This window comes from Rhizobium sp. S96, assembly GCF_030382195.1.
Lineage (GTDB): Bacteria > Pseudomonadota > Alphaproteobacteria > Rhizobiales > Rhizobiaceae > Rhizobium.
This window is the reverse complement of sequence record NZ_JAUDRY010000018.1, coordinates 1-81,520: the sequence shown is the minus strand read 5'-3', so window position 1 is coordinate 81,520 and position 81,520 is coordinate 1. Positions and strand designations below refer to the sequence as shown.

86 protein-coding genes and 1 pseudogene are annotated in these 81,520 nt (G+C 60.7%); 41 read left to right on the top strand and 46 right to left on the bottom strand.

Features of this window, described 5'->3' with window-relative positions:
• Positions 1-327: 327 nt before the first annotated feature.
• Both QTL94_RS19865 and QTL94_RS19860 read left to right on the top strand, forming a co-directional pair.
• Complete coding sequence (locus QTL94_RS19865) at positions 328-552, top strand: hypothetical protein (RefSeq protein ID WP_065691110.1); 225 nt, start codon at positions 328-330, stop codon at positions 550-552.
• A 270-nt stretch (positions 553-822) separates the two neighbouring features.
• Positions 823-1,218, top strand: a complete 396-nt coding sequence (locus QTL94_RS19860; protein WP_289802984.1) for a DUF1236 domain-containing protein — start codon at positions 823-825, stop codon at positions 1,216-1,218.
• 33 nt (positions 1,219-1,251) lie between these two features.
• Here the strand turns inward: QTL94_RS19860 and olsC are convergent, their stop codons facing one another.
• From olsC to QTL94_RS19845, 3 genes are all read right to left on the bottom strand, one after another.
• Positions 1,252-2,097 (bottom strand): ornithine lipid ester-linked acyl 2-hydroxylase OlsC, encoded by an 846-nt coding sequence (gene olsC, locus QTL94_RS19855; RefSeq protein WP_289802983.1) that lies wholly within the window; start codon positions 2,095-2,097, stop codon positions 1,252-1,254.
• A gap of 146 nt (positions 2,098-2,243) precedes the next feature.
• Complete coding sequence (locus QTL94_RS19850) at positions 2,244-2,585, bottom strand: SMR family transporter (protein WP_065691112.1); 342 nt, start codon at positions 2,583-2,585, stop codon at positions 2,244-2,246.
• 29 nt (positions 2,586-2,614) lie between these two features.
• Positions 2,615-3,178: a TetR/AcrR family transcriptional regulator gene (locus tag QTL94_RS19845; protein ID WP_289802982.1), complete on the bottom strand. Its 564-nt coding sequence runs from the start codon at positions 3,176-3,178 to the stop codon at positions 2,615-2,617.
• Between the two features lie 149 nt (positions 3,179-3,327).
• On the opposite strand from QTL94_RS19845, the gene QTL94_RS19840 reads away from it, so the two are divergent.
• Both QTL94_RS19840 and QTL94_RS19835 read left to right on the top strand, forming a co-directional pair.
• Positions 3,328-3,717, top strand: a complete 390-nt coding sequence (locus tag QTL94_RS19840; protein WP_065691114.1) for a group II truncated hemoglobin — start codon at positions 3,328-3,330, stop codon at positions 3,715-3,717.
• Positions 3,718-3,725: 8 nt separating this feature from the next.
• Positions 3,726-4,106 (top strand): DUF423 domain-containing protein, encoded by a 381-nt coding sequence (locus QTL94_RS19835; protein ID WP_065691115.1) that lies wholly within the window; start codon positions 3,726-3,728, stop codon positions 4,104-4,106.
• Here the strand turns inward: QTL94_RS19835 and QTL94_RS19830 are convergent.
• The 6 genes from QTL94_RS19830 to QTL94_RS19805 form a co-directional block, all read right to left on the bottom strand.
• Positions 4,099-4,467 (bottom strand): bleomycin resistance protein, encoded by a 369-nt coding sequence (locus QTL94_RS19830; protein WP_065691116.1) that lies wholly within the window; start codon positions 4,465-4,467, stop codon positions 4,099-4,101. The two genes, QTL94_RS19835 and QTL94_RS19830, sit on opposite strands and share 8 nt — an antisense overlap.
• Before the next feature lie 3 nt (positions 4,468-4,470).
• A complete protein-coding gene (hmuQ, locus tag QTL94_RS19825; RefSeq protein WP_289802981.1) occupies positions 4,471-4,785 on the bottom strand; it encodes a heme-degrading protein HmuQ in 315 nt (104 codons plus the stop codon).
• Positions 4,786-4,795: 10 nt separating this feature from the next.
• Positions 4,796-5,065 carry a hypothetical protein gene (locus QTL94_RS19820; RefSeq protein ID WP_289802980.1) on the bottom strand — a complete coding sequence of 90 codons (270 nt, stop codon included), beginning with the start codon at positions 5,063-5,065 and terminating at the stop codon, positions 4,796-4,798.
• Complete coding sequence (locus QTL94_RS19815) at positions 5,062-5,469, bottom strand: DUF2325 domain-containing protein (RefSeq protein WP_065691119.1); 408 nt, start codon at positions 5,467-5,469, stop codon at positions 5,062-5,064. Before QTL94_RS19815 ends, QTL94_RS19820 begins: the two co-directional genes overlap by 4 nt.
• Before the next feature lie 110 nt (positions 5,470-5,579).
• Positions 5,580-6,875 carry an energy transducer TonB family protein gene (locus QTL94_RS19810; RefSeq protein ID WP_289802979.1) on the bottom strand — a complete coding sequence of 432 codons (1,296 nt, stop codon included), beginning with the start codon at positions 6,873-6,875 and terminating at the stop codon, positions 5,580-5,582.
• A gap of 59 nt (positions 6,876-6,934) precedes the next feature.
• On the bottom strand, positions 6,935-7,369 hold the full coding sequence (locus QTL94_RS19805; protein ID WP_065691121.1) for a hypothetical protein: 435 nt from the start codon (positions 7,367-7,369) through the stop codon (positions 6,935-6,937).
• A 140-nt stretch (positions 7,370-7,509) separates the two neighbouring features.
• Between QTL94_RS19805 and hemP the strand changes: the two genes are divergently transcribed.
• The 7 genes from hemP to QTL94_RS19770 all read left to right on the top strand — a co-directional run bounded on the left by hemP (position 7,510) and on the right by QTL94_RS19770 (position 12,491).
• Positions 7,510-7,692, top strand: a complete 183-nt coding sequence (hemP, locus tag QTL94_RS19800) for a hemin uptake protein HemP (protein WP_289802978.1) — start codon at positions 7,510-7,512, stop codon at positions 7,690-7,692.
• An 11-nt stretch (positions 7,693-7,703) separates the two neighbouring features.
• Complete coding sequence (locus QTL94_RS19795) at positions 7,704-8,753, top strand: hemin-degrading factor (protein ID WP_289802977.1); 1,050 nt, start codon at positions 7,704-7,706, stop codon at positions 8,751-8,753.
• A gap of 15 nt (positions 8,754-8,768) precedes the next feature.
• On the top strand, positions 8,769-9,671 hold the full coding sequence (locus QTL94_RS19790; RefSeq protein ID WP_289802976.1) for a heme/hemin ABC transporter substrate-binding protein: 903 nt from the start codon (positions 8,769-8,771) through the stop codon (positions 9,669-9,671).
• 1 nt (position 9,672) lies between these two features.
• A complete protein-coding gene (locus tag QTL94_RS19785; protein ID WP_289802975.1) occupies positions 9,673-10,785 on the top strand; it encodes a FecCD family ABC transporter permease in 1,113 nt (370 codons plus the stop codon).
• Positions 10,786-10,795: 10 nt separating this feature from the next.
• On the top strand, positions 10,796-11,587 hold the full coding sequence (locus QTL94_RS19780; protein WP_289802974.1) for a heme ABC transporter ATP-binding protein: 792 nt from the start codon (positions 10,796-10,798) through the stop codon (positions 11,585-11,587).
• Between the two features lie 143 nt (positions 11,588-11,730).
• Positions 11,731-12,081 carry an ElaB/YgaM/YqjD family protein gene (locus tag QTL94_RS19775; RefSeq protein WP_289802973.1) on the top strand — a complete coding sequence of 117 codons (351 nt, stop codon included), beginning with the start codon at positions 11,731-11,733 and terminating at the stop codon, positions 12,079-12,081.
• Positions 12,082-12,089: 8 nt separating this feature from the next.
• Positions 12,090-12,491: a hypothetical protein gene (locus QTL94_RS19770; protein ID WP_289802972.1), complete on the top strand. Its 402-nt coding sequence runs from the start codon at positions 12,090-12,092 to the stop codon at positions 12,489-12,491.
• A gap of 64 nt (positions 12,492-12,555) precedes the next feature.
• On the opposite strand, the gene QTL94_RS19765 is transcribed toward QTL94_RS19770, so the two are convergent.
• The gene (locus tag QTL94_RS19765; protein WP_065691129.1) at positions 12,556-13,110 is read right to left on the bottom strand and encodes an RNA polymerase sigma factor; all 555 of its coding nucleotides are present in this window, start codon (positions 13,108-13,110) and stop codon (positions 12,556-12,558) included.
• An 8-nt stretch (positions 13,111-13,118) separates the two neighbouring features.
• The gene (locus QTL94_RS19760) at positions 13,119-13,325 is read right to left on the bottom strand and encodes a NepR family anti-sigma factor (RefSeq protein WP_065691130.1); all 207 of its coding nucleotides are present in this window, start codon (positions 13,323-13,325) and stop codon (positions 13,119-13,121) included.
• 252 nt (positions 13,326-13,577) lie between these two features.
• Here QTL94_RS19760 and QTL94_RS19755 point away from each other — a divergent pair, with 252 nt between their 5' ends.
• The 5 genes from QTL94_RS19755 to QTL94_RS28375 all read left to right on the top strand — a co-directional run bounded on the left by QTL94_RS19755 (position 13,578) and on the right by QTL94_RS28375 (position 19,015).
• Positions 13,578-14,372, top strand: a complete 795-nt coding sequence (locus QTL94_RS19755; protein ID WP_065691131.1) for a response regulator — start codon at positions 13,578-13,580, stop codon at positions 14,370-14,372.
• 216 nt (positions 14,373-14,588) lie between these two features.
• Positions 14,589-15,596 carry a sensor histidine kinase gene (locus tag QTL94_RS19750; RefSeq protein ID WP_065691240.1) on the top strand — a complete coding sequence of 336 codons (1,008 nt, stop codon included), beginning with the start codon at positions 14,589-14,591 and terminating at the stop codon, positions 15,594-15,596.
• A gap of 410 nt (positions 15,597-16,006) precedes the next feature.
• Complete coding sequence (locus tag QTL94_RS19745; RefSeq protein ID WP_289802971.1) at positions 16,007-17,368, top strand: NAD(P)-dependent oxidoreductase; 1,362 nt, start codon at positions 16,007-16,009, stop codon at positions 17,366-17,368.
• 15 nt (positions 17,369-17,383) lie between these two features.
• Complete coding sequence (preA, locus tag QTL94_RS19740; protein WP_153271130.1) at positions 17,384-18,697, top strand: NAD-dependent dihydropyrimidine dehydrogenase subunit PreA; 1,314 nt, start codon at positions 17,384-17,386, stop codon at positions 18,695-18,697.
• 78 nt (positions 18,698-18,775) lie between these two features.
• Positions 18,776-19,015 (top strand): SEC-C metal-binding domain-containing protein, encoded by a 240-nt coding sequence (locus tag QTL94_RS28375; RefSeq protein WP_354666068.1) that lies wholly within the window; start codon positions 18,776-18,778, stop codon positions 19,013-19,015.
• An 86-nt stretch (positions 19,016-19,101) separates the two neighbouring features.
• Here the strand turns inward: QTL94_RS28375 and ftrA are convergent, their stop codons facing one another.
• Positions 19,102-20,106, bottom strand: coding sequence for a transcriptional regulator FtrA (gene ftrA / locus QTL94_RS19730; protein WP_289802970.1), 1,005 nt, complete (start codon positions 20,104-20,106; stop codon positions 19,102-19,104).
• Positions 20,107-20,177: 71 nt separating this feature from the next.
• On the opposite strand from ftrA, the gene QTL94_RS19725 reads away from it, so the two are divergent.
• Both QTL94_RS19725 and QTL94_RS19720 read left to right on the top strand, forming a co-directional pair.
• Positions 20,178-20,591: a rhodanese-like domain-containing protein gene (locus tag QTL94_RS19725; protein WP_289802969.1), complete on the top strand. Its 414-nt coding sequence runs from the start codon at positions 20,178-20,180 to the stop codon at positions 20,589-20,591.
• A 99-nt stretch (positions 20,592-20,690) separates the two neighbouring features.
• Positions 20,691-21,746: a glycosyltransferase family 4 protein gene (locus QTL94_RS19720; RefSeq protein ID WP_289802968.1), complete on the top strand. Its 1,056-nt coding sequence runs from the start codon at positions 20,691-20,693 to the stop codon at positions 21,744-21,746.
• 42 nt (positions 21,747-21,788) lie between these two features.
• Here the strand turns inward: QTL94_RS19720 and QTL94_RS19715 are convergent, their stop codons facing one another.
• Positions 21,789-22,433, bottom strand: coding sequence for a TetR family transcriptional regulator C-terminal domain-containing protein (locus tag QTL94_RS19715; RefSeq protein WP_065691137.1), 645 nt, complete (start codon positions 22,431-22,433; stop codon positions 21,789-21,791).
• A 305-nt stretch (positions 22,434-22,738) separates the two neighbouring features.
• On the opposite strand from QTL94_RS19715, the gene QTL94_RS19710 reads away from it, so the two are divergent.
• On the top strand, positions 22,739-23,992 hold the full coding sequence (locus QTL94_RS19710; RefSeq protein WP_289802967.1) for a Zn-dependent hydrolase: 1,254 nt from the start codon (positions 22,739-22,741) through the stop codon (positions 23,990-23,992).
• A 78-nt stretch (positions 23,993-24,070) separates the two neighbouring features.
• Positions 24,071-25,525 (top strand): dihydropyrimidinase, encoded by a 1,455-nt coding sequence (gene hydA / locus QTL94_RS19705; RefSeq protein WP_289802966.1) that lies wholly within the window; start codon positions 24,071-24,073, stop codon positions 25,523-25,525.
• 10 nt (positions 25,526-25,535) lie between these two features.
• Here the strand turns inward: hydA and QTL94_RS19700 are convergent, their stop codons facing one another.
• Positions 25,536-25,949 carry a cupin domain-containing protein gene (locus tag QTL94_RS19700; RefSeq protein ID WP_065691140.1) on the bottom strand — a complete coding sequence of 138 codons (414 nt, stop codon included), beginning with the start codon at positions 25,947-25,949 and terminating at the stop codon, positions 25,536-25,538.
• A 95-nt stretch (positions 25,950-26,044) separates the two neighbouring features.
• On the opposite strand from QTL94_RS19700, the gene QTL94_RS19695 reads away from it, so the two are divergent.
• From QTL94_RS19695 to QTL94_RS19665, 7 genes are all read left to right on the top strand, one after another.
• Positions 26,045-26,833: an ABC transporter ATP-binding protein gene (locus QTL94_RS19695; protein ID WP_289802965.1), complete on the top strand. Its 789-nt coding sequence runs from the start codon at positions 26,045-26,047 to the stop codon at positions 26,831-26,833.
• 36 nt (positions 26,834-26,869) lie between these two features.
• On the top strand, positions 26,870-27,754 hold the full coding sequence (locus QTL94_RS19690; protein ID WP_289802964.1) for an ABC transporter permease: 885 nt from the start codon (positions 26,870-26,872) through the stop codon (positions 27,752-27,754).
• Complete coding sequence (locus tag QTL94_RS19685) at positions 27,751-28,878, top strand: ABC transporter permease (RefSeq protein WP_289802963.1); 1,128 nt, start codon at positions 27,751-27,753, stop codon at positions 28,876-28,878. The genes QTL94_RS19690 and QTL94_RS19685 overlap by 4 nt, the downstream gene beginning before the upstream one ends.
• A gap of 56 nt (positions 28,879-28,934) precedes the next feature.
• The gene (locus tag QTL94_RS19680) at positions 28,935-29,906 is read left to right on the top strand and encodes an ABC transporter substrate-binding protein (protein ID WP_065691144.1); all 972 of its coding nucleotides are present in this window, start codon (positions 28,935-28,937) and stop codon (positions 29,904-29,906) included.
• 404 nt (positions 29,907-30,310) lie between these two features.
• Positions 30,311-31,501 carry an efflux RND transporter periplasmic adaptor subunit gene (locus QTL94_RS19675; protein WP_289802962.1) on the top strand — a complete coding sequence of 397 codons (1,191 nt, stop codon included), beginning with the start codon at positions 30,311-30,313 and terminating at the stop codon, positions 31,499-31,501.
• A 10-nt stretch (positions 31,502-31,511) separates the two neighbouring features.
• Positions 31,512-34,808 carry an efflux RND transporter permease subunit gene (locus QTL94_RS19670; protein ID WP_289802961.1) on the top strand — a complete coding sequence of 1,099 codons (3,297 nt, stop codon included), beginning with the start codon at positions 31,512-31,514 and terminating at the stop codon, positions 34,806-34,808.
• A 235-nt stretch (positions 34,809-35,043) separates the two neighbouring features.
• Positions 35,044-35,727: a Crp/Fnr family transcriptional regulator gene (locus QTL94_RS19665; protein ID WP_289802960.1), complete on the top strand. Its 684-nt coding sequence runs from the start codon at positions 35,044-35,046 to the stop codon at positions 35,725-35,727.
• Positions 35,728-35,731: 4 nt separating this feature from the next.
• Here the strand turns inward: QTL94_RS19665 and ureG are convergent, their stop codons facing one another.
• From ureG to urtA, 16 genes and pseudogenes are all read right to left on the bottom strand, one after another.
• Positions 35,732-36,343 (bottom strand): urease accessory protein UreG, encoded by a 612-nt coding sequence (ureG, locus tag QTL94_RS19660; protein WP_065691148.1) that lies wholly within the window; start codon positions 36,341-36,343, stop codon positions 35,732-35,734.
• Between the two features lie 100 nt (positions 36,344-36,443).
• Positions 36,444-37,115, bottom strand: a complete 672-nt coding sequence (locus tag QTL94_RS19655) for an urease accessory protein UreF (protein WP_289802959.1) — start codon at positions 37,113-37,115, stop codon at positions 36,444-36,446.
• Positions 37,116-37,121: 6 nt separating this feature from the next.
• Positions 37,122-37,616, bottom strand: coding sequence for an urease accessory protein UreE (ureE, locus tag QTL94_RS19650; protein WP_289802958.1), 495 nt, complete (start codon positions 37,614-37,616; stop codon positions 37,122-37,124).
• A gap of 79 nt (positions 37,617-37,695) precedes the next feature.
• Positions 37,696-38,559: a GGDEF domain-containing protein gene (locus tag QTL94_RS19645; RefSeq protein WP_289802957.1), complete on the bottom strand. Its 864-nt coding sequence runs from the start codon at positions 38,557-38,559 to the stop codon at positions 37,696-37,698.
• Positions 38,560-38,901: 342 nt separating this feature from the next.
• Complete coding sequence (gene ureC / locus QTL94_RS19640; protein ID WP_113523118.1) at positions 38,902-40,611, bottom strand: urease subunit alpha; 1,710 nt, start codon at positions 40,609-40,611, stop codon at positions 38,902-38,904.
• Between the two features lie 3 nt (positions 40,612-40,614).
• Complete coding sequence (locus tag QTL94_RS19635) at positions 40,615-41,238, bottom strand: Urease operon accessory protein (protein WP_289802989.1); 624 nt, start codon at positions 41,236-41,238, stop codon at positions 40,615-40,617.
• 16 nt (positions 41,239-41,254) lie between these two features.
• Positions 41,255-41,668 carry a lysozyme inhibitor LprI family protein gene (locus QTL94_RS19630; RefSeq protein WP_289802988.1) on the bottom strand — a complete coding sequence of 138 codons (414 nt, stop codon included), beginning with the start codon at positions 41,666-41,668 and terminating at the stop codon, positions 41,255-41,257.
• Positions 41,669-41,685: 17 nt separating this feature from the next.
• The gene (locus QTL94_RS19625) at positions 41,686-41,991 is read right to left on the bottom strand and encodes an urease subunit beta (RefSeq protein WP_047514525.1); all 306 of its coding nucleotides are present in this window, start codon (positions 41,989-41,991) and stop codon (positions 41,686-41,688) included.
• Positions 41,992-42,001: 10 nt separating this feature from the next.
• Entirely contained in the window at positions 42,002-42,256 is a 255-nt protein-coding gene (locus QTL94_RS19620) for a DUF1272 domain-containing protein (protein WP_289802956.1), read from the bottom strand.
• 7 nt (positions 42,257-42,263) lie between these two features.
• Positions 42,264-42,566, bottom strand: a complete 303-nt coding sequence (locus tag QTL94_RS19615; RefSeq protein WP_018897100.1) for an urease subunit gamma — start codon at positions 42,564-42,566, stop codon at positions 42,264-42,266.
• A 20-nt stretch (positions 42,567-42,586) separates the two neighbouring features.
• The gene (locus tag QTL94_RS19610) at positions 42,587-43,408 is read right to left on the bottom strand and encodes an urease accessory protein UreD (RefSeq protein WP_065691155.1); all 822 of its coding nucleotides are present in this window, start codon (positions 43,406-43,408) and stop codon (positions 42,587-42,589) included.
• Positions 43,409-43,569: 161 nt separating this feature from the next.
• Positions 43,570-44,265, bottom strand: coding sequence for an urea ABC transporter ATP-binding subunit UrtE (gene urtE / locus QTL94_RS19605; RefSeq protein ID WP_289802955.1), 696 nt, complete (start codon positions 44,263-44,265; stop codon positions 43,570-43,572).
• A gap of 215 nt (positions 44,266-44,480) precedes the next feature.
• Positions 44,481-45,236, bottom strand: a complete 756-nt coding sequence (gene urtD, locus QTL94_RS19600) for an urea ABC transporter ATP-binding protein UrtD (protein WP_289802954.1) — start codon at positions 45,234-45,236, stop codon at positions 44,481-44,483.
• Positions 45,237-45,316: 80 nt separating this feature from the next.
• A pseudogene (urtC, locus tag QTL94_RS19595) lies at positions 45,317-46,408 on the bottom strand (urea ABC transporter permease subunit UrtC); the annotation flags it as partial.
• Positions 46,405-48,024: an urea ABC transporter permease subunit UrtB gene (gene urtB, locus QTL94_RS19590; protein ID WP_289802952.1), complete on the bottom strand. Its 1,620-nt coding sequence runs from the start codon at positions 48,022-48,024 to the stop codon at positions 46,405-46,407. The pseudogene urtC and the gene urtB, both read right to left, overlap by 4 nt.
• Positions 48,025-48,217: 193 nt before the next feature.
• Positions 48,218-49,510, bottom strand: coding sequence for an urea ABC transporter substrate-binding protein (urtA, locus tag QTL94_RS19585; RefSeq protein WP_113575840.1), 1,293 nt, complete (start codon positions 49,508-49,510; stop codon positions 48,218-48,220).
• Between the two features lie 217 nt (positions 49,511-49,727).
• Here urtA and QTL94_RS19580 point away from each other — a divergent pair, with 217 nt between their 5' ends.
• The 4 genes from QTL94_RS19580 (at position 49,728) to QTL94_RS19565 (ending at position 55,768) form a co-directional block, all read left to right on the top strand.
• Positions 49,728-53,114: a hybrid sensor histidine kinase/response regulator gene (locus tag QTL94_RS19580; RefSeq protein WP_289802951.1), complete on the top strand. Its 3,387-nt coding sequence runs from the start codon at positions 49,728-49,730 to the stop codon at positions 53,112-53,114.
• Entirely contained in the window at positions 53,107-54,021 is a 915-nt protein-coding gene (locus QTL94_RS19575; RefSeq protein ID WP_289802950.1) for a response regulator transcription factor, read from the top strand. Before QTL94_RS19580 ends, QTL94_RS19575 begins: the two co-directional genes overlap by 8 nt.
• Before the next feature lie 139 nt (positions 54,022-54,160).
• Positions 54,161-54,517, top strand: coding sequence for a GNAT family N-acetyltransferase (locus tag QTL94_RS19570; protein ID WP_289802987.1), 357 nt, complete (start codon positions 54,161-54,163; stop codon positions 54,515-54,517).
• 66 nt (positions 54,518-54,583) lie between these two features.
• Entirely contained in the window at positions 54,584-55,768 is a 1,185-nt protein-coding gene (locus tag QTL94_RS19565) for an acyltransferase family protein (RefSeq protein WP_289802949.1), read from the top strand.
• Between the two features lie 6 nt (positions 55,769-55,774).
• Here QTL94_RS19565 and QTL94_RS19560 read toward each other — a convergent pair whose 3' ends face one another.
• From QTL94_RS19560 to QTL94_RS19530, 7 genes are all read right to left on the bottom strand, one after another.
• Positions 55,775-56,743 (bottom strand): 2-hydroxyacid dehydrogenase, encoded by a 969-nt coding sequence (locus QTL94_RS19560; RefSeq protein WP_289802948.1) that lies wholly within the window; start codon positions 56,741-56,743, stop codon positions 55,775-55,777.
• Between the two features lie 196 nt (positions 56,744-56,939).
• Positions 56,940-58,064 carry a branched-chain amino acid ABC transporter substrate-binding protein gene (locus QTL94_RS19555; RefSeq protein WP_289802947.1) on the bottom strand — a complete coding sequence of 375 codons (1,125 nt, stop codon included), beginning with the start codon at positions 58,062-58,064 and terminating at the stop codon, positions 56,940-56,942.
• Between the two features lie 118 nt (positions 58,065-58,182).
• On the bottom strand, positions 58,183-58,536 hold the full coding sequence (locus tag QTL94_RS19550; protein WP_065691166.1) for a DUF6867 family protein: 354 nt from the start codon (positions 58,534-58,536) through the stop codon (positions 58,183-58,185).
• A gap of 24 nt (positions 58,537-58,560) precedes the next feature.
• Entirely contained in the window at positions 58,561-59,289 is a 729-nt protein-coding gene (locus tag QTL94_RS19545) for an ABC transporter ATP-binding protein (protein ID WP_065691167.1), read from the bottom strand.
• Positions 59,289-60,143: an ABC transporter ATP-binding protein gene (locus tag QTL94_RS19540; RefSeq protein ID WP_502944162.1), complete on the bottom strand. Its 855-nt coding sequence runs from the start codon at positions 60,141-60,143 to the stop codon at positions 59,289-59,291. Before QTL94_RS19540 ends, QTL94_RS19545 begins: the two co-directional genes overlap by 1 nt.
• Positions 60,144-60,163: 20 nt before the next feature.
• The gene (gene livM / locus QTL94_RS19535; RefSeq protein WP_289802946.1) at positions 60,164-61,555 is read right to left on the bottom strand and encodes a high-affinity branched-chain amino acid ABC transporter permease LivM; all 1,392 of its coding nucleotides are present in this window, start codon (positions 61,553-61,555) and stop codon (positions 60,164-60,166) included.
• A 4-nt stretch (positions 61,556-61,559) separates the two neighbouring features.
• Entirely contained in the window at positions 61,560-62,462 is a 903-nt protein-coding gene (locus QTL94_RS19530; RefSeq protein ID WP_113523130.1) for a branched-chain amino acid ABC transporter permease, read from the bottom strand.
• A 506-nt stretch (positions 62,463-62,968) separates the two neighbouring features.
• Between QTL94_RS19530 and cysQ the strand changes: the two genes are divergently transcribed.
• Both cysQ and QTL94_RS19520 read left to right on the top strand, forming a co-directional pair.
• Positions 62,969-63,760, top strand: coding sequence for a 3'(2'),5'-bisphosphate nucleotidase CysQ (cysQ, locus tag QTL94_RS19525; protein WP_289802945.1), 792 nt, complete (start codon positions 62,969-62,971; stop codon positions 63,758-63,760).
• Positions 63,761-63,888: 128 nt separating this feature from the next.
• Positions 63,889-64,926 carry a DUF2793 domain-containing protein gene (locus QTL94_RS19520; RefSeq protein ID WP_289802944.1) on the top strand — a complete coding sequence of 346 codons (1,038 nt, stop codon included), beginning with the start codon at positions 63,889-63,891 and terminating at the stop codon, positions 64,924-64,926.
• Positions 64,927-64,928: 2 nt separating this feature from the next.
• Here the strand turns inward: QTL94_RS19520 and QTL94_RS19515 are convergent, their stop codons facing one another.
• On the bottom strand, positions 64,929-65,669 hold the full coding sequence (locus QTL94_RS19515; RefSeq protein WP_289802986.1) for a helix-turn-helix transcriptional regulator: 741 nt from the start codon (positions 65,667-65,669) through the stop codon (positions 64,929-64,931).
• Between the two features lie 398 nt (positions 65,670-66,067).
• On the opposite strand from QTL94_RS19515, the gene sciP reads away from it, so the two are divergent.
• A complete protein-coding gene (gene sciP / locus QTL94_RS19510) occupies positions 66,068-66,343 on the top strand; it encodes a CtrA inhibitor SciP (protein ID WP_007533628.1) in 276 nt (91 codons plus the stop codon).
• A 318-nt stretch (positions 66,344-66,661) separates the two neighbouring features.
• Positions 66,662-66,940, top strand: coding sequence for a GNAT family N-acetyltransferase (locus QTL94_RS19505; RefSeq protein ID WP_065691242.1), 279 nt, complete (start codon positions 66,662-66,664; stop codon positions 66,938-66,940).
• A gap of 104 nt (positions 66,941-67,044) precedes the next feature.
• On the opposite strand, the gene QTL94_RS19500 is transcribed toward QTL94_RS19505, so the two are convergent.
• Positions 67,045-67,395, bottom strand: a complete 351-nt coding sequence (locus QTL94_RS19500) for a flagellar export protein FliJ (protein WP_065691174.1) — start codon at positions 67,393-67,395, stop codon at positions 67,045-67,047.
• Positions 67,396-67,835: 440 nt separating this feature from the next.
• Between QTL94_RS19500 and ctrA the strand changes: the two genes are divergently transcribed.
• Positions 67,836-68,537 (top strand): response regulator transcription factor CtrA, encoded by a 702-nt coding sequence (gene ctrA / locus QTL94_RS19495; protein WP_003542362.1) that lies wholly within the window; start codon positions 67,836-67,838, stop codon positions 68,535-68,537.
• Positions 68,538-68,664: 127 nt separating this feature from the next.
• On the opposite strand, the gene QTL94_RS19490 is transcribed toward ctrA, so the two are convergent.
• Both QTL94_RS19490 and chpT read right to left on the bottom strand, forming a co-directional pair.
• Positions 68,665-69,027 carry a response regulator gene (locus QTL94_RS19490; RefSeq protein ID WP_065691175.1) on the bottom strand — a complete coding sequence of 121 codons (363 nt, stop codon included), beginning with the start codon at positions 69,025-69,027 and terminating at the stop codon, positions 68,665-68,667.
• Positions 69,028-69,138: 111 nt separating this feature from the next.
• Entirely contained in the window at positions 69,139-69,789 is a 651-nt protein-coding gene (chpT, locus tag QTL94_RS19485; protein ID WP_198928693.1) for a histidine phosphotransferase ChpT, read from the bottom strand.
• A gap of 189 nt (positions 69,790-69,978) precedes the next feature.
• Between chpT and QTL94_RS19480 the strand changes: the two genes are divergently transcribed.
• Both QTL94_RS19480 and QTL94_RS19475 read left to right on the top strand, forming a co-directional pair.
• Positions 69,979-70,575: a DUF1134 domain-containing protein gene (locus QTL94_RS19480; protein WP_502944161.1), complete on the top strand. Its 597-nt coding sequence runs from the start codon at positions 69,979-69,981 to the stop codon at positions 70,573-70,575.
• A gap of 118 nt (positions 70,576-70,693) precedes the next feature.
• Positions 70,694-71,854, top strand: coding sequence for a coiled-coil domain-containing protein (locus QTL94_RS19475; RefSeq protein WP_289802943.1), 1,161 nt, complete (start codon positions 70,694-70,696; stop codon positions 71,852-71,854).
• Positions 71,855-71,856: 2 nt separating this feature from the next.
• On the opposite strand, the gene QTL94_RS19470 is transcribed toward QTL94_RS19475, so the two are convergent.
• Together QTL94_RS19470 and QTL94_RS19465 are read right to left on the bottom strand one after the other, a co-directional pair.
• Positions 71,857-72,678, bottom strand: coding sequence for a TrmH family RNA methyltransferase (locus QTL94_RS19470; protein WP_289802942.1), 822 nt, complete (start codon positions 72,676-72,678; stop codon positions 71,857-71,859).
• A 5-nt stretch (positions 72,679-72,683) separates the two neighbouring features.
• Complete coding sequence (locus QTL94_RS19465) at positions 72,684-73,070, bottom strand: hypothetical protein (protein WP_289802941.1); 387 nt, start codon at positions 73,068-73,070, stop codon at positions 72,684-72,686.
• 44 nt (positions 73,071-73,114) lie between these two features.
• Between QTL94_RS19465 and QTL94_RS19460 the strand changes: the two genes are divergently transcribed.
• Both QTL94_RS19460 and rpoH read left to right on the top strand, forming a co-directional pair.
• Positions 73,115-74,149: an RluA family pseudouridine synthase gene (locus QTL94_RS19460; protein WP_289802940.1), complete on the top strand. Its 1,035-nt coding sequence runs from the start codon at positions 73,115-73,117 to the stop codon at positions 74,147-74,149.
• Positions 74,150-74,335: 186 nt separating this feature from the next.
• Positions 74,336-75,244, top strand: coding sequence for an RNA polymerase sigma factor RpoH (gene rpoH, locus QTL94_RS19455; protein WP_065691181.1), 909 nt, complete (start codon positions 74,336-74,338; stop codon positions 75,242-75,244).
• Positions 75,245-75,318: 74 nt separating this feature from the next.
• Here rpoH and QTL94_RS19450 read toward each other — a convergent pair whose 3' ends face one another.
• Together QTL94_RS19450 and QTL94_RS19445 are read right to left on the bottom strand one after the other, a co-directional pair.
• Entirely contained in the window at positions 75,319-77,784 is a 2,466-nt protein-coding gene (locus QTL94_RS19450; protein ID WP_289802939.1) for a hypothetical protein, read from the bottom strand.
• A 61-nt stretch (positions 77,785-77,845) separates the two neighbouring features.
• A complete protein-coding gene (locus QTL94_RS19445) occupies positions 77,846-79,141 on the bottom strand; it encodes an adenylosuccinate synthase (RefSeq protein ID WP_065691183.1) in 1,296 nt (431 codons plus the stop codon).
• A gap of 199 nt (positions 79,142-79,340) precedes the next feature.
• On the opposite strand from QTL94_RS19445, the gene QTL94_RS19440 reads away from it, so the two are divergent.
• The gene (locus tag QTL94_RS19440; RefSeq protein ID WP_289802938.1) at positions 79,341-80,258 is read left to right on the top strand and encodes a DMT family transporter; all 918 of its coding nucleotides are present in this window, start codon (positions 79,341-79,343) and stop codon (positions 80,256-80,258) included.
• Here QTL94_RS19440 and QTL94_RS19435 read toward each other — a convergent pair.
• The gene (locus QTL94_RS19435; RefSeq protein ID WP_065691185.1) at positions 80,255-81,100 is read right to left on the bottom strand and encodes a GNAT family N-acetyltransferase; all 846 of its coding nucleotides are present in this window, start codon (positions 81,098-81,100) and stop codon (positions 80,255-80,257) included. The two genes, QTL94_RS19440 and QTL94_RS19435, sit on opposite strands and share 4 nt — an antisense overlap.
• Positions 81,101-81,520 lie beyond the last annotated feature (420 nt).

Here is an 81,520-nt window from a genome sequence, read left to right as displayed (position 1 = left end):
CCAACGACTTCGTCGCCCTCAACGTCGCCATCGGCGGCGGCTACAATCCCGGCGGCAAGCCTGTCGCCCCGCCGAAGCCGACCCCTTCGCCGAAGGCAAGCTGACGAACGGAAGAGCGACGCCCGGCGCGTTGTTGAGAGACTGTTAATATATCTGCTCTATATTAGAACAGCTGGAAGTACTGAAATGGGGCATGCACGACCGCCGTTTTATTTTGATACAACCTCGGCGGTCGTGTCCTAACATCCTGTTTACGTTTAACCTTACCGGCTAACCAACCTATTAGCATCGCCTTGAAAAGGCCTCCGGTTGTGGCAAGGTTCAGCCATGACAAACATCCGCTCTCCAAGATATACCGCTGCAGATACGGGACGGTCGCGCGAATGCGAAAACGTTTGCGCCTCGGCGATTACCGATGTTGTCCGTCGCGCGGTAGCGGCGGGATGGCGTGAAGAGGAAATCGCTCTTCACTTGGCTGACGCTGCAGAAAACTACGTCATCTATCTCGCAACCAAACCCGACCGCAAGCTGAGGGCGGCGAACAACAACTGATCCCCCGCGTCGGATCGACTGGCCGACGCGGACGCAATAACGCAAGCGAAAACGAGTTCTCAGGAACTTTCAAGCCGCTGTCTGAGCAGTGTCAGGGCACGCCGATTTCCCTGGCGATCCGAGCCGCACAATCGCGAACTACCCCGCAATCGGCAGCATCACAGAATGCGACGCGCACTTACTAAGCGTGTCTCCGAAGCTCCTGGCGAGCGGAACAACGAGTGATCGCGCTCGTTAAATCCCCGCAAACTCGAGCTAAGGAGAACTCAAATGTACAAGGTCCTACTTGTCACCAGCGCGATGGCGCTGTCGTCCCTTGCCACGAATGCGTGGGCCGATGGAACGCTGACCGGCGCTGCCGGCGGCGCGGTTACCGGCGCGGTCGTCGGCGGTCCTATCGGTGCTGCAGTGGGTGGCGTTGCCGGCGCAGTCGTCGGTGCAGCGATTGATCCGCCGCCGCGCGAAGTCGTCACCTATGTCGAAGCGCAGCCTGCTCCGCCGACACCTGTCGTCGTCGAGCAGCCGATCGTTGTCGGCAAGCCAATTCCCGCCGATGTCGTTGTGACCCCGATCCCCGACAATCCGAAATACGCCTATACGGTGGTGAACGATCGCCACATCATCGTGGAACCGCGATCGCATCGCGTCGTTCAGGTTCTCAACTGATAGAGGTCGGGCCCCGCACTGCGGGGCCTTTCGCTATGCCTGCGGCCGGTTTCTGAAGGCCTCCGCCTCTGCGTAGAACTTCTTTTCCCACTCCTTGTGGTTATCCAGCCCTTCGCGGATGAACGGCGTGAAGACCGCAAGGTTCATGAGCGCCCAGTTCACAAAGCGCGCCGGGAATTTCAACGGCTTGACGAAATCGACGAACAGCACCACCCGCGTCTTGTCCGTGTGGTTCCAGGCTTCGTGCTCGTAGGCATCATCGAATATGAGCGCCTTGCCTTCCTGCCAGTGGCAGATCTGGTCCTTCACGCGAATGGCAAGCTTGTCGGCCGGTTCCGGAACGATCATGCCGAGATGCAGGCGCAACACGCCGTTATAGGGGCCGCGATGCGCGGGGAGATGCTTGCCCGGTTCGAAGATCGAAAACATCGCCGTCTTCAGGCCGGGGATCTTCTGCACCGCCTGCCAGGTCTGCGGGCATGCGGCTATGTTCTGCTCCGACTTCACGCCGAAGCCGACAAGGAAGAACGTCTTCCAGCCCGCGTCGGTCGAGATCGTCCGGACATCGGTGGAGATCTCCTGAAACGTCGGCAATTCGCTCTGGCGCACCAGAACGCGGTCAAGCTCCGCACGGATCTGCGGCCATGCCTTCTCGACCTCGGCGGCCCAGGGGAAAGTCCTGTTATCATAGACAGGTGGATTGCCGAGCTTGGCGTATTTGAAGTTCAGTTTCTCGGCCCAGGCCACGATGCCCATGAAAAACCGTGTTACCGGGCTCGGCCGATCCATCGGCGCAATACCGCTGGTGGCGAAGGATTGACCTTCGGGTTTGGAAACAGAAGTGTCAGGAAGGGGGGCGTCAGCAGTGCCGTCAGTCATCGATGTTCCAATACGCGATGCAAAGCTCTCAAAAGTCAGTCAGGATATGGACATGACAATCCGTTTCGCAAGCCCGCCGGCCATCGACTGAGTTCAAATGTCGCGATGTCTCACGCGCCCATCCGCGGTTTTGCGGGGAGCGACGATCAATGGGAGACGGATTTTGAGAAGAGATTGACGACGAGTACGCCGGCGATGATCAGTCCCAAGCCGATAAGCGCAGGCGTATCGAGCCGCTGCTTGAAGTAGACAAGCCCGACCGCCGATATCAGGACGATGCCAAGCGCACTCCAGATCGCATAGGCAATCCCGACCGGGATGACCCTCAGCGTCAGCGACAGGAAATAGAACGCCGCAGCATAGCACGCGACGAGCAGAACGGTCGGACCGACGCGCGTGAACTGCTGGGACATTTGCAGCGCCGTCGTTCCGATGACCTCGAGAACAATCGCGGCGAACAGCAGCGCATAGACGGCGGTGGAAGCCATGATGGGAGATCCTTGTTTATCCAGCCGTTCTACTTGCTGGCCAATTCGACGAGCCGCCCCATGAGGCGCTGCCGCTCTTCCGGGCCAAGCTCATGGCTTTCGAGCATGTCTGCCAGCCACAGCCCATCGGCGGCAAGGCGCACGATCTGCGCGTCGAGCGATGAATCGGTGCCGACATATTCCTCGGAACGGGCGCGAACCCAGTCACGCCAACGCTGGCGGAGCCGCGGCTCGGCAAGAAGTGCGATCGTCACCTGCGCCCAGTGGGCGGCCTCTCCGGGGCTGTCCCTGAGTTCGGCAACAGCCCTGAGGTAAGCGCGTGTAAACCGGCCATGCGGCACCGGATCCTCGCGCATACGCTCCTCGAGATCGGCATCGAAGCGTTCGAGTAGATCCTCGAACAAGGCATCCAGAAGGGCGTTCTTGGTTGGAAAATGATGCAGCAACCCGCCTTTGCTCACGCCGGAGGCGCCAGCCACCGCATCGAGCGTGACGGCCGACATTCCCTGCCCTAGCGCCAGTCGCGCGGCGACCTCCAGCAATTGCTGGCGAACGACGGCTGGCTGCTTGCGACGATGATGAGCGAGTGACATACATCTAAAAGATACCGTCCAGACGGTTTTGTCAAGAAAATACGCATTGGCTTTGTCTTCCGGGACAAGTGGACCGCGGGCTGCGGCAGTCGGCGCAGTTGCGATCCCGGTCGCGCCCGTGCATTAAGGAGCGGGCCAAGGAAGATATTGTGAGCGAAGACGTCATTACCCTGTATCAAGCGATCGGCGGCGAGGAGACAACGAAGGCTTTGTCGCGCCGTTTCTATGAGCTGATGGACACGTTGCCGGAGGCGGCGCATGTGCGTGCGGTGCATCCACCGACGCTCGAAGGCAGCGAAGAGAAATTCTACGAGTATCTGACGGGCTATCTCGGCGGCCCGCCCCTCTATACCGAAAAGCGTGGCCACCCGCGGCTCAGAAGCCGCCATTTCGTCGCCGAGATCGGCCCTGTCGAGCGCGACGAGTGGCTGCTCTGCTTCCGCCGGGCATTGGATGAAACCGTCGCCAATCCCAAGCTGCGCGAAATCATCTGGCCGCCAATCGAGCGGCTCGCCTTCCACATGCAGAACAAGGAATAGAAACGCGCATGACCCTCAACCAGCGCTTCCTGCCGGTGTTTCTTGCTTTCGCCGGGCTATTCGGCTTTGCCGGCGTCGCACTCGCGGCGGCCGCGGCACATGGCGGCGGCGACGCCCATCTTGTCGCGTCCGCCTCCGCGATGTGCCTGGCACACGCCCCTGCCCTGCTGGCGCTCGCGATCGGCGCCGAGAAGCTGCGGACGGCGTGGCTCGCCGGTCTCCTGATCGGCATCGGCACCCTGCTCTTTGCGGGTGATCTGGTCATGCTGCGCTACGCCGGTTCGGGATTGTTCCCCATGGCCGCGCCGACGGGTGGCTTTGCAATGATGTTCGGCTGGCTGGCAGTGGCGCTGGGCGCCTTCTTTCGCAGCGGCGTGAGGACTAGCTGAGCGGGATGCGTCCGAAGCGGAGCAGGTTGCCGTGCGGATCGTGGATATAGAACTCTTCCATGTTCCAGGGCCGCACCTCAAGCCTAGTCAGGCTCTTGACGCCTTTGGCATCATATTCCGTATGCAGCGCGCCGATACCGCCACCCCGCAGGTAGACTGAGCTCCTTTCGCAAAGCGAACGATCGTCCGTCCGCCAGAAATGCAGCTCCATCCCATCGCGCCGCAGGATCAGGTAGTCCTGGGCCTGATAGACGACCTCGCTGAAGCCGAGCTCACCGTGATAAAAGGCCAGCGTCTCGTCGATATCGAGAGACGGAAGCACCGGCAGAACCTCGATGCGATCGGGATTGCAGTCCGTCATCCCTCAAATACCATCCACGACATTGAAGCCCTCGAACACCGGCGGTCCCAGGTACATTGCCTTGCGATCACCCGCGTTCCGATGTGCCGCACGGAAGTTCTCGGACTTCGTCCAGTTCAGGAAGTCCTCTTCGCTCCGCCAAAGCGTGTGCGAGGAAAACAGCGTGTAGTTTTCTTCGGCATTGGGCTTGCCGCGCAGTAGCCGGAACTCGACGAAACCCGGCACTTGGGAAAGGCTGGAGTCGCGATCGCGCCAGACCGCTTCGAAAGCCGCTTCGGAGCCCGCGGCAACCTTGAACCGATTCATCGCGATATACATTGGACTATCCTTATGCCTTGCGTTTTCCGTCCGCGCGCGCCGGCGCGAACGCCACGACATTATTGCCGTTCGAAGCCTCCAGTCCAAGCGGCTTTTCGGGCAGCTGGCCCGGCATTCTCGCGTCCCAGACGGGAAACTCGGCAACGTTGGCATAGTGCTCGCGCCGCTCGGCATGTTTCACCAGAAGATCATAGAGCTCCGGCACGAGGCCATCGCCATTCTGTGCGGCCAGCTTGTGCAGGCCGATCATCATGAACCCATCAGGGCGCTTTTCAGTCATCGGGAATTGTCTCGTTCGTTCATTGTGTTCAGCGCCCGTTCGAGGCTGGACTTGCTGCCGTTCCTGAGCGGAATGAACGCCTTGCCGAACTTCTTGCAGCCGGTCTTCACGCGCAGGCAGGCATCATGACTGATACAGTCGATCGGGCAGAAAACGCAGTCGACGGATGGAAGCACCGTGTCGATACGCGAAACCGCTTCACGCAGCCCACCGTCGTGATGAATGAGTTCCGCCCCGAAATTGCTGGCGATTTGGCGAAGATGCGCGACCTGGCAATCCCGGCCGCCGACATAAAGGAAGCTGCGTCCATCGAGCTTGGATCGCCCCGAAGCTTCTTGAACCGCCTGTGCATCCGCACTGACGCGGATTTCCCGGTTCGAACCCTTCTTCGCCTTGCGAGCCATTTACCACCCGTTCGCTCGTTGATCGTCACACGATTCCAGCGTGTGCAGGCGGCACCTTAGTAAACTTGATTTTTATAGTAAAGTATAAAGTTGATTATTTTCATCATATTTTATCGCCCCGCAGTCACTTGGAGCTCCTGGGTGAAGGTCCAGGACGACTTGCCCCATTCCGGCGGCAAGGGTGGGAAAGGTGCTGCGTGGCGCACGCCATCGACAACGGCCTGGTCGAGCTCAGGGAACCCGGAACTGCGCAGCACTGAAAGACCGCCCAGACCGCCCGTCGAATTGATCGTCAGCTTCACGCGGACGCTCATCGAGGTGCCCATGCGCTTGTATTCCGACGGCACCCTGATGGCACGGCGAATGCGCGACGCAACCTTGCCAGGATAGTTGGCAACGGCGGCGCTACCGACACCGGAGCGACCCGCAGCGCTTCGCGAATCCTGGTCTGATGCCGCGACATCGTCACCCGCGAGCGACCCGCGCTTCGTGTCCTGCTTGTTCTCGCCATTGGAACCAGCCGCGACCTTCGCCTTCGGAGGTTGCTTCTTCTCTGGCTTCGGTTTTTCGACCGGCTTTTGAGCCACAGGCTTGGGATCCGGCTTCGGAACGTCGTCCGGCTCGGGTTCTATGGCAGCAGTCGCGGTCGGCTGGACGGGGGTCACTTCGTCCGGCGTAGCCTGCGCAACCGGCGATACCTCCGGTGGGATCTCCGCCGGCACTTCCGTCGCCATCGGCTGAACCACCGCAGTTTCTGCCGGCGATTGCGATACAAGAATCTCGGGCTCTGCCGCGGTGACATTCTCTGGCGACACGCGGGTCACTTCCAGCGTCGGAGCGACGGTCTCAGCCTCGACGGGCGCATCGGTCGGCACTGCCGCAGCCTGCACGGTCTCCGGCTGAACGCTCTCGGCCACGACCTCTTCCGGCTGCGGATCGTCCTGTTTTTCACCCTCCGCCGCCTGGTCGGCCTCGGCATCGCCGAGAATGATGACGCTGACCGTCTCGCCGGCCTCTTCAATGGGGGTCTGCGGTGGCGTGGCAACGAAGCCCAGCGCCAAGGCCGTTACAAGCAGGGCATGAAAAAGAAAGGACCCGAAGCAGACGGCAGCGACACCCCGCTTGGAGGAGGACGAGTCGGCTGCCGACTTTTCTGCGCATTCGTCGACCAAAGGCGCGTCGGCTTTGCCGCTTGCCGCGCTACGCGGATCCTGCGGAAAGGAATCGATCAGCGAAAACCGGGCGTAGTGGAGGACGGCTTCGGCAGCCGGCTGGCGCTTTGCGTCGCGAAGATCCGACATCTCGTGCCCGGGGTGCACACCAGGAGTATTGTCGTTCAAACCGCCGTCGGTCGTCGGCTCTTCGACGACCTCGTGTCTCGCCTTGGCTCTAGCTGAAACCACCATCTTGTACCTGCCTCGACCAGTTGAAACTGAGCCGGTCGGAGATCATCTCCGGCGCAAACTCAACCCTCGAAAGGAACGGAAATCTGGGAACGCGTCACGAGACCCTTCATGCACTCGCCCGCCGCCGGGCCGTCGCATACCGGCGTGTCGTTGATCAGCACGCGGGTGACGGTCTCGCATTTGACGTTCGGCATATCGAACTGACGCACGCGCTTCTTGCCCTGCGGCAGATCCTTGAAATCAAGAACCGTGATGCGATCGACGGCATTCTTGTCGTTGAAGAAGGCCAGCTCGAAGGAGACCTTATTGATCGGCGCGGGAAGCTTGTTGAGCGCCACGAAAGTCATCATGCAACCCTTCTGCGACGGCGTCAGGGCGTTCAATTCGACATCGAGGTTCGCCGCCGGCGCTGCGTCCTGCGCATAGACCGGAATCACGGCCGCCGCTGCGACAAAGCCACCCAACAAAAGCGTTGCAAACCTCGTGACCGCCATCGCGCCTCTCCAGAATTTTCTAAAACTTGACTATCAAGCTCCGCTATTGCGTCTTTAGAAAATGATGACTATGAGAGTCAACATAATTGTAGCCGGCAGGGGCGTTTAGCCGCCGGATAGAGTGGAATAAATCAACCGAAATGATGGTCGAGAAGCCGGACACATTTGAGCATGCGCCGCTGGTGCGCGAAGCCTCGGCTGAAATGCGGATACTGGAAAGCGCGGAGATTTTCCGCGGTGCCTCCGAGATCATGATCCGTCATGAGGGCGCCATCTACCGCATGAAAATCACCCGCCAGGGCAAGCTCATTTTGAACAAGTAAGGGGTAAAGACATGACTGAGAACGCAAAACCGACTCCCGCCGAAATCCGCGCATTCCGCGCCGAAAATCCCAAGATGCGCGAGCGCGACATCGCAGCTCAGCTTCAGATTTCGGAAGCAGCCCTCGTCGCAGCCGAAGTCGGCATCAGCGTAACCCGCATTGACGGTAGTGCTCTGAAGCTTCTGGAGCGCGTCGCCGAACTCGGCGAAGTCATGGCCCTTTCCCGCAACGAAAGTGCCGTCCACGAGAAGATCGGCGTCTACGAGAACATCAACTCCGGCCCACACGCCTCGATCGTGCTCGGCGAAAACATCGATCTGCGTATCTTCCCGGGCCGCTGGGTCCACGGCTTTGCCGTTTCCAAGAAGGACGGCGACCAGGAGCGGCTCAGCCTGCAATATTTCGACAAGGCAGGTGGTGCCGTTCACAAGGTGCATCTGCGCCCGGATTCGAACATCGCCGCCTATCATGCCATCGTCCGCGACCTGAAGCTTGAGGATCAGTCGCAGGAATTCGTGGCCGACACCTCCGCAGCAGCAACCAGCGAAGATGGCGACGTCAGCCGCGAGGAACTGCGCGATCACTGGAGCAAGTTGACCGATACGCACGAATTTTTCGGCATGCTGCGGAAGCTCAAGATCGGCAGGCAGGCAGCCGTGCGGACCGTTGGCGACGACTACGCCTGGAAGCTCGACAACAGCGCCACCGCCGAGATGATGCATGCTTCGGTGAAAGCCGGTCTGCCGATCATGTGCTTCGTCGCCAATGATGGCATCGTGCAGATCCATTCCGGCCCGATCTTCAACGTGCAGCCGATGGGCCCGTGGATCAACGTGCTCGACCCGACCTTCCACCTGCATCTGCGCCAGGATCACATTGCCGAAACCTGGTCCGTTCGCAAGCCGACCAAGGATGGCCACGTCACCTCGCTGGAAGCCTACGATGCCAATGGCGAAATGATCATTCAGTTCTTCGGCAAGCGCAAGGAAGGCTCCGACGAGCGCTCCGACTGGCGCGAAATCATGGAAAGCCTGCCCAAGGCGACCAGCGTTGCCGCGTAAGACAGGGAGGTGAGAATGCGTAAACACACGAAGCAGGCGCCTCTGTCCGCAACGAAGCTTGGCCGCGTTCTGGCGGCCCTGCCCCTCGCGGCATTGCTGCTCGGCTCTTCGGTAGCCCACGCCGAAGGCAAGGTGGACACGACCCGTATCGTATCTGTCGGCGGCGACGTGACCGAAATCATCTACGCACTTGGGGAAGAAAAGCATCTCGTTGCTCGCGACACCACCAGCATGTTCCCTCAGGAAGCCATGAAGCTGCCTGATGTCGGCTACATGCGCGCGCTCTCCCCCGAGGGTATCCTTGCCTTGAGCCCGACATCAATCATCGCCATCGAGGGCGCTGGTCCGCCCGAGGCGCTGACCGTTCTCAAGAGCGCAAGCGTTCCCTTCGAAACCGTGCCGAACGCCTATACCCGCGACGGCATCCTGGCGAAGATCGAGAAGGTCGGCGCTCTGCTTGGCGTGAACGACAAGGCAAAGGCGCTCGAAGCGAGCGTCAGCGCCGATCTCGACGCAGCAATCGCCGATGCGGGCAAACGAGCCGAAAAGGATCGCAAGAGAGTGCTGTTCATCCTCAGCCTGCAGGGCGGCAAGGTCATGGCATCTGGCACGGGGACGGCTGCGGACGGCATCATCAAGCTTTCTGGCGCGATCAATGCGGCCGGCGACTTTCCTGGTTACAAGCCGTTGACCGATGAGGCGATCATCGAGGCCAAGCCCGACGTGATCCTGATGATGAACCGCGGCGACGGTGCATCGACCGCGAACGAGGAACTCTTGAAGCAGCCGGCGCTCGCACTGACGCCTGCCCTTCAAAACAAGGCCGTCATCCGCATGGACGGCCTGCACCTCCTCGGCTTCGGTCCCCGCACGGCAAGCGCCGTGCGTGAGTTGAACGCAGCGATGTACGGGGGCTGATATGGCCCTCCCGGATGCCATGCGAGGAGAACGCGCATTGTTTTCACCGGCAACGCTTCGCGAACGCCATCAGGCTGGCGATCGCGGACCGCTTGCGCTGCTGGTGATCGCCCTCCTCGTCATCGGCTCCGTCCTGTCACTGCTGTTCTCGGTGACGACAGGCGCATCCGACGCATCATTTCTGGATGTCATCGCCAACGTCACCGGCTCCGCAGATGCGCTCAACATGCGCGACCGGATCATCATTTTCGACATTCGCATGCCGCGTGCCATCCTCGGCTTCCTGGTGGGCGGCTCGCTAGCCGTTTCCGGCGCTGTCATGCAGGGCCTCTTCCGCAATCCGCTTGCAGATCCCGGCCTTGTCGGCGTTTCCTCGGGCGCCAGCTTCGGCGCCGTGGTAATGATCGTGCTCGGCGGCACCTTTGCGGCACCCGTCTATGCCCTCATGGGCATCTATGCCCTGCCTGTCGCAGCCTTTGCCGGCGGCTTGGTGACCACGCTGCTGCTGTACCGGATCGCAACGAGCAACGGCCAGACATCCGTTGCGACCATGCTGCTTGCCGGCATCGCGCTCGGCTCGCTCGCCACGGCACTGACCGGCGTCCTGATCTACATGGCCAACGACCAGCAGCTGCGAGACCTGACATTCTGGGGCATGGGGTCGCTGGCCGGCGCGACCTGGACCAAGATCGCGGCCGCCGCTCCGATCATCCTCCTGTCCTTTGCCGCGATGCCGTTCATGGCCCGCGGCCTGAACGCCATCACACTTGGCGAAGCCGCCGCCTTCCACATGGGCGTCTCCGTTCAGCGCCTGAAGAACATCGCGATCGTCACGGTTGCCGCCGCCACGGGCGCTTCGGTTGCGGTCAGCGGCGGCATCGGCTTTGTCGGCATTGTGGTACCGCATGTTCTGCGCATGGTCATCGGGCCAGACCACCGCTACCTCCTGCCGGCATCCGCCCTCCTTGGTGGCTCCCTGCTGATCTTCGCCGACGTTCTGGCCCGCACCGCCGTCGCACCCGCGGAATTGCCGATCGGCATCATCACCGCGGCTGTCGGCGGTCCATTCTTCCTGTGGATCCTGCTGCGCCAGCGCGCTCGGCTTGCTCTTTGAGTGACTTGCAATGATTGAAGTATCCGGCGTCTCCGTCCGCCTGTCGGGCAAAACAATCGTGCACGGCGCGAGCTTCGTTGCCGAGCCGGGGCATCTGACGGCGATTGCCGGGCCCAACGGATCCGGCAAGACCACCACCATGAAGGCCGTGTCCGGCGAACTTCCCTACGAAGGAATGGCGCGTATAAACGGTCACGACATCCGATCCCTTCAGCCGTGGCAGCTGGCGACATTGCGCGGTGTCCTGCCACAGGCGAGCACGATCTCCTTCCCGTTCACCGTCCGCGAAGTTGTCCGAATGGGCCTTACCTCGGGACTCAACCGCAATCCCGACAAGGCGGAACAGACCGCGGCGCGCGCTCTGGAGGCGGTCGACCTTGGCGGCTACGAAGGACGTTTCTACCAGCAGCTTTCGGGCGGCGAACAGCAACGCGTACAGCTGGCGAGGGTTCTCTGCCAGATCCCTGAGCCGGTCGTCGATGGTCGGCCATGCTGGCTGCTGCTCGACGAGCCGGTATCGAGCCTCGACATCAGCCACCAATTGACGATCATGCAGCTGGCACGCACCTTCTGTAACAATGGCGGCGGCGTCATTGCCGTCATGCACGACCTCAACCTCACGGCTCTCTTCGCAGACCGCATTATCCTGATGAAATCCGGCGCCATAGCCGCCTCGGGAAGCGTCCACGACGTGCTGACCGATGAGACGATGCAATCGGTGTTCGGCTGTCCGCTCCGGATCAACCGGGTACCGGACGACGGCACGCCGTTCGTTCTTGCGCACAGTGCAGTTCAGGGTTGATCAACTGGCGGGAACTTTTGTCCAACGGCGGCGTTAAGCCTTTGATTTGGGTCACTGCCGGGCATGTTTTCTTGATGTAGCTTGCGTGGCGATCTGGTGTTAAATCAGGCAGCACGAAAGTGCCGTAACAATGGAGAAAACCCGTGGCTTCTTCTTTCCTGCACTCCGCCCGCAGCCGGCGCAATGGCAACGGCACGCTTCACAGCATTGAATCGACAATCGAGGACCAGATTGAATCGTTGCGCGACGAAATCGCGGTGCTGACGCAGGCCCTCGGCAAGAGTTCGCGTCGACAGGGCGAGAAAGTCCGTTACCAGGCAGCAGCCGGTTACGACGAGCTCGTCGGGCGAAGCGAAGATCTGTTGCGCGAACTGCAGGATGGTTACCTTCGCGGCACGAAGGAAATGCGAAACACGGTGCGCAAGCACCCCATTGCGACGGTCGGCGCAGCTGCCGTTTTCGGCCTCGTCGTCGCCCTGCTCGCGCGGCGCTAGGAGGCTCGATGCTGTTTCCAATCCTCAGCCTTCTGATAGGCACGAGCGTAAATCGGACCGTTGCGCGAACCAAGCGCAGCGGTATTTTCGTTGCCATCGCCGTTCTCTTCGTCCTGACAGCCTATGCGCTGGCGGTCGTGGCGGGCGCGATATGGCTTGCCGGCATATATGGACCGATCGGGGCAGCGCTCTTCCTTGCGGCCTGCGCACTTTTGATCGCGATCATCGTCGTCATCGTGATGATGGTGATCAATGCCCAGGAAGCGCGCCGCGCCGCGGAGCGTCGTCAAGCGCTTGAATCGCTGGCTGCCGCCGGCATCGGCCTTGTCCGCGCCCAGCCTCTACTGACCGCGGGCATTATTGCTGCACTCGTTGCCTCCAATCTCATGGGCTCGAAAAGTCGAGACTAGGCAAGACAACAAAAAAGCCGGCGCCCTGAGGGCAACCGGCCTTTTTCCTCCCATTTTATCTCTCTCAGAAGGCAAACGCCTTTGATGTCAGCGGCGAGGACGTTGCATCCGGGCCGAAATCCGCCTCGCCTGAAATCTGCAGCAGCTCCTGCAGGCGCTGGCGAGCGCGGTTAACGCGGCTCTTGATGGTTCCCACCGCACATCCGCAGATCTCCGCTGCCTCCTCGTAGGAGAAACCGGACGCTCCCACGAGAATGATCGCTTCGCGCTGATCCGGCGGCAACTGATCCAGGGCCTTCTTGAAGTCCTGGAGATCGAGCGCCCCGTATTGCGAGGGATGCGTCGCCATCGATTCGGTGAACAGGCCATCGCTGTCCTGTATCTCGCGACCGGCCTTGCGCATCTGGCTGTAGAGCTCGTTGCGCAGGATGGTGAAGAGCCACGCCTTCATGTTAGTGCCCATCTCGAAGTGGTCCTGCTTGGCCCACGCCTTCATGATGGTGTCCTGCACGAGATCGTCGGCGCGATCGTGGCGACCGATCAGCGAAATCGCAAAAGCACGCAGGCTCGGCAAGGCCGCAAGAAGCTCGCGCTTGAAACTTGGTTGCTGCTTATCCATCGGGCCACCTACTTCATGGCCTTGGCCGAAGCCATGAATTCAGCCTGATCCAGCTTCTCGAGCAGATCAAGAAAACGATCTGGAATCGTCTCCTCCTGAACAGCTGCATACAACGACCTTAATCTGATCCCGATCTGGCTATTGGGGTCCAGAATGTCGCTTGCACGTAATTCAAGTCTTTGTTGATCCAGCTCTTCGTTCTTGCGCGTTGTCATTAACCTACACTTTTTGCCTGTTGTTCTTGAGCGTCGTACGCCAGCCGAAATACTTTTACATATCAGTCAGCCAGGTTGGCTGAACGTCTAAATGCCATTATTTCGGTTAAGCTTTCACAGGCGCCCTCTGTTCGCTGCGAGGAGAATGCGCCGCCTCAAAAAAAGTTCCTGACGCATAGGAACTTTTTTGCAGTGTAGCGCGTTCCCATTTCCGATAGAGCCGTTAGCCGGCCCTACACATGGGAGCTATAAATGACACTTTCGACTCGAATTGCGCCGCATCTTCCATATCTGCGCCGCTATTCCCGCGCATTGACCGGCACGCAGACTTCGGGCGACGCTTACGTCGCAGCTGTTCTTGAAGCCATCATTACCGACATCACCATTTTCCCTGACACGGCCAATGACCGTGTCGCACTCTATAAACTCTTCACCGATCTCTTCGGTTCCGCGACCGTCCAGATTCCGGAACCATCATCGCCCTACGCCTGGGAGCAAAAGGCGACCGTCAATCTCGCCAAGGTTTCGCCTCGCGCGCGCCAGGCCTTCATTCTGGCTTCGGTCGAGAATTTCCGTGTCGTCGAGATCGCCGAGATCCTCGGGGTCAGCGAACAGGACGTCGTCGCTTTGCTCGATAGCGCCTCGCGCGAGATCTCTCGCCAGGTCGCGACCGATATCATGATCATCGAGGACGAGCCGCTCATCGCCATGGACATCGAACAGATGGTCGAGAGCCTTGGTCATCGCGTTACCGGCATCGCGCGCACTCACTCGGAAGCAGTTGCCCTCTATAACAAGACCAAGCCCAGCATGGTCCTTGCCGACATCCAGCTCGCCGACGGCAGCTCGGGGATCGACGCGGTCAACGATATCCTGAAGACATCCAGCGTGCCGGTGATTTTCATCACCGCGTTTCCGGAACGCCTGCTCACCGGTGAGCGGCCGGAGCCGACATTCCTGGTCACCAAGCCGTTCAACCCCGACATGGTCAAAGCATTGATCAGCCAAGCGCTTTTCTTCAATGAGACGACCAGAGCTGCCGCTTGAGGCGAAATTTCACGAACTGCGGAACAAAGAGAAAGGGCGAGCGTTCCAGTCAATCTGGAGCGCTTGTCGTTCTTGAAATTTAACGGTTTGTGGAGCGCTTGTCTTTAACATGAAACGACCTGCGGGGTATCCCATCAAAGGGCCGCCCCGCTCCAGCGGCAACATGGGAATCGACGGGAAGGCGGCTTGGTGAAAAGAACTGGACCATTGGCCGACATGCAGTTTCCGCTGGAAGGTAAAGAGCTCTTGATGGAGAGGGCTCTTGCCAGCGCCGGAATCTCGGTCGTCTATCAGGATCCCGATCTTTCCATCGTCTATACCGAAAACCTCCCCCCTCATTTTCAGACTATGTCAGCGCCCGGCGGTAGCGATGCCGACATGTTTGGCGAGGCCCATGGACGGATCCTGGAAGTCCAGAAACGCAAGGTTCTGGAAAGCGGCAGCCCGAGCAGCACCGAGGTCGATATTGCTATCGATGGCGAGATGCGGACCTATGAGCTGAAGATGGAGCGCGTCGGTCTCGGCAATGAAGTCGGCCTATTGTCCGTGATCACCGAAATCACCGAAACGCGCCACCGCGAGAAGGTGCTGAAGTCGCTTCTTCGCGAATTGTCCCACCGGTCCAAGAACCTGCTTGCGATTATTCAGGGCATCGCCACGCAAACCGCGCGCAATACTTTGTCGCTCGATGCATTCCTCGTGAAGTTCCGTGGTCGGCTCCAGTCGCTGTCAAACTCGCAGGATCTGATCACGGACTCAAGCTGGCGCGGCGCGTTCCTGTTCGAACTGAGCGAAAAGCAATTTGCACCCTATTGGCCGGAAACCGCCGGCCCTCTGCCGATTGTCGGTTTGAACGTGCATCTGACGCCGAACGCGGCGGTGCATGTTGGCCTCGCGCTGCATGAATTGATCGTCAATTCCGCCTCGTACGGCGCCATCGCCGGCCCCGCCCCTTCGGTCGCGCTGGACTGCCAGGAAACGATGCTCGCCGACAGAAAGGCCATCGAGGTGTCCTGGGTCGAAACCCTGCACGACCGCAACGAGGTTCATGAATTCAGCGAGAACAGCTTCGGCAAGATCGTACTGGAGCGCGTCGTCCCGTCGGCCGTCAATGGCAAGGCCGAACTCAAGCTCCTGCCCGGTCGGATCGAGTACCATCTCGTGATCCCGGACGCCGAATTCGAAATCCTCAAACGCGCACCCCAACGCATGAGCTCACGCTGACCTTGGCGCCAACAAGGAAACAGCCAGTGCGAGGGCGGCGCACCGGCTGTCTTCACTCACCGGGAGGGGACCGTGAGTGTGGATCCGAGCGATGGGTTGGGGGCGCGCATTTTGGGTCGATGCGATCATCGTTCGGATATCGCGTTAACGGCTAGGCCGGAGAATGGTTCCGATCCTTCGTCGAAAAAGCTGCATTTTTTTGAATCTTTTTTCAGCCCTGCCGCCTGAACTTCAGGTCGCTGAGCGATCACTCGGAACGAACCAAAAGACACGACAAAAAATCATGTTATAACAAAGAGATAATTCACCATCGCCAGAAACAAAATGTCAAAATTTTACCGTTTGATAAATTTTTAAACCTGAGTTACGCTTCGTTCCACTGGCCGTTTACCAATAATGAGGGAACTTCAATGGAACGTCTGGAAACTGGGATTCGTGCAGGCCGGCTTTCGCCCGCCGAGTACGACGCTAATTTCTCCGATCTCCATCCGCGCCTGGATAAGCACGAGGCGCTGGTGGCAGCAGACCGCTGCTATTTCTGCTACGACGCGCCGTGCATGACGGCCTGTCCCACCTCCATCGATATCCCGCTTTTCATCAGGCAGATATCGACAGGAAATCCGCTTGGCTCCGCCAAGACGATCTTCGACCAGAACATTCTCGGCGGCATGTGCGCGCGCGTCTGTCCCACCGAAGATCTCTGCGAGCAGGCCTGTGTGCGCAATACCGCCGAGGAGCGGCCGGTCGAGATCGGCCGCCTGCAGCGCTATGCGACCGACGCCGCGATGGATGCTGGGCGACAGTTCTATAGCCGCGCGGCAGCGACCGGAAAACGGATCGCCGTCGTCGGCGCCGGACCGGCTGGGCTGGCCGCCGCGCATCGCCTGGCGGTGAAGGGCCACGAGGTCGTCATCTACGACAGCAAGCCGAAATCCGGTGGTCTCAACGAGTATGGCATCGCGACCTACAAGGCCGTCGATGATTTCGCACAGAAGGAGGTCGATTACGTCCTCTCGATCGGCGGGATCGAAGTGGTCCACGGCAAGGAACTGGGGCGCGACTTCACTCTCGCCGACCTGCAGTCGCAATATGATGCCGTCTTCCTTGGTATCGGCCTGGCAGGCGTCAACGCGTTGCGCCTCGAAGGCGAAAGCCTCCCCGGTGTCGACGATGCCGTCGACTTCATCGAAGGTCTCCGGCAGGCGGCAAACAAAGCCAACGTCGCCATCGGCCGCCGCGTGGTCGTCCTAGGTGGCGGCATGACCGCGATCGACGCCGCGATCCAGGCCAAGCTGCTCGGCGCCGAGGAAGTGACGATCTGTTATCGCCGCGGCAAGGAGCACATGAACGCCTCCGAGTTCGAGCAGGATCTTGCCGCGTCCAAGGGCGTCATCCTGCGCCACTGGCTGGCGCCGAAGTCCATCCTGTCTCAGGACGGAAAGGTCGCCGCGCTCGAGGTGGAATACACGGCGATCGTGGATGGCCGCCTGACGACCACAGGCGAGACCGGTGTCATCGCGACCGACCAGATCTTCAAGGCAATCGGCCAGACCTTCGATGCTTCCGGTCTCGGTGCGCTTCGCATGGAAACAGGCCGCATCGCTATTGATGCCGAAGGCAAGACTTCGCTCGACGGCGTGTGGGCCGGCGGCGACTGCGTCTTCGGCGGTGACGACCTGACCGTCTCCGCGGTCGCGCAGGGTCGCGACGCTGCGGAATCCATCAATCGCGTGCTTGCTGCCGGTGCGCAGCCGGCCGCTGCCGTCGCTTGAAGGGGAGAATGAACAATGGCTGATCTCCGCAATAATTTCGTCGGCATCAAGTCTCCGAACCCGTTCTGGCTGGCCTCGGCGCCGCCGACCGACAAGGCCTACAACGTCGAACGCGCCTTCAAGGCAGGCTGGGGCGGCGTCGTATGGAAGACGCTCGGCGAGGAAGGCCCGCCTGTGGTCAACGTCAACGGCCCGCGCTACGGCGCGATCTGGGGCGCGGACCGGCGTCTGCTCGGCCTAAACAACATCGAACTCATCACCGACCGCGACCTCTATACGAACCTGCGCGAAATGAAGCAGGTGAAGATGAACTGGCCGGATCGCGCCCTGATCGCTTCGATCATGGTGCCTTGCGAGGAGGAAAGCTGGAAAGCAATCCTGCCGCTGGTCGAGGAAACCGGCGCCGACGGCATCGAGCTCAACTTCGGCTGTCCGCACGGCATGTCCGAGCGCGGCATGGGTGCAGCCGTCGGACAGGTGCCTGAGTACATCGAAATGGTCGTGCGCTGGTGCAAGCAGTACACGCGCATGCCCGTCATCACCAAGCTGACGCCCAATATCACCGATATCCGCAAGCCGGCCCGCGCGGCAAAGGCGGGCGGCACCGACGCGGTCTCGCTGATCAACACGATCAACTCGATCACATCGGTCAACCTCGACACCTTCTCCCCCGAACCGTCCATCGACGGCAAGGGCAGCCATGGCGGCTATTGCGGCCCGGCGGTCAAGCCGATCGCGCTCAACATGGTCGCCGAGATCGCTCGCGATCCGGAAACCTATGGCCTGCCGATCTCTGGTATTGGTGGCATCACCACCTGGCGCGACGCCGCCGAATTCCTCGTGCTCGGCGCCGGCAACGTCCAGGTCTGCACGGCCGCGATGACCTATGGCTTCAAGATCGTGCAGGAGATGATATCGGGCCTCTCCGACTGGATGGATGCCAAGGGCCATCGCAACCTCGACGACATTACCGGCCGTGCCGTGCCGAATGTCTCGGACTGGCAGTATCTCAACCTCAACTACATCGCCAAGGCGAAGATCGATCAGGACGCCTGCATCAAGTGCGGCCGCTGTCACATCGCCTGCGAGGACACCTCGCACCAGGCGATCACCCAGTTCGTCAATGGCGTGCGCCATTTCGAAGTGATGGAAGACGAATGCGTCGGCTGCAATCTCTGCGTCAACGTCTGTCCCGTTGAGAACTGCATCACGATGGAGCAGCTGCCCGTAGGCGAACTCGACCAGCGCACCGGCCGCCCTGTTGACCCGAACTACGCCAACTGGACGACGCATCCGAACAACCCGATGGCCCGCCAGGCTGCGGAGTAACCACCTTGCAACGCCGCGGAAGATTGTCTTCCGCGGCGTTGCCTATGGCGAGCCTTATGCTATCGATGCCTCGCTGCACTGTCGCAGCGCTCTTTCAAGAGGAGGCAGCCATGGCTCGCAAACACCTCACCGATCTCAGCTTTTGAGGTCACGTCCAAGCGGCGTAAATCCTATCCATCGGAAACCCGCGTTAAAACCGGCCGCCAGTTCGTCCACGGCGACGTCGAGCTGATCGAAAAACTCGGCCGCAACGATCCGTGCCCGTGCGGTTCGCGCAGGCGCTTTCAAGAACTGCTGCCTGAAATCCGGCAACTTTGATGGTATCCACCGCCACCACTACTTTTAGGGAGCGCGAATAGATCGCATCCGACAAACGCACGCAAAACCGTGCGTTTGTCTCCTCCCTAGCCGTCCCCACCTGAAAACGAGCGACGATAGGCACCGGGGCTGGTTCCGAGCCGCTTGCGGAAGTGGTGGCGCATCGTCGCCGGTGTGCCAAAGCCACAGGCGATGGCGATATCGTCGAGCGACGCGTCGTGGCGTCGCTCGAGCAACTCGCGCGCATGGCGCAATCGCTCCTTCAGCAGCCATTCCCCAACACTCGATCCAGTCGTGGTCTCAAAGCGTCTCTGGAACGTGCGCTGGCTCATCCCGGCCTTGGCCGCCAGAAGACTGATCGGCTGCTCCTCGTTGAGCCGCGCCCGCATCCACTCGATCAACGGTCCAAGCCGGACGCCTTCGCGCTCCTGCGGCACCGGCGCGCTGATGAACTGCGCCTGCCCTCCCTCGCGATGCGGCGGCACCACGAGGCGGCGCGCAACGCTGTTTGCTGCCTCGGCGCCGAAATCGCCACGCACGACATGCAGGCAGAGATCGATACCGGCAGCACTTCCGGCCGCCGTCAGAATGCTGCCCTCGTCCATATAAAGGACGCTCGCATCCAGCGTGATCTCGGGATAGCGCGCGGCAACGGCGGACACGTAACGCCAATGCGTCGTGGCCCGACGGCCGGCCAGAAGACCGGACGCAGCAAGAACCGCCACCCCCGAACACAGCGACATCACCCGCGCGCCACGTTGATGAGCGGCACGCAACGCGGATATGAGATCATCCGGCACCGGCGCATCGATGCCGCGCCAGCCAGGAACGACGATCAGGTCGGCTTCGCCGAGAACATCGAGGCCACGATCGACACTGACCGTCAACCCGCCGGCAGCCCGCAAGGGACCCGGCTCGATGCCGCAAACAGCGAAGCGATACCACCCCTCACCCATCTCCGGACGCGGGAGCCCGAAAACCTCGTAGGCAATGCCGAACTCGAAGGTGCACAGCCCGTCATAGGCGAGCACGGCAACCTGCGGACCGGATGTTTGAGCTGTGTTTGGCACGATCTTCACGCCAATCGTCATTATGGCCAATTTCAACACGAGGTATCATCTTGCATGGTCAGAGGCAATTCCAACCCTGAAAGGAAGTGCCAATGCCCAGCGCCGTCGCCGAAACCCCTGCCGCCTCGCCGGAAGCCACCGCCGCCTACTACGCCCGCAAACTCGCCTTCGAGACCGACTGCTGGGATGTCCACGCGTCGCTGGCCGCCGGACGCGACGACTTCGTCCTCCTGGATGTCCGGTCGCCGACGCTCTTTGCGCAAACGCACATCCCCGGCTCCATCAATCTTCCGCATGGAAAGATGACGGCGCACCGGATGTCCTCCTGGCCGGCAGACACGCTCTTCGTCGTCTACTGCGCCGGTCCGCACTGCAACGGCACCGACAAGGCCGCCCTGCACCTGGCTAGGCTCGGCCTGTCGGTGAAGGTCATGATCGGCGGGATGACCGGCTGGGCCGACGAAGGCTTTTCGTTCGAAAGTTCCGAGGCCACCGCGGCGGCCTAACAGGCGTGGCGCTGTCGCCCGATCGCTGTTCACAGCGGGGCATTGTCTTTTCTGCGCCAACGGCCATAGTCGTTACGCGTAGAAAAGGTGGCCGCCCGCATGAAACATCACATCGTCGCGATCGGCCCGCTGCCTCCGCCGCTTCACGGCTTCTCCTACGCGACATCGGCCATGACCGCACTTCTGTCCGAGGAAAACGTCACCGTCCTCCAGAATTTGTCTCCGCCAGAAAATGCGGGGCGCCTTATCAGCCACGCGAGCAAGCTTCGCCGGGTTCTCGGCGCCTGCGGCCGGCTGTTGCTGGACCGGCGCCTTGAGGGCAAGGCCTGCTATCTCGGCTGTGATGGCGGCTGGGGCATGTACTACACGTTGCTGATTGTGATCGTTGCCAGGCTGTCGACTTACCCGACCTACCTCCACCATCACAGCTTCCGCTATATCGACAAGCCGAGCCTGGCCATGCGCGGCATACTCGCGCTCGGGGGACCGAACCTGACACATGTTTTCCTGTGCGAGATCATGCGCGATCGCTTTGTCGACGCCTATGCGGTGCGGCTGCGCAGTGTGATCATCTCCAACGCCGCCTTCGTGGCACCGGCAGACGACCGGGCGCTGCAGCCAAGGCCTCTCACCATCGGCATGTTGAGCAATCTCAGCCGCGAAAAAGGGCTGGAGACGTTCATCGAGTTGCTGAGGCAATGTCGCAGTGAAGGGTTGGCTGTCCAGGCCATCCTCGCCGGACCAACTGCCGACGGCCGAGATCGCGCGAGCATCGATGCTGCTGTGAAGGAATTCGGTGGCGCACTGGACTATCGCGGCGCCGTCTACGACGAGGGGAAGGCAGTATTCTACGGAGACATCGATGTCTTCGTTTTCCCTACCGGCTATGTCAACGAAGCGCAGCCAATCGTCATCTTCGAGGCCAAGGCCGCCGGCTGCGCCGTTATCGCCTACGACAGGGGTTGCATCCGTAAGCAACTCGATGGCAGTGATCTGCTCATCCCCACCAATGGCGAGTTCGTTCCGACGAGTATTGCATGGATCGCGGCTAATCCGCCGGACTCCCCCCGCTCCATCTGGCGCCGACGCACGCGACAGGACTACGCCGAGCGCCACCAAAGGGCGCTGAAGCGAGCCCGATCCCTGCTGGACTGAGAGTTGGAACGCGAGGCGGCGGTCTAGCTGATGCTAAAGCACCTACGGCTGAGCGACACGCAATCCATCGATGAAAAGCTGTTCCAGAAACCGGGCCGCATCCTCGAACCGGCCTTCGCCGGAATTGTCCTGGCCCAAGACCGCACGCACCTGGACATCGAAATCCGCATAATGCTGGGTGGTCGACCAGATGGAAAAGATGAGGTGGTAGGGATCGCATTTCACGATCTTCCCCTCCTTGGCCCAGGTGCGGATGACGTCCGCCTTTTCGTCCACAAGCGCCTTCAGAGGCCCCTTGAGCTCGTCCTCGATATGCGGCGCGCCCTGCAGCACCTCATTGGCGAAGAGGCGGCTCTCGCGCGGGAAGTCGCGGGCCATTTCGAGCTTGCGGCGGATATAGCTGCGGATCTCGCTCTCGGGGTTGCCCGCGGCATCAAAGGCGCGCAGCGGCTCGAGCCAGGTGAAGAGAACGCGGTCGATCAAAGCCCGGTGCATCGCTTCCTTGGTGCGGAAGTAATAGAGCAGATTGGGCTTTGACATGCCCGCCACTTCGGCGATCTGATCGATGGTGGAGCCACGAAAGCCGCTGACCGAAAACACGTCGAGCGCAGCTTCCAGGATCTGTTCTTCCTTCGCTTCCTGGATGCGTGTGCGTCGCTGCGTCTTCGCTGCTCTCGGGATTGCCATATCGATCTTTTTTCCCTTTCAAATTCAACTATTTCGCTCAAGATTGAACAAGAATGACCGGCCGCCGAAAAAATAAGCAACTGCCCGTAATTTTGTCTGTAATTTTCCTGATTTTCGTCTTGAGCCCAGCGAAGGAAGTTGTAATGTTTACCAACCGGTCAAATTATCTGTCAGATGCAAAACAAAGGCAACTGACGATTTTTCGGCGCTGAATAAGACAAACAAGAGCGCCGGAAACTGACCCACGGGAACAGACGGGCATGCACCTTGCATCGCCCAGGAAAAAACAGGTGAGGAATACGGACATGGTGGCAGCACCAGGCGAGAACATGCGCGTCAACGGGGACCGTCTCTGGGACAGTCTCATGGACATGGCAAAGATCGGCCCCGGCATCGCAGGCGGCAACAATCGCCAGACCCTGACAGACTCCGATGCGGAAGGGCGCAGCCTTTTCAGGATATGGTGCGAAGACGCCGGCATGACCTTGGGCATCGACAAGATGGGCACGATGTTCGCGACCCGTCCCGGCACCGATCCGAATGCGCTTCCCGTCTATGTCGGCTCGCACCTCGATACCCAGCCGACGGGCGGCAAGTATGACGGCGTTCTCGGTGTACTGGGCGCACTCGAAGTCGTCCGCACGATGAACGACCTCGGCATCAAGACCAAGCACCCCATCGTCGTCACCAACTGGACCAACGAGGAAGGCGCCCGCTTCGCGCCCGCCATGCTGGCGTCCGGCGTTTTCGCCGGCGTTCACTCCCTGGAATACGCCTATGAGCGCAAGGACCCCGAAGGCAAGACCTTCGGCGAAGAGCTGAGCCGCATTGGCTGGCTCGGCGACGAGGAGGTGGGCGCGCGCAAGATGCACGCCTATTTCGAGTACCACATCGAGCAGGGCCCGATCCTCGAAGCCGAGGAGAAGCAGATCGGTGTCGTCACGCACTGCCAGGGCCTGTGGTGGCTGGAATTCACGCTCACCGGCAAGGAAGCCCACACTGGCTCAACGCCGATGAACCTTCGCGTCAATGCCGGCCTTGCCATGTCCCGGATCATCGAGATGGTCCAGGACGTCGCGATGGAAAACCAGCCGGGCGCCGTCGGCGGCGTCGGTCAGGTCTTCTTCTCGCCGAACTCCCGCAACGTGCTGCCGGGCAAGGTCGTCTTCACCGTCGACATCCGCTCGCCAGACAAGGCCAAGCTTGATCGCATGCGCGCCAAGATCGAGGCGGAAGCACCGAAGATCACGGATGCTCTCGGCGTCGGCTGTTCGATCGAAGCCATCGGTCATTTCGAGCCGGTGACCTTCGACCCGAAGCTCGTCACCTCTGTTCGCAGCGCCGCCGAGCGGCTCGGCTACAGCCATATGAACATCATCTCAGGCGCTGGCCACGATGCCTGCTGGGCGGCGAAGGTTGCCCCCGCAACGATGGTCATGTGCCCCTGCGTCGGTGGCCTCAGCCACAACGAGGCGGAGGAGATATCGAAAGAATGGGCGGCAGCCGGCTGTGATGTCCTCTTCCACGCCGTCGTCGAGACCGCTGAAATCGTTGCGTAATCAAGGGCGGGGTCAAACCCGCCTTTTCTTTTACCAGCGGCCGCAGAGCCGCGAGCAATCAATGCAAGGGAACTGATCATGAGCAAAGTCATCAAGGGCGGAACCATCGTCACCGCGGACCTGACCTACAAGGCGGACGTGAAGATCGAGGGCGGCAGGATCGTCGAGATCGGCCCGAACCTTTCCGGCACGGAGACGCTCGATGCGACCGGCTGCTACGTCATGCCCGGCGGCATCGACCCACACGTTCACCTCGAAATGCCGTTCATGGGGACCTATTCCTCCGACGACTTCGAAAGCGGCACGCGCGCAGGCCTTGCCGGCGGCACGACCATGGTCGTCGACTTCTGTCTGCCGGGACCGGAGCAGTCGCTGCTCGAAGCTCTGCAGATGTGGGACAACAAGACGAGCCGCGCCAACGCCGACTACTCGTTCCACATGGCGATCACCGGCTGGAACGAGCGCGTCTTCAACGAGATGGAGACCGTCGTCAAGGACAGGGGCATCAACACCTTCAAGCACTTCATGGCCTACAAGGGCGCGCTGATGGTGAACGATGACGAGATGTTCGCCTCCTTTCAGCGGTGCGCGGAACTCGGCGCCTTGCCGCTGGTCCATGCCGAAAACGGCGACGTCGTCGCCTCGATGACCGCAAAGCTGCTCGCAGACGGCAACAATGGCCCCGAGGCCCACGCCTATTCCCGCCCGCCCGAGGTCGAAGGTGAGGCAACCAACCGCGCCATCATGCTCGCCGACATGGCTGGGGTCCCGCTCTATGTCGTGCACACCTCCTGCGAACAGGCGCATGAAGCGATCCGCCGCGCCCGCCAGAAAGGTATGCGCGTCTATGGCGAGCCGCTGATCCAGCACCTGACTCTCGACGAGAGCGAATATTTCGACAAGGACTGGGACCATGCCGCCCGTCGTGTCATGTCGCCGCCGTTCCGCAACAAGCAGCATCAGGACAGCCTCTGGGCCGGCCTGCAGTCCGGCTCGCTGTCCGTGGTGGCGACCGACCATTGCGCCTTCACCACCGAGCAGAAGCGCTTCGGCGTGAAGGACTTCTCGAAGATCCCGAACGGCACCGGCGGCCTGGAAGACAGGTTGCCAATGTTGTGGACCCATGGCGTCAACACCGGTCGCCTGACGATGAACGAATTCGTTGCCGTCACCTCGACCAACATTGCGAAGATCCTCAACGTCTATCCGAAGAAGGGCGCGATCCTCGTCGGCGCCGATGCGGACATCGTGGTTTGGGATCCGAAGCGTTCCAAGACGATCTCTGCCAAGACCCAGCAATCGTCGATCGATTACAACGTCTTCGAGGGCAAGCAGGTCACCGGCCTCCCGCGCTACACGCTGACGCGTGGTGAAGTCGCGATCGAGGAGAGCACGGTCAAGACGAAGGAAGGACACGGCCAGTTCGTCAAGCGCGAGCCGTTCCAGGCGGTGAACAAGGCGCTGTCGACATGGAAGGAACTCGTCGCACCGCGCAAGGTGGAACGGTCAGGCATCCCGGCGACGGGGGTCTGACCCCTTGGCTTCAGCCCTGCGCAAGCGCGTCGAGCTCCGGAAGGAGCACCACACTCTCCTGCTCGTTGGGATCGGTGCGGGCGATGATCGCCGTGCAGGGCGTGCTGCTGAGGTTCGCAGGCAGATGCGGCACTCCGGCTGGAATGTAGAACAGCTCGCCGGCGTGAACGATCACATGATGCTCCAGATTGTCCCCGTACCAGGTATGGGCCTCCCCGGAGAGCATGTAGATCGCCGTCTCATGCGCCTCATGCAGATGCGCCTTTGCTCGCACGCCAGGCGGGATTGTCAGAAGGTGCATGCAGATGCCCTTGGCGCCCACCGTCTCGGCTGCGATGCCTTCAAAGTAACTAAGCCCTTGCTTGCCGTCGTAGGCATGGCTCGGGCGGACAATATGACAGGTAGGCTTTGATGTCGCATCCATCGTCATCCTCCATGGAGCTTGCCGGTTCAGTGAAAACCGGTACTCATACTATCACGCAAACCGCCCCGACGCGGGGAAAACAGGATCCATCAGCATTGACGCAAGCTGCTTCCGTTGTATCCGCCAAGGATCTCTGTCTCACCTATCAGGCGAATGACGCGCCGGTGCATGCGCTGACCAACGTCAACCTCGAGGTGCGCAAGGGCGATTTCGTTTCCTTCATCGGCCCCTCCGGCTGCGGCAAGACAACCTTTCTGCGCGTCATCGCCGATCTTGAAAAGAAGACCTCCGGCGACATCACCGTCAACGGCATGACGCCCGAGGAAGCCCGCAAGGCCCGCGCCTACGGCTATGTCTTCCAGGCGCCGGCGCTTTACCCGTGGCGGACCATCGAAAAGAACATCGCGCTGCCGCTCGAGATCATGAACTATCCGTCGCGCGACCGCAAAAAGCGCATTGCCGAGGCGCTCGATCTCGTCAGCCTGTCCGGTTTCGAGAAGAAGTTTCCCTGGCAGCTGTCCGGCGGCATGCAGCAGCGCGCCTCGATCGCCCGCGCGCTCGCCTTCGATGCCGATCTCCTGTTGATGGACGAACCCTTTGGTGCGCTCGATGAAATCGTCCGCGACCACCTCAACGAAGAGCTCCTGAAACTCTGGGCACGGACCAACAAGACGATATGCTTCGTCACCCACTCGATCCCCGAGGCCGTCTACCTCTCGACCAAGATCGTGGTCATGTCCCCGCGCCCCGGCCGCGTCACCGACATCATCGACTCGCCGCTGCCGCGTGAGCGCCCGCTCGACATCCGCGAGACCCCCGAATTCCTCGAAATCGCCCATCGCGTCCGCGAGGGTTTGAGAGCGGGGCACAGCTATGAGCACTAGGACCGAAAAGTCACGTCTTCACCGGCGAGGCCGCCGATGAAACCGGACACGCTCAAGGACAAGGTCATCCCTGTCGTCACGATCCTCACGGTGCTTGTGGTGATCTGGTACATCGCCGCCGTGCTTATGAACGCGCCGTTCCAGCGCGACATGGATAAGCGCGCCAATGAAACGCCTGGAACCATCGAGTTTATCGAGAAGACGCTCTCTCAGCCGAAGCCGTTGCTGCCGGCACCGCATCAGGTGGCGCAGAACGTGTTCGAGAACACCTTCCTGCGCAAGCTTTCGAGCAACCGCAGCCTGGTCTACCACAGCGGAGTCACGCTCTCGTCAACCGTACTCGGCTTCGGCCTCGGCACCCTGCTCGGCATCCTGATTGCCGTCGGCATCGTGCACATCAAGGCGCTCGATCGCAGCCTGATGCCGTGGATCATCACCTCGCAAACGATCCCGATCCTGGCGATCGCACCAATGGTGATCGTCGTGCTCGGGGCCATCAACATCACCGGCCTGATACCGAAGGCGCTGATCTCGACCTACCTGTCGTTCTTCCCTGTGACGGTCGGCATGGTGAAGGGACTGCGTTCACCTGAGGTCATGCTTCTCGACCTGATGCGCACCTATAACGCCTCGGCTGCACAGACCTTCTGGAAGCTGCGCGTCCCGGCGTCGGTCCCCTACCTCTTCACTTCGATGAAGGTCGCGATCGCGGCAAGCCTTGTCGGCGCCATCGTCGGCGAACTGCCGACCGGCGCTGTCGCAGGCATCGGATCGAAGCTTCTCGCAGGCTCCTACTACAGCCAGACGATCGACATCTGGGCAGCGCTCGTCGCCGGCTCGGTACTCGCCGCGTTGCTCATCGCCATTGTGGGGTTGGTAGCCAAGATCGTCGACAAATCGATGGGCGGGAGGCCGGCATGAAGACAATGGCGTTCTCCTGGCAAGGTCTCATCGCCCTCCTCTTCGCGGCGTTGGCCCTGGTGACCCTGCCGCTCCTTGGAGAAGGAGCACCGCAACCGGTCTCGCAGGCCACCACATTGCTGACGATTGCGCTCATCGTGGCAACGGCGCTGATCTCGTTTGCGCCTCTGCCGAAACTCTATGTGGCCGCTGTCCTCCTCATCGGAGCACATTGGGCTGCCTGGGTGCTCCTCTCCAGCGTCACCGGCAATGAAGGACTGGCAACCAAGTCCTTCTTCTTGCTGCTGGCCGCCTGCTGGCTGCTCGCCTGGCGCTGCGTGACCGAGCTTTCCGAGATGAAGCCCACCTCCGGGCTCGAACGCTCGGTACTGCGGCTGCTGATCCCAGCCATCTTCGGCGCCTGGATCCTGATCCTGTGGGAAGCTCTCACGCGGGGCGCCGGCATCCCCTTCGTGCTTCTGCCGCCGCCGAGCGCCATCGGCGCCCGCATCGTCGGATCGCTGCCGACACTCGGCGAAGACATAAGACAGACGATCTTCAAGGCGGTGCTTGCCGGCTACATCATCGGCTGCGCTTCCGGCTTTGTCGTCGCCATCCTGGCGGATCGCGTCGCCTTTCTGCGCCGAGGGCTGCTGCCGATCGGCAACATGGTCTCGGCACTGCCGATGATCGGCGTCGCACCAATCATGGTCATGTGGTTCGGCTTCGACTGGCAGTCGAAGGCGGCCGTAGTCGTGATCATGACGTTCTTCCCGATGCTGGTGAACACAGTCGCCGGCCTCGCCGCATCCGGTCCGATGGAGCGCGACCTGATGCAGACCTACGCGTCCAACTACTGGCAGACGCTGCTGAAGCTCCGGCTTCCGGCAGCAATGCCCTTCATTTTCAATGCATTGAAGATCAACTCGACGCTAGCGCTGATCGGTGCCATCGTCGCGGAGTTCTTCGGTACGCCGATCGTCGGCATGGGCTTCCGCATCTCTACCGAGATCGGGCGCATGAATGTCGACATGGTCTGGGCCGAAATCGCCGTTGCGGCGCTCGTCGGCTCGATCTTCTATGGCGTCGTCGCCCTGGCAGAACGGGCGGTGACTTTCTGGCATCCGTCTATCCGTGGTGGCTAGGCGTCGCTTTATTCCCGCGAATGGGATTGGGGCTTAACTTCAGAGGGAACAAGAAAATGAAAAAACTGATTGTTGCAATGATGGCGAGCGCGATGTCGCTTGCAGCAGCCCATGCGATGGCTGCCGACAAGGTGACGCTGCAGCTCAAGTGGGTGACGCAGTCGCAGTTCGCCGGCTATTACGTCGCCAAGGACAAGGGTTACTACGACGAAGAAGGCCTCGATGTCACGATCAAGCCGGGCGGCCCCGACATCGCCCCTGAACAGGTGATCGCCGGTGGTGGCGCCGACGTCATCGTCGACTGGATGGGCGGCGCGCTGGTTGCCCGCGAAAAGGGCGTTCCGCTCGTCAACATCGCCCAGCCATATCAGAAGTCGGGCATGGAGCTGATTTGCCGCAAGGACGGCCCGATCAAGACCGAAGCCGACTTCAAGGGTCACACGCTCGGTGTCTGGTTCTTCGGCAACGAATATCCGTTCTTCGCGTGGATGAACAAGCTCGGCCTCAAGACCGAAGGTGGCCCGGACGGCGTGACGGTCCTGAAGCAGAGCTTCGACGTACAGCCGCTGCTGCAGAAGCAGGCCGACTGCATCTCCGTCATGACCTACAACGAATACTGGCAGGCAATCGATGCCGGCTTCAAGCCGGAAGAACTGACGGTGTTCAACTATAGCGCCATGGGCAACGACCTCCTCGAAGACGGTCTCTATGCCTCGGAAGACAAGCTCAAGGACCCGGCCTTCAAGGAAAAGATGGCCAAGTTCGTCAAGGCTTCCATGAAGGGCTGGAAGTACGCCGTCGAGAACCCTGACGAAGCCGCGGGCATCGTCGTCGACGCCGGTGGCCAGGACGAAAACCACCAGAAGCGGATGATGGGCGAAGTCGCCAAGCTGATCGGCGACGGCACTGGCAAGCTCGACACGACGCTCTATGACCGCACCGCCAAGGCGCTGCTCGATCAGAAGATCATCAACAAGGAACCATCAGGCGCCTGGACGCACGACATCACCGACGCTGCCGCCAAGTAAGCAGTTCGTCTGAGAAAAATGAAACGCGCGGAGTGATCCGCGCGTTTTTTTGTGAGAGCCAAAGAAAAAGCGTACTCTTATGTCGCATTTGGAAACTGTCGTGCGTCTAAGCATGACCGGATCGCGATCAACTATCGGAATGCACGCATAACCGCATGGTGATTGATCTGTGTTTCGATGGTAATTATTGGTGCAGATAGAGGAATTATTTTCCGCCGGACTTGCGCGATGGACAAAACGATACCACGTACAATCCGATTTTTGCCGGACGAGGGACTTCTTAAGTAAGGACCGGCAGAAGATGCGGGAATACCTTTGAGAATAGCAATACGGGAACGGGCCATTTCGCGAGCTGACGCCAACGCGCGGACTTGGCTGACCATATCAAGACTGGACGAAGACGCATGGCACGCACGCCGCTTAACATTCTACGCGCCTCCACCCTGATCGTCGCTGCTTTTGCGACCTCGAACCTGTTCGCCCAGGAAGCGCCCGTCGCCAAGCCGCAGCAAAACCTGCCGGCGATCGTGGTCACCAAGGCAGAGACCCGCACGCTGGTTGATCGTGTCGTCGCGACCGGCACCGTTAAACCCGTCGAAGAGATCTATCTCCAGCCGCAGGTCGAAGGCCTGTCGATCCGTGCACTTGCTGCGGATATTGGCGACCACGTTCGTTCCGGCAGCGTGCTCGCAACGCTGAACGATGACGCGATCATCCTCGAAAAGAGCCAGTTGCAGGCAACGAGAGCCAAGAACGAAGCAAGCCAGGCGCAGCTGCGCGCGCAGCTGATCGAAGCGCAGGCCAATGCCGAACAGGCTCGCCAGCAGCAAGTCCGCGCCCAGGAAATGGGCAAGAAGGGGACCGTTTCGACGGCGACCGTCGAGCAGGCGGATGCTGCCGCGGCTTCGGCAAACGCGCGCGTAACCTCCGCGGAACAGGCGATCCAGGTCGCCGTCGCCGACATCAAGGTGACCGACAGCCAGATTGCCGATGCCAACCTCAAGCTGGCGCGCACCGACGTCAAGACGCCGGTTGACGGCACGGTTTCCGCCAAGAACGCCAAGGTCGGCGCGATTGCATCCGGAACCGGCGAGCCCCTCTTCACCATCATCCGCGACGACAAGATCGAGCTGGTGGCCGAAGTTAACGAGAGCGATATCGTCAAGATCGAGCCCGGCCAGAAGGCGACGCTTTCGCTTTCCGGCAGCCGCGACAAGATCAGCGGCTCGGTTCGCCTCGTATCCCCGACCGTCGATCCCGTCACGCGCCTCGGCCTCGTTCATATCCTGATCGACGACAGCAGCAAGGCCCGCTCCGGCATGTACGGCAGCGCCGATATCGTCATACGCACCACTGAAAACGTATCCCTGCCGCTTTCCGCGGTCCTCACCAGCACCGACGGCTCCTCCGCCCGCAAGGTCGAGGACAATGTCGTGAAGTTCGCCAAGGTCGAGACGGGCATTCAGGATGGCGCCTATATCGAGATCACCAACGGGCTGAAGGACGGCGAGGAAGTCGTTGCCAAGGCGGGCGCCTATGTCCGCGATGGCGACCATATCACGCCGGTTCGCGAACAGCCTGCGGCTTCCAACTAAGGGACGACCGATGAACTTTTCAGCCTGGTCAATCCGAAATCCCATTGCGCCGCTTCTGGCCTTCGCACTTCTGCTTTTCGTGGGCATTCAGGCCTTCAACAAGCTGCCGATCACCCGCTTTCCAAATATCGACGTTCCGCTCGTCTCGATCGTCGTGACGCAGAGCGGTGCGTCGCCGGCCGAGCTCGAAATGCAGGTGACCAAAGAGATCGAGGATGCCGTCGCCAGCATCAACGGTATCGATGAAATCCAGTCGACGGTAACCGACGGCCAGTCCCAGACGGTCGTCATGTTCCGCATGGAGGTGCCGACCGAACAGGCGGTGCAGGACACCAAGGACGCCATCGACCGCATCCGCGGCGATCTGCCGGCAAACGTCGACGTCCCGATCGTCTCCAAGATCGACGTCGAAGGCCAGGCAATCCAGACCTTTGCCGTGTCCTCGCCCGATATGTCGCTGGAAGAACTCTCCTGGTTCGTTGACGATACCGTCAAGCGCTCGCTCCAGGGACAGGCCGGCATCGGCCGCGTCGACCGTTACGGCGGCGCGGAGCGCGAAGTGCGCATCGAGCTCAATCCTGACAAGCTCAACGCCTACGGCATCACCGCCGCCAGCGTGAACCAGCAGCTGCGCGGCACCAACGTCGATCTCGGCTCCGGCCGTGGTCAGGTTGCCGGCAACGAGCAGGCGATCCGCGTTCTCGGTGATGCCCGCAATGTGGCTGAGCTCGCCAATACCACGATCGCGCTCCCCAACGGACGCTTCGTCAAGGTTTCCGATCTTGGCGCCATCAAGGACACCTACGAAGAGCCGAAGTCCTTCTCGCGCTTCAATTCGTCGCCTGTCGTCACCTTCGGTGTCTTCCGCGCCAAGGGCGCCAGCGAAGTCAGCGTTGCCGAAACGGTCTCGAAGAGCCTCGCAACGGTTCGGGCCGAAAACCCGAACGTCAACATCGAGCTGATCGACGACTCAGTCTACTTCACCTACGGCAACTACGAAGCCGCCATGCACACGCTGCTCGAAGGCGCGCTACTGGCGATCGTCGTCGTCTTCCTGTTCCTGCGCAATTGGCGCGCGACCCTCATTTCCGCAGTCGCCCTCCCCCTTTCCGCGATCCCGACATTCTGGATCATGGATCTGATGGGCTTCTCACTGAACCTCGTCAGCTTCCTCGCTCTGACGCTGGCGACCGGTATTCTCGTCGACGATGCGATCGTTGAAATCGAGAACATTGCCCGACATATCAAGATGGGCAAGACGCCTTATCGCGCTGCGATCGAGGCCGCCGACGAAATCGGTCTCGCCGTCATCGCGACGACCTTCACGATCATCGCGGTCTTCGTGCCGGTGTCGTTCATGCCGGGCATTCCCGGTCAGTACTTCATCCAGTTCGGATTGACCGTCGCCTTCTCCGTCTTCTTCTCGTTGATGGTCGCGCGTCTCATCACACCGATGATGGCCGCCTATCTGATGCGGGCCGAAGACGGCATGGAGGACCACCACGACAATGACGGCTGGTTCTTCCGCGGCTATACTCGGCTTGTGAAGGCAACGACCAGCCGCTGGTGGACGCGTTACGCGACGCTGCTTGCGGCAATCGCCTTCCTCATCGGCTCGATGGCGCTGCTGGCGCAGGTTCCGGGCAGCTTCCTGCCACCGGAAGACGCATCGCGCATCGTGCTCTCCGTCGAACTGCCGCCGAACGCGACGCTCGACGATACGGAAGCAACCACCGACGAGGTCTACAGGAACGTCAAGGACATCAACGGCGTCGAAAGCGTCTTCGTTCTCGGCGGCGCCTCGCCGAAGGGCGATCTCGAACTGCGCCGCGCAACCGTGACGCTCGCCCTGCAGAAGCTCGACCAGTCGCTGGTGAAAAAGCTCGTCAACGACGTGCTGGGCTCGATCCCTGTCATCGGCCCGCATCTGCCGAAGGTCCAACTGCACGGCCGCGTGCGTCCGCAGTGGGATATCGAAAAGGAAGTCTTCGCCAAGCTCCGCCATATCCCGGACGTTCGCATCCTGAAGCTCAATGACCGCGGCGAACGCGACCTCTCGTTCAACTTCCTTTCGAAGAACGAGAAGGATCTGAGCGACGCGGTTGGTATTCTGGAATCGAAGCTGCGTGCCGATCCCGCGCTGGCCAACGTCAGTGCCGATGGCGCCCTGCCCCGTCCGGAATTGCAGGTCCGCCCGCGCAAGGATCAGGCAGCTCGTCTCGGCATCACGCCGCAGCAGATCTCCGAGACGATCCGCGTCGCAACCATCGGCGATATCGATGCGTCGCTCGCCAAGATCAACCTCGACGACCGCCAGATCCCGATCCGGGTTCAGGCCTCGGTCGACATGCGCCGGGACCTTGCGGCTCTCCGGGCTCTGAAGATCCAGACAGCAAGCGGCGGCACCGTTCCCCTGTCGACGGTCGCCGACATCGACTATTCGGAAGGTGTCAGCTCGATCAAGCGCAACAACCGCAACCGTGTCGTGGCGATCGGATCGGACCTGCCGCAGGGCGTCGCGCTCGATACCGCGTCCGCCCGCTTCCGGGCAATCGTGGCCGATGCCAAGATCCCGCCGACGGTTCACCTTGTCGAAAGCGGCGACACCAAGGTGCAGAAGGAAATGCAGCAGAGCTTCGTCAACGCGATGTTGATGGGCCTGATGCTGGTGCTGACAGTGCTGATCCTGCTCTTCAAGGACGTGATTCAGCCTTTCACCATTCTGTTCTCGTTGCCGCTGGCAATCGGCGGCGTCGCGGTAGGCCTGCTGGTCACCAACAATCCGCTGTCGATGCCCGTCTTGATCGGCATCCTGATGCTGATGGGCATCGTCACGAAGAACGCCATCCTGCTCGTCGACTTCGCGATCGAGATGCGCCATCGCGGCATGGCGCGGGTCGAAGCCATGGTGGAGGCCGGCCGCAAGCGCGCCCGCCCGATCATCATGACCTCGATCGCCATGTCGGCTGGCATGCTGCCTTCGGCAATGGGCGTCGGCGAAGGCGGGTCGTTCCGCGCACCGATGGCCATCGCGGTCATTGGCGGTATCATCGTCTCGACGGTGCTGTCGCTCGTGGTCGTCCCCTCCTTCTTCCTGATCATGGACGATCTGTCCCGCCTGCTCGGCTGGATGTTCGGTCGCCTCGTCGGCAAGAAGGACCAGGAAGAGCTGCCGCTGTCGCGCGAAGAGCTGACGGAAGCCGTCAACACGCTCGACGACCGCGTCACCGCGATCGAGAAGCCCGAGGGCAAGCGCGGCAAATCCGGCGGCAACGTCGTCCGCTTGCCGCCCTTCGCAGCGGAATAGCACTCTGACAGCCTCGAAGGCCGGAATTGCCTGGCCTCCCTCTAAATTCCATACAAGGCTCGCAGAACTCACGTTCTGCGAGCCTTGTTTTATGCGCGCTCACGATCGACCCGCTGCAACCGCAGGGATCAATTCAGTGCCAAAACTTGATCCAGATCAACTTGTAGCTCCATGACTCCGTTTATTCTCACGGTATGGCAGGCGGATAGCGTCTGCTGTAACCACGGAGGAAGGAATGACGACGGCCTTGAAACTGAGTGCCGCTCAAAAGGCGATGCTTGGCAAAGCCTTGCTTGTTTCGGATCTGAGCCGGGATGAGCGCGAAGCGCTGATGTCTTGCGCGACCGCAGTCCGCTATCAGATACACGACACCCTTTTCCATGAGCATGGAGAGGCACGCTACTTCTATTGCGTGCTCAGCGGCTACGTCAGGCTGTATCGCCTCGGCAACGACAATCGCGAGGCGGATATCCGCATCTGCGAGCCCGGCGACAGCTTCGGCGAGTGCCTCCTGCTTGACGGGAGCGGGTACAACTATAGTGCCCAGGCGATGGAACAGTCGATGCTGGCACGCTTCGATCTCGACAAGGTCAGGGCATTGCTGGACGAGCGTCCGCGCATCGGCATTGCGATCATGCGCGCGCTCTCGCAGCACCTGCTGTCGACGATCGACTGCCTAGCAAGCGATCGCATGCGCACTGCACCGCAGCGCGTCGCCAGCTACCTGCTGACGCACTCGACACAACAGGGCGCCGCTGCATCGCTGCGACTGCCATTCCAGAAGAGCCTGCTGGCTCGAAAGCTCGGGCTCGCACCCGAGGCCCTCTCCCGTGCCTTTTCAGCACTGCGCGAAGCAGGCGTGACGGTGAGCGGTCGCCTGATCGAGATCAACAACCTCGATGCTCTGAAAGGCGTCTAGGCGGTCACAGACCGCCTTGTTCCTTGAGGAAGCTGACGATCGAATTGATACCGTCGCCACGCTTCATGTCGGAGAAGACGAAGGGGCGCGCCTCGCGCATGCGCGTGGCGTCGCGATCCATCACATCGAGATCCGCGCCGACATAGGGAGCAAGATCCTTCTTGTTGATGACAAGCAGGTCCGACTTGGTGATTCCAGGTCCGCCCTTGCGCGGGATTTCCTCGCCCTGGCAGACCGAGATGACATAGATGGTAATGTCTGCCAGATCCGGGGAAAACGTCGCCGCCAGATTGTCACCTCCGGACTCGATGAAAACGACGTCGAGATCCGGAATGCGCTCGTTCAGTCCCGCGATGGCCTGCAGGTTGATCGTCGCATCCTCACGGATGGCGGTATGCGGGCACCCGCCCGTTTCAACGCCGACGATACGATCCGACGGCAGCGCCTGCATGCGCATCAACGCCTCGGCATCCTCGGTCGTGTAGATGTCGTTGGTCACCACGGCGACGGAATAGTCGTCCCGCATCGCCTTGCAGAGCTTTTCGGTGAGCGCCGTCTTGCCGGAGCCGACCGGACCGCCGATACCGACCCGCAAAGGTCCATTTCCTGATTTCATATTCTGAACTCCAATCGAAGCGGACGATAGCGCGGCATTTGACAGGCAACCACCGGCAAATGACGCAGGTCGGTGGCATGTGGCTCCCGATGAACCAGCCTCACGACCGAAACAGTCTGGTCGTCTGCGTCTCATGACGCAGTGACATGATATCCGCCTGGACGGTCGCCGATCCAAGGTCATCCAGCGTCGACGAGGCAGCCCGGCTAACAATCGACGCAATGTCGGCTTCTAGGCCAGCCAGAATGGCCACGCCGCCCTTCTGTCCAGCGACACTCAGACGAATACCGGCCGACACGGCTTGCGAACAGTAAGCGTGCAGGAAGGCAGCGATCGCCTTTTCAAGGCCAATGCCATGCGCTCCAGCGACGGCACCGACCGCCACCGGATAGGCAACGTGCGCCGGCAAGCGATCGAACACCGCATCCGGCCAGGCGCGCGCGGACGACAGGAAGGCATCACCAAGCAGCATCGTTTCCTGATGGCGCTCTCGTGAACCGGCAAGCGCTTCCGCAAGCTCAGCCACCGAAACAAGGGATGCGCTTTCGCCCTGGGCCCGATGGCTCTCAGCGAAGAGCACAGCGTCGTTCCAGACGGCGCCATGGGAAAGCAGCGCCCTCACCCAGTCGCCGAGCGTGTCGGCGTCCTTGACCAGGCCGTCGTGTACCGCACGCTCCAGGCCTCCCGAATAGGCAAACGAGCCCACTGGAAAGGCCGGCGATAGCCACGCCATCAGCCGCAGCAATGCTTGCAAATCGCCATTCTCGGTCATGAACGCTCAGTCGTGCGAGTGATGATGGCCATGCGAATGGCCGTGGTCGTGCCCATGCGAATTGCTGCCATGGGAGTGATAGGCGCCCCGTGCCGGCTGGAACGGCTCGGAGACTTCCGACACCGTTGCTCCCAGTCCTTCCAGCATGGAACGAATGACGTGATCGCGCAGGATCAGGATACGCTCTTCCTCGATCTGGGCGCCGAGGTGGCGGTTTCCGAGATGCCAGGCGAGCTCGATCAGATGCAGCCGGTCCCGTGCCTTGATCTCGAACAGCTTTTCGTCCGCGGCAACGATCTCGATCAGCTCGCCGTCTTCCAGCACCAGCATGTCGCCACTTGCGAACAAGACCGGCTCCTTGAGATCGAGCATGACCATGTCGCCATTTTCGAGATGCAGCAGCTTGCGGCGTAGATGCCTCAGATCATGTGGCAGGACAACCTTGCCGATGGGGTTCGAAGAAGGCGTGCCGGCGGGAAGATAGGAGGTAACGCGCTGCATGACATATCCATTTCAAATGACTGCCCGAGCATGCAAAATAGCCCCCGCCGATGCAAGGTCAAAACACGCGAGAGCTCCGCTATCCTGTGTTCTTGGCCGCCGCCAGATAGTCGATCTCGGCAGCCGGCGCGGTGTGCCCGCTGTCGCTCAGCCGCCTGCGCCGGCGAACGTGCGGCTGCAGCCCTTCGTCCTCGTGCACGACGCGATTACGGCCGAGCGCCTTGGCAAGATAAAGCGCCTTGTCGGCGGCGGAATAAACGGTCTCCTTGCTGCGTCCTGTACCAAACTCCGCGATGCCCGCCGAAACAGTGATATTGATCGCGCAGTCGTCGACCAGGATCGGTTGCGCGGCGAGCTGGGTGCAGACCGACCTGATCAGCGCTATGCGCTCCTCACGCGGCAGGTCCACAACAATCACGCCGAACTCCTCGCCACCCAGCCGTGCGGCAAAAGATCGGCCGCAGAAGGACGTTGCGAGCAGGGTCGAGACGGCGATGATGACCTGATCCCCGCACGCATGACCGAAACGGTCGTTGATCGCCTTGAAGCGGTCGACATCGAAGATCGCCAGACAGGCCTGGCCGTCGATCTCATCAAGCGCCTCTGTAAAGGCGCGTCTGTTGAGAAGGCCGGACAGCATATCCGTTCGGCTCAACTGTTCGAACTCGGCCCGCGAGACGCTGAGCTGATGCATGGCACAGCCGACCACCAGCGCCAGCACGCCCGATACAAGCCCCCCGATCAGCCAAGACAGCGCGACGCCGTAGACCACGGCGTTCGCGAGTGGCACCGGCAAGACGCCGAGCCAATCGAATGGCAGCACCAAGATAGCGATCACGACCGACGACAACATCACCGCGAGAAAGCTCATCTTGAGAGCGAACGTGTAAATCGTATGGCGGTTTTGAAAATCGCCAAGCTCTGCCTGGAGTGAAATTTTCATTCGAATCGACCTTCTTGCCCAGCGCCAAGCACATTGCTTAGATGCCAACTGCTGCCGATTTCTTAAGTGGATTGTTAAGATTTGAACGATTTCAGGGGAATTGATCGGGCGCTCAAAGGTGACCGAAAATGCTACGTTCCGGCACCCGATTCAACTCGACAATACTCAAACTCAATTCATTGATTTTGAATGTCTTTTTAAAATTCGCGCATTGACGTGTTCCATTGCGGACGCACCGCCCCAAGGTGGAACAGGGCACTTTGAAAAAACAACTTTAAGAAGATTTTGCTTAACAAGCCAGACGCGAAACGGTCGGCGACGAGCGCCGACCGTTAAAATCTCTCAGTACATGAAGTAGCGCTGCGCCATCGGCAGCGAGGTCGCCGGTTCGCATGTCAGCAGCTCGCCGTCGGCGCGCACCTCGTAGGTCTCCGGATCGACCTCGATATGGGGCGTCAGGCTGTTGTGGATCATCGATGCCTTGGAGATGCCGCCGCGCGTGTTCTTGATGGCGACAAGGTCCTTGGCAACGCCGAGGCGACCCTTGAGGCCGGCGTCGAGCGAGGCCTGGCTGACGAAGGTGACCGACGAGTTTGTGCGCAGCTTGCCATAGGCGGCGAACATCGGGCGGTAATGCATCGGCTGCGGCGTCGGGATCGAAGCGTTCGGATCACCCATCGGGGCCGCCGCGATCGAGCCGGCGAGCAGCACCATCTCCGGCTTCACGCCGAAGAAGGCCGGGTTCCACAAGACGAGGTCGGCGCGCTTGCCGACTTCGATCGAGCCGATCTCGTGACTGACGCCCTGCGCGATCGCCGGGTTGATCGTGTACTTGGCGATGTAGCGGCGGACGCGGAAGTTGTCGTTATCCCCCGTCTCCTCCTTCAGCGGACCGCGCTGGCGCTTCATCTTGTCCGCCGTCTGCCAGGTGCGGATCGCCACTTCGCCGACACGACCCATGGCCTGGCTGTCGGAGGAGATGATCGAGAAGGCGCCGATGTCGTGCAGGATGTCTTCGGCCGCGATCGTTTCCTTGCGGATACGGCTTTCGGCAAACGCGATATCCTCGGGGATCGACGGCGACAGGTGGTGGCAGACCATCAGCATGTCGAGATGCTCGGCGACGGTGTTGACCGTGTAGGGCCGCGTCGGGTTGGTGGACGACGGAATGACGTTCGACTGGCCGCAGATCTTGATGATATCGGGCGCGTGGCCGCCGCCCGCCCCTTCCGTGTGGAAGGCGTGGATGGTGCGGCCCTTCAGCGCGCCGATCGTATCCTCGACGAAGCCGCTTTCGTTCAGCGTGTCGGTGTGGATCATCACTTGGATATCGTATTCGTCGGCAACCGAGAGGCAGCAATCGATCGCAGCCGGCGTCGTGCCCCAGTCCTCGTGCAGTTTCAGCGACGACGCGCCGGCAAGCACCATTTCCTCGAGTGCGGCCGGCAGCGAGGCGTTGCCCTTGCCCGCCAGCGCGAGATTCATCGGGAAGCCGTCGAAGCTCTCGATCATGCGCTCGATATGCCAGGCGCCGGTGCAGGTGGTGGCGAGCGTACCGTGCGCCGGGCCAGAGCCGCCGCCGAGCATGCAGGTGATGCCGGACATCAGCGCTTCCTCGATCTGCTGCGGGCAGATGTAATGGATATGCGCGTCCATGCCGCCGGCGGTGATGATCTTTCCCTCGCCGGCGATCGCCTCGGTGGACGGGCCGACGATGATGTTGACACCCGGCTGCGTATCCGGATTGCCGGCCTTGCCGATGGCGTGGATGCGGCCGTTCTTCAGCCCGATATCAGCCTTGACGATGCCGGTATGGTCGATGATCACGACATTGGTGATGACGGTATCGACCGCGCCCTGCGCCCGCGTCGCCTGGCTCTGCCCCATACCGTCGCGGATGACCTTGCCGCCGCCGAACTTCACCTCTTCGCCATAGGTGGTGAAATCCTTCTCGATCTCGATGAAGAGCTCGGTATCGGCAAGCCGCACCTTGTCGCCGGTGGTCGGGCCGAACATGCCGGCATAGGCGGCGCGGGAAATCTTGTAGGGCATATGTCAGGCTCCTTGGGAGGACGAACGGGATGCGGACGGATAAAACCGCGTGACGCGGCCGGCGGCGACGTAAGCGTCGACGAGCTGCCTTTCGGCGGCGAAGGGATGCCACTCCCAGCCTTGATGGCCGAAGCCGGCAAGCGCGATCGGGGCATCGGGAAATCGGTTCATGACCTCAGCGATCACGATCATGCCGCTGCTCGGCACGACGTAAGGCGCAGGGTCAAATGCGGCCAGCGCCTGGTCGACGCCATCATGAATCACTTTGTCAACGACCACATGCGCCTTGCCAGCTTCCCCGCAGAAGGCGTTGAATTGACTCGTATAGTCGTCACAGAAATCGTCGAGCTCTGGATGCGATATGGCAAGCGGGGCCTTCAGCGCTGCGAACTTCTCCGGATCGCGCACGCTCCAGATCTCGGCAGCTTCGACCACGGCGGGATGCGCGCGCCACGCTTCGGAAGACAGCATCACCTTGGCGGGACGGCCGGTATTGCAGACGGCGACGACATCAGTGCGGCCGGGGCTCGCCTCGTAGGATCGGCATTCGTTGAACCGGATGACGAAGCCTGCCGCGGCAACAGCAGCGGCCCCCTCCGCACCGATCTCACCATTGCCGACGATCATGATGCTCTCTGCCACCTCAGTTGCTCATCGCGTCTTCGAGCGTCTTCAGCTCCTTGGTCCTGGCATCGGTCACGTTGGCGATGCAGCCGGCCACCAGCATCGGCTCCATCGTGCCGCCACGCGCCTGAAAGCCGGCCGCCTCGCATTGCGCATCACGATAGGTGATCCACGCGCGCTGGGCGGTTACCAAAGCTTTCTCCGCCCCCTTCATGTCGCCATCCTGATCGCTATCGATGGCGACCATGGCGGCGCGGGTCTTCTTGTATTGAACGTTGAGCGCCTTATCGGCATCGTCCTGCCGCGCCCGCTCGCAGAGCGTCATATCGGTCTGCGTCGTCGGGCTCTTGCAGTCGATCTCCTCGGCGCTGGCGCCACCGGCACCAATCAGCGCGAGCAGGCCAAAGGCCACGGGCATTGCAACACGCACCATCTCCTCCCGAGACATGATCACAGCTTGCCCATCACCAGCTGGCGGAAGCCGTAGACTTCGCGCTTACCGGATAGCGGGATCAGCGTCACCGAACGCGTCTGCCCCGGCTCGAAGCGCACGGCCGTGCCGGCCGGAATATCGAGCCGCATGCCATGCGCCTTCTCTCGATCGAAGGAGAGCCCCGCATTGGTCTCGCCGAAATGATAGTGGCTGCCGACCTGCACGGGACGGTCGCCGGTATTCGACACCTCGATCGTCACGGTTGGGGCACCGGCGTTGAGTTCGATTTCGCCTGGTGCGGCAATGATTTCGCCTGGGATCATGATTGTCTCCTCACGCGGCCTTGATGGGCGCGCAGCCCTCGGCCTTCAGCACGCGTTTCGTCGATGCCGGGTTGTTGATGAGTTTGCCCGCCGGGCGGATCGGCCGGCGCACCAGCTCGCCGCCGCAATTCGGGCAGATGCCTGACAGCACGGTCTCGGCGCAGGACGTGCAATAGGTGCACTCGAAGCTGCACATCATCGCCTCGCGGCTTTCGGGCGGCAGGTCCTTGTCGCAGCATTCGCAATTGGGTCGAAGCTCGAGCATGGCGGCCTCAGCGGATCGGTTCGTGAACGGTCACGAGCTTCGTTCCGTCGGGGAACGTTGCTTCCACCTGCACGTCGTGGATCATCTCGGCGATGCCGTCCATCACCTGGTCGCGGCCGATGACATGGGCACCGGCTTCCATGAGCTCGGCCACCGGCCGGCCGTCACGCGCGCCTTCGACGACGTAGTCGGTAATCAGCGCGATCGCCTCGGGATAGTTGAGCTTGACGCCCCGCTCGAGCCGCCGCCGCGCGACCATCGCCGCCATCGAAATCAGCAGCTTGTCTTTTTCTCGTGGTGTGAGGTTCATCGTGCATCCATCTGCTTGAACTAGAGATTCCAGACTTTCGGCACAGGCGCACCGTTGCGCAAGGCTGAAATGATCGGGATCAGGATTTTTCGAAGTGCGAAGCCATCCGACGCCGCCAGCCGAACAACCAGCTTGCCGCCCCAGCAGCTGGCGCCGCCCATATGACCGTCGAGCAACGGCCTGACCGCATTGAGATAGCTCTCCGCCTGCGGCCCGACATAGAGCAGCGTCGCAAAGGCGACCTGGCCCGAAAGCACCGCCTGCTCCCGCGTCAGCGCCTGCACCTCGCCAGCGAGCCTCAGATCCTCGGCATGGCAGAGCCGGCCTTCCCGGCGGATACGCCAGCGGTCGCGGAACAGCCCGGAGACAACCGCCTCGCCCATCGCCTTGCGCCCCAGCAGGATCGCTTCGACCGCCAGGAATTCCGCGCCCTCGTCGAGGTCGACATCGAGCCGTCGATAGAGCGAGGAGCGATCGAAGAGGATGGTTTCCTGCGGCAGCCAGTCGACCCGCGCATTGGCGCCGACCTGGATTTTCGTGGTGATCTCGGCGGTGCCGGCGGACGCCTTGTAGATTTTCTCACAGGCCTGTGTGGTCACGTCGATGCGCGTGCCTGGACCGGCGACAACGCTCCAGTCCATGCGATCGCCACCGGTGAGACCGCCGGCCGTATTGATGATGACGGCTTCCATCGAGGCATCGAAGGTATCGGGCAGCCGGATCTTCGCTGCACCCTCCTGATAGAGCTCGCGGATGCGCGTGCGCCCGCCCAGCGACTTCGCGGCCAGATGCCCGCGGCCTTCGGCCCTTTGCGGTCTGGTGGCTGCCGCGGCGTTCGTCATTCCATGCCCTTTTCATGCCGCCGGTTTGCCCGGCCGTTCTCATTCAATCCTGTAACTGATTGAAAGCAAGCAATTTCCATGCCGCGCGAAGGACACTGCAATCCCGGCGCCAGCCAGCTGGGCGCATGTCGTCCAGTGCCTCCAAAAGCGGCGAATGCCGATCAGACGGTCAGATGCCGGCGCGCCTCAGGCGTATCGAGCGTCTCCGCCAGCCCCTCATGCACGATCTCGCCGCGATCCATGATGTAGACGTAATCGGCAAGCTCCCGGCAGAAATCGAGGTACTGCTCGACCAGCAGGATTGCCATGCCGGTACTATCACGCAGATAGCGGATCGCCCGGCCGATATCCTTGATGATCGACGGCTGGATACCCTCTGTCGGCTCGTCGAGCACGAGAATCTTCGGCCGCGTCACCATCGCCCGGCCGATCGCCAGCTGCTGCTGCTGCCCACCCGAGAGATCCCCGCCGCGCCGCCCGAGCATGGTCTGCAGAACAGGAAACAGGCTGAAGATGTCGTCGGGAATATTCTTGTCGCGGCGTGCGAGCGGTGCAAAGCCGGTCTCGAGATTTTCCTTCACCGTCAGCAACGGAAAGATCTCGCGCCCCTGCGGCACATAGCCGATACCCTGCTTGGCGCGCGCGTAGGGCGCAAGTCCGTTGAGCCTGGTGTCGTTGAAGGTCACCGTGCCTGAAGACAGCGGATGCTGGCCGGTGACGGCGCGCAGCAGCGAACTCTTGCCGACGCCGTTACGGCCAAGCACGCAGGTAATCTTGCCCATCTCTGCCTTGAGCGAGATGCCGCGCAGCGCCTGCGCCGCGCCATAGTGGAGGTTTGCGTTTTCGACGGTCAGCATGGTGCCATCTCCTGGCGAATTGCGGGTGTAAAGACCCCTCCCCAACCCCTCCCCACAGGGGGGAGGGACTGAGCTGCGGCCACTGCCTCAGCGTCCACCACCCCAAGCAGTATCGAGCAGGTCTGGCTGAAAGGGTTCGCCCTGGTTGAGCCCCTCCCCCTTGTGGGGAGGGGTTGGGGAGGGGTTTTGCCTGCAACAAAGAGCGCCAACATCCCTCACCGCCCCAGATAATTCTCGATCACCTTCGGATCGGAGCTCACAAAATCGATCGACCCCTCGGCAAGCACCGAGCCTTCGGCGAGACACGTCACCTTCACCCCAAGGTCGCGGATAAAGCCCATATCGTGCTCGACGACCACGACCGACCGCGTCTTGGCGATTTCCTTGAGCAGGATCGCCGTCTCCGACGTCTCCGCATCCGTCATCCCGGCCACCGGCTCATCGACCAGCAACAGCTTCGGCTCCTGCGCCAAGAGCATGCCGATCTCCAGCCACTGCTTCTGCCCATGGCTGAGATTGGCGGCGAGGTCGTCGCGGCGATGCGTCAGCCGAACGGTCACGAGTATCTCCTCGATACGCGACCGGTCCTCGCTCGACAGCCGGTAGAACAGCGTCGAGAACACCCCGCGCCTGCGGTTCAGCGCCAACTCGATATTGTCCCACACCGTATGGCTCTCGAACACTGTCGGCTTCTGGAACTTACGACCGATGCCGAGCTGGGCGATGTCGGCCTCGTCGAGCTTGGTGAGATCGGTCTGGCCGTTGAAGAACACCTGGCCGCTATCCGGCCGCGTCTTGCCGGTGATGATGTCCATCATCGTCGTCTTGCCGGCGCCGTTGGGGCCGATGATGGCGCGAAGTTCGCCCGGTTCGATGACGATAGACAGCGAATTCAGCGCCTTGAAGCCATCGAAGGAGACGGAGACGTTGTTGAGATAGAGCACGCTGTTGGGCTTGATGTCAGGGATCATGGCGCTCACTCCGCAGGCTGGATTTTAGCATCGACGCCGTCTTCACGGCTGGCCGACGGTGTGTCGCCGGAGGCGGGCCTGCGCTTCTTGCCGAGAAGCTGGCCGATCGTGCCGACGATGCCCTTGGGCAGGAACAGCGTCACCGCGACGAACAGGCCACCCAGCGCAAACAGCCAGAACTCGGGGAACAGACCCGTGAAGATCGTCTTGCCGCCGTTGACCAGAATGGCGCCGATGATCGGCCCAATCAGCGTCGAGCGTCCGCCGACGGCGGTCCAGATGACCACTTCGATCGAGTTCGCTGGCGCAAATTCGCCGGGGTTGATGATGCCCACCTGCGGTACGTAGAGCGCACCGGCAATGCCCGCCATCATCGCGGAGACGACGAAGGTGAAGAGCTTGAAGTGCTCGACGCGGTAGCCGAGGAAGCGCGTGCGGCTTTCCGCATCGCGCACGCCAACCAGCACCTTGCCGAACTTCGAGCGGACGATGGCCGAGGCGATCATGAGCGACAGGGCAAGGAAGATGGCGGTCGCGGCAAACAGCGCAGCACGTGTGCCATCAGCCTGCACGTTGAAGCCGAGGATTTCCTTGAAGTCGGTCATGCCGTTGTTGCCGCCGAAGCCCATGTCGTTGCGGAAGAAGGCGAGCAGAAGCGCGTAGGTCATCGCCTGCGTTATGATCGAAAGGTAGACGCCGTTGACGCGTGAGCGGAAGGCGAACCAGCCGAAGACGAAGGCCAGCAGTCCCGGCACCAGCAAAACCATCAGCGCCGCGAACCAGAACTTGTCGAAGCCGTACCAGAACCACGGCAGTTCCTTCCAGTTCAGGAACACCATGAAGTCAGGCAGGATCGGGTCGCCATAGACGCCGCGCGAGCCGATCTGGCGCATCAGATACATGCCCATCGCATAGCCGCCGAGCGCGAAGAAGGCCCCGTGGCCGAGCGAGAGAATGCCACAGAAGCCCCAGACAAGATCGAGCGCCAGCGCCAGCAGCGCGTAGGTCAGATACTTGCCGAACAGCGCCATGATGTAGGTCGGGATATGCAGCGGATTGGTCGGCGCGGTCATCAGGTTGAGCACCGGCACCAAGACGGCGACGGCAAGCAGAATGACGATCGCAGCAATGATCTTGCCGTCGAGAGACCGGAGCAGGAAGGCCGTAATCATGCTTCCACCGCCCTTCCTTTGAGTGCGAAGAGCCCACGCGGACGCTTCTGGATGAAGAGAATGATGAGGACCAGCACCAGGATCTTGCCGAGCACGGCGCCCGCGAAAGGCTCGAGGAACTTGTTGAGCACGCCAAGCGACAGCGCGCCGACGAGCGTGCCCCAGAGATTGCCGACCCCACCGAAGACCACCACCATGAAGCTATCGATGATGTAGCTCTGGCCGAGGTTCGGAGAGACGTTGTCGATCTGGCTGAGCGCGACGCCCGCGATGCCGGCAATGCCGGAGCCGAGCGCGAAGGTGAATGCATCGACCCAGCCGGTGCGGATACCCATCGACGAGGCCATGCGGCGGTTCTGCGTGACCGCGCGCATCTGCAGACCGAAGGCCGAGCGCTTCAGGAGAACGAGCAGCGCGAAGAATACGGCCATCGAGAAGACGATGATCCAGAGGCGGTTCCAGGTGATCGAGAGACCGCCGAGTTCGAACGCCCCGGACATCCAGCTCGGATTGCGCACCTCACGGTTGGTCGGCCCGAAGATCGTGCGAACCGCCTGTTGCAGGATCAGCGACACGCCCCAGGTCGCGAGCAGCGTTTCCAGCGGCCGCCCATAGAGATAGCGGATGACGACGCGCTCGATGACAAGACCGACGAAGCCGGTGAAGAGGAAAGCCGCCGGCACGGAGAAGGCCAGCGAGTAGTTTCCAAGTTCCGGAAATGCGGAGCTGATGTATTCCTGCACGACGTAGGTCGTGTAGGCGCCGATCATCACCATTTCGCCATGCGCCATGTTGATGACGCCCATGACGCCGAAGGTGATGGCAAGGCCGATCGCGGCGAGCAGCAACACCGAGCCGAGTGACAGCCCGTACCAGACGTTCTGCCCGACATCCCAAATCGCCAGGCTGCGGTTGATCGCGTTGATATGGGTCTGGATAGCGCCCTTAAGCTCCTCGGGCGCGGTCGCCATCGCCGAATTCAGGATGGTCAGCGCATCGCGCCCGCCGCGCGCCGCAACCGTATCGATCGCGGCTTTCTTCTCTTCGGCGCTGACATCACTCTTCAGCACCATGACGGCGCGCGCCGCTTCCATCGCATTCTTGACCTCGGCGTCCTTTTCTTCAGCCAGCGCCGAGGTGAGGAGATCGAGATTTGCCGGATCGGCGTCCTTGAGCAGTCCTTGGGCTGCCGCAAGCCGTGCGCCGCGATCCGGGCTCAGGAGTGTCAGCTGGCTCGTGACGGTGGCAATCACCGTGCGCAGCGAATTGTTGATCTTGACCTTGGACATGTAATCAGGATCGACGTCGGAAACGGCCTCGCCGGAAATCGGGTCGGCATAGGTCGGCTCATCCTCGGTGCCGCCCTGCACCAGCACCGGACCGCCGGTCTCGGAATTCACGTAAAGCTGGCCATCCCTCAGGAGCTTGAGGATCTCGCCGACGCGCGGATCCTTGGAGGCGACCAGTGCCTTGATCGCGGCTTCGCGCTCAGGGAAATCGCCGACGCCAAGCGCATCGATAAGCGGGTGAATATCTTCCTGTGCCTTGAGCGCGGTCGCAAAAGCCGGCATGGCCAGGCATAGGGTCAAAAGCAAAATCTTGATGGCGCGATACATCGGCTTTCTTGCCTCGGTTATCGTTGGCCTTCCGGCGCAATCGAGAAAAATAAGCCCTTAAGTCGGCATCGATTCGATGTGGAACCGGCGCCGTCCGAAGCATCAAGGCTGCGCTCCGGAGATGGACCTTCCGCCCGGACAGGAGAGACCGGGCGGAAGTCTTCAGGCGTCAGAGTGACGGGGTGATCAGCACTCAGGAGCCCTTGCCGCCGCACTTGCCCGTGGCAACGTTGAAGTTGCCGCAGTTCATGGGCTTGCGCCAATCGGAGATCAGGTCCTTGGAGTCCGGCAGGAAGTCGGACCATTCGTCACCGACAACCGCCGGAGTCTGCTGGACGATTTCGAACTGGCCGTTCGCCTGGATTTCACCGATCAGAACCGGCTTGGTGATGTGGTGGTTCGGCATGACGGTCGCATAGCCGCCCGACAGGTTCGGAACCGTAGTGCCGATGATCGTGTCGAGAACCTTGTCCGTGTCGGTCGTGCCGGCAGCCTGAACAGCCTTAACCCAGGCGTTGAAGCCGATATAGGCAGCTTCCATCGGGTCGTTGGTCACGCGCTTGTCGTTCTTGGTGAAGTCGTGCCACTGCTTGATGAACTTCTTGTTCGCCGGGCTTTCGACCGACTCGAAGTAGTTCCAGGCAGCGAGGTGACCGACGAGCGGTTTGGTGTCGAGACCGGCAAGCTCTTCTTCGCCGACCGAGAAGGCAACGACCGGGATGTCGGTTGCCTTGACGCCCTGGTTGCCGAGTTCCTTGTAGAACGGGACGTTGGCGTCACCGTTGATGGTCGAGACAACAGCCGTCTTCTTGCCGGCCGCGCCGAATTCCTTGATCTTCTTTACTTCCGTCTGCCAATCGGAGAAGCCGAACGGCGTGTAGTTGATGATGATGTCTTCCTTCGGAATGCCCTTCGAGACGAGGTAGGCTTCCAGAATCTTGTTCGTCGTGCGCGGATAGACGTAGTCGGTACCTTCGAGAACGAAGCGCTTAACGCCTTCCTTCTCCATCAGGTAATCGACAGCCGGGATTGCCTGCTGGTTCGGAGCAGCACCCGTGTAGAAGATGTTGCGCGAGGACTCTTCGCCTTCATACTGAACCGGGTAGAACAGGATGGAGTTGAGTTCTTCGAAAACCGGCAGAACCGACTTACGCGACGAGGACGTCCAGCAACCGAAGACGGCCGCAACCTTGTCCTTTTCGATCAGCTCGCGTGCCTTTTCGGCAAACAGCGGCCAGTCGGAGGCCGGATCGACGACGACGGCTTCGAGCTTCTTGCCGAGAAGGCCACCCTTCTTGTTCTGCTCGTCGATGAGCATCAGCATGGCGTCTTTCAGCGTCGTTTCAGAGATCGCCATCGTGCCGGACAGCGAATGCAGAACGCCGACCTTGATGGTGTCGTCAGCCGCAACGGCTCCGTGGAATGCGGCCGTGGCCGACATGACGGCGCCGAGTGCGGCGCCCGTGATATAGGACTTGAGATTCATCTGGTTGATCCCCTCTTCTTGTTAGACAACAGGCCGAAAACGGAAGTTAACTGTTGCTTAAGGGACTATCCGGTGCTGCACTGCGAAAGCGTATACGTGATATGACGTAGGTGACGGGGCGAAATGTGCAGTTTTGTGCTGCGCCGCACTCTTAAGCCTCGCGTGGTTCCATGTTACGAACGCATGACAAGGGGAACAAAAGGGCTGGCACCAAGGCATGGCAGCGCGGCAACGCATCATTCCGGTCAGGCGCGAGTATAATCGCTGGGTCGCCAACCAGACGCTGGAGGACTATGCGCTGCGCTTCACAGCCAAGAGCGCCCGGCAGTTTTCCTCCCAGCGTATCTCCCAGACTGCCATCGGCGCCATCTCCTTCCTGGCGCTGGAGGCGATCGGCGGCGCCATCACGCTCTCCTACGGCACCACCAACGCGTTTTTCGCCATCATCGTCGCCTCGATCGCCATGCTCGCCATCGGCCTGCCGATCAGCCGCTATGCCATCCGCCACGGCGTCGATATCGACCTTCTGACGCGCGGCGCCAGCTTCGGCTATATCGGCTCGACCATCACCTCGCTGATCTATGCCAGCTTCACCTTCATGCTGTTCGCGATCGAGGCATCGATCATGTCCGGGGCGCTGGAGCTGACCTTGGGCATCCCGCTCTGGATCGGCTACATCATCAGCGCCGTCATGGTCATCCCGCTGGTCACCCACGGCGTCCGCCTCATCAGCCGCTTCCAGCTGCTCACCCAGCCATTCTGGATCGTGCTCAACGTCCTCCCCTTCCTGTTCATCGCCGTGATGGACTGGGAAAAATTCGATCTCTGGCGCGCCTTCTCCGGCATTCGCCACGCTTCAGGACCACCTGGCACCATCGCCCCCTTCGATCTCGTCGAGTTCGGCGCGGCCTCCGCCGTCATCCTGGCGCTGATGTCGCAGATCGGCGAACAAGCCGACTTCCTGCGCTTCCTCCCCCCGGAAAAGCAGACCAAGTGGCGCCACCGCCTCGCCGTCTTCCTCGCCGGCCCCGGCTGGGTCATCATCGGCGCGCCGAAGCTGCTGGCCGGTTCATTCCTCGTCGTGCTCACTTTTGCTTCAGGAGTGCCAGCCGACCGCGCCGCCGATCCGGCGCAGATGTATCTGACCGCCTTCGGCTACATGATCCCCTGGCACAACGCCGCCCTTCTGCTCATGGCCGCCTTCGTCATGGTCTCGCAGCTGAAGATCAACGTGATGAACGCCTATGCCGGGTCGCTCGCCTGGTCGAATTTCTTCTCCCGCCTCACCCACAGCCACCCTGGCCGCGTCATCTGGCTGGTGTTCAACGTGGCGATCGCGCTGCTCCTGATGGAACTCGGCATCTACCGGCTGCTCGAGGAAACGCTCGGCATCTTCTCGATCATCGCCATGGCCTGGCTCTGCACCATCTCGGCCGATCTCTTCATCAACAAGCCGCTGGGCCTTGCCCCTCCAGGCATCGAGTTCAAGCGCGCTCATCTCTACGACATCAACCCGGTTGGCCTCGGCGCCATGACGCTGTCGGCGACCATCGCGCTCGTCGCCCACTTCGGCGCCTTCGGCACGATCGCGGCGTCGCTCGCCCCCTACATCACCCTCATCGTCGCCCTGATCGCCTCGCCCGCGATTGCCTGGGCCACGAAGGGCAAGTTCTACCTCGCTCGCAAGCCGCGCCAGAGTTGGAAGAACCTGACCAATATCACCTGCTCGGTTTGCGAACACCCGTTCGAGCCGGAGGACATGGCCTGGTGTCCCGCCTATGCCGCGCCGATCTGCTCGCTCTGCTGTTCGCTCGACAGCCGCTGCCACGACATGTGCAAGCCCAATGCGCATCTGAACGCGCAGGTCGGCTATGTCGCCAAGGCGGTTCTGCCGGAAACCATCGTCCAGAAGCTCACCACCCGCCTCGGCCGCTACGGCATCGCCGTCATCCTGGCGCTCACCGCCGTCGGCGCCATCCTGGCGATGATTGCCCACCAGGTCTCTTCGGCCTCGCCGGAAACCGCCGAGGTCGTCAACGGCACGATCCTGATCGTCTTCTTCGTCTTCGCCGTCATCGCCGGCGTCGTCTGCTGGTTCTATGTGCTGGCCCATGACAGCCGCGTCGTCGCCGAGGAGGAATCCTCTCGCCAGAACACGCTGCTGCTTAAAGAAATCGCCGCCCACAAGAAAACCGACGCCGCCCTGCAGGCCGCCAAGGAAACCGCCGAGGCCGCCAACCGTGCCAAGAGCCGCTATGTCGTCGGCCTCAGCCACGAGCTGCGCACGCCGCTCAACGCCGTGCTCGGCTACGCCCAGATCCTGGAGCGCGACGACACCATCCCGACGCCGCGCCAATCCTCGATCAAGGTCATCCGCCGCTCGGCCGAACATCTCTCCGGCCTGATCGACGGCCTGCTCGATATCTCCAAGATTGAGGCCGGCCGCCTGCAGGTCTATTCCAACGAGATCAACATCCAGGATTTCCTCGACCAGATCGTCGACATGTTCCGCCCGCAGGCACTCGCCAAGGGCTTGACCTTCCAGCACCAGCGCGCCCCCGCCTTGCCGCAATTCGTTCGCTCCGACGAGAAGCGCCTGCGCCAGATTCTCGTCAATCTCTTGTCCAACGCCATCAAGTTCACCGACGAGGGCACCGTCACCTTCGACGTCGCCTATCGCAGCCAGGTCGCGACCTTCACCGTATCAGACACCGGCCGCGGCATCGCCGAGAAGGACCTGAGCCGCATCTACGAGCCCTTCCAGCGCGGCGAGGCCGAGAGCATCCGCCCCATGCCCGGCCTCGGTCTCGGCCTCACCATCACCCGCCTTCTGACCAACACGCTCGGCGGCGAAATCGCGGTCACGAGCGAAAAGGACAAGGGCTCGACCTTCAAGGTGCGCCTGATGCTCTCGGCCGTGCTGCGCGAGATGACCGTGCCGCCGCAGGAAAAGAAGATCGTCAGCTATGACGGCCCGCGCCGCACCATCGTCGTCGTCGACGACAACGAGGATCACCGCGAGATGATGCGCGAGATCCTGGTCCCGCTCGACTTCGTCGTCCTGACAGCGGCAAGCGGCACGGATTGCCTGACGCTGATCGAAGGCATTCAACCCGATCTCTTCCTCGTCGACATCCTGATGCCGGGGATGAACGGCTGGCAGCTGGTCTCCCGTCTGCGCGAAGCCGGCCAGACTGCGCCGATCGTCATGCTGTCGGCCAATATCGGCGACGCCGCCGCCCATGGCGACAGCGACGACAGCCACAATGACGCAATCGGTAAGCCGGTCGATATCCGCCGCCTGCGCGACAAGCTCGCGTTGCACCTCGGCCTCAAATGGACATATGCGGAGCCCACAGCCCTCCCCGTTTCGAAACCGGAGCGGCAAATGCGCAGCCCGGGCGCGGCGCACGTGCAGGAACTGCTGCGCCTTGCTGAAATCGGTTACATCAGGGGCATCGAAGCGAAGCTGGCCGACCTTGCCAAATCGGAGGCAAATCAGCCATTTACCGACGAACTCCACTCCTACGTCGGTGCCTTCGATCTCGATGGCGCCACGAACTTCCTGCACCGCTTCGATGAAAAGGTAGAGACCCTTGGCTGAACTTCCCCGCGATATCGTCCTGCTGGTGGATGACTCACCGGAAGCGCTGGGGTTTCTGACCGATGCGCTGGAGCAATCGGGCTTCTCGGTGCTGATCGCCACCTCGGGTACCGCGGCCTTGGGGATCGTCGAGCGGATCACGCCAGACCTGATCCTTCTGGACGCCATCATGCCCGCGATGGACGGTTTCGAGACTTGCCGGAGACTGAAGGCGAACCCGGCGATCAGCCAGATACCAGTCATCTTCATGACCGGACTGACGGAAACGGAGCATGTCGTGCATGCGCTGGAGTCCGGCGGCGTCGACTACCTTACGAAGCCGATCAACATCGACGAACTGCGCGCCCGCATCGGCGTCCACCTGCGCAATGCCCGGTCGGCGCAAAGCGCCCGCGTGGCGCTCGATGCCGCCGGCCGTCACCTGCTTGCCGTGAAAGGCGATGGCGAAATCCACTGGTCGACCCCGCAGGCAACGAGGCTGATCAACACGGCGCTTGGCGGCGACGACAGCCTTGATGTCGTCGTTGGCCGGATTGCGGAATGGATGAAGAAGCGCTCCTCTTCCACCACGACCGACGGCTCGATCTCGGTTTCTCACGAAGGCAAGGATGTCCTTGGCCTCGCCTTTCTCGGTACGATCGGTCCCGACGAGTATCTGTTCCGACTGACAGCAAACAACCGGCGCCCCGACGACGAGACGTTGCGCCAGAGTTTCGCGCTCACCCACCGCGAATCAGAAGTGCTGCTCTGGATCGCCAAGGGCAAGGCGAACCGGGATATCGGCGAAATTCTCGGACTGTCGGCAAGGACGGTGAACAAGCACCTCGAGCAGATCTACGTCAAACTCGGCGTCGAAAACCGCGCCTCTGCTGCCGTGAAGGCGGCCCATGTTCTGCACGAAACGTAGGTTGCTCCTCGGGTAAAAATAGCCAAGACAATACGGGCTGGATGCAACGTTGATCCGCAAAGCCACAGATGCTGACATTCCGCGTATCGTCGAAATCCGGGCCAGTGTTCAGGAAAATCGGCTCTCCGATCCATCCAAGGTGACGATCGCGGACATCCAATGGTTCATTGCCAACCCCGGATTATGGGTATGGCAAGAGGGCGGCGACATCAGAGGCTTTTCCGCAGTCGACCCGCGAAACGGCTACGTCTGGGCTCTGTTCGTCGATAACGCGGCTGCCGGCCGTGGTATCGGGCGCGCTGCTCGACAAGGCTTGCGGGACCTTGAAGGATGCCGGCTTCACCCGCATGTGGCTGACCACAGACCCCGGAACCCGGGCGGAGCGTATTTATCGCAGGGCCGGTTGGCAATTGATTGCCGAGCAGGACAACGAGCTGCTTTTCGAACTGGAAATCTAGTGCGCCGCACTTTGCTAGGCACGAACAGACATTCTTAAAGCCTCGCGCGGTAGATTAGGCATGCCTCTCGGTGGGCATGGCATCAAGATGATATCCGGCAGGTCATGAAAGACAGGCTTTATTATGTGGATCGGCTGCGGATTTCCGCCTTCGCGATCCTGATCCTCTACCATTCCTCGGCGGCCTTCTTCACCGACATGGGGTGGCTGATCCATAGCGATCGCACCAGTCCCGCTTTATCACTCATCATGGAATTCCCGCGCGCCTGGCGGCTGGCGCTGCTGTTCTTCGTCTCCGGCATGGGGGCTGCCTTCTCGTTCCGCTCGGATTCCAGCCTCGCGTTTCTGCGCAAGCGCACCATCCGCTTGCTCGTCCCCCTGCTCTTCGCCATGGCCGTCCTCGTCGTCCCACAAGTCTGGTACGAGCGCATGTATGAGAACGACTATGACGGCTCACTGCTGACCTTCTGGCTGACGCGCTATTTCACCGAGGGTCGCTATCCCACCGGCAATTTCACCTGGGCGCACATGTGGTTCGTCGCCTATCTGCTTGTGATGTCGGTGATCTGCTACCCGATCTTTCTCTATCTCAGCCGGCCGGGCAACGCGATCATGGCCTGGTTCGAGCGCGTCGCGAAGACGGGCGGCATCTACGCGTTCTTCCTGCTGCCGCTGCTGCTCAACCTAGCTCTGACGCCGTTCTATCCCAAGGAAACCAATGCCCTCTACAATGACGGCGCCTGGTTCGCGGTCTGGGCAAGCTGGTTCGGTCTCGGCTTCCTCATCGCCTGCAATCACCGCAGCCTGATCGAGACGATCATCGCGAAACGCTTTGTCAGCGCCGCCATCGCGCTCTTTGCCACGATATTCCTCTACGTCTTCGCCTGGATGCCGCCCGCCGAGCAGGCGATCGGCAGCTACGCCAATGAAACGCCGCTGTTCAAGGCCGCGATCTTCGTGCTCGCCTGGTCGATGATCCTGACGCTGATCGGCTTTGCCGCCCGCCACTTCAACCAGCCGGACGCGCGGCTGGTGACGGCCAACCGACTGGTCTTCCCGCTCTACATCATCCACCAGACGGTGATCGTCGGCGCGCTCTACCATGTGCTGCCGCTCGGCCTTGCCGCCGTGCCGAGCTTCCTGATCGTCGCCGCTGCCACGTTCGTGATCTCCGGCCTGTTTGCCGTCGCCGTCGATCGCATCCCGGGGCGGGCACGGCTGCTCTTCGGTCTTGAGGCAAAGCCGCGTGGTCCATCAGCCGCGCAGAGAACGGTCAACGCGGAACGATAGCGGCTATCACGCCACCCGGTCCGGCGGCTCCCTGCCCTCGAAAAAGGCGGTGATGTTGTCCACCACCTTCATTCCCATTGCATTGCGGGTTTCCTCGGTGGCGCTGCCGAGATGTGGCAGGAGGACGACGTTCTCCATGCCACGCAGGCTCTCGGGCACATGCGGCTCCGCCTCGTAGACATCGAGGCCGGCGCCGCGAATGACGCCTCCCTGCAGGGCGGCGATGAGCGCAGTCTCGTCAACCACGTCGCCCCGGGCCGTATTGATCAGGTATGCACCGGGCTTCATGGCGGCCAGCCGGGCGGCGTTCATGAGGTGGCGGTTCTCCGCGCCGCCGGGGCAATGCAGAGAGACGAAGTCGGACATGGCCAGAACATCCTCGACCGTCGGCAGCTGGCGCGCGCCGTAGCGAGCCGCCTCCGCGGGATCGACTACCGAGCGATTGTAGAAGACGACGTCCATGCCGAAGCCGAAATGGCATCGTTGAGCGAATGCCTTGCCGATACGACCGAAGCCGATGATGCCGACCGTCTTGCCCGTGACCTTGGTGCCGATCATATGCGTCGGGCACCATCCTTTCCACTCTCCGCCGCGAACCTGCCGCTCTCCTTCACCGCCACGACGAGCAATCGTGAGAAGCAGGAGCATGGCGATATCCGCCGTGCAGTCGGTGAGCACGCCGGGCGTGTTGGTGACCACGATGCCCTTGGCTTTCGCCGCCGCTATGTCGATGTGATTATAGCCGACCCCGAAATTGCCGAGGATCCTCGCGCGCGTCTCCCCTTCGAAAACCGAGGCGGGCAGCTTGTCGGACACGGTCGGAAGCACGCCATTGTGGCTGCGCAGCGCGTCGGCGATCGCCTCCGCCGACATCGGCTGATCGCCGGTATTGAAGGTCACATCGAAACGCTCGGAAAGAACCGCTTCGACGGCTGACGGCCAGCGCCGGGTGACGAGAATTTTGGGGCGAGGCATGGCGTATCCGTATCTTATGCGGCTGTACCGCTCGGAGAAATTTCGAGTACAGCAACCTGTTGAATTCGCGGGCGATCCTAACTGGATCATCCTCAATCGCAAGGCCGGTCAACGGCCGCGCGGTTCGCATCGCCGCCAAAAACGAAAGAAGCCCGGTGCGAAGACCGGGCTTCCAAAGTGGTAGGAACAGGCGTTCTTACTTCGCGTCCTGCGGGAAGTAGCCGAACTTGCCGTCCGCACCCTTCTTCCATTCGTACATGATGTAGCCAGGAAGCTTCGGGTCACCCTTTTCGTCGAAGGACATTTCGCCGAGAACGGTCTTGAAAGGACCCTTTGCCTTCATCGCTGCAGCTACGGCTTCAGCGTCGGTCGAAGCGGCTGCCTTGGCAGCTTCAGCGATCGTCTGGAGGGCAGCGTAGGAGTACAGCGTGTAGGCTTCCGGGTTGAAGCCAGCTGCCTTGAACTTGGCAACGAGGTCCTTGTTGTCGGGGTTCAGGGTCGGATCGGGACCGAACGTGTTCAGCGTACCGGCGACTGCATCGCCAGCGATCGATGCCAGTTCGTTCGAAACGATACCGTCACCCGATACGAGCGTAGCCTTCAGGCCCTGGTCGGCAGCCTGACGGATGATCAGACCAGCTTCGGTGTGCAGACCACCCCAGTAGATGATCGAGACGCCGGCTTCCTTCATCTTGGCGATGAGGGCCGAGAAGTCCTTGTCGCCGACGTTGATGCCTTCGTACATGACTTCGGTGATACCAGCGGCATTCATGGCCTTCTTGGTTTCATCTGCGAGGCCCTGACCGTAAGGCGTCTTGTCGTGAACGACAGCGATCTTGGCGTCCTTGAAGTGGTCAGCCAGATACTTGCCGGCAATCGCGCCCTGCTGGTCGTCACGACCGCAAGTACGGAAGGTGTTCCACAGGCCGCGCTCGGTGAACTTCGGGTTCGTAGCAGCCGGGGTGATTTCGAGGATGCCGTTTTCAGCGTAGACTTCCGAAGCCGGGATCGAAACACCCGAGTTGAAGTGGCCGATAACGAACTTCACACCGTCAGCAGCGAACTTGTTCGCAACCGAGATACCCTGCTTCGGGTCGGAAACGTCGTCGCCGAGCACGATCTTGATCTGCTCGCCGTTGATGCCACCAGCAGCGTTGATGTCTGCAGCAGCCTGTTCGGCACCCTTCTGGAGCTGAGCACCAAACGCAGCGTTAGGTCCAGTCAGCGGGCCGGCCACAGCAACGATAACGTCGGCCCAAGCGTTGCCGCTGACGGCGACCATCGCCGTCAGGGCTACTGCCGAAAGAAGAGACTTCTTCATTTGTTACTCCCAATTTTTTAGCGGGTTCTGTTCCACTACCCGGCGCATTACCCACTTTACTGCGCAAGGAAACTTGTTCCACTCCGAGGGGCAATCTGTCCCTAGATTCAACCGGCTGTCAATGTTTTGCCTTCCAGGAGAAGGGGGACGTCTTTTCGTAGAGCCAGTAGTAGTTATTGACCATCTGGTTGGTCCGGCGATAGCGATAGCCGGCCGTCGAGAAGATCAAGAGAAGAACTACGTCGATGACGTAGTAGAAAAGGCTGAGGAACGGCCCATCGAAGAGCGCGTGATGCAGAAACTGCATCGCAAATCCCAGCAGCAATGTGTAGGCGATAACCAGCGGGTAGTTGCTCCAGCTTTCCGCTGCAGCCCTGCCCGCACGCCAGGCGGTCCAAAAACCGATCAGCACGACGAAAAGCCGAATGACGCTGCGCACGCCGGTATCGCCTTCAAAGAAAAGTCCCTGCATATCAAAGTCTCCTCTTCGTCATGCTCAATGCCGTCCGCCTTCGAGATAGGCGGCGCGGACTTCGGGGTTTGCCAGCAGTTCCTGTCCGGAGCCGGACATCGTCACCTTGCCGTTGACCATGACGTAAGCCCGGTCGGACAGCTTCAGCGCCGCGAATGCGTTCTGCTCGACGAGGAAGACGGTCAGCCCGTCCTGCTTGTTGAGCGCCTTGATCGCCTCGAAAATGCCCTTGACGATCAGCGGAGCCAGACCGAGCGAGGGTTCGTCGAGCAGCAGCAGCTTCGGGCGTGCCATCAGGGCGCGGCCGATCGACAGCATCTGCTGCTCGCCACCCGACAGTGTACCACCGCGCTGCGTCTGGCGCTCCTTGAGACGCGGGAACATCGTGAAGATCTTCTCGACGTCTTCCTTGAAGTATTTGAGGTTATCGAGGCCGGCACCCATCTGGAGATTTTCCATGACGGTCATGCGCGGGAAGATCCGACGACCTTCCGGCGACTGCGCGATGCGCAACCGGGCAATCTCGTGCGTCGGCATCTTGGTGATGTCGCGACCCTCGAAGATGATCGCGCCGGTACGCGCCTGCGGGCTGCCGCAGATCGTCATCATCAGCGTCGATTTGCCGGCGCCGTTGGCGCCGATCAGGCTGACGATTTCGCCCTGGTTGACTTCGACGTCGATGCCTGCGAGCGCGCGAATGTTGCCGTAGTAGGTTTCAACGCCTTGAACTTTCAGAAGTGGCTGACCGGTCATCAGTTTGAGCCTCCTTCGAGGTTCTCGACGGCTGCAATCACTTGTTCCACTTCCTCGTCCTCGACACCGAGATAGGCCGCGATGACCCTCGGATCATTCTTTACTTGATCAGGCGTACCGTCAGAAATCTTCTGGCCATACTCCAGAACGACAACGTGGTCCGAAATCTCCATGACGACGGACATGTCGTGTTCAATCAGCAGAATAGATGTGCCGCTCTCGGCACGGATACTGCGCAGCAGCGTATTCAATGCTGCGGATTCACGCGGGTTGAGGCCGGCGGCGGGCTCGTCAAGGCACAGCAGTTCCGGCCCCGTGCACATGGCGCGGGCGATCTCCAGACGGCGTTGTGCACCATATGGCAGGTCGCCAGCAGGATCGTCGGCACGATCGATCAGATCTGCCTTCTCAAGCCAATGACGAGCAAGCTCGATCGCATTTTTCGCTTCCGCGCGATAAGGCCCGATCCCGAGCAAACCAAGAACGGTGTACCCGGACGCCTTCATCAGCTTGTTGTGCTGCGCAACCAGCAGATTTTCCAGAACCGTCAAGCCGGAGAACAGGCGGATGTTCTGGAATGTACGGGCGACCTTGGCTTCCTTGGTGATGCGGAAGTCGGGCAGGCGTTCGAGCAGGAACTCCTTGCCGCTTTTCTGCTGCATGGTGATCATGCCCATCGTCGGCTTGTAGAAGCCGGTGATGCAGTTGAACACGGTGGTCTTGCCGGCGCCGTTCGGCCCGATCAGCGCGGTGATATCGCCGCGCTTGGCTTCGAACGAGAAGTCGTTGATCGCCATGAGGCCACCGAACTTCATCGACAGGTGCTCGACCTTGAGCAGGGTATCGCTGGTCATGTTGGTTTCCTGGGGGCTCATCAACCGTGGCCCTCCTTGGTAAAGCTTCCGGAAACGGTCTTGCGCTCCTTGAGGAAGGCCGTTGGTTCACGCGAGCCCACGAAGCCGCGCGGCTTGATCAGCATGACGACGACCATCGCCAGACCGAAGAGCAGCATGCGGTAGAGTTCGGGCGTGAAGTCAGGTCCGAAGATCACCTTCAGGAAGTCCATTTCGCGCAGTGCTTCCGTTCCACCGACCATGACGATGGCGGCGATCGCGATCCCGGTCAGCGAACCCATGCCGCCGAGAACGACGATGGCAAGGATCACGGCCGATTCCAGGAAGACGAAGGATTCAGGCGACACGAAGCCCTGGCGCGCAGCGAAGAAGGAGCCCGCAAAGCCGCCGAACATGGCGCCGGTTGCGAACGCAGTCAGCTTCGTCGTGACGGTGTTGATACCGAGCGAGCGGCACGCGATTTCGTCTTCACGCAGCGCTTCCCATGCACGACCGATCGGCATGCGGCGAAGGCGGATCGTGACGTAGGCGGTCAGCAAGCAGAGCGCCAGGATCAGATAGAAGAGGAAGATTTTGTAGTAGGCCGACGAGATCGGCAGATGGAACAGCTTGGCAAAACCGTTGGGGCTGGCATCGAAGGGAATGCCGAAAAGCGTCGCCTTCGGAATACCCGAGATACCAAACGTACCCTTGGTGAGATCCGTCCAGTTGATGATGACGAGGCGAATGATTTCACCGAAGGCAAGCGTCACGATCGCAAGATAGTCACCGCGCAAACGAAGGACCGGGAAGCCGAGAATGACGCCCCAGAGGGCCGCCAGAATGCCGGACATCGGCAGAAGCAGCCAGAACGACAGACCGAAATAACTCGACAGAAGCGCGTAGGAATAGGCGCCCACCGCATAGAAGGCGACGTAGCCGAGGTCGAGAAGACCAGCGAGACCGACTACGATGTTCAGGCCCCAGGCAAGCATCACGTAGATCAGGATCTGGATGCCGAAATTATCCACCCACTTGAGCGAACCCTGAGCACCGACCAGCGCTACGATCACCATCGGATAGAGCAGCAGAGCCACCAGCGCGATCTTGAGGAAGTGCTTGTGGAAAAATCCTTTTTCCGTCGAAATATCCAACTCGCCGCGACGCGCTTTCGCAAGCTTGCGCGCATCGAGATGCGGCCGCAGGAAAACAACGATCAGGAACCGGCCAATCGCCGCGATTGCCACGAAGATGGCAAGCAGGCCCCACCGTTGAACGATGATCAACTCGTTGCTGATGTTCTGATCGCTCTTGAGGCCGACATACAGCACGAACATGCCGAACGAAATGACAGCAGCGAACAGAGCTTCTTTAATACCCTTCTGGACAAGTCCGGATGCGGGCTTGCCAGAGGCGTTTTCAACATTTGCCATGACGTTAAACCTTCTCGACTTCCGGCCGGCCCAGGATACCTGTCGGCTTGAAGATCAGCACGAAAGCGAGGATGGCGAATGTCGCCACATCCTTGTAGGCGATGGTAAAGTAGGCTGACCAAAGGGACTCGATGAGCCCGATCATCAGACCGCCGAGGACTGCGCCCGGCAGGGAGCCGATGCCGCCCAGAACAGCTGCGGTAAAGGCCTTGACGCCCGGCACGAAGCCGTCGTTGAAGTTCACCACCCCATAATACATCAGATACATCGTGCCGGCGACAGCAGCGAGCGCCGCGCCCATGATGAAGGTAACCGAGATCGTCTGGTCCACATTCACGCCGAGCAGTGCCGCCATCTTGCGATCCTGCTCCGTTGCACGCTGGGCGCGCCCGAGAGCCGTACGGTTCACAAGATACCAGAACACCGTGAGCAGCACCGCCGTGATGACGATGATGACGATCTGCTTCAGCGAAATCGAGATGCCGGCAACGTTGTAGACGCTGCTGACCAGCGGCGGGATCGGCTTGTTGCGCGGACCCTGGGTGACCTGGATGAAGTTGGACAGCGTGATCGACATGCCGATCGCGGTAATCAGCGGCGCCAGGCGAAAGGAGCCGCGCAGCGGACGATAAGCCACACGCTCGATCGTCCAGTTCCACAAGCTCGTCATCAGCATCGCGACGAGAAGCATGGCCAGGAGCAACACGGCGACCGGCAGGCCTGCAAACATCGATGTGAGGACGAGAAAGACGATAAGTCCGGCAAATCCGCCGAGCATGAAGATGTCGCCATGGGCGAAATTGATCATGCCGATAATGCCGTAAACCATCGTATAGCCGATAGCCACAAGGCCATAGATGGATCCAAGAGTCAGCCCGTTAACGAGCTGCTGGACAAAATATTCCATATGTCATTTCCCCTGGATGCAGACCAGATCAACCTGCATCTCTTGTTATTAGAGCCCTTATTAAGCCCTTGATTAAAGATTTCATACTGCTTTCAAGCCAAAAGGGAAGTGCAAAATCACAATACTCCAAAGTTCTTTGCCGTTTTGGTGAAAATGACTTTTTTGCGTCCAAAAAGTCGATTTTTTCAACGCCACCTGATTAAAAACGCCTCTTTTGACCACATTGCGCTGTATGACACTGAGACGGAGCCCCTTAAAAGTACCGGCAAAGGGCAAGCGATAGCATCTGCCGACACCAGTTTCGGGGCATCTTCGAGGTCACGGGTGGCACCTGCAATCCTCCTTTGGATCGCTTATATATCGACATACCAGGGCGACGAAGAATCGGCCGCGCGCCGCTGCCTGTTGGCGCAACAAATGATAGACAGGCGTAAGTATTGAATTCGCTGTGCCCGGTGTCTATTCCGACATTGGTTGCATAAGACAGGTCATTCGGAAGGCGAGCCATGCTCGAAACATTCGAACGCGCCGCCATCGAAGCGGGCAAGGTGATCATGACGATCTTTCTCGACGGCTGTCCTGCCGCGAAGAAGGCGGACAACAGTCCAGTCACCATCGCCGATGAAAAGGCCGAGCGAATCATCATCTCACACCTGCAGCGTGACTTCCCTGAGATCCCCATCATCGCCGAAGAATCGGTCGCCGGCGGCATCGTTCCCGCCATCGGCACATCGTTCTTTCTCGTCGATCCACTGGACGGCACGCGCGAGTTCGTCGACAAACGGCGCGAATTTACCGTCAACATCGCCTATATCGTCGATGGCAAGCCGGTCGCCGGAATCGTCTTCGCCCCTGCCCTCGGCATCGCCTTTTGTGGCGAGGGCGCGAGGGCCGAGAAGCTGTATGTCGACGATGGTTTTCAGGTCGCACGCAGGCACGACATCGGCGTGCGTGCGCAGCCAGCTAGGCGCACGGCGCTCGCGAGCAGGTCCCACGACAGCCCGCAGACTGCCCATTTCCTGGCCGAGCAATCGATCTCGGACTGCACCAACATCGGCTCGTCCTTGAAGTTCTGCCTCCTGGCGGAAGGCGAAGCTGATGTGTACCCGCGCTTCACGCGCACGATGGAGTGGGACACAGCGGCGGGAGACGCCGTTTTGCGCGCAGCGGGCGGCACCACCGTCACGCTCGATGGCCTACCGCTAACCTATGGCAAGATCGGCCAGAGCCACGACGTCGATTTTGCGAACCCGAACTTCATCTCCTGGGGTGGAAAGAGTGTCGTGGAGCGGGCATGAGAACCGCAAAACATCGAGAGAAATCAAGCACACGCTGACGTTTTCATACTCCCCTGCGGCGAGGCTCCTAGCATTGCGGCGATGAACCACGCCGGCAACATGCGCGGCGAAATCGGGAGCCGCCTATCGTGTCCGAACAGACCGCTAACCTCGCCTTGCCTTTCATCCTGCCCTCGCAGGCTCAGAAACACGTAACCCACAACGAGGCTCTCCAACGCCTCGACGCGCTCGTCCAACTGACGATCACGGACGAATCAGCAGCACCACCCGAAGACGCTGCGGAGGGCGCATGCTACCTCGTTGCGGCGGGCGCAAGCGGCATCTGGACCGGAAAGAGTGGAATGCTTGCCGTGTGGCAGGATGGCGCTTGGCTGTATCTGAGCCCGAAGGCCGGGTGGTGCGGATTCTTCACCGCATCGGGACAGCTGCGCTCGTACGACGGCGCGGCTTGGAATACCGTACCCTTTGCCGGCGATAGCTCAGTGCCAATGATTGGCATCAATGCGACGCCGGACGCGGTCAATCGATTGTCGGTGGCCTCCGAGGCAAGCCTTTTCAGCCATGTCGGGAGCGGTCATCAGCTAAAGGTCAACAAGGCGAGCGCCTCCGACACCGGATCCCTGCTCTTCCAGACAGCATGGTCCGGCCGTGCCGAAATGGGGCTCGCCGGCAACGACGAGTTCTCGATCAAGGTCAGCAACAACGGCACCGACTGGCAGACGGCGCTGCATGTCTCGCAAGGCGGTGTCGTAAGAACGCCGGCGCGTCCGATCGTGCGGACTTCGAGATCCGCAGGCACCGCGACGCCCGCAACGGGCAGCAGGAGCGGCTTTGATGACATGCCGGTCCTTCAAAGTGGATTTGCGCTGGGAGCGGCGGTTTCCTCGGGTGCCGGCAGTCGATTGCTCGTCCCGGCAAGCGGCTTCTATCTGCTGTCGCTTGGTCTCAGGACCCTGTCGTCCTCAGGACACGTGGCCTCGATCGAGAAGAATGGCGTCACGGTCTTGGGCTCTGCCGAAGGAGCCGCCTCGGCCAATCCTGCGCAACAATCGGTTGCCACCGTCGCCTGGCTCGATGAGGGCGACTGGCTGGCGATTCTTCACACCGGCTCGGCGCTCTACGAGTTCGGCCCGGCAAAGACCGAACTCTTCGTGATCATGCTGTAGAGCTACAGCAACCGATAGCGAAAGGCGCGAGCGACGGCCTGCATGCGATTGACCGAATCCAGTTTGCGCATCGCGCTTTTCAGATAGCCGACGACCGTGTGGGACGAGAGATCCAGGATGATCGCGATCTCTTCGCTGCTCTTGCCCGCCGCCGACCAGCGCAGACATTCGATCTCGCGATTGCTGAGGCTCTCGGACGGGCGTTCCACAGGATAATCCTGGGAAAACATTTCCAGAAATTCCATCGCGAGGAAAACTTGCGCCATCGCTTCGTCGCGGCTGGCTTTGGCCCGATCCCCGGAGAAGGCAAAAATATACTGTCTGAGATCGGCGTCATGCAGTGTGAACGCGAACGTGTTCTTCAATCCATGCGTTCTGAAGAGTTTCACAAGCTCAGGGTTTTCCTGGTTCGCCGCCGTGCTCTCGAACGGCGCCTTGTCGCAAAAAACCGGCATCACCGATCGTTTCAGCCGGTTCACGAGCTTGCAGCAATAGAAAAGATCAGCATCTTCGTAAAAGTCGGTGATCTCTTGCGGCCAATTCGTAGCAAGACAGTTGACGGCAAAACCGGCGCGGTCGCCGCGCGGAAATGCAGCCAGCAGATAGAAGCTGTGGCCTGTACGTCGCGCCATTTCACCAAGGCGCTCACCAATCATTGATGCTGGAGTTTTCGGCACCCTGTCCGAATGCGGAAAAACAGTATCCTCCACGCCGTCACGGACGGCGCGCACAGGCTTCCTCATTGATTTTCGTCCCTTGGCGGCCGGCTCCGGCTCGAGCTTCTCTCCAAAACAAGGGGATTTCGAGTACCGGAAAAGCAGACACGCCCGGATCGCCAAGAGGCGAAGCGGTAGCCGCGGTCATTCCGGACAAGATGAGAAGAACGGAGACGAGGGTCTAGCAGCGCATTTATGTTGCAGTGCTTATAAATTGATGGAGATCAATTAAACAATAACCATTGCGCATGGCTCCTATGCGCTGAGTACAAGTTTACCTAACGGAAGGCGTATCGGGTCCCCAAATCGCCTCGACAAAGGTTGGCGCTTAAAGTTGTTATCAAAGTCTTACTTTGTGCTTAGGCAATTTTTAAATGTGACAAGCTAGAGTGGCTCTCGTGGTCTTGAGTTGTGTAGAGAGTCCAATGACCGAAATGATACGTCCCCGAGTGAAATATGTCATCGGCCCCGATGGCAGCCCGCTGACGATTGCGGATCTTCCGCCGCCGAATACCCGGCGCTGGGTAATCCGTCGCAAGGCAGAGGTTGTCGCCGCGGTGCGCGGTGGCCTGCTGAGCTTGGAAGAAGCCTGCGAACGTTACACGCTGACTGTGGAAGAGTTCCTCTCCTGGCAGTCATCCATTAATAGCCACGGTCTGGCCGGTTTGCGCACGACGCGCATCCAGCAGTACCGCCATTGATCAATTTTTGAAGCCTATCGTAATTTTTCGGGCCGAACGCACATCCCTAGTAGGGATCTGACGCCGGCCCGAAGTCATTGATATACTGCAGGCACTATCGTCGCCAATTCATTGAATCGATGCTTCAGCTCGGCCGAGGTCCACAAAGACCACTCGGCCCAAGGCCGGGCAAGCAATGGTTCAGGGAAAGGATGAACGCCGTCGCCGTCTCCACGTCCCCTGCCCCTTTCAGCGAACAGTGCGTCTCCTTCAGGCAGCTTTGCGGAAACGCGGCGCCATGCCAATTTGCCGATCGACACAGTCGAGAGGAATATGGCAGTGAAAATCACCAACGAAGAAAATGCATCGGGCGGCAGATACGTCGCCGAACTCGACGGTCATCAGGCTGAGATGACCTATTCCCGGACATCACCGAAACTCGTGATCATCGATCACACCGGCGTTCCTGATGCTCTGCGTGGCAAGGGTGTTGGCCAAGCATTGGCATTGCATGCCGTGGAAGAAGCCAGAAAGGGCGGCTGGAAGATTTTCCCGCTGTGCCCCTTCTTCAAGGCCCAGTCGCAGCGCCACGAAGAATGGCGCGACGTCGTCAACTGACGAATCAAAAAACGCCAAAAGCCATGTATGACGGGCAGCACGCCCACCATGCATGGCTTTTATGAGATGACACCCTGGCGCCGTCAGGCGCCTGTCACCCTGGCTTAGGCCCGTGCCCGGATTGCACCGTCGCGCTCTTCAAGCGCGGCAGCACGTGCATATTCCGCCTGCATCTCTTCGAGCGATTGCTCCAAAGCCTCTTCCTGCATCCTCAGTTCCTTGATCGAAACCTGAAGATTGTCCGCGCGCTGGCGTGCTGCCTTTGCGAAGGTCGGATAGGCGAAGTGATTCGGGTCGGAAATGCCGGACTTCTTTTCCTCGACGACGATCTGGCTCTCCAGATCCTTCGTCATCCGGTCAAATTCGGACATCATCATCTGCAATTGCTGCAGTTGACGACGTTTTTCATTCACCTGAAACTCTTTCAGGCGAGTTAGGCTCTCACGCGACTTCATACGCATTACTCCAGTGATGCGAGACCCCGGCTCCACTTGAAACCGCCCCTGCGAGCCGCTTTGACACGGCCTGCCCAAAAAATTTCCCTCGGTGTTAACAAAAACCTACCGCTGGTAACCTTTCGTTTACGGGCATCGTTAATGATAGTGCCGATGATTTAAGGGTCGGTAAACACAACTACGCGATTTCCGGCCTGTTTCATTGGTGAGTCGAATGAATCGCTTACCGGCCCTTCTTAATGTAACAGTTGAGGAGTGAGCTTTGCGGATTCTCGTTGGAAAACAGCGTAATGGGTAAAATATTTAATAAATTCGTTACCTCTTGCCAGAGTGAATCAGAATTTGTTAACCATTTCGTGGCAGCTTCCAAATCACGCAGTGACATGTTCGGTATCGCGTAGGGGCCAGACCACCTTTCGGCGGCGGTAAAGGGGATAAGAATGCGGGTACTACTCATCGAAGATGATAGCGCGACAGCGCAGAGCATCGAACTGATGCTCAAATCAGAAAGTTTCAACGTCTACACCACCGATCTAGGTGAAGAGGGCGTCGATCTCGGCAAGTTGTATGATTATGATATCATCCTCCTTGATCTCAACCTTCCAGACATGTCCGGATATGAAGTGCTGCGCACTCTCCGTCTGTCCAAGGTCAAAACACCGATCCTGATTCTCTCCGGCATGGCCGGTATTGAAGACAAGGTTCGCGGTCTCGGCTTCGGTGCCGACGACTACATGACCAAGCCGTTCCACAAGGACGAACTGGTCGCGCGCATTCATGCGATCGTCCGTCGTTCCAAGGGCCATGCCCAGTCGGTCATCATGACCGGCGAACTGATCGTCAACCTCGACGCCAAGACCGTCGAAGTCGGCGGCCAGCGCGTGCACCTGACGGGCAAGGAATATCAGATGCTGGAGCTGCTTTCGCTCCGCAAGGGCACCACGCTCACCAAGGAAATGTTCCTGAACCACCTCTACGGCGGCATGGACGAGCCTGAACTGAAGATCATCGACGTTTTCATCTGCAAGCTGCGCAAGAAGCTAGCAAATGCAGCCGGCGGCGCCAATTACATCGAGACTGTCTGGGGCCGTGGCTACGTGCTGCGCGAGCCGGATGGCGCCGAATACGCCGAAACCGCCTGACGCGTCCGCCCCTTTTGCCATCGAGCAACAAGAATCCCGCCGTTTCGGCGGGATTTTTTTGTCTGTAAAGCAATAAAAAAGCCGCTTGAAACAAGCGGCTCGGTCCGGGATTGGATTTGTCGATTGGTTATGCGGCGACGGCGCGGTTGCCGAAGACTGCGGTCAGGATCTTCCGGTCGAATGGCTTCAGCAGGAAATCCGTGGCCCCTGCCCGCTTGCCCATCATCAGCTTCTTGAGGTCGGCCTCGATCACGCAGTAGTAGATCTTTACCTCTTTGCCGCCTTCCATGGCGCGGATGCCGGCAATCAGCTCCAGGGCGCCGTCCATGCCCGAATCAACGATCACATAGTCCGGGAGCTCTGCCCCGCAGCGAGACAGCGCTTCGCTTACATTGGATGCTTCGCTGACAAGAAAATCGAGCTCTGAGAGAATGCGCCTCCCGACCTTGCGAACAACGTCAGATGCGTCAGTGATCATGAATCTCTGCATAGCTGCTCCTTCGCCCAATTTTTGTGGTATCGGGCGTTATATCAGCCGACGATAGAAACATTAGGCTAAGGAATTGTTACTTCGGCGCTGCAAATGATGCGCCGAAGCGCATCAGGCAGCCGGTACTTCGGCGGTGAAAACAATCTCTTCCGCAGTCGCGCTGTGGCCCAGTTCCATGCCGCATTCTTCGGCGAGGAGCACTGTGTAGTAGGGCTGGATCGAGTGGGCATCGACGGCTTCCTCGATCTCGCGCGTGGAAATTTCCACGAACTTCGGCGGCAGGCGCATCAGCTTGCCCTTGGCAACGATCTTGAACTTTGCGTCGAATTCCGGATTTTCCAGTGTGATTTCAAGCGAGCCGCCGCGCGGGATCGACGAATAGGCAACCAGAAACAGGTTCAGCAGGAGCTTGACGCGGTTCTTCGCGATGATGGCACGTGGACCGGTCCAGGTGACCTCGGTCTTCTTTTCAGCAGCGGCGAAGTCCTTGGCGGCCCGCTCGGCCTCGCCGGTATCGATCGAGGCACCGACGGAGCCCGAGGCGCCGAAGGCAAGCCGCGCGAACTTGAGGCGAACCGAAGCATTCAGCGCACTTGTACGAATAAGATCCATCGCATCCGCGTCGGCGCCGCCCTCGTCAAGCAGTTCCAGGCCATTGTTGATGGCTCCGACGGGAGAAATCACGTCATGGCAAACCCGGCTGCACAGCAATGCTGCCAGATCGGGACCTGTCAGAGTAAGGTTGGGATTCTTCGACATCATCGTCTCCTGAGGGCGATAGGCTCATTTCGCCGTATATCTTGCGTCATCAAAATTGCACGAAGTTTGCGCGCGTATTCGGCGCCATAATGACACCATATTTGGTAAACCGATTGTTAAGACCATCCGCGCAAAATGAATGAAACGCCGGAAACGGCCTACCGAACCGACCATGATGAACGGATGACACCCATGCGCCCTCAAATCTTCGGAAGACTGACCGCCTTCTGCCGGTTATTCGTTGCGTTGACTCTTCCGCTGGCGATGCTTGCCTCGACGCAGGCATCCGCGCAAGAGGCCAACAGCAGCCAGTACACGATGCAGGAGATCGTTGACGCCGGTCATTCGTTCTTCGGCTCGACAAGTGGCGGCCTTGCCAAGGTCGTCGAGGCAGCCTTCCAGAAGTACGGCTTGCCCAATGGCTATGTCCTTGGACAGGAAGGATCCGGTGCATTCATAGCCGGTCTCACCTACGGCGAAGGGCAGCTGAACACCAAGAATGCCGGTGAGCACTCGCTCTACTGGCAGGGGCCGTCCCTCGGCATCGACTACGGCGGCCAGGGCACGCGGGTGATGATGCTGGTGTACGACCTTCCCTCCACCGACGCGATCTACGCCCGGTTCGGCGGCGTCAGCGGCCAGGCTTTCGTGATCGCCGGCTTCGGGATGACGCTGCTCAAGAACAACAACGTGCTCGTCGTTCCGATCCGGACCGGCGTCGGCGCCCGCCTCGGCCTGAACGTCGGCTACCTCAAGGTTACGCCGAACCCGACCTGGAACCCCTTCTGATCGGCACGAGGCGACGAACTCTCTTGGAGCGTCGCCTTTCCGCCACTTGCTCTATGCCGGTCGTCCGCTTAATGATTAGCGCTGACGCAAATCAATTCCTGGAAGCAGTGGCAACGCCGTGATCGAATATGCTCTGTTGTTCGGATTGGGTTTCCTGACCGCGGCGTTCCTCGCCTTTCTGGTATCGCCCGCAATCCATCGACGCATCGTTTGGTACACCGAGAACCGGATGCGGGCGACCATGCCGTTAAGCCCGCAGGAAGTCCGCGCCCAGAAAGACATGGTGCGTGCCCTTTATGCAGCCGAGAATGCGCGCACCACGCAGGACCTCGTCCGCGAGCGCGAAAAATCCCTGTCTCTGCAGCTGAAGCATGACTCGGTCGCCCTCGATGCCGGCAAGTTTGCATCCGAGATCAGTGCCCTGCAGGCGCAGATCGGCGACATGAGCGTCGAGGCAGCCGAGCTTCGCTCCCATCTGCGCAAGGATGAGAACTATATCAGCCAGCTGAAGACCAGCCTGCATATTGCCGAACAGGCTGGTGCTGCGAAGGATGGGGAGTTGGATGCGCTGCGGACGCGGCTGAACAAGCTGGCCGAACAGGCGGACAACCTCAAGATCGATATGGCCGCCCGCGACACCCAGATCGAAAGCCTGACATTCAAGTCGGGCACGCTTCGCATCGAGCGCGACAATCTCCGTCAGGACGCCAGCCTGCTCCAGAAGCGCGCCAAAGAGGCCGAGCAGAAACTATCCCAGCAGGAGCATACCGTCATCCGCTTTGAAGACAGGGCGGCACGCGATGCCGCTGCGCTGTCGGAGAAGACGACGCTGCTCGGACGCCGGCAGCAGGACATTGCCAAGCTTAAGGAACAGGTGAAAGCCGTAAACGCGGACCTGCGCAAAGCCAACCGTGCGCTGCGCAATGCAGGTCTCGCCACCGTGACCACAGAACTGGTCTCTGAAAAGCAACCGCCGGAGAGCGCGATGCCATCTGAACTCGACACAGCCGCCGTTGCTGCACGTCTTGCTGAGGAGGTCCGCGCAAGAAGTGCCGCGGTTTCAGAAAGCCTCCTGAAGGCGAAGACCAACACCGGCAATGATGGCCCGATCCGCGAAGAAATCGCGGCGATTGCGGCGAACATGGTGGCGCTGACCGCCCTGAACGAAGGTCCCTCGTCCCCGATCCGTGACCTCCTACCGGAGCCGGCGGAGCCTCGCGAGGGCGAACGTCTGGACCTGGCCCAGCGTGCGGCAACCGTTCTTTCCGAACCAGGCTGATCTCAGATCAGGCCCGCGGCAGACGACATCGCAAACAGGGCAATACCGGTCGCCATAGCCACGTTGAGGCTGTCCAGCCCTTCCGATTGCGGGATGCGCGCTGTGCGGAAACGAGACAGTACCGCCTCCGGCAGCCCCTCGCCTTCGGTCCCGACAACCAAGGCCATGCGATCGGAGGCCGGTATCTGTCGGATATCCGTTTCGCCGCGCGGCGAAAGTGTCCAGATCGCAAAGCCCTGCTCCGCAAGGCGGGTCAGCACGTCAACGGCATCACCGCCACGCTGGTAAGGCACGGTCAGCACCGACCCGACAGAGACACGCAGCGCCTTGCGATAGAGGGGATCGCAGGACGTCTCGTCCAGGAAGATCGCGTCAGCCTTGAACGCCGCAGCGTTGCGGAACATCGAGCCGGCATTGTCGTGGTTTGAAATGCCGCAACCAACCAGCACCAGAGCTCGCGCTGGCAGGCGCTCGATCAGGTCCGCTGCGGCAGGCTTCCGGCGACCAAGGGCCAGCACCCCGCGGTGCAAGTGGAAACCAACGATACGATCGAGCACCTCCGCTTCGGCGACATAGACCGGGACAGTCTCGGGCAACCCGTCGAGGATCGAGGACACGCCATCGACGCGATTTCGAAGCAGGAGAACCTTCTCCGCCTCAAAGTCGCCCTCCCCGCCGTGCGCGGCCGCCAGCATCCTGAGAACCACAGTGCCTTCGGCGATAAAGCGGCTTTCTCGCCCGGTCAGGTCGCGTTCGCGAATGTCGCGGAACTCAGCGATGCGTGGGTCATCGGCACTCTCGATGGTGATGAGCCGCGAGGTCATGGCACTCAGCCGCCGTTGATCGTCACGTCCGCCACGATACGGCCGGCTTTGATATCGAACACCAGGGCCTTCATCACACCATCAGCCGTCGTGCCGAAAAACAGAATCTGGCCAGCGGAAAGCGAAGAGGACTGGATCACGAAGCCGGGCGGAAGCGTAGCGGTCACGGATACCGGCGCATCGGAGGGGACGCCTGCCGAGGTCACCGCTGCCGCATCCTTCGCCGGAGCACGCATCGTCTTGTAGACAACCGCACCGAAGACCGCCATAAGGCTCACGAACATGATGATGCCCGAGACGATCTGCAGGCGGATCATCTTGCGCCGGACACTTTCCATCGCCGGATCGAGGGGTTTTTCTTCCTGATCGTCTTCTGGCTGGATTTTCGTCATTATTGGCGTTCCATTCTTATAAAATACTTCGGAGAAGAAGCGTCTTGAGTGACCCCTTTAAACAAGCATCCGGCATTATGAAAGTCCTGACGGCCGATGAGAACGCGGAAGGGCGGCTCGACGCGTGGATGACCGCCCAGCTTGGTGAAGAATTCTCCCGCAGCCGCGTGAAGGTGCTGATCAAGGACGGTCAGGTATCGTCCAAGGGCGCCGTCGTTGCCGATCCGCAAAAGAAGGTGCGCCCGGGCGACATCTTCGAGATCAATCTTCCGGAGCCTGAAGATCCGACGCCGAAGGGCGAGAATATCCCGCTCGACATTCTCTACGAGGACGATGACTTGATCGTCATCTCGAAGCCCACGGGCATGGTTGTGCACCCCGCTGCCGGCAACTGGACCGGCACGCTGGTCAACGCCCTGATCTACCATTGCGGCGACAGCCTTTCCGGCATCGGCGGCGTCCGCCGCCCCGGCATCGTTCACCGCCTCGACAAGGACACGACCGGTGTCATGGTCGTCGCCAAGAACGACGTGGCTCACCGCCATCTCTCCGCCCAGTTTGCCGACCACGGCCGCACCATGCCCATCGAGCGCGCCTACCAGGCCGTCGTCTGGGGCCGTCCGCGCACGCTGACCGGCAGTATCAACGCCCCCCTCGGCCGCGACACCGGCGACCGCACCCGCCGCGCCGTCAAGCGCCCTGGCACCGCCGATGCCGACGAGGCGATCACCCACTACGAGGTGATCGAGCGCTTCCACGAAACCCCGGACTCGCTATCTCTGGCGTCGCTGGTCGAATGCCACCTGGAGACCGGCCGGACCCATCAGATCCGCGTCCACATGGCCCATATCGGCCACCCGCTGCTCGGCGACATGGTTTACGGCGCGCATTTCAAGACTAAGGCCAACCTGCTGCCGGATGCCGCCAAGAAGGCGGTCAACAGCTTCGGACGTCAGGCCCTGCACGCCTACATGCTGCAGTTCGAACATCCGCGCACCGGCGAACTCATGCGCTTCGAAGTTCCCCTGCCCGACGACATGGTGGCACTGACCGAGGCGCTCAGGGACGCCGAGCTGTAACGGGACTGCAACGGGTCAGCCGTCACAAGAACGTGAAGTGAACGGCGGCCTTGAACTACTGTTTCGCCATACTTATCTCTACACTGACTTCGTGCGGGCTTCCCAAGCCGCACGTTCCCGGTTTGCCTTGAAGACGCAGGGACGCGTCCGAGCGGGAGCCGGAATTCAGATAGGAGGGTGCAATCCATGGCCCGAAATAGTTTGCCGTCCATTACGGCCGGTGAAGCCGGTCTCAATCGTTATCTCGACGAAATCCGCAAGTTCCCGATGCTGGAGCCGCAGGAAGAATATATGCTCGCCAAGCGCTACTCTGAGCATGGCGATCGCGAAGCTGCGCATAAGCTCGTCACCAGCCATCTGCGCCTCGTGGCGAAGATTGCCATGGGCTACCGTGGCTATGGCCTGCCGATCGGCGAAGTCGTGTCGGAAGGCAACGTCGGCCTCATGCAGGCCGTGAAGAAATTCGATCCGGAGCGCGGTTTCCGTCTGGCGACCTACGCGATGTGGTGGATCAAGGCTTCGATCCAGGAATATATCCTGCGTTCGTGGTCGCTCGTTAAGATGGGTACCACCGCCAATCAGAAGCGTCTCTTCTTCAACCTGCGCCGCCTCAAGGGCCGCATCCAGGCTATCGATGAAGGCGATCTGAAGCCCGAGCACGTGACCGAGATCGCGACCAAGCTCAAGGTCTCCGAGGAAGAAGTGGTTTCGATGAACCGCCGCCTTTCCGGCGACGCCTCGTTGAACGCACCGATCAAGGCCTCCGAAGGCGACTCCGGTCAGTGGCAGGATTGGCTGGTCGACGATCACGACAGCCAGGAAGCTGTTCTGATCGAACAGGACGAGCTCGATACGCGCCGCCGCATGCTGGCCAAGGCCATGAGCGTGCTCAACGACCGCGAACGCCGCATCTTCGAGGCACGCCGCCTCGCCGAAGATCCGGTGACGCTCGAGGATCTGTCGACGGAGTTCGATATCAGCCGCGAACGCGTGCGGCAGATCGAAGTCCGGGCCTTTGAGAAGGTTCAGGACGCCGTGCGCAAGGAAGCGCTTGAACGAGCCAAGGCCGTGCGCGTGGTTGAAGCAACCGCATAATCACGGTTTATTTCCCAACAAAAAGGGCGGGTCCATGACCCGCCCTTTTCTTTGATCGTTGTGTCCAGTTCGGTTTACTGGCTGGTGGAAACGTCGCCCGAAGCGGCCCATTCCTTGATCGCCGCGGTAAACGCCTCGGCGCCGGTCGTCCCCTTCTGCATCGTCAGCAGGGCACGGCGGCCGTTGCGGTAGGTAATCGGGATATCAAGCCAATCACGATTGGACAGAAGATCGAGGTTCGCTTTGCGCGCATCCGGATAATCGTTCAGCGCGATCATGTGGAAATCGTCGGTAATCTTGGCCGGAACCGCAATAAGCGCGTCGCCGCGATCCTGCTCGGTCCGCTTCATCGAAATGCGCTGAACGCCATCGATGGCGCCGCCTTCGAAGTTTGGCGGCAGCGAGAAGACGATCTCGACGATATGGCTCGCCGGCAGCGACGGATCGGAATTGCGCTTGAAGGTCAGCTGCGCGCTCAGATTACGCTCGGGAACGGTGACCATGCCACGAACGACGGCATCCTGCTTGCCATCCTGGCCAGCCTCGTGCTGAAGGCTCCAGACGACCGACCCCTGGATGGCTGTCGGCGAGCTCTGGCCGATGCGCTCCTCGTAGAGGAACATTTTTTCGCTCGAGCCAACCGGCGCGGTCGCTGCTGGCGTGGTCGAGTCGGCAGTCGGCGTCGCGGCAGATGCCGTTCCCGGCGTTGGCGCTGCAACCGGCTGCGTCCCACCTGAGACCGGTGGCGGAGCATCGGATGCGGCCACGTTCTGCTCAGCGACAGACTTTCCTTCGGCGACCTGAGTGCCGGGGGCAGCGGCCGGGCCGGCATCCGTTTCGGTACCGTCGGCATTCAGTCTCTGGGTGAACTTGCTGTTGACGGAAGAGCCGTCGTTCAACGACGCGACTTCCTTCTGCGGCGGGTTCGCTGCCGCCGGATCGCCGGCTTGCGATGCAGGCGTAGCCGGATCGGGCTTTGCCGGTGCCGTTTCGGTCTTGGCGGTCTGCGACGGCGCAGCGCTGACAAGACCCTTGACCATTTCGGTCAGAGCGGCCTGGTTGGTCCAGGCAGCATAGCCGCCTCCACCCACCACGCCGAGCGCGATCAGGATCGTGACGATCGAGCCGATGCCGAAACGACGGCGCTTCGGCTCCATGCGGAAATTCTTGCCCTGGAACTTCGACGCGATGGCGTTGTCGACATCGCTCGACGAAATGCCATCATCGTCTTCGGCAACCACGCCGCGGTTGTCGTAACCGCGAAGCTGCGTTGCCTCCTGCCAGGCATCGTTGGTGGCCGGCGCGGGCTTCGCGGCCGAAGTCCCGTGAACCTCGGAGAACAGATCGCCATCATCGAAATGGGCGCTGATCTGCTCCTTCTTGCCGCTGTCGAGCGGCGGCAGGTCATCAAACGCAGCCGCTTCCCAGGAGAAGCCCTCGTTTGCGGCAGGCATCTTCGTGGGCTCAGGCGGATGCTCGATCCCGGCAATCACATCTTCGAAGGCCCGCGCTGCGTCGTTTGCCGGCGCGACCGGTGACTTCTCCGAAAACTGGCGGAGCTCCTCGAGCGCCCAGTCGGTCGGCTCGTCTCTTCTGACCGGCTCCGGGACTTCCTCGGCATGTTCGGACCATACCGGGTCGAAATGCGCGGCGGTATCAGCATGAATCGGTTCTTCGCGAACATGCTCGACGAATTCCGCCGTTTGCTGCTCGAAGACATGCACAGGTTCGACGAGCCGGTTGCTCAGGTCGAAATCACGTGCCACCGGCTGCGGCGCCGGTTCATAAGCTGACTCGATATGGGGCTCGACCGCCGGCTCCGGCGAGAACTCCTGATACGGCTCTTTCTCGACGACATCGTCGTGATGAGGTGCCTGCCACGGCTCGACCGGCTCGGGTTCAGCCGCAAAGGACGGCTCCGCTTCGTGCCAAGCCTGAGGCGCCTCCTCGTGGACCGGGGGCGTGTAGACTTGCTCGGCCGCTATCTCTTCTTGAGCCTCGACCACCTCGTCGGCGGGAGCCTCATGATAGTGCTGCGCCGGTTCTTCGTGATTCTGAACCGGCTCCTCGACGTGCTGTACGGGCTCTTCATGCGCGACCGGCTCTTCATAAACCGGTTCCTCGTAGGCCGGAGCCGCCGAAGCTGCAGCAGGCTCCTCGTGGCGAGGCTCTTCGTACACCGCCTGCTGTTCATGAACCGGCTCTTCGACCGGGGCTACCTCTGCGACGGGCGCGGCTGCCGCGGGTTCCGGCTCGGCCTCGTCGATCGGCTCTGCCGGGATCTCCAGCGCGAGCTCGACATCCGAGATGTCGTCCTCGGCCGGCAACGCCACGGCATGCTCGGCCTCTACTTCGCGGATCGCTGCTTCGAGCTTTTCAAGCTGCCTTTGCAGCATCGCTTCCGGCGGACGCGGCTTCATGTTCTCGAGCTGCCGCTGAACGGCACCGCGAGCGCGCTCGTAGACCTTCACCCGCATCTCGGGAGTGTTGTCGGTCAGGCCGTCAACCGCCCGCCGGATAACTGCGATAAAATCCGCCATTCGTACTTTCTCAAAGAGCGTGGTTTGTTAACCAAACCACACAAAATAATGACCCGCGACCTTAGTCCTCAAACGGATCGGTCACAAGTATGGTGTCGTCTCGCTCAGGACTTGTAGACAGGAGAGCGACGGGCGCTCCGATAAGTTCTTCGACCTGGCGGACATACTTGATCGCCTGCGCCGGCAGATCAGCCCAGCTACGGGCTCCGACGGTCGATTCCTTCCAGCCTTCGAGCGTAATGTAGACGGGCTCGACACGAGCCTGGGCCGCCTGGCTTGCGGGGAGATAATCGATCTCCTTGCCGTCAAGCTTGTAGGCGACGCAGATCTTCAGTTCGTCGAGACCATCGAGAACGTCGAGCTTGGTCAACGCGATGCCGGTGATACCCGATGTCTTCACCGTCTGGCGGACCAGAACCGAATCGAACCAGCCGCAACGGCGCGGACGACCGGTATTGACGCCGACTTCGCGGCCGACGGTCGAAAGATGCTTGCCGACGTCGTCATTCAGCTCGCACGGGAACGGACCTTCGCCCACACGCGTCGTGTAAGCCTTGGTGATGCCGAGAACATAACCGATTGCCGTCGGGCCGAGACCGGAACCCGCGGCAGCCTGGCCTGCAACCGTGTTCGACGAGGTGACGAAGGGATAGGTGCCGTGGTCGTTATCGAGCAGCGCGCCCTGCGCACCTTCGAACAGGATGCGGGCGCCGGCCTTGCGCTGGTCGTCGAGGATGCGCCAGACTTGGTCGACATAGGGCAGAACCTGGTCGGCGACGTCGTTCAGTTCCTTCTCCAGCGATTCCACCGAAATCTCCGGCAGGCCGAGGCCGCGGCGCAGCGCGTTGTGGTGCGTCAGCAGACGGTCGATCTTGGCCGGCAGTGCTTCCTTGTCGGCGAGGTCGATGGCGCGGATCGCGCGGCGGCCGACCTTGTCTTCATAGGCCGGACCGATGCCGCGGCGGGTGGTGCCAATCTTCGTACCGCTGTTGGAGGCGGCGTCTTCACGGAAGCCGTCGAGGTCGCGGTGCAGCGACAGGATCAGCGGCGCGTTATCAGCGATGCGCAGCACCTCGGGCGTTACATTGACACCCTGCGCGCGCAGCTTCGCGACTTCAGCGACGAAATGATGGGGATCGACGACGACGCCATTGCCGATAACACTGAGTTTGCCGCGCACGAGGCCAGATGGCAGAAGGGCAAGCTTGTAGCTGACACCGTCGATGACCAGCGTGTGGCCCGCATTGTGTCCGCCCTGATAGCGCACGATCACATCGGCGCGTTCCGAAAGCCAATCGACAATCTTGCCTTTGCCTTCGTCACCCCATTGCGAACCGACTACGACTACGTTCGTCATTCACGTCTTCCTGTTAAAGGCGGTTTTAACCGCACCCTGCTCAAACCCGCGCATCTATAAAACTTTGTTTTTGGGAAAGCGACCCTGTATTGCCGCCTGAATCGGCTTTTTACGTGACAAATCAGCTAAGCGCGGGCTACCTGCCCGTTGATTAAGAGAAACTAAGCGCCGTCTCCGCACGCGCTGGAAAGAATCGGCTGTGCGATTTACTGCCTATATCTGCCTCGTCGTCGCCGCCCTTTGCTGGGGCGGCAATACTGTCGCCGGCAAGCTTGCCCTCGGGCATGTCAGCCCGATGATGCTGACTTTTCTGCGCTGGTTTCTGGCGACCGCGCTGATCGCCGCAATCTCCCTACCGCAGTTGAAGCGCGACTGGCCGGTCGTTCGAAAAAATCTCCCGCTGCTCTTCTTCTACGGCATTATTGGTTACACGCTTTTCAACGCGATGCTCTATTCCGCAGTAAAGTATACGACAGCGATCAATGTCGCAATCGAACAGGCCGGCATTCCGATACTGATCTTCCTGCTCAATTTTATACTCTTCCGCACAGCCATTTCTTTCGCCCAGATTGCTGGCTTCGGTCTAACGCTTACAGGCGTTGCGCTCACGGCGGCGCATGGCGATCTCGCCACCCTGCTGCAACTCGGCCTCAATCGCGGCGATGGCCTGATGCTGATCGCGGTCGCAGCCTACTCGATCTACACGATCTTTCTGCGCTGGAAGCCTCCGCTCGACTGGCGCACGCTGATGGCGATACCAGCGCTCGGTGCGATGCTGACCGCGATACCGCTCCTGCTGTGGGAAAGCACGCAGGGAGCCATGCAGATGCCCGACCAGAATGGCTGGCTCATTACCATCTATACGGCGATCTTCGCATCGTTGCTGGCGCAGGTCCTCTATATCAAGGGCGTAGAATCGATCGGCGCCAATCGTGCCGGACTATTCATCAATCTCGTGCCGGTCTTCGGCACGTTGCTGTCCGTGGCCTTGCTAGGTGAGAGCTTGCAGCTGTTTCATGTTATCGCGCTCGCTCTGGCGCTCGGCGGCATCGCCATTGCCGAGAAGGGACGCCCGAAGGGCACCGCAACAGCGATGCCTGCGTCCGCGATGGATTAGCCGAGTTCCAGCGTCGTGACGCCGAACACGTTTCGAAGCGGCACCGCCGGCGCCGTTCCCCGATACATGCGGGCTGTCTCGAAAACGGGCTCGAGCCCCATGCCTTCGACAAGGGCAACTGCATCCTTGTTGTTGACGGGAACATCGATGTAGACCTGCGCGCCCTCCGCTTCCGGCCCGAGGACCGCCAGTAGCGCGGCAGCACTATCCACATCAGCCGCAAAGAGCGGCCCGATCTTGTAGCCCTCATAACAGCGGCGGATCGTGCCATAACCACGGATCTTGCCGTTCTTGCGCACGATTGCCGTGCGGCGATGCTTGCGCTCCGCGCACCACGATGAAACGAAGGCCGATCGTGGCGCTCCAAAGACCGTCGTATCGTAGCGCAACAAGCCGTCGAGCTTGTCGGATACGGCGTGCGCCACCAGGGGTGATTGCGGCAGGGAGGAAATCACGCCACCGTAGCGAACAGTCTGGTAGGCCGTTTCAAAACCGACCTTGCGGTAATTGTCCTGCTGCGCGGTGACGCCATCGAGACCGATCGACCGGCCTTCAGCCGATGCCATGCCGATATCCCAGATGGCCTTGCCATATCCTCGGCCGCGAAAATCGGGATGCACCATGTAAAGGCCGAGAAAGGCGAAGGCATCGCCATACTTGACGACGGAAATCGATCCGACAGGCACCTCGCCCAGCGCCCCGACGAAGAAGCCGGAGGGATCTGCATCATGGAAGGCGAGCGAGTCATCGAGACCCGGGTTCCATCCCTCCTGTCGAGCCCATTCGAGTACAAGCTCCAACTCACCGGGCCGCATCGGACGAACGGCAAACTCCGAATTCATGCAATCTTCCTACATCATATCCGCCGCACGTACGATCAGGCTGGACGCAGATCAAAATTGAGTCCAGCGGCGCATGACAACAACCGGCAATAAAGAAACATGCTCATGGCTGAAACGATCTGCATCGATCGTCACGATGCGCGACGCGAGAAACTCTTTGCATCGACAGCATCATGGAGCAACGAAATTACAATCTCAAGGGAATTACTTAAGACAACATGAAGCATCCAATAATTCCCGAAATCAAGCGTAGCATATCTGAACATCAGGCGGTCTCGGCAGCCTAAGCGCGGAACGGGCCAACGCGACGCCACACTGGAGTGCTCCCCGTTTCACCGGACAGATCGGCTAGTTTGATTTAGCCCTGATGAACTGCCGAGGGGAAGCCATCTTGAGCGCGGAATGAGGATGGATTGCGTT

Excerpts from the sequence above, each read along its gene's own strand:
- QTL94_RS19865 (WP_065691110.1), top strand. The coding sequence starts at position 328 with ATGACAAACATCCGCTCTCCAAGATATACCGCTGCAGATACGGGACGG.
- QTL94_RS19860 (WP_289802984.1), top strand. The coding sequence starts at position 823 with ATGTACAAGGTCCTACTTGTCACCAGCGCGATGGCGCTGTCGTCCCTT.
- olsC (WP_289802983.1), bottom strand. The coding sequence starts at position 2,097 with ATGACTGACGGCACTGCTGACGCCCCCCTTCCTGACACTTCTGTTTCC.
- QTL94_RS19850 (WP_065691112.1), bottom strand. The coding sequence starts at position 2,585 with ATGGCTTCCACCGCCGTCTATGCGCTGCTGTTCGCCGCGATTGTTCTC.
- QTL94_RS19845 (WP_289802982.1), bottom strand. The coding sequence starts at position 3,178 with ATGTCACTCGCTCATCATCGTCGCAAGCAGCCAGCCGTCGTTCGCCAG.
- QTL94_RS19835 (WP_065691115.1), top strand. The coding sequence starts at position 3,726 with ATGACCCTCAACCAGCGCTTCCTGCCGGTGTTTCTTGCTTTCGCCGGG.
- QTL94_RS19830 (WP_065691116.1), bottom strand. The coding sequence starts at position 4,467 with ATGACGGACTGCAATCCCGATCGCATCGAGGTTCTGCCGGTGCTTCCG.
- hmuQ (WP_289802981.1), bottom strand. The coding sequence starts at position 4,785 with ATGTATATCGCGATGAATCGGTTCAAGGTTGCCGCGGGCTCCGAAGCG.
- QTL94_RS19820 (WP_289802980.1), bottom strand. The coding sequence starts at position 5,065 with ATGACTGAAAAGCGCCCTGATGGGTTCATGATGATCGGCCTGCACAAG.
- QTL94_RS19815 (WP_065691119.1), bottom strand. The coding sequence starts at position 5,469 with ATGGCTCGCAAGGCGAAGAAGGGTTCGAACCGGGAAATCCGCGTCAGT.
- QTL94_RS19810 (WP_289802979.1), bottom strand. The coding sequence starts at position 6,875 with ATGGTGGTTTCAGCTAGAGCCAAGGCGAGACACGAGGTCGTCGAAGAG.
- QTL94_RS19805 (WP_065691121.1), bottom strand. The coding sequence starts at position 7,369 with ATGGCGGTCACGAGGTTTGCAACGCTTTTGTTGGGTGGCTTTGTCGCA.
- hemP (WP_289802978.1), top strand. The coding sequence starts at position 7,510 with ATGATGGTCGAGAAGCCGGACACATTTGAGCATGCGCCGCTGGTGCGC.
- QTL94_RS19795 (WP_289802977.1), top strand. The coding sequence starts at position 7,704 with ATGACTGAGAACGCAAAACCGACTCCCGCCGAAATCCGCGCATTCCGC.
- QTL94_RS19790 (WP_289802976.1), top strand. The coding sequence starts at position 8,769 with ATGCGTAAACACACGAAGCAGGCGCCTCTGTCCGCAACGAAGCTTGGC.
- QTL94_RS19785 (WP_289802975.1), top strand. The coding sequence starts at position 9,673 with ATGGCCCTCCCGGATGCCATGCGAGGAGAACGCGCATTGTTTTCACCG.
- QTL94_RS19780 (WP_289802974.1), top strand. The coding sequence starts at position 10,796 with ATGATTGAAGTATCCGGCGTCTCCGTCCGCCTGTCGGGCAAAACAATC.
- QTL94_RS19770 (WP_289802972.1), top strand. The coding sequence starts at position 12,090 with ATGCTGTTTCCAATCCTCAGCCTTCTGATAGGCACGAGCGTAAATCGG.
- QTL94_RS19765 (WP_065691129.1), bottom strand. The coding sequence starts at position 13,110 with ATGGATAAGCAGCAACCAAGTTTCAAGCGCGAGCTTCTTGCGGCCTTG.
- QTL94_RS19760 (WP_065691130.1), bottom strand. The coding sequence starts at position 13,325 with ATGACAACGCGCAAGAACGAAGAGCTGGATCAACAAAGACTTGAATTA.
- QTL94_RS19755 (WP_065691131.1), top strand. The coding sequence starts at position 13,578 with ATGACACTTTCGACTCGAATTGCGCCGCATCTTCCATATCTGCGCCGC.
- QTL94_RS19750 (WP_065691240.1), top strand. The coding sequence starts at position 14,589 with ATGCAGTTTCCGCTGGAAGGTAAAGAGCTCTTGATGGAGAGGGCTCTT.
- QTL94_RS19745 (WP_289802971.1), top strand. The coding sequence starts at position 16,007 with ATGGAACGTCTGGAAACTGGGATTCGTGCAGGCCGGCTTTCGCCCGCC.
- preA (WP_153271130.1), top strand. The coding sequence starts at position 17,384 with ATGGCTGATCTCCGCAATAATTTCGTCGGCATCAAGTCTCCGAACCCG.
- ftrA (WP_289802970.1), bottom strand. The coding sequence starts at position 20,106 with ATGACGATTGGCGTGAAGATCGTGCCAAACACAGCTCAAACATCCGGT.
- QTL94_RS19725 (WP_289802969.1), top strand. The coding sequence starts at position 20,178 with ATGCCCAGCGCCGTCGCCGAAACCCCTGCCGCCTCGCCGGAAGCCACC.
- QTL94_RS19720 (WP_289802968.1), top strand. The coding sequence starts at position 20,691 with ATGAAACATCACATCGTCGCGATCGGCCCGCTGCCTCCGCCGCTTCAC.
- QTL94_RS19715 (WP_065691137.1), bottom strand. The coding sequence starts at position 22,433 with ATGGCAATCCCGAGAGCAGCGAAGACGCAGCGACGCACACGCATCCAG.
- QTL94_RS19710 (WP_289802967.1), top strand. The coding sequence starts at position 22,739 with ATGGTGGCAGCACCAGGCGAGAACATGCGCGTCAACGGGGACCGTCTC.
- hydA (WP_289802966.1), top strand. The coding sequence starts at position 24,071 with ATGAGCAAAGTCATCAAGGGCGGAACCATCGTCACCGCGGACCTGACC.
- QTL94_RS19700 (WP_065691140.1), bottom strand. The coding sequence starts at position 25,949 with ATGGATGCGACATCAAAGCCTACCTGTCATATTGTCCGCCCGAGCCAT.
- QTL94_RS19690 (WP_289802964.1), top strand. The coding sequence starts at position 26,870 with ATGAAACCGGACACGCTCAAGGACAAGGTCATCCCTGTCGTCACGATC.
- QTL94_RS19685 (WP_289802963.1), top strand. The coding sequence starts at position 27,751 with ATGAAGACAATGGCGTTCTCCTGGCAAGGTCTCATCGCCCTCCTCTTC.
- QTL94_RS19680 (WP_065691144.1), top strand. The coding sequence starts at position 28,935 with ATGAAAAAACTGATTGTTGCAATGATGGCGAGCGCGATGTCGCTTGCA.
- QTL94_RS19675 (WP_289802962.1), top strand. The coding sequence starts at position 30,311 with ATGGCACGCACGCCGCTTAACATTCTACGCGCCTCCACCCTGATCGTC.
- QTL94_RS19670 (WP_289802961.1), top strand. The coding sequence starts at position 31,512 with ATGAACTTTTCAGCCTGGTCAATCCGAAATCCCATTGCGCCGCTTCTG.
- QTL94_RS19665 (WP_289802960.1), top strand. The coding sequence starts at position 35,044 with ATGACGACGGCCTTGAAACTGAGTGCCGCTCAAAAGGCGATGCTTGGC.
- ureG (WP_065691148.1), bottom strand. The coding sequence starts at position 36,343 with ATGAAATCAGGAAATGGACCTTTGCGGGTCGGTATCGGCGGTCCGGTC.
- QTL94_RS19655 (WP_289802959.1), bottom strand. The coding sequence starts at position 37,115 with ATGACCGAGAATGGCGATTTGCAAGCATTGCTGCGGCTGATGGCGTGG.
- ureE (WP_289802958.1), bottom strand. The coding sequence starts at position 37,616 with ATGCAGCGCGTTACCTCCTATCTTCCCGCCGGCACGCCTTCTTCGAAC.
- QTL94_RS19645 (WP_289802957.1), bottom strand. The coding sequence starts at position 38,559 with ATGAAAATTTCACTCCAGGCAGAGCTTGGCGATTTTCAAAACCGCCAT.
- ureC (WP_113523118.1), bottom strand. The coding sequence starts at position 40,611 with ATGCCCTACAAGATTTCCCGCGCCGCCTATGCCGGCATGTTCGGCCCG.
- QTL94_RS19635 (WP_289802989.1), bottom strand. The coding sequence starts at position 41,238 with ATGATCGTCGGCAATGGTGAGATCGGTGCGGAGGGGGCCGCTGCTGTT.
- QTL94_RS19630 (WP_289802988.1), bottom strand. The coding sequence starts at position 41,668 with ATGGTGCGTGTTGCAATGCCCGTGGCCTTTGGCCTGCTCGCGCTGATT.
- QTL94_RS19625 (WP_047514525.1), bottom strand. The coding sequence starts at position 41,991 with ATGATCCCAGGCGAAATCATTGCCGCACCAGGCGAAATCGAACTCAAC.
- QTL94_RS19620 (WP_289802956.1), bottom strand. The coding sequence starts at position 42,256 with ATGCTCGAGCTTCGACCCAATTGCGAATGCTGCGACAAGGACCTGCCG.
- QTL94_RS19615 (WP_018897100.1), bottom strand. The coding sequence starts at position 42,566 with ATGAACCTCACACCACGAGAAAAAGACAAGCTGCTGATTTCGATGGCG.
- QTL94_RS19610 (WP_065691155.1), bottom strand. The coding sequence starts at position 43,408 with ATGACGAACGCCGCGGCAGCCACCAGACCGCAAAGGGCCGAAGGCCGC.
- urtE (WP_289802955.1), bottom strand. The coding sequence starts at position 44,265 with ATGCTGACCGTCGAAAACGCAAACCTCCACTATGGCGCGGCGCAGGCG.
- urtD (WP_289802954.1), bottom strand. The coding sequence starts at position 45,236 with ATGATCCCTGACATCAAGCCCAACAGCGTGCTCTATCTCAACAACGTC.
- urtB (WP_289802952.1), bottom strand. The coding sequence starts at position 48,024 with ATGTATCGCGCCATCAAGATTTTGCTTTTGACCCTATGCCTGGCCATG.
- urtA (WP_113575840.1), bottom strand. The coding sequence starts at position 49,510 with ATGAATCTCAAGTCCTATATCACGGGCGCCGCACTCGGCGCCGTCATG.
- QTL94_RS19580 (WP_289802951.1), top strand. The coding sequence starts at position 49,728 with ATGGCAGCGCGGCAACGCATCATTCCGGTCAGGCGCGAGTATAATCGC.
- QTL94_RS19565 (WP_289802949.1), top strand. The coding sequence starts at position 54,584 with ATGAAAGACAGGCTTTATTATGTGGATCGGCTGCGGATTTCCGCCTTC.
- QTL94_RS19560 (WP_289802948.1), bottom strand. The coding sequence starts at position 56,743 with ATGCCTCGCCCCAAAATTCTCGTCACCCGGCGCTGGCCGTCAGCCGTC.
- QTL94_RS19555 (WP_289802947.1), bottom strand. The coding sequence starts at position 58,064 with ATGAAGAAGTCTCTTCTTTCGGCAGTAGCCCTGACGGCGATGGTCGCC.
- QTL94_RS19550 (WP_065691166.1), bottom strand. The coding sequence starts at position 58,536 with ATGCAGGGACTTTTCTTTGAAGGCGATACCGGCGTGCGCAGCGTCATT.
- QTL94_RS19545 (WP_065691167.1), bottom strand. The coding sequence starts at position 59,289 with ATGACCGGTCAGCCACTTCTGAAAGTTCAAGGCGTTGAAACCTACTAC.
- QTL94_RS19540 (WP_502944162.1), bottom strand. The coding sequence starts at position 60,143 with ATGACCAGCGATACCCTGCTCAAGGTCGAGCACCTGTCGATGAAGTTC.
- livM (WP_289802946.1), bottom strand. The coding sequence starts at position 61,555 with ATGGCAAATGTTGAAAACGCCTCTGGCAAGCCCGCATCCGGACTTGTC.
- QTL94_RS19530 (WP_113523130.1), bottom strand. The coding sequence starts at position 62,462 with ATGGAATATTTTGTCCAGCAGCTCGTTAACGGGCTGACTCTTGGATCC.
- cysQ (WP_289802945.1), top strand. The coding sequence starts at position 62,969 with ATGCTCGAAACATTCGAACGCGCCGCCATCGAAGCGGGCAAGGTGATC.
- QTL94_RS19515 (WP_289802986.1), bottom strand. The coding sequence starts at position 65,669 with ATGAGGAAGCCTGTGCGCGCCGTCCGTGACGGCGTGGAGGATACTGTT.
- sciP (WP_007533628.1), top strand. The coding sequence starts at position 66,068 with ATGACCGAAATGATACGTCCCCGAGTGAAATATGTCATCGGCCCCGAT.
- QTL94_RS19500 (WP_065691174.1), bottom strand. The coding sequence starts at position 67,395 with ATGAAGTCGCGTGAGAGCCTAACTCGCCTGAAAGAGTTTCAGGTGAAT.
- ctrA (WP_003542362.1), top strand. The coding sequence starts at position 67,836 with ATGCGGGTACTACTCATCGAAGATGATAGCGCGACAGCGCAGAGCATC.
- QTL94_RS19490 (WP_065691175.1), bottom strand. The coding sequence starts at position 69,027 with ATGCAGAGATTCATGATCACTGACGCATCTGACGTTGTTCGCAAGGTC.
- chpT (WP_198928693.1), bottom strand. The coding sequence starts at position 69,789 with ATGATGTCGAAGAATCCCAACCTTACTCTGACAGGTCCCGATCTGGCA.
- QTL94_RS19480 (WP_502944161.1), top strand. The coding sequence starts at position 69,979 with ATGCGCCCTCAAATCTTCGGAAGACTGACCGCCTTCTGCCGGTTATTC.
- QTL94_RS19470 (WP_289802942.1), bottom strand. The coding sequence starts at position 72,678 with ATGACCTCGCGGCTCATCACCATCGAGAGTGCCGATGACCCACGCATC.
- QTL94_RS19465 (WP_289802941.1), bottom strand. The coding sequence starts at position 73,070 with ATGACGAAAATCCAGCCAGAAGACGATCAGGAAGAAAAACCCCTCGAT.
- rpoH (WP_065691181.1), top strand. The coding sequence starts at position 74,336 with ATGGCCCGAAATAGTTTGCCGTCCATTACGGCCGGTGAAGCCGGTCTC.
- QTL94_RS19450 (WP_289802939.1), bottom strand. The coding sequence starts at position 77,784 with ATGGCGGATTTTATCGCAGTTATCCGGCGGGCGGTTGACGGCCTGACC.
- QTL94_RS19445 (WP_065691183.1), bottom strand. The coding sequence starts at position 79,141 with ATGACGAACGTAGTCGTAGTCGGTTCGCAATGGGGTGACGAAGGCAAA.
- QTL94_RS19435 (WP_065691185.1), bottom strand. The coding sequence starts at position 81,100 with ATGAATTCGGAGTTTGCCGTTCGTCCGATGCGGCCCGGTGAGTTGGAG.